Genomic DNA, 115,343 nt, shown 5'->3' on the forward strand with positions numbered 1-115,343 from the left:
ATACTGTCGATCCACAATATGCTCATCTTATAAAAATTGAAATACTGAGAAAAACCGAGAAAACAAAAGAGAAACCTTACTTTAATGAGGGAGTTTTTCTCTTAATCTATCAGCCTGACTGTCTGGATAAAAAGATAGTTTATTGAGTTCAGACATAATTACATTTTGAACGTTTTGAGAACAACCATATGGATTTTCATTGGAAGCAAGCTTAACCACATGATTAAGACCAAAAGTACGTTTAACTTCTTCAATTGTTTTTCCTGGATAATAGGGTGTTATTGTCTGAAGTTGTATTTTAGGTTTCATATTTAACACTTCCTATAGAATTATAATAATGTTTATATCTCTTATCATTTTGCAGAAGAGAATTTAGCTTTATTTTCTTTTATTCTTATCTTATCAGTCTCTTTAATTGACTTGGTACGAATTAAATAGATAGTAAATCCAATTGACAACCATATTAATCCTGAAAAGAAACCGGACCCTCCAACTGGAATGAGTAAACAAATGCTAATAATTAAAGCAAGGGCTGGTAAAAAAGGATATAAAGGGACTAAAAACTGATTTCCTCTTTGTTCAACAGAAACTTTTCTCCTTGAAATAAAAAAGGCAATCATCGTAAAAATAAACGTAATGAGGTACAAAAAACCAGTTGCATTAACGGCAATATTGATTGAACTTACAAGTGTAAACATAATTTGTATGCTTACCCCTAACAATATTGACCAAACTGGAGTTTGAAATCGAGGGTGAATAAATCCAAACTTTTTCGGTAATAACCCATTACGACCCATTGCAAAGGCAGTTCTCGAAATCGATATGATAAAAGCATTAGCTGTTGCTGGTAAAGCAATAACAATCACTATGCTGACTAAGGTCGGTCCAAAATCCCCCAAAAATTGTTGGCTGGCTAGAGCGACTGGTACTTTTGATAATCCAAGCTCCTGCCAAGGAACGACTCCTGTTGAAACGAATAAAAGTCCGGAGTACAGCACAAGTACAATGATAATAGATGATAAAATTGCTTTTGGAATGGTTTTACTCGGATTTTTCATTTCCTCCCCAGCATCTACAATCACATCCCAGCCAACCATGGAAAGAAAACCAACCAATGCCGCCGCAAGTATTCCTTCAAAGCCATTAGGGGCAAAAGGTGTATATAACGAATAATTCACATGACCAAAACCGAGACCAAAAAATAAAATAAGCACGATAATTTCAACAACTACAATTCCTACTTGAACGGCACCACTGAACTTAATTCCAAGCATATTTAGAAATCCTAAAACCAGAAGAAGAATGACTGCACTCAGTAACGGAGGGGCACCCGTTAAAGAATGAAGGTAATTCCCAAATCCTTGGGAAACGAAACTACTTGCTGCAAGCCATGCCCCCCAGTATGACCATCCAATTAGAGTTCCAACAAAAGATCCCATTGTTTGACTAACATATTCATAGGCACCACCTGCCCTAGGGTATCTTGATGCTAATTCTGCATAACATAATCCAAGTAAAATTTCTAAGATTGCTGCAATGACAAAAGCAAGCATCACAGCTGGACCAGCTTTTCCAGTTGCTACACCACTGAGAATAAAAATACCAGCACCGACCATAGCTCCGGTGCCTAGTGAAGTAGCTTCTTTCCATCCTAAATCTCTTTTTAGGCTCATAAAACTCCCCTTTTCATCAGTTGACCTAAAACTCTGTAACTTCTCCTGATTTTTCTATAAAGCCCCATTTCTTCAAATCTGCAATCCAGTATTTTTTTGGTCGTACTATACCATTAATATCGTATCCAGCACGTCGTTCCCATTCCCCAATTTGACATTCTTCTGTTACTTCTAATTTCGCTAAACCTTTTACGTTTTTGTAACCGTACAGCCCGAAATCAAATAACCTTAATGGATATCCTTGTTCCATTGGTAAAGGTTCTCTATCAACCGTATGAACAATCAATGCACGTCTGGAAAGAGCATCACCTAAAGGAATAGTAGATTCATAGACGCCTTTTTCCTTAGTTCCTACACTAGTTTGCTTTAAATAGTACTTTTCAGGATTGGATACTCCAGCCATTTCTATAATGTTAGATAGCAAAATTCCCTTCCATGGACGGCGGATACTCCAATTACAGACACAAACCATTCTTCTACTTTCCTCCACTTGTGGCATTTCTAATAAATCTTGATAGGTAAAAGTTAATTCTTTTTCTATCAATCCAGTAACAGATAAACGCCAAGTATTTAAATCAATAGATTTAGGTGGTCCTTCTTGATAATATCGAAGTGAAGATGGCTTTCGGTCTAAATTCGGAGTATTAAGCATTGGATAATTCACATTTCTCTCCCCTTAAATAGTATTGATAACACAACGAAAACCAATTAAATTATCTCTAACTGAAACAGGATAGTTGTCTCTTGCTGTACATCTCATAAAATCTTCATTATGTAATCCGCATCCACCTCTTACAATGTGGTAATCTTCTTGTGATGAAAGATATATTGGATTTATTCCAGTTTTATCCCATTGGTAATTAAAAAATGCATTATCTAAGCACCACTCTGCTAAATTCCCTGCCATATCCAAACATCCGAAAAAAGATTTATTCTTAGGAAACGCAAAAACAGATGTTGAACTACGATTTAATTCTTCAGGATTGCAGTCAACGGCATAGTTAGCATACTCAAAAGTAGGTTCTTCATTTCCCCATGGATACTTTCGTTGATCTTTACCCTTACATGCGTATTCCCACTGCGCTTCAGTCGGTAAGGTCTTACCTGCAAACGTAGCAAAGGCCATTGCCTCCCACCAACTAACTCCTGTTACCGGATGATCATCTTGATTAAAGTGATCATCATACCAATAATTTGGGTATTGTATGTTGTTGCCATTGATATAATCCCACCCTTTTGGTATCCAAAACTCTGGATTTTCGTATCCCCCTTCTTCTACGAATACTCGAAATTGTTGATTTGTAACTGGTGTTTTATCAATTGCAAAATCGTTTAAAGTAACCAATTTAACCGGCTGTTCATCCGGCGATTCACTGCTTCCTCGTAGAAAGGCTCCACCTGGGATCACAATCATATTATCTAACTGATTTTTTACTTGATTACTCACCATAGATTCCCCCATTATCTTAGAAGTCCCATACTTCCAGTTAGTTTATTAACCTTTTTCTTGTCTCCATATAATGCTAATCCTAAATACTCAAGATCATTTGATGAGAATGTTGCTATTTTTTTGGTATATTCTTCATAATTTTTAGTTGTTTGTGCAGCATTACTAAAGTCGACAACAAACAAATCGGAAAATTCTTCAGAATATACTTTATCTCTTAAATCTTTAATCTTTATAGAATCACCCTTCAGAATAGGAATCGGGGTGGTAGTTATCCCTACATGAGGATTACCGCTTCCATCCATTACAGTCGGCCCAATAATTTTATCTATTTCTTTTCCTAAGGTAAGAGCTAACACTGCAGCAGTATTTGAAATTAATCCTGTTGGTAAATTAGCATCAATAACCATTACACATTTCATTTCCATGATTATTCCTCCACATAGTGATTTAAATGATACTATCATTGATTTCGACCAAAAACGGACCATAACATTAAAATGGTTCGAGTTGGCGAAATGAACTCTATATTATATTTGTTAACAGCATTTTCAGTTGTTAAACAAAGATCAACATCACCTTTCTTCAACTTAACTGCAGCTTCACTTGTTGAATTAACAAGCAATACATCATAGTTCATGTTGAATTCAGCTAAGAACCAAGGAAGAAGACTTGAAGGTGCATGGTGAGTTGCAATAATCAAAGGATGCCTCGTATCCAATTCTTCATATGGTCTTTTTGCAACTCCATAAAAAGGTGTTTCAAAGACATATGGGAACAAAAATTGGATTTCCTTTGACATGTAAAACTTATCTATTCCCTTGTAAGCATTCGCTACAAGAAGAACATTAGATTCTCCCAAAACCAAGCTTTCATAAGCTTCTTCATAAGAAGGGAAAAGCGTATATTTTCCATGGTTTGCCTTTAGTGATGATAGCAAATATTCAGCTGATGCTTCACTGCTGGTTCCAGAAGGACCTAGAGTAGCAATTTCAAGTTGATCTAAAAAAAATAAAGAAGAAAACAGCTTATCATTCCAATTTGATAAACGATGATTTTGCCCTCTTACCTGATATTTTACGGCCATTTTACACCACCTGTATCAATTTGATTATTTATGTTGTATTTTCCAAAATGTGTAACTTCTTTTCCCTTTTATAATTTAGCATGGTAAAATGGTTGGTATAAGGACCAATTATTATAAATTTTTATAGGACCAATTTGAAAACGAAAACATGGAGGGAGAATATGCTGTGGATACCTATTGATCGATCAATGGATATACCTTTAATTAGGCAAGTTTACGAACAAATTCGTACTCGTATTTTACATGGGGAACTTTCAGCTGGGGATTGTCTTCCACCTACTCGTGAATTAGCCTCCAATCTAGGTACTTCACGGAATGTTGTAGTGGAAGCTTATGACCAATTATTATCAGAAGGATATATAGAAGGACGGCAAGGATCAGGAACTTATGTTGCAGAAGGAGCATACTTGGATCAACAGAAGAAAACAGATTTTTTATCTTTTTTTGATATGCATCAATTAATAGAAGATACAAACGAAATCATTGATTTTCGTTCGGGTCTTCCAGCTTTAGACATGTTTCCTAGAAATACATGGGGGCAAATCTCTAAACAAGTATGTTCAGATACTTCCCATTCCATATTCGGTTATGGCTATCCTGAAGGGAGAATGGAACTACGCCACATTCTTTCTCGTTACCTTAAAAGAACAAGGGGGGTTCATTGCCATCCAGACCAGCTAGTTATTACCTCTGGGGCAACACAAGCATTATCTCTTATAGCTAATCTATTCCTGTCCCAAGGGGAAGAAGTAATGATTGAAGATCCTATAACTCATGAAATTCAAACAATATTTACTTCTCCAGGATCAACACTCTATCCTATACCTGTAGATGAACAAGGAATGAAAACAGATTTAATTCCACCAAACAAAAAGCCTAAGTTTATTTTTGTTACTCCGTCACATCAGTTCCCACTTGGAGAGACGTTGCCTATTCAACGTCGGATTCAGCTTATTCAATTTGCTAGAAAAGCTGATTGCTTTATTGTTGAAGATGATTACGACAGCGAATTTCGTTATCAAGGATCTCCTATTAACTCACTTCAGGGGCTTGATCCAGATAGAGTGGTTTATATAGGAACTTTTAGCAAGATATTGTCACCAGCACTCAGATTAGGTTACTTAATTCTTCCTCCTTCCTTAACTAAACAATGTAAAGATTTAAAATGGTTCACAGATCTTCACACTCCATCATTGGAACAACTTACTATTGCACGCTTCATAGATGAAGGACATTTGGAGCGCCATATTAGAAAAATGAAAAAAATATATAAGACACGACGGGATCATTTGAAAAAATGTTTAACAGAAGAGTTTGGTGATAAGGTTAAAATATTAGGGGATTCAACAGGCCTACATTTAATTGCCGAATTTAAAAACATAGAGTTTACAGATCAAAAAGTAAAAAACATATTAGAACGACATAAAATTAAAATCTATCTAGTCGAACTGCATACTATTAAAAAAGGAATGCATCAAAATAAAATAATATTAGGTTATGGGAATTTAACAATAGATAAAATAAAAGAAGGTATACAAAGACTAAAACAGGCTCTAATTTAAAATTTTATTACTGTTTAAATTTGAATCTCACTCAGTGAACAGCCTTGCTTAAGCAAATTCATCAAGGAAACACAATATCTATTGTGTTTCCTTGATGAATTTGAGGACTGTTAGGGAAAAGAACCGCTTAGAGGTTTTTCAAGTAGCTGTTAATCAATTCTCCCTTACTTGTGACACTATCCATCCAGGGAACCAAAAAAGACCTAACGTCCGATTTTTGAGTTAATTCCTTGAAAATATCTATTCTTTTTTGAGGGTCTTTTTCTGTTTCAGGAAAACCTTCAGGACGCGGCGGCAAAAAACCTTCAGGAGCAACAAAGGTTATATTAAATTGTGATGCCTTTATAAAAAAGTCATAAGCGACCTCAATGATATGTAAGTGCTTCCCCTTATACAGGGTAGTTGTCTCTTCTTCATTAAGCATTCTGAGTAAATAATGAATTTTAACTCGATCGTTTATCGGGTCTTTCACTTTCTTGTGCCTCACTTCCATTTCGAAATGACCATACACATTGTTGTCATTATCGTTCGTCAAACAAGCCATATCTGTAGCAATCATATTGGAATCATCCTCATCGGACTCAGAGGCGATTCTAGCGGCTTGTGTTTTTCCGAATCCAAATATGAGACACCCTTTATTATTGACTTTACATACATCCCCATAAAAGATATTATTCGGTCTCTCTGAAGCTACGAAATCCACATTAAATTTCATTCTCTCTTTTATCTCCCTTCCAAAAACATTTTTAGTTTAAAAAGACGAGGTCTCCACGCTTCAGCTCGGAAGCTTTGATCGGCTTCCCTAGTCGGACCATTGAATCAGTCACAACCGTTTGATAGTTTCCAAGAGTTAATCCGCCATGCGTAAACGCCCAGTGGACAAAAGAAGAACAATCAAATGATCTCCGGTTGATATCGGCTTGACTACGGCCTCCACCCCATTTATACGGACTCTTCCCAACAAGCTGCATTCCGGCTGCAGTCGCTTTTTAGCAGCCTCCGGATCCTCCAGTGTTAGTTCGACTTCAATCGCCCCACCTGAAGCATAGAGATTCATATATTCCATGACTTCATCCACATACCCTTCTCGGGCGGATTGGCTTATGCTTGTCGCCGATAGACGAACGCCTTGCGCTTTTCTAGTGGTTAATAGTCTCTAAGCTCACGATTAATAAAACATTCAACTGCAAAGGCAGAGACGCCTAAAGCGGCGGAATAAATAGACAGCTGAGAGAATTTGATTTTTAAGTCTTTTTGATGGAATTTAAGTGTATGTTCTTCAACAGTATGATAGATCGGTGTCTCCAGCCATTCCTTTGCCATAGCAAGGCGATTGCCAATAATAATTTGCTCCGGGTTGAAAGTATTGATAATATTGTTAATCCCAATTCCTAAGTAAAAACCGATTTGTTCAAATAATTGGATGACCTCGCTGTTATTTTCCCTTGCTTGTTCTATCAATGAAGGAAGAGTTGTATTTTCGTCAGGGGCATTTTTTAACAAAGCGTATTCTGAGGCGTATGCTTCCCAGCAACCTTTTCCTCCGCACTTACATGGCTTTCCATTCATTTGAATGATCATATGGCCCATCTCACCTGAATAACCATTGATTCCGTGGTAGAGTTCATTCTTTACTATCAGCCCTGCACCTATCCCTATTCCAGCACTAACATAAATGATATCTTGAAAATCTTGGCCTGCTCCAAATTGCTTTTCACCATATGCTCCGGCGTTTGCTTCATTAACAATAATTGTGGGAATACTGAACTTTTCTTCAATTTTGTTCTTTATCGTACAGTTTTCCCAGCCTAAATTTGGTGCAAGCAATACTTTCCCATGATTGTCCACAATCCCAGGTACACCAATGCCAATTCCAATAACTTCATAACGGCTGTTTGGCGCCTCCTGTATAAAAGTGCGGATGATATTATCGACAACTTGTAAGACATTTTCAATAGAAGTATCGGTTATTGTTTCGTTTTTTTCTGCAAGGATGTTACCTCTTAGATCGGTTAAAACCCCAAGGACATAGTTTACCCCTATATCAATACCAATTGAAAAACCAGTTGCTTTGTTAAAATGCAACAGTACCGGTCTTCGTCCTCCGCTTGATTCCCCAGGACCAGATTCATAAATAAGTTTTTCATCTATTAATTCATTAACTAGGGAAGAGACCGTTGCTTTATTTAATCCTGTCCGGTGAGCGATATCAGCACGGGATAATGGCTCATGCTTCAATATCGTCTCAAATACGATTGCTTTGTTATTTTTTTTGACTACCTGTTGATTCCATGTTATTGGCTGCACGGGTTCAAAATTCTCCTTATCTATATTTGAAGTAGTCGGTCATTCACCTATTGCTATTTTATTGGTTCAGAAAGGTAAAGGTAATTAAAGTATTAACGTGTTAAAGTGAGATATCTTTGTCCAGCTCCGAGCGCCATCGGCTCGAGGTCACAAGTCAATCCGTCAAGAAGGTTAAAAAACAACCTTCATGCCGGCTCGCCTTGTGCTTGTCGCCGATAGTCGGGCGCTCTGCGCTTTTCTTACTTCACAAAAGCAAAATCTTTTAGAAAAACGTCATTATCAATGATATCACCAGAATATTCTTTTCTTCTGTATTAATAGTATATACTTAGTTTAATCAATATACAAACAAAGAATCTAATGATATAATAAATGAAAATTTTCACCAAGCATAGGATCTTTTATGAAATGTAAACGGTTTCGCATTAGGTGAGAAAAATGAAAGAGGTGGAATGAGTGAACTATGTACTTGGAATTGATTTAGGGACAAGCGCTGTTAAAATTTTATTGTTAAATCAAAATGGGGAAATCTGTGATGAAATTTCAAAACCATATCCTTTGATTCAAGAAAAGTCTGGATATAGTGAACAGGATCCACTACAATGGGTGGACCGAACAACTGAGGCACTTTCAGAAATAGTTGCTCAATTTGATGGAGAAGTTCAGGACATAGAGGGAATCAGTTTTTCCGGACAAATGCACGGCCTGGTTCTATTAGATCAGAATCACCAGTTAGTAAGAAATGCTATTCTTTGGAATGATACGAGAACAACAGACCAATGCCGGCAAATCTACCAAGCTATTGGAAAAGAACGTCTATTAGACATAACGAAAAATCCTGCACTAGAAGGATTTACTCTTCCAAAACTTTTGTGGGTGAAGGAAAATGAACCAGATTTATATGAAAAAGCGGCTGTTTTTATGCTTCCAAAGGATTATTTGCGTTATAGAATGACAGGTAAAATTCATAGTGAATACTCGGATGCAGCGGGAACACTTTTATTAGATATTAATCAAAAGGAGTGGAGCAAAGAAATTTGTCATCATTTCGAGCTAAAAGAAGATTTTTGTCCAGAACTTGTTGAATCACATGCATTTGTTGGCACACTTAACGAGGAATTTGCAAAGAAAACTGGACTCTCAAGCTCAACGAAGGTATTTGCTGGGGGAGCTGATAATGCTTGCGGGGCAATCGGAGCAGGAATCCTAACAGAAGGAAAAACATTATGCAGTATCGGAACATCTGGTGTGATTCTCTCGTATGAACAAGGCGGGGACAGAAATTTTCAAGGGAAAGTTCATTATTTTAATCATGGAAAAGAAAATGCCTATTATTCAATGGGGGTAACACTTGCAGCAGGGTACAGCTTAAGTTGGTTTAAGGATGTATTCGCAGAAAATGAGTCGTTTGAAGAATTGTTAGAAGAAGTGAAGGATGTCCCTATTGGTGCAAATGGTTTACTGTTTACGCCATATATAGTGGGCGAACGAACACCTCATGCAGATTCAGCAGTACGCGGAAGCTTTATTGGAATAGACGCAGCCCATACAAAAAAGGATTTTTCCCGTGCCGTTATTGAAGGAATTACATTTTCATTAAATGAATCGATTGAGATTTTTCGTGAAAATGGAATGGAGGTTGATACAATTATTTCAATTGGCGGCGGAGCTAAAAATAAGGAATGGCTCCAAATTCAAGCCGATGTTTTTAATGCTGAAATTGTAAAGCTGACGAATGAACAAGGACCTGGAATGGGAGCGGCCATGTTAGCTGCTTATGGATGCGAATGGTTTCCAACTCTTCAGGAATGTGCAGATCAATTTATAAGAAAAGGAAAAACATTCTTCCCTAATAAAGACGATGCGGAAAAATATCAAAAAATTTATAGGTTATATAAAAGTGTCTATCAGCAAACAAAGGAATTAAATGAAGGCTTAAAAGAATTTCGTCAATAACGTTGATCATAAGAATAGGAGGGATTTTTCCATTCTATTCTTACATTTTCTTAGTTTGTTTGATAGACAAACTAAGTGACGGTTGTTATAATAATTTTAAAGCTATAAATTTCCGATTTATTCACCATCTATTTGAAAGCGATAACAGTTTGATAATTTGTAATCTTAAACAATCGTAGGAGGTTATGAAAATGGCATACTTTCCAGATATTAGTAACGTAAAATACGAAGGTGCAGCATCAAAAAACCCATTCGCATTTAAATACTACAATCCTGAGGAACTGGTAAACGGTAAAACAATGGAAGAGCTGCTTCGTTTTTCTGTGGCTTATTGGCATACGTTCACAGCAGAAGGCACAGACCCATTCGGAGTTGGGACAGCTCAGCGTCCTTGGGACCAATTAAAGGGAATGGATCTGGCAAAAGCACGGGTAGAGGCAGCATTTGAATTATTTGAAAAATTAAATGTCCCATTCTTTTGTTTTCATGATGTAGATATTGCACCAGAGGGCTCCACATTAAAAGAAACATACAAAAATTTAGATGAAATTGTTGACATAATTAAAGGTTATATGAAAACGAGTAAAACAAAATTACTATGGAATACAGCAAATATGTTCACCCATCCACGATATGTTCATGGGGCAGCTACTTCAAATCATGCTGATGTTTATGCATATTCAGCAGCAAAAGTAAAAAAAGGATTAGAAATTGGAAAAGAATTAGGAGCAGAAAATTATGTGTTTTGGGGTGGCCGTGAAGGCTATGAAACATTGCTAAACACGGATATGAAGCTAGAACAGGATAATCTGGCTCGCTTTTTCCATATGGCGATTGAGTATGCAAAAGAAATAGGATTTGATGCTCCATTCCTAATTGAACCAAAACCAAAAGAGCCGACTAAGCACCAATATGATTTTGATGTCGCAACAAGCCTCGCATTTTTGCAAAAATATAATTTAACGGATTACTTCAAATTTAATGTCGAAGCAAATCATGCTACTCTAGCCGGCCACACATTTGAACATGAGCTTAGGGTTGCACGTATTAATGGTATGCTGGGTTCAGTTGATGCCAATCAAGGAGATACATTACTGGGGTGGGATACAGATGAGTTTCCAACTGATTTATATTCAACAACCTTAGCTATGTATGAAATTTTGAAGAACGGCGGATTGGGAAGAGGCGGACTTAACTTTGATGCAAAAGTAAGAAGAGGATCATTCGAGGCAGACGACCTATTCCATGCCCATATTGCAGGAATGGATAGTTTTGCAATCGGTCTAAAGGTTGCGAATAAACTTATTGAAGATAAAGTGTTAGATCATTTTATAGAAGAACGCTATAGAAGCTTCTCAGAAGGAATTGGCTTAGATATTGTCGAAGGAAAAACCGATTTGAAACAGTTAGAAGCTTATGCTCTGCAACTAAACAATATTGAAAATAAATCTGGCAGACAGGAGCGCTTAAAAGCGTTAATTAATCAATATTTGCTTGAAACACTTTCTAGTGTAACAGTTTAATTTTTTTGCATCCATACTAAACCATTTATGTGCTGGAATTCAAAATTTCATCGCATAAATGGTTTTGTTTTTTAGGTGACTTACAAATGTCTAAGATTTAAAAGGTGTCCTTCCAAGTCGGTGTTTAGGATATATAAATTAATAGATCGGTTTAATCTCGTTGCTGCATTAAAGAAGTCCAATCACTGATTTGATCATCAAGAAACTTTCAGTTTTGATCCAAGAAAAAGGGGAAATAGATAAAATGAGGTGATGATCATGAAAAAGGAACAGTCTAATGGAACAAATGAAAATGAATCAATTGAACAAAAGAAGAAAAAGCAAGACAATCAAGACATAGAACCTCAGCGTGACCCTTCAAAAGAAAGTGAAAGTACGGAAGAAAACCAAAATAAATAAAATTTAGAGGAGCTGACCGATGTCAGCTCTTTTTTTAAAAGATAAGAAAGTATAAGTTTTTGTACCAAGTTTTCGTGTCTAGCTCCAGCGCCTAGCCCCTCGAGGTCATAAGCCACAAATGAATTGAAGGTAAAGAACACCTTCATTTCATTTGCGTCTTATGCTTGTCGGGGCTGAACAAGGCGCTTGCGCTTTTCTTAATGTGTACATAAGTATAAAATTTTGCCCTGCGACAGACCTTGATAATGTGGTGGTTTTCGTGTATGGAGACAAATATTTTCAAACGGATTTTTTGGGGATCAGCATAAACATAAACACTGGGAGAATACCTGAGGATTGGCTACCAAACTCTCTGAGCTAGCACGCAAATGTAAAATCTGGCTCAATTCACCCTGCATGAGGAAGTGCTTCACTCAAAAAAGTTGTATCTGGTTCGTATAGAGGTTAATTGGATCATAAAGTTCTTGTTCATTACGAAAGTTTTGAACCATGCTGATTAGGGCATAAAGTTAGTAAAAAAGCAGAGGAGTAAACAAATGGAAATCTTTGAAGGGAGAGAGTGGCGCTGGTTTCAGCTGCATCTATTTGAAAAAGAAGCAGCGGGAGACATGATTCCCCCAGCTTACAGCGAAACTTACCAAAAGTGGCTTCAACAATTAAAACCAGATAATCGCAATTCAATTAGAATGGAAGTAATTAACTCAAATCATGCAGCAGTATATGGCTCCTTAGTTTATCATCAAGGGTTAGATAAAGAAGAAAACTATCAAGTTTTTCACTTCTATCTCACCAAAGAATTTTTTTTAACGGTAGATCTTCAGCCTTCTTTAATAGAAAAAATAAATCTAACCAAAACAAAACACCAGATGCTTACAGTAGATAATGGATTGCATGCCTTCTTTGTGGTAGTAGGCATGCTAATGAGTGAACATCTGGAGGGGATCGATCAATTTGAAGAAAAGCTTCGAGAACAAATTTGGAAGGTTTATCATGATAACGACAGCAAAATATTAGAAGAAGTTAATCGCAAAAGGCACGAATTACTTGTGTACAAGAGCTTAATTCTAACACTTATAGAAATAGAAATGGCCGTAAGAGAGGCATTTTTAATGAAGGATGGGATAACAGGTGAGCACTACCGAACCTATCAAAGAATAGAAAGAGGCTTTAAGCTGGTAAAGGAATATGAAGAAGAAGTTGACAATCTCATTCATTCCGAGGAAGTGATAAGTACATATCGTGGAAATGAAATTATGAAGGCGTTAACAATTTTCACAGCTATTTTCACACCTATGACAGCGTTAGGAGCATTGTGGGGAATGAATTTTAAGCATATGCCAGAACTCGATTGGAAGCTTGGATACTTATTTTCTTTATCATTAATTTTCATCTCTACGTTCATTATTTATTTCAATTTAAGGAAAAGAGGATGGACCGGAGACATCTTAAAAAAGAAGAAAAAGAATACCTTTTTTAAAGAATAGACAAACTGGTGCAGTGCGATATTCCTTTCAAGAAACCAACCAAGCATGACTAAACGATCATTTATATAAAAGAAAGTTTAATAGGGGGAGTATGGTGGAAATTCAAAACCACAACACTAAAAGGAGGAATTTAAAAATGGCACAAAACAACAACAATAACAAAATGAGCCGCGAAGAAGCTGGAAGAAAAGGTGGAGAACAAACAAGCAAGAATCATGATAAGGAATTCTATCAAGAAATCGGAGAAAAAGGTGGAGAACAAACAAGCAAAAACCATGATAAGGAATTCTACCAAGAAATTGGTGAAAAAGGCGGAGAACAAACAAGCAAAAACCACGATAAAGACTTCTACCGGGAGATCGGCTCAAAAGGCGGCAGACAAAGCGGCAACAACAATAACAATTCATAAAGAAAGAAAGGAAGAACTAGCTCGTTTAGTTCTTCCTTTTTTAATTCTATCTATGAAGGTTTCCTAAAAATCCTATTAGATTTTGTCGTTTTTTGTCGAATAATCGATAAATCGAAATTTTCGAAGATAATAGTGAAAAAATCGAAGATATATTTCAGATATCGAAGATATATTGGCAAAAATCGAAGATAAGTGCGAACAAACTCTGGCTGATCAAGATTAAATAGCATTAGTAATCGGATGAACATAGAGAAATCGTTTGAAATGTCCCCAAAATTAAGTGAAACTTCCTAAAAAACTATTCAGAGAGTATAAAATAAAAGAAAATCGGCAATTTCCCTTTGTCCCTTCAAAATACGGAGCATTTTTTTAACTAGCAATCGGAGCACTTTCGATTACCAATTTGAATTGTTAAGAAATTTTGGTTTGTTAAAGGAGAATGATATGCATGTGAAATTGCGCTGATTTCATCCATTTCACCCTCTGACAAGATACACCATGATCTCAAGGAAAGCATTTAACTTTTATATCGTTACGAAGCTGAGAATTGGAGGGACAAACCCCGAAGATACCACTTTATTCCAAATTTAGAGAAAATAAAAACAGACCCAAAACCCGAGTCTGCTTTATTGTCATTTGAATTATAATTTACGTACGTTAACAGCCTGAGGTCCGCGTTGACCTTCTTCTGTTTCAAATTCTACATCCTGGCCTTCATCCAAAGACTTGAATCCTTCTCCTTCAATAGCTGAAAAGTGAACAAATACATCGTCTCCACCCTCAACCTCAATAAATCCAAAGCCTTTTTCTGCGTTAAACCATTTTACCTTACCTTGCGCCATTTACTATTTCCTCCTAATGTTCAAAAACATTTAATACTTTTTCGTGTACTAGTATATCCAGAAAAACTCTTTTTAGACATTTTTTTTAAATAAAGTAATAATGGATGATTATTGTTTAATATTGGTGTTTTATCAGTAACTGATTTTTAAAAATCAATGAAAAAAAATTTTTCCAAAAAAGCGAAAAGTGAAAAGGCTTACATTTCTTCGAGCATGATAAACTTAATATTACTAGTTCATTTTATCGTCTGATTCAAGTAAGAAAAAGGACAAGACAATGATTCCTAGTTTTTTTAATCGATAAAAGTATTTAATATAACTATGAAGGTGATGAGATGGAATTTATTGCAGTCCTGTTTCCAATCTTTTTTATTTTTGGAATTGGATTTGTAGGTCAAAAGGTCATGGGTTTTGATATAAAGCCGCTTTCGATGATGGCGATTTATTTGATGACGCCTTTTTTGGCGTTTCAGACATTTTATGAGTCGAGCTTTAATCTGGATTATGCAATGATGCTATTTTACACGGTTGCGCTTGCGTTTAGTTTGATTGGAGTTATTTATTTTATTGGATTTATTCGCGGGTATTCAAAAAAGAAAACGTGTGGAATGATTTTAGCTTCTGCGTTTATGAATAATGGCAATTATGGGACTCCGCTTATCTTTTTTGCCTTTGGAGAAGCCGGTATGGGGTATGCAGTGATTCTGATGGTCATCCAGCAGCTCCTAATGTGTACAGTTGGCGTGTATTATGCTGCCAAAGGCTCTTCAGAAAATGCTGGATTTCAAACAGCATTAAAAGAAGTTATGCGCGTGCCGATTGTTTATGGTGCTTTGCTGGGGGTCGTATTTAACTTGCTGAATATTCGAATCGGCGGGTCCATTATGGAAGCCGTCACAATGGTCGGTAATGCGGCAATTCCGATGATTATGATTATTCTCGGCATGCAGTTAGCGAAAATATCTGTCAAAAATTTAGCGATTGCTCCATTATCTTTGTCTCTAGGTTTAAGACTCTTTTTATCGCCGGCCATTGCGTTTGTCTTTACCCTCTTTTTACCAATTGATGATTTGCTTAAACAGATTATGATCGTCCTCGCAGCAATGCCGACCGCCGCAAACACAACGATCTATGCTGTACAATATGAAACAGAGCCTGGGTTTGTTTCAAGTGCAACGTTATTTAGTACAGTCTTAAGTGTGGTCACTTTACCGCTTATTTTATTTGGAGTCGGGTTTTTATAAATTAGCTTCATAGCTGAGTTATATAATGTCTTATCTAAATTTTTGGGGCCCTATCCTGCCGGGATCGGGCTTTTTGCATTGTTCGATTTAACGCAGTCTAAATTAAAAGCCTTTTTTCTTCTTGTTTTGAAAAAACGATTGGACATTATGTCTAATTTTCTGAAAATATCGAACACAAAAAGTCTAATGATTAATGAAAGAAAGAAGTTTATAATAAAAACTAATTATTTTAAAAATTTAAAAAATAATGGAGGAGCATCAAATGTCGAACATACTTAGGGGATATTTTCAGCTAATTAATTGGTCGATCTGCATCAGAAAACTCAAAACGTTGTTTAGCCGAGAAGAGATCGACACTCCGATGTTAGAGGGAAAAGTTGTTGATCGGCACACAAGTTAGTGCAAGATAATGATAGTAAAGACCCGCTGGAACTAGTAAAAGCTTACGCTATACTTTAGAATGGGTGAAATCAACAATATTACTTAAAACTTTAGTGCTTATCCTAATCTGAATAAGACTCTATTCTATTATGTTGTTTCTAGATTGGAATTCATCAATTGCTTCAAGTCCTACATATAATCTTTTACCTTTGGGAGGTACAAAAATTCTCGTGACGCTAGGTTAAGTATTATACGTAACACCGCAACGAACACAATCACTTATATAAGGGATAGGTGCATTTGAAGTGTTAGAAATACTAAAATAAAGGCAATCGATATCTCACCGATTGCTTCCAGTCTCACATCCAACCTCTCACCTCGGGAAAACGAAAAATTCTCGCGGCGCTAGGTTTAAGTATTATAGTAACTCAGCAACGAACACAAACACAATCACTTATATAATGGAGGCATAAGAGATGAATGACAAACGATTTAAGGTCGCACATAAAGAAGCAAAAATCGGAATCGCCCTCGTAATTTTTAATTTTATTTGGTGGTTTGGTTTTGCTTATGGGATGGGCTCAGGTGACCCCGCTTCTTACAATTATATATTTGGACTGCCGGAGTGGTTTTTTTACAGCTGTGTCGCCGGCTTTATGATCATGGTGATACTCGTTATTTTATGTGTGAAATTATTGTTTAAAGAGGTTCCCTTTGAAGACCAAGAGGAAGGCAGGGATCAATCATGAATTGGCATGTAATTGTACCTTTGCTTTTATTTTTAGTTGTTATCTTCTTTATAGGCTTCTGGGCAAACCGTTTTATTAAATCAACAGATTCTTTCCTGCAGGAGTATTTTCTTGGCGGAAGGCAATTAGGCGGCTTTGTGCTCGCGATGACAATGATTGCGACTTATGGAAGTGCGAGCAGCTTTATTGGCGGACCAGGTGTTGCCTATAATACCGGGCTTGGCTGGGTGCTTCTTTCCATGGCACAGCTTGCAGCAGGCTACTTTGTGTTAATGGTGTTAGGGAAGAAATTTGCCATCGTCGCTCGTCAATACAAAGCCATTACTATGATCGATTTTTTGAAAGAAAGGTATCAGAGTAAAGCTGTTGTGTTAATTTCGGCCGTAAGTATTATTGTATTTCTTTTTTCCGCTATGGCGGCTCAATGGGTAGGCGGGGCAAGGCTGATTGAATCGCTGACAGGCCTTTCCTACACAACGGCATTGTTTATTTTTGCCGTATCTGTCCTTGTTTACGTGATTATTGGCGGATTTAGGGCTGTTGCTCTTACAGATGCCGTCCAAGGGGTCGTCATGTTAGCCGGTACGATCATCCTATTAGTTGCTACCATCATTGCAGGCGGCGGGATTTCAAATATTATGTCCGAGCTTGTGGCAGAAAACCCAAACCTTGTGTCTCCTTTTGGAGCTGAAAGGGATCTAACTCCCCTTTATGTCTCATCATTTTGGATTTTGGTTGGAGTGGGAGTAGTTGGCCTTCCACAAATTTCAGTACGAGCCATGTCTTATAAAAACTCGAAAGGGATGCATCAGGCGATTATAATCGGTACCGTCGTCATTGGAACGATTATGCTTGGGATGCATTTAATCGGTGTATTTGCAAGACCTATTCTTCCTGGAATAGAAGTGGGCGATAAAGTAATGCCAATGCTTACATTAGAAGTATTGCCTCCTATTCTGGCAGGCTTAGTTTTAGCAGCTCCAATGGCAGCGATTATGTCAACAGTCGATTCTCTATTAATTCTAGTAAGCTCTACGGTCGTAAAGGATGTTTACTTAAATTACATAAAGCCTGATGCCTCAGAAGCTCAGGTGAAAAAGATAAGCTTTTGGGTGACAACCATCATTGGTATTGCCGTTGTATTGGTTGCCTTAAGTCCGCCTGATTTGCTCATTTGGCTGAATTTATTTTCATTTGGGGGATTGGAAGCTGTCTTTATTTGGCCAGTGGTGTTTGGGCTTTATTGGGCTAAGGGGAACAAATATGGAGCAATTTCATCCATGGTGCTTGGGATGAGTTCTTATATCTTGTTCGATCGTCTCTCTCCGAACCCTTTAGGCATGCACACCGTTGTCCTGCCAATTTTATTATCTTTGGTTACTTACGTTATCGTCAGCTCCTTCACTCATAAATATATGATTTCAAAAAAAGTGTTAACGCACCAAGGGAAAGGGGTCATTTAAGTGAACAAATTACTTTCTAATTCTAAACGGTATCTTCGCGACAAAAACGAGGTAATTGAACTTACTCAGTCTCTTGTAAGGATTCCCAGTGTTTATCGTCCAAACGATCCAGAAGGCAACGAAGAAAAAGCGGCTCACTTTGTGGCAGATTACTTAAAAAAGCTCGGGGGCATTGAGGTTCATATTGAGGAGGTCGTAAAAGGGAGACCAAATGTCATTGGAATTGTTGATTCAGGAAAACCAGGAAAAACATTGCTTTTTGAAGGGCATACCGATGTTGTTACAGAGGGAAACCGTGATGTTTGGACATATGACCCTTTTAGCGGCCACATTGAAAATGGCCGTATGTATGGCAGAGGGACAAATGATACGAAAGGAAACCTTGCCTGCATGATAACTGCTGTGCATTCACTCTTGCAGGATAAAGAAGAATGGTCCGGTAAAATCATTTTGTGTATTCCTTGCGATGAAGAAGGCCTTATGATCGGAATTAAAGATTTCATCAAAAATGGGTGGGCAAACGGGGTAGATGGCGCGATCATTTGTGAGCCTGAGGAAAATCAAGTTTGTATTACACAGAAGGGAGCAATGCGCATTGTTGTCAAAACCTTTGGCAAAATGGCTCATGGAGCAATGCCATTAACCGGGATTAATCCAATTGTCAGAATGGCGAAAATCGTATGTGAGCTTGATAAATTAGAAACAAGAGAGAAAGAAAGACTTGGAAAGCATCCTATGCTCGGCTGGCCGAGCATTACGCCGACAATCCTTCAATCTCCGGTAAATGGAGATGCTCAAATAAACGTAGTCCCAGACGAATGCTTAACAACCCTGGATATTAGAACTGTTCCAGGGCAAGAGCACGAAACGATTATTTCTGATATTCAAGGGATTTTTGATCGGCTTTCGAAAGAGGACCCTGATTTTCATGGTCATTTTGAAGTCATTGAAAATCGGCCATGGACCGTGACAGATAAAGAAGAAGCAGTTGTAAAATGTATCGCAAAAGCGGTTGAAAAAGTTTTAGACAAGAAGCCAATTTTTAATGGCGTACCAGGAGCGACTGATGGAACGTTTCTTCATTTAGCAGGGGTACCAATTGTCACGATCGGAGCCGGGGACAGAGAGGTTCCCCATCAAATTGATGAGTATGTGGATATTGAAGAGCTGGCAGAAACAACACAAATCTATCGGGAAGCAGCCTTATTGTTTTTAAATGGCAAAGGAGATTAATCTAGCATGAAACCTATGAAAATCGCAATCTTACCTGGAGATGGAATCGGGCCTGAAGTCATGAATGAAGCATTGAAGATTTTGCGGGTCTTACAAGATCAGGATGTTTCTTTTCAAACAACTATAAATATCCTCCCTTGGAATTCAGAGTATTACCTAGAGAACGGCAGAATGATGCCGGAAAATGGACTGGCCATTCTATCTGATTATGATGCCATCTTATTCGGAGCCATTGGAGACGAAAGAGTGCCTGATCCTATTACAATTTGGGAACTCATTATGCCGATAAGAAAAAAATTCAAACAGTACGTCAATCTTCGCCCTGTTAAAAACCTTAATGGAATCCAAACTCCCCTTTTTAATCAAGACCAACATATTGACTTTGTCATTATTAGGGAAAATGCAGAAGGAGAGTATTCGAACAGCGGAGGAAGGCTTTATGAAGGAACTCAGGACGAGCTTGCTGTACAAAATACAATTATCACCAGAAAAGGGACAGAAAAAATAGCGAAATATGCATTTGAATATGCAAGAAAAACAGCCGGAAGAAAAGTCACAAGCGCAACAAAATCAAATGCGGTTATCCATTCAATGAAGCTTTGGGATGAGGTCGTAGCCGGCGTAGCAAAGGAATACCCGGACATTCAGCTTGAAAAAAATTATATTGATGCCCTGTCTGCTTATTTTGTTCAAAGACCTGACACCTTTGATGTTGTCGTCGCATCCAATTTATTTGGCGATATTTTATCTGATTTAGGATCTGCGCTAGTTGGGGGACTTGGCTTGTCCCCATCGGCAAATATAAATCCGGAAAAGGAATATCCTTCGATGTTTGAACCAGTTCACGGGTCTGCCCCAAATATAGCGGGAACAGGCAAAGCAAATCCGATCGCCCAAATTTGGTCGACAGCGTTAATGGTTGAGCATCTCGGAAGAGAGGACCTTGCAACGTTAATCGTAAATAGCATTGAGGATGTTTTGTCAGAAGGAGAAGTGTTAACGCCTGATCTTGGAGGAAATGGATCGACTTTTCAGCTGGGAGATGCGATATCAAATAAATTAAGTGAAAGAATGGAAAAGAATTCTGAGGAGGGCTTGCATGAGAGTAAAAGATAAATGCATGATTGTTACAGGTGCCGATGGTGGAATGGGAAAAGCGGTAACGAAACGAATGCTTGATGAAGGAGCAACAATCATCGGGCTTGACCTTTATCCTAATGGCACCCCTCTGGATCAGCCGAATTGCTTCTTTATTGCTGCTGATCTTACGAAGGCAGATGCTGTTGAAGAAGCTTTTGTATCGATTGATGAAAGGGTTTCCAAATTAGATGGGCTCGTGAATTTGATTGGATATGCTCAGCAAGCGACTCCAATCGAAGAGGTTACAGATAGGGAATGGAGAAACCTGATCGATGTAAACACGTCATCGATTTTTTATACATGTAAAGAAGCAGTTAAACGGATGAAAAAGGTTCGAAGCGGCTCAATCGTAAACGTTGCTTCGATCTCTGCTGAAAGGCCGAGACCCGGACTGCAGGCATATATCGCTTCAAAAGGGGCGGTCGTTTCGCTGACAAAGGGAATTGCCATTGAAGCAGCTGAGTATGGCATTCGGGCAAATGTGATTCATCCAGGTCCATGTGATACAAAAATGCTCAGCCAATTTGTAAGTGAAGGAACCAATATAGACGAGGCGAAGGATGAAATTTTCAAAAAAAGTGTGCCGATGGGAAGGCTCATTGCCCCTGAAGATATTGCAAACGCCTCTTTATTCCTTTGCTCTGACGAATCAGAGATGGTCACAGGAACGGTGCTTCATGTTGATGGGGGGAGAGGGCTATAAGGTTGCTGGAGGTGAGAGGTAAGAGGTGGGAGTAGAGGAAATCTGCGAAAGAGCAGATTTCGAGGTTGAAGTGAGGGATCGGGGATAGAAGGGAGAAAATCAGCAAAAGAGCTGATTTCCTAATAGAATAGAGCAATAGTTAACCTCATTTAGGCCCAATGCTGCAAGGGTTGGTCGGATTAATAGGAGATTTGGCTGAAATACTGCAAGGATTAAGGCAGATTAATATGATATTTGATTTTATCAATATCAAAAGGGGGACATGGAGTGGAACTGTGGAAAATGTATCGGAATGGCGAATGGGTTGAGTCCTTAGATAAGCAAACAATCCAGGTATTGAATCCTGCCGATTTATCAATGATTGCAAGCGTTCCCCGCGGAAAATCAGGCGACATTGATGAAGCAGTTATGGCTGCGAAAACCGCTTTTTTTTCAAAGGAATGGAAGCAATTCAAACCCCATGAAAGAGGTTATGTGCTTTTTGAGTTAGCACAGAAAATCCGTGAAAATAAAGAGGAATTGGCGAGGCTGGAAACATTGGATGTGGGGAAGCCCTTGAAACAATCATTATCAGATGTGGACGCGGCAGCACGATATTTTGAATTTTACGCAGGGATGGCCGATAAAATTATGGGGGAGACCATTCCAATTGAAAATGGAATTTTAGATTATACCGTAAGGGAGCCAATAGGGGTGACGGCTCATATTGTCCCTTGGAACTATCCGATCCAAATTTCAGCTAGAAGTGCAGCCGCCGCCATCGCTGCTGGTAATGCGGTTGTAATGAAGCCTGCTGAGGATACACCTTTAACCTCGTTAAAGCTTGCGGAATATTTTGATAGAACGAATCTTCCAAAAGGGATCTTTAATGTCATTACCGGATATGGCTGGGAAGCCGGGGCTGCGCTGTCATCACATCCGGATATTAATCATGTAACCTTTACAGGCTCTCAGCAAACGGGAAGAGCTGTCATGGAGGCTGCTGCTAAAAATATTGTTCCTGTCACCCTAGAGCTGGGCGGGAAATCTCCTAATCTATTATTTGCTGACTGTGAACTAGAAGAAGCAGTAGAATGGGTTGTTAAATCGATCATTCAAAACGCAGGACAAACATGTTCAGCAGGCTCAAGACTGCTCGTTGAAGCATCGATTAAGGATGAAGTAGTCGCCAAAATAAAAGAAAGATTTGAAGCACTGACAATCGGGCCGGGTATCAGGGATTATGATCTAGGGCCGATCATTTCTCAAAAGCAGTACGAAAGAATTCAATCCTTTATTGATTTAGCAGAGAAAGAAGCCACTATCATTACAGGCGGGAAAAGAATTTCGATTGAGGGAAATGAAAATGGCTGTTATATGAGCCCGACCTTAATCGAAGGCGTCGATCCTGACAGTGAATTAGCAAAGGAAGAAATATTCGGCCCCGTTTTGACGGTTTTTCCATTTGAAACGGAAGAGGAAGCCGTCTATTTAGCAAATAATACCCCTTATGGACTTGTCACCGGCATCTGGACGATGAACAGTAAGAAAGCCCACCGTGTAGCGGATCAAGTCCAATCCGGCCAGGTGTTCATCAATAACTACGGAGCAGCAGGCGGGATCCAAATGCCTTTTGGCGGCTATAAAAGAAGCGGATTTGGAAGAGAAAAGGGGCTTGAGGCGTTAAAGAATTATACACAGCTTAAAAATGTTGCTTTGAAGTATTATTGAATGATACCCCTTTCCGATGTTTGATCGGAAGGGGGTTTTTCAATTGAATGATAATCAAAAAATGGGTCAGTTTTTTGGTAATAAGGGGGATGGGTAAGGCATTGAACATCCTTGTTCAATGCCTTTTATAATTTAGATATTTTATATTCAAGGGTTTCTCTTGAATGAATTAACTTAGTATTAAATATATTACCAATGTTGACAATTCTCAGAATACTTAGTATTATAAGTATATTATCTTATAGGCTTTTAGAAAGGATGATTAAAAGTTAAAAAGTCACTTTATAAAACAATTTACGATGATTTAGTTAACAAAATATTGACTGAAGCATTAAAAGTAGGAGAAAAACTACCTTCTGAAGCAGAGTTAGACAAAATCTATAACGTAAGTCGGACACCGGTAAAGCAGGCATTGAATCAATTGGAAAATGACGGCTATATTTATAGACTGCAAGGAAAAGGGTCATTTGTAGCAAATCGGAGACCAGCTGAGATTTGGACTCGGATGACAGGATTCAGAAGCAATTATTTAGACAAATGGGAAAAGATATCTTCTAAAACGATTGAGATATCGCAAAGAAAAGGCTGCTTCACCCATTTGTTCAACATCGACGATAATGAAAAAATTACTTATTTGAAAAGGGTGCGTTATTTTGATGACAAACCTATTCTTTACTTGGAGCATTATGTAAACCCTTTCATACCTAATGACATCTTTGAAAATAACCACTCATTTATTTCCTTGGGCCAACTATTAAAAGAAAAATTAAACATTGAAATGGTCCGTGCTGAAGAAGAAATTGAACCAATTAATGCAACAACAACGATAGCAAACATTCTGCACATCCCAGAGGGGACACCATTATTAAAGGTTACTCGAATTTCTTATGATCAAAAAAATCTGCCTATAGATGTAAATCCTTATATTGTGAACACAAAGGAGTGGAAATACAAGATTAACTTTAGACAGGAGGACGTCCATGAGGATTTTTAAGGGAAAATTTGGGGTCGCTTTTACAATTTTCGCTATTATTACACTGGTATTCCATGTGTATACAGCCTTTTTTGGTACATTTGAGCCAAGAGTACAAAGATCAATCCATTTGCTTCTGTTACTTCCTCTAGCCTTCCTAGTATTCCCATTTAGACGAAATGGAGATAAATCAGAAAAGCCGACTTATTTGGATTGGCTTTTGACGATTTTAAGTTTTCTTCCAAGTCTTTATATCTATTTGAATAGTGATCAATTAAATTTGCGAATTGAACAAGTAGATGAAGTAAGTTTAACGCAGATTATTTTAGGAACTTTAATGGTTGTTCTTGTAATCGAAGCTTGTCGAAGAGCGGTTTCTTTTGCTTTTTCTATTGTTATTGTTTTCTTTCTCTTGTACATGTTTATAGCTCCTTATTTACCTGGAATGTTTAATGCACGTTCTATTAGCTATGATCGCATCATCGAGTTGCTATATTTATCCAGTGGTGAAGGGGTTTACGGGTTTTTAACTGGAATCTCTAGTAATACTCTGTTCGTATTTATCGCTTTTGCTGCCATCATGTTAAGAACAGGCGTCGGCCAATATCTAATGGATATTTCTGTGTTGTTGACGGGAAAGTACCGAGGAGGACCAGCAAAGATCGCTGTTTTGTCAAGTGGGTTATACGGAAGCATAAGCGGGAGTTCAGTTGCGGATGTTTATTCAACCGGAAGCTTTAGTGTGCCGTTAATGAAGAAGATTGGTTACCCGTCTACAAAGGCAGGTGCAATTGAAGCTGTTTCAAGTGCAGGGGGGCCGCTCATGCCTCCGATTATGGGTGCTGGGGCTTTTGTTATGGCCGAGATGACAGGCACCCCTTATACGGAAATTATTAAAGCTGCTATTCTAAGCGCCATTATTTATTATATCGGCATATTGGCAACCGTTCATTTTGAAGCAGTCTCTCTTAAAATAGGAAAAACACCAAATGAATGGAATGTAGGGCTTAAAAATATTTTAAAAAGAATACCGTTTGTTGTTCCTTTTGTAGTCATGCTTTCCTTTTTGTTCACAGGGTTTTCACCGGGAAAGAGTGCAGTATATGGAATAATTGGCTGTTTATTAACTTGGGTAGTGATGTCTTGGAAAAATCTTAATTTTAAAGATATAATCGCCGGGATTAATTATGCAGTTAAAGGTTCAATTGTAATTGCAAGCGCTTTAGCGGGTGCCGGTATGATCGTGGCTGTTTTAAATCAAACCGGTGCGGCACTGGCAATGGGCACGATTATTACTAAATACTCATTTGGAATGATCGGCTTGGCATTATTCCTAATTATGCTGGTGACCTTGATTTTAGGAGCAGGGATACCAACAACTCCCGCTTATATCATTACAGCAACCGTAGCTGCCAGTGCATTATCTGCTTTTGGTGTACCGACATTAGTTGCGCATTTCTTTGTATTCTATTTTGCCATTCTCGCTGACATAACTCCTCCAGTAGGGGTAACGGCATTTGCAGCAGCGAATATCGCAGAATCACCGCCAATGAAGACAGCTCTAATGACACCTCGATTTGCATTTGCCGGTTTTGTTGTACCGTTTGTGTTTGTTATGAGCCCAGAACTTCTAATGTTAGAAGGTTCATCTGTCGGATCGATTTTATACGTCTTCATATCTACCATTATTTCAGTTATAACATTAGCGGCTGTAGTAGTCGGTACTCTCTTTACTAAATTATCACTAGTCAAGCGAATGACGCTGCTTTTGATCACGATTATCTCATTAAGTAATGTAACCGCTGTTTCTATTATTGGAATTGGTCTAGTGATCGTGTTTATTGTTTTGGATTACCTCCAATATAAAAGAGCAAACACAGTTTATTCTGAAGATCAAAGGATTATAGAAGGGGGTTGATTACTAAAGCAAAGACAAGACGAACCTTGGAAGGGGGCAAACAATGAAAAGATTTTCAATTCATTTCGTTTTACTCATCCTTTTGGTGAGTATTGCGGGATGCAGCAACCCTTACAGTAACAACGTAAAAAAGAATTCGAATGTGAGTGCTGCTGCAAATCAGAATGAAAGTACAGGTGAAGCAATTAATTTAACTTGGGCTTCAGGCTCTCTTGGTGGCGGGTGGTACAGTATGGCTGGCGGGTTATCTTCAATGATTCAAGAAAAAAGTTCGAATATCAATATTAGGGTAATCCCAGGTGGAAGCCTGCAAAATATTCCTTTTATCGCCAAAGGGACAGCTCAACTTGCCTTTGAACAACCAGCCTTTATCACCGCAGGGAAAAATGGAGAAGACCCATTTGATAAAAAATATTCTGATCTGTTGGCAGTTGGAAATGGCTTTGGTTTGAACTATTTTCACTTTGCAATTGATCCAAGCATTGGGGTAGAAAGTATAGATGAAATCTTTGAAAAAAAGCTGCCCATAAATATTGCGGTTACGCCTGTGAATAACACAGATGAGTGGGTGTTGCGGAAATTCCTCGAATATTACGGTGTGACTTATGAAGATATTGAATCGTGGGGAGGTAAAATATTTCACGGCAGTTACACCGAACAAGCACAGCAATTTAAAGATGGTAATGTGGATGTGATGTTTACACAGCTTGCTCTTCCGGGGTCAGCTATTACGGAGGCTTCCAACGGCAGAGATTTAAAAATATTACCGATGTCAGATGACTTAATTGAGTATTTATCCCAATACGGTATAGAAAAAGGGGTGATACCTGCAAACACCTATCCAGAGGTTATAAATGGGGACGAAGATATCCAAATGGCTGCGATGGGCACTCTCCTTGTTGCTAGTAATAAAGTTCCGGAGGATGTTGTTTATAACATTACGAAAACTATTAATGAAAGCCAAGATCGCCTTAAATCCATACACTCTGCTTTAAATGGATTTTCTTCTGAAAAGGCAATTGAAGGTCTTGGAACGGATTTACATCCCGGGGCGGAAAAATATTATAAAGAAATTGATGTTATCAAATAAAAATTGGAGGCTTTACTATGTATAATAATCTTTTCTATGAAGTGAAAGACAGCATTTCAACGATTACTATAAACCGTCCGAAAACCTATAATTCACTAAGCACCGAAACAAAGCTTGAGCTCACAGATGCATTCGAGGCGGCCAATCACGACGAAAATGTTAAAGCAATCATCATAACGGGATCAGGGAAAAAGGCATTTTGCTCAGGTCAAGATCTAAGCGAGAGCAAAGAGGTTAATCAAGAAACCGCCGATGCCTGGGTTGATGAATTTGATAAGCTTTATCGTGTCATAAGAAGTATAGAAAAGCCAATTATTGCGTCAATCAACGGATTTGCAACGGGATCGGGGCTTCAATTGGCATTGTTAGCGGATATTAGGATTGCTGCACAAAGTGCAAAATTTGGTATGACAGAAATCAATGTCGGCCTGCCATGTATTATTGGAAGTACAATGTTCTGGGAGGTTATGGGGAAATCAAAAACGATCGACCTCATTTTAACGGGCCGCCTGCTTCAAGCAGAGGAAGCGAAGGAGTATGAGCTCGTCACCCGTGTTGTTGCTGATGATGCTTTAAAGGAAGCGACCGGGCAGTTAGCGGCAGAGCTTGCTGCTAAACCGCCGGTTGGGGTAGCTCTTAATAAAAGGTGGTTTAAGCGGATGAGTGATTCTGATTTTAATAGTTGTATGCAGTATGCATCTGAGGCACATACACTTGCTTATGAGTCAGGCGAACCGCAACAGGCTATGACCTTATTTTTTGAAAAAAGGGCAGCAAGGAAAGGGTAGGATTACACGATGAAACTCTTTGAATGTGAAGGTAAAAAATTATTCGAAAAATACGACATAGCGATTGCAAATGGCTGGCTTTGGAATGAAGTCTCAGCTGATGCTGTTTATCCTTTGATCGCCAAATCTCAAGTATTGACAGGCGGACGGGGAAAAGCAGGGGCAATTGTTAAAGTAAACGATAGATCACAACTAGAACAAACAGTGACTACTCTATTAAACAAAGAGGTTCGCGGCCATAAGGTCAGCCATGTGTACTTAGAAGAAAAGATAGATTATGAGAAAGAATTATATTTAGCTATTATCATTGATCGGAATAGAAAAGCTCCAGTCTTAATTGCCAGTAATAAAGGGGGGATTGACATAGAAAATGTCCCGGATCAAGATCTACTTACGATCCCAGTTAATCCTTTAATTGGCATTCAGCCTTTTATGATGAGAAAGGTTGCTGCTTTTTTGAAACTGGAGTCAGATAAGATTTCAGCCATTATTAGTAAAATATGGAACGTATTTAATGGAGAAAAGGCAGAGTTAGTAGAAATTAATCCTCTATTTATGAAGTCTAACGGGGAACTCATTGCCGGTGATGCTAAAGTGATTTTAGATAGTCATGAGAAGCGGGTATCATTTCCCGACTTTCTGCCGCGGGCAAGTGGAGGATTTGAAGAGAGATGTTCAAAGCTGGGAGCGGTAGGGGTTGAACTTGATGGTGACATTGTTGTGATCACAAGTGGTGCAGGGCTGGGGATGGCAACATTTGACTTAGTATGCAGCAAAAATAAAACAGTGAGAGCGTTAGTGGATTTAGGCGGACACGTGATTCACGATATTGAAGCGGCTGAAAAACTTATTGAAGAAGTGAAAAAGTTAAATCCTAAAGGAATATTTTTCAATTTTTATTTCCAAGTTGCAAGCTGCAAGGTAATGGCAACTGCCATAGCAAGCAAGCTTGGGGGAGGACCGTTTCCTGTAGTTGTACGGATGCGGGGTATAGAGGAAGCAGAATCAGCCACGATGTTATCACAGTATTCAAATATCTATTCAACTCAAGATTTACAAACGGCATGTGAGATCATCACAAAAGAACTGGGGGGAAAGACCGGTGTCCATCATCATTAATGAGCAATCTAAAGTAATTATACAAGGCATTACGGGAAAAGTTGGCCGGTCTTTTGCCGAGCGGATGATTAAATACAATACACCCCTTGTTGGCGGTGTTACACCAGGAAAAGGCGGCCAAAATGTTTACGGGAAACCGGTGTTTGATTCGGTCGAAGAGGCGGTTCAATTTACTAAAGCGGACACTTCATTTATAAGTGTCCCTCCACCGCTCGTAAAACAAGCAGTAATCGAGGCAATCGATGCTGGAATAAAAGTTATTGTTATCTATTCTGAAGGTGTTCCTATCCATGACAGTTTACAAATGGTTCACTACGCTAAATTACATCAAGTTATTCTGCTTGGCCCTAATTCAGCAGGTATTGTTTCGCCAGGAAAAGCCAACATAAGTGATATTCACGACTCAATTTTAACGCCGGGGAAAATCGGGGTTGTGTCCAGAAGCGGAACTTTAACCTATGAAGTGATCGAGATGCTGCGAACATCTAATTTAGGGAATAGTACGATCGCTTGCTTGGGCGGAGACCCGGTAATTGGTGTCCAGCATGCCGATATCCTGCAAATGTTTGAAAAAGATCCGGATACAGAGGCAGTAATCTATATAGGCGAAATTGGCGGGAACGATGAGGCATTGGCGGCAGAGGCAATCCGTCAAATGAAAAAACCTGTTTTTGCATACATTGCAGGTATATACGCACCTCCAGGAAAACGTATGGGCCACGCGGGAGCCATTATCCAAAAATCCTCCGAAACAGCGATCGAGAAGCAAAAAATAGTAAGAGAAGCAGGTGCAATAGTTGTCGATGTGTTGACCGATTTGAAGAACATAGAGCTAGTAAACGTCAATAGAGTTTAAGGTAGATCTCAAGGTGGAGGGACTCTAAATTTCCTTTGAATTACTAGTTAAAAACGAAGAAAACACTATTCTTTCTACAAATTAATGGAAAGGATGGTGTTTTTTATTTTGAACAGCAAAACCTCTGTTTTCACATGCTGCATAGATCATTTTAAATTTTGTTAGATTAATAGAATCTTTCACGAATTAGTGACTTATTTTTAAATGTGGAAAATTTTTCAGTCTTAAGAGAGCAGCAGGACTACAAGGACTTTACTCCTAAATGGAGAATTTTAAAGTAACTCATCCAAAAAACTTAAAACCAAAACGCGTATCATGTCAACCAATATCTCATGTTTAAAATAAGATACGATTTAACATCAAAAAAACAGGGTGGTATTTCATGAGGGATTTTCCATTGGAAAGAGAATCGATTCAACAAATTTTTTCTAATCTTCGAGATGGGGTTTTAGTGGTTGATTTAGATTTGCATATTATTTATATCAATGAGTCTACAAAAGCGATTGGTTTAAGAACAGAAACCGACATAGGAAAATCATTATTTACTGTATTTCCTAATTTAAAGAAAGAATATAGTTCCATTGTTAAAGTTCTTTCAACCGGTAAACCGATCATTAATCAAAGCCTATCTTTTATTACCTATCGCGGAGAAAGAAAAACGACTTTAACATCCACCTATCCGATGTATAAAGACGGGGTTTTAGTTGGAGTTTTTGAAGTGTTTCAGGATATATCGGCTATTGAAGAATTATCTAAAAAGATGGTGAAATTACAAAAAAAACATCAATCATCAAGTCCAATCCAAGAATCTCAATCTTCATCAGTTTTTTCTGAGGAAACGATTTTAGGACAAAGTGAGGAAATTCAAGAGATCAAACAAAAGATTCCAATCCTGGCAAAGACAAAATCGCCAATTTTTATTTATGGTGAGACAGGTACAGGCAAAGAATTAATTGTACAAGCGATCCATGCGGCATCAACTAATCAAAAGGCTCCATTTGTTGCCCAAAACTGTGCTGCTATTCCGGAAGCGCTGCTTGAGGGAATTTTGTTTGGCACGACGAAAGGCGGGTTTACTGGTGCAGAAGATCGCCCCGGTCTATTTGAATTAGCCCATACTGGGACTCTGTTTTTAGATGAAATCAATTCTATGCCCGCCTCATTACAAGCAAAGCTTTTACGGGTTATTCAAGAAGGGAAGGTTCGTCGTATTGGCGGACAAAAGGAGTTTTCTATTCAGGTTCGGATTGTAGCAGCTACGAATATCCATCCGGAAGTCATCGTACAATCTGGTGAATTAAGAAGTGATTTATATTATCGTTTAAATGTCATTTATCTAGAAGTACCCACTTTACGTAATAGAAAAGAGGATATTCCAGAACTTGTGAATTATTATGTTGACCATTATAACAAAGAATTTCAGAAATCCATTGTGGGAGTGGATATTGAAACAATGAACTTTTTTATGAATTATGAATGGCCGGGGAATATCCGCGAATTACGAAATCTGATTGAACGAGCGATGAATTTAGGCGTTGAAGCTTCCATTCATTTGAAAGATATAGAGCCCCATACATTACTTTCATTTCATCAAAAGGCTCCAGTATCTTTCCAAACACATGAAAATCAAAAATTAAGAGATGCCATTAGGAACTTAGAAATAAAGATGGTTAAGGAAGCCTTGGAGCAAAGTGCTGGAAATGTTTCAAAGGCAGCCCGTCAGCTGGATATTCCTCAACAAACCCTTAATAATAAAATTAAAAAGTTCGGGTTGCGATCGTTTATTTATCAGATCAAAATGAATACCCAATAATGAGTAATTACCTAAATGATAATGAATAGTTTGGGTAGTTTCTTTTTTTATTCAAAGAAATCAATTGGAGAAGGGCCTATACATGTTGGCATAAGACTTGCATCAATAGAAGTGAAGGTATCTTAAAAATTATAGGAGGTCATACCTATGTGGAAATCTGAATATACCATTTTACCTGATTATTCCCCGCTCTATCCTCAAGTCCCTTATCATTACAAAAATTATCATAAAATTAGTGTCTATTGTCGCGGTCATCGGGATGCGATTGAAAAGTTCTTGCCAAGTAATTTTGAATATGTGTCCGATGTTTTTGAGATTTTTGTCTTAAAAAATGACGAAATTAAAGGATTGGAGCCTTATTCAGAAGGGGGAATTGTGATCCCTTGTAAGTATAAGAATAGGGTGGGTGCCTATATGGCGTATGAATATGTAGATACAGATGAAGCTTTATGTGCTGGACGTGAAATATGGGGTTATCCTAAAAAGTTAGCTGAAGTTCGTTATCAGGAAAAGAGCGGGGAGATACATGGCAAGGTCATCCGCAAGGGCAAAACGATTATCGATATTTCTTTAACATTGGATGATACGGAAGTGAATCCACCTGTTTTGTTCCCGCGGTTGCAAGTGAAACGAATGCCGAGAGCTGACCAATATGGTACTGATATGGATCAAGTGATTTTAAACGAATTTGCAGACTCCGTGATTCATACGAGAAAACAAGGAACGGCAACTGTAAATTGGGAACACTCCAGCTTTGATCCGCTCGCTGAATTAGGACCTCTTGAAGTACTTGGCGGGGTTTTTGTAATCGGTGACTTTACTTTGACCTACGGGAGGGTAATCGATCAAGTAGTTCAATCCGTAAATAAATAATAGGGGGTGGAAAGGGAACAACATGCTATTCTGACCCCTCTTATTCTAGATTCAAACATTGTAAAAATAATGTGATAGTCATTCATACCATCTATTAAGCTAGTAAAAAAGGTGATGATCCTGAGAGTAATAAATAAAGTTACTGTGATAACTGGAGCTGGTGCAGGAATAGGTAAAGCAACTGCCTCTTTATTTGCAAAAGAAGGAGCAAAGGTTGTTTTAACGGATATAAATAAGGAATCTAGTGAGGCAACTCTTCACCAGATTGTAAACGATGGCGGGCAAGCTATCTTCATTCAGCATGATGTAACGAAAGAGGATAATTGGAAAAAAGTATTTAATATCGCAATCTCTAAGTATGAAAAAATAGAAGTTCTTGTAAATAACGCAGGGATTGCTATGCAGGCCTCTATTGAAGATTGTACCTATGAACAATGGCGTCGTATACATGAGGTAAATCTAGATGGAGTTTTTTTGGGTACGAAATATGGAATTCTTGCAATGAAAGCCAATAAAAAAGGCTCTATTATCAATCTTTCATCTATAGAAGGAAATATCGCTGAACCCCAATTAGCTGCCTACAACTCCAGCAAAGGCGGAGTTCGTCTTTTAACTAAATCAGCAGCACTTCATTGTGCTAAATCAAATTATGGGATTCGTGTAAATAGTGTTCACCCTGGTTATCTTCATACGCCAATGCATGAAAAGTTTTCAAGTGAACAAATTAAACAGATTGAAAGCCTGCATCCGATCGGTCACTTAGGGGAAGCAATCGATGTTGCTTATGGCATCCTTTACCTTGCATCAGAGGAAGCAAAATTTGTAACGGGTTCTGAGCTGGTTATTGATGGGGGTTATACTGCACAATAAAATTCACCGAAAATAAATCACTCTTGAAGAGGCTGCTACACATGCAAAGATGATAACTTTAAATAGTTGGGGGAGTTTGAGTTGAAAAAGTTAAAGATGTTCATAGGAGGTAAATGGCAAAAAGCTGAAGGAGACAAACATTTCCTTGCCTATAGTCCATCAACCGGCGGGGAAATAGCCCATGTAGCTGAGGGTTCTAGAGATGATGCACGACAAGCCATCCAAGCAGCGAAAAAGGCATCAGAGAAATTCAGGGAATGGTCTGTATGGGAAAGAGCCGATTTATTACAACGAATTGCAATGGTAGTAGAGCAAAAAAAAGAAGAACTGGCTCATTTCCTCACGTTGGATCAAGGAAAACCGTATTTCACCGAGGCTTTGAAGGAAGTTGCCTCAGTTGTAAGAGCTTTTTCGGAAACAGCGGAGCAGATCAAATGGCTAGAAACATCTTATACTCCGACAAAGGATCCACATAAAAGAGTGTTTAGTTTTTTGCAGCCTAAAGGTGTTTATGCCATCATCACTCCATGGAATTATCCGCTTATGGTTCCAACTGAATTTATTGCCCCGGGAATAGCGGCCGGTAATACCATGGTCTGGGTGCCGGCTCCAACTACATCTGTTTGTTCAGTTAAATTTGCCGAGTGTTTCGAGGAAGCTGGAGTGCCTGAAGGAGTGATTAATTTAGTTACAGGTATGGGAGGTGTGGCAGGAGATGAAATTGTATCAAATCCCCATACCGATGCCATTGCATTTTGTGGAAGCTCCGCTACAGGAAAAGTGATTGCAGAAAGAGGAGCTGGAAAGCCTCTGCTTCTTGAATTAGGAGGAAATGGACCTACCATTGTTCTAAAAGATGCGGATCTCGAACATGCAGCACAATCGATTGCAAAAGGATGCTTTACGAATGCCGGGCAAGTTTGTTCCGCAACTGAGCGTATTTTGGTCCATTCTGATATACATGATGCTCTCGTTGAAAAATTGACCGCGCAAGCGAAACAGATTGTGCTCGGTGATCCATTTGATGCTAGAACAACGATGGGACCTCTTAATAATTACCCGGTTATCGAGAAAAACGAAAAGCATGCGGCAGATAGTCAGAAACGAGGGTCAACTTTTTTGGTTGGCGGAAAGAGAGCTGCACATTTATCAAATGACCTCTTCTTTGAGCCAACTGTAATCATCGATGTAAAACAGGATAGTTTATACAATTTAGATGAAACATTTGGTCCTGTTGCACCTGTATTATCATTTCGAACTCAAGAAGAGCTGCTAAAAATAACTTATCAAAATAAGTGGGGGTTGGCTGCTGCGATCTATACCAACCATCTGAAGGAGGGAATTTCCTTAGCAGAGAAAATGCCAACTGGATTGGTGAATATCAATGAAAACAGCAATTATTGGGAGCCTCATCTCCCATTTGGAGGTGTTGCCGGGAAATCTAGCGGCATCGGCCGTGTTGGCGGAAAATATGCCATTCAGGAAATGTCAGATTTGAAGACAATCAGTATTGATTTACATTAAATTTCGAAGGGGGAATTAATATGGATCAGTCAATTCCCGGAATCATTTTGGTTTTTTATGTGATTATCCCAATAGTAGGAATGTTAGCTTCAATTGCTGCTATGGCTGTTTTAAATAGGAAAGGGCAGGAAAAATGAAATGATTTCATTTAAAAAGGGGTGGGAAAATGATTATTACCTTTATTATCTACTTGGTTGCTGTTTTTATTATAGGTATTACAGCAGAGCGTTTTATTTCGAAGAGTGAAGAGGGGTTTTATTTAGGAGATCGTAATTTTGGAGCATGGGTTACAGCCATTAGTGCAGGAGCAACTGATTCAAGCGGCTGGGTATTTATTGGAGCAGCTGGAGCAGCTTATCTTGCTGGGGCTTCAACGATGTGGATGTTACCTGGTTTTATAGTTGGTTATTTTCTTAACTGGTTTGTTTTTGCTCCAAAATTATATGATTTCGGCGTTAAACATAACGTCCTTAGTTTAGCGGATTACTTCGAAAAAAGGTACAATGATCAATCTCATCTCCTTAAGGTTATTGCAAGCATTATTTTTGTTATCTTCTTCGTTGCCTATATGGCATCCCAATTAACGGCTGCTGGAAAAGCTTTGGATGTCATGATGAATCTGGATTTTAATACTGGTCTTATCTTGTGTGCGGCTTTTGTCCTCGGATATTCCGTCTTTGGCGGCTATCGGTCGGTGATGATGACTGATTTTGTTCAAGGCTTATTAATGGTTGGTGTATTGATCATATTCCCTATCTATATGATTTTCTTTGAGCTAGGAGGCTGGACATCTTTCTGGCAGCAAGCGATAGCAATAGATCCAATTTTAACAACATCAACAGGAGGTGCAGCCGGATCAGCAGCGATTGGCCTTGTTCTTGGATATTTGTTATTTGGTTTCGGAGTACCAGGCCAGCCTCACATCTCTCAACGTTTTCTTACAGCAAAAGATCCAAAAACTCTTAGAGATGGTTCAATTATTGCAATGGCATGGGTCATTATCATGATGACTAGTTCTAACTTATTGGGGATCATTGGCCGAATCATTTACCCGGAGTTAAAGGATCCTGAATATGTTTTTCCAATACTGACCATGAATGAAATGAGTCCCATTATTGCAGGAATTGTGATAGGAGCTGTTTTTGCCGCGATCCAATCCACCTTCTCTTCACAATTAATGGTCGCGACACAAGCCATTGCCAGTGACCTGCTAAAGTCCATTTCTAAAAACACATACACAGACAAACAGCTATTAACAATCAGTCGATGGACAATGGTATTTCTTGGCGTTATTTCAACAGGTATCGCCCTTTTAAATTTAGAAGCAGTCTTTTATCTTGTTATGTATGCTTGGGGTGGTTTAGCCGCAAGCTTTGGACCATTATTATATTTAAGCTTATATACGAATTTGGTAACGAAACAGGGAGCGGCCGCGGGTATGATCACGGGAACCCTGATTACGATCATTTGGAAGAATACTCCGTATAGCGCGTATGTCTACGAACTGATTCCAGCAGCTGTTTTGGCAACGTTGGCTATACTGATTGTGAGCAAAATAACAAAAAATAAAAATTCAGAACTAAACGAGTCTGAGAGAAATGCAAAAACCTTTTGAACGATTACATGTACGAAATTAGGTGTTTAGGAAAAACATAGGAGAGGGTAATTACAGCTTTAAAATTTTGAAAATTATGAATATAATATTTTCTTTTAATGGAAAACAAAGCTCTTCTGCACCCCTTGTTAGTTCTTATCATAGATGCTTATTCATTCATCGGAAAAAGTAAGAATTCTTAAGAAGAAATTAGCAGCTGATATTAGGTATCAGATATAAAAATGGGGAGGTAAATAGCATGATGGTATTAGATAAAGTGGTTATCATTACTGGTGCAGCGGGTGTAATTGGGCAGGCGACTGTTCGTTTATTTGCAAAAGAGGGAGCAAAACTTGTCTTAGTTGATTTATTTAAAAAAGATATAGAACATGCAGTACGAAAATCAGCTCTAAAAGAAGGAGATTATCTAATAGTAGAAGCCGATGTAACGAATGAAGAAGATGTTGAAAATTATATCCAACAAACGTTAGACACTTTTGGCAGAGTTGATGTTTTGTTTAATAATGCAGGTATTGAGGGAGAAGTGTCAAATATTACAGACACTTCAGTTACGAACATGTCTAATGTACTTAACGTAAATGTAATTGGAGTTTTCTTGGGCTTAAAGCATGCACTCCGTGTTATGGAAAAACAAAATTCAGGCTCTATTATTAATACTGCCTCTGATGCAGGTCTTTCAAGTGCGGCAGGACTAGGTGCATATGTCGCCTCCAAACATGCAGTCATTGGCTTAACAAAGACAGCAGCATTAGAATCAGCAGGCACTGGAGTCCGAGTGAATGCAATCTGTCCCTCATCGATCAATAGCCGGTTAATGAGATCATTAGAAGAAGGAACAGATAATCCAATGCAAGCCAGAGAAGAGTATGAGAGTAAGATTCCAATGAAACGGTACGGCGAGCCAGAAGAAGTAGCCCAAGTTGTTCTTTTCCTTGCATCTGACAGAGCTTCATTTGTAACAGGAAGTCATTATAATGTGGATGGTGGAAGGTTGGCAAAGTAAGCTAACCTGAAATATATTGGTTATAAATTAGTGATTCAATACAATTTGGATCGCTAATTTTTTGTTGGTTCAGAAAGCAGTTCAAGTTGTTTAAAGTTTTAACGCGTTAAAGAGGTTGCTTTTTTCAATATTTACATAAAAATTCCACTCATAAACATTATAACGTTATATTTACTTTATTTATCTTCTATGCTAATCTAACATTATAACGTTATATTTACCTAATCAACTCTCTACACTTTCCTGCATGTATGAGAAAGGAATATGGATGTCATGATGAATTGTAAGCGTATTTAAGTAGAATGACGGAAAAAGGTGAAATCAATGAAAGAGCGATTCGTATTACGCAATGTAAAGCGGGTGAATGGAGAAGATATCGATATCGTGATCGAGGGCGGTAAAATTGCTGAGGTGGCAAAGGCCGGGTGCGGACTCGGAAAGATTGTTTTTGATTACTCAGGTGTTTACGTCTCAAGCGGCTGGATAGATTTACATGTTCATGCCTTTCCCGAATTTGATCCATATGGCGATGAAATCGATGAGATCGGCGTAAAACAAGGTGTAACGACAATCGTGGATGCTGGAAGCTGCGGGGCTGACCGGATTGCAGATTTGGCTGCTAGCAGCGATCGAGCAAAAACCAACCTGTTTGCTTTTTTGAACATCTCGCGAATTGGATTAAAAAGAGTCGATGAATTATCCAATTTAGAATGGATTGATAAAGACAAAGCCCTAGAGGCAATAAATGACTTTAAAGATCTAATCGTTGGATTTAAAGCACGGATTAGTAAAAGCGTCGTTTGTGACAGCGGGATTGAACCTTTGCGGATTGCACGAGCACTTTCAACTAGAACATCACTGCCATTAATGGTACACATCGGTTCCGGACCGCCAAATATAGAAGAGGTCATTCCACTCTTGAAAAAGAAAGATGTGATTACTCATTATCTCAATGGGAAACAAAATAACCTTTTCGATCATGAGGGTAAACCGCTTCAAGTATTAACGGATGCCATTGAACGTGGTGTACATTTGGATGTGGGGCATGGTACGGCAAGCTTTTCATTTAATGTCGCTGAAGCAGCAAAACAAAATCATATCGGTTTAGATACAATCAGCACAGATATATACCGAGGGAACCGCTTAAACGGTCCGGTATATAGCATGGCGAATGTCCTCTCGAAATTTCTTTACCTGGGATACTCGCTTGAAGAAGTGATCGCAGCAGTCACCACACATGCAGCAAACTGGCTTGAAAAACCTGAGCTTGGCCGTATAGAGGCTGGTGACGCTGCAAATTTAACATTATTTTCTGTTAAAAATGAACCGATAAATCTTATCGATTCCGAAGGAGACAAGCGTACAGCAGAAAGAAAAATAGAAGCAAAAGGAGTGGTTGTAAATGGCGAGTTCATTGAATGCTAAATATGGCCTTAAACGTGTCATTAATGCAAGTGGTCGAATGAGCATCCTTGGTGTTTCAGCACCAACGGATACCGTAATGGATGCGATGAAACAAGGCGGACAAAACTATGTAGAGATTGCAGATTTAGTTGATAAAGCAGGGGATTACGCAGCTCGAATTCTGGATTCGGAGGCAGCGGTTATTGTTAACTCTGCTTCAAGCGGTATTGCACTCTCAGTTGCAGCATTAGTCACACAAGGGAACCGGCGTAAAAGTGAACGTCTGCACCAGGAAGACATTCCTAAAAATGAAATCATCATGCTGAAAGGTCACAATGTTCAATACGGAGCACCTGTTGAAACGATGATCTATTTAGGCGGCGGAAAGCTTGTTGAAGCTGGCTATGCCAATGAAGGAAAAGCAGAGCATATTAAGGATGCGATTTCTGAAAAAACGGCTGCCATTCTTTACGTGAAATCACATCATACCGTCCAAAAAAATATGATCACTCTTGAGGAAGCGTGGGAGATTGCAAAGCATAATGATGTTCCTCTCATTGTAGATGCGGCAGCAGAAGAAGATCTTCAAAAGTATGTGAAATACTCAGACCTTGCGATTTACAGCGGTTCAAAAGCAATTGAAGGACCGACATCAGGGATTATCGGCGGAAAGAAAAAGTATATCGAGTGGGTAAAAGTGCAATTACATTGTATTGGCCGAAGTATGAAAGTCGGTAAGGAATCAACATTTGGTTTACTGCAAGCGCTTGATGAATATGGCGTAAAAGAAGATAAAAGTGAACAAGAAAAAGAAGCGTTACAACGATTAATACCTTTGAATGAACTTGAAGGTGTCAAGGTGAGGATTGTCCAGGATGAAGCGGGTCGAGCAATTTTCCGTGCACGCATTCAAATTGAACCAGAGCAGGCAAATACAACGGCAAAGGAAGTCGTGACGGGCCTTCGAGAAGGGGAAATTGCCATTTATACTCGTGATTACGGTGTAAGACAAGGCTATTTCGATATCGACCCTCGTCCGCTTCAAGGGGATGATATTCATGTCATTGAATCGAAAATTCGTGAGTTAATTGGAGGAAAATAGGATGTCAACCATTACAAAACGTTTTTATAAAGACCGTGCGGCATTAAATGTACTAGCAAATGGGATAGAGAATGCCAAAGAGGTGTTTGAAGGAGCAGACGGATATGTTTTAGTTGGTGTTCTTTCAAAAGACTATCCAACAGTAGAAGAAGCAGTCGCAGCCATGAAGGAATATGGAAAAGAAATAGATGAAGCGGTTTCAATTGGACTAGGCGCTGGTGACAATCGTCAAGCAGCAGTGGTAGCCGAAATCGTGAAACACTACCCTGGCAGTCATGTAAACCAAGTATTTCCGGCTGTCGGTGCAACGCGTGCCAAACTTGATGAAAAAGATAGCTGGATCAACAGTTTAGTGTCTCCAACAGGGCGCGTAGGATATGTGAATATTTCAACAGGCCCAGTAAGTGCTGCACAGGATGACCACGCGATTGTACCGATTAAAACAGCCATTGCGCTTGTACGCGACATGGGCGGTAATGCAATGAAATATTTCCCGATGCAAGGCTTATCGCGTGAAGACGAGTTCCGTGCAGTTGCACAAGCATGCGGGGAGGAAGGGTTTGCGTTAGAACCTACTGGCGGGATCGACAAAGAGAACTTTGAAACGATTTTACGTATTGCTTTAGAAGCTAACGTGCCGCAAGTGATACCTCATGTTTATTCATCGATTATCGACAAAGAAACAGGGAAAACAAATGCAGGGGATGTTCGTGAATTACTTGAAACCATGAAGAAATTGGTGGATCACTATGGCTAAAAAAATTGCTGCTTTTGGAGAGGTAATGATGCGGTTGCAGGTGCCTAGGCATGAACTCCTGACACAAGCAGGCACATTACATTATTCTTTCTCCGGTACGGGAGTGAATGTAACTTCGGCTCTGGCACGATTTGGGCATCAAGGATACCTCGTGTCTACATTGCCGGCTAATGCAGTTGGTGATGCAGCCGTATCGTATCTTCAAAAACTAGGTGTTACGCAATCGTTCATTTTACGAGACGGGAAATACGTCGGAATGTACTTTTTAGAAAATGGATTCGGGGCACGACCCAGCCGCGTTACCTATTCCAATCGCAAAGAGAGCAGCTTCAATACAGCACCAGATGGAACGTATGATTTTGAGGAGATTGCTCATAAAGTGGATGTTGTTCATTTTTGCGGAATCACACTTGCGATGAATGAAAGTGTCCGCCACCATATGAAAACATTCGCAAAAGCAGTCAAAGAAAATGGCGGCACAGTCGTCTTTGACTGCAACTACCGCCCGTCCCTCTGGGGCGAAGACGGTTATGAAAAGGCGAAGCCGCATTATGAAGAAATGCTGGAACTTTCCGATATAGTCATGATGAATGAAAAAGACGCAATGTTTATCCTTGGAATGAAAACAAACAAGAAAGACCGTCAAGAGCAGCTCAAGGAGTTGATACCAGTCGTTGCGGAAAAATACACAATCTCTGTGATAGCTGGAACGCATCGTTCCATCAACAGCAACAATACGCATTCCTTGCAAGGCTTTATGTTGAAGAACCAAACATTTACTTTCTCAAAAACGCTCTCGTTTTCTGTCTATGATAGAATAGGGGCTGGAGATGCCTATACGAGTGGGATCGTACATGGTGAGCTGCAAGGATTTTCACCGGAGAAGACCGTCTCATATGCAGCAGCTGCAGGAATGCTGGCGCATACGGTTGCAGGCGATACCCCAATGTCATCAGAGAATGAGATTTTCCAGGCGATGACAGAATCAGTGGGCGATGTAGAAAGGTAGGGAATGTAACAGTGAACGTATCTCGAAAAAAAGGACCATTATATTTACAAATAAAGAATATCTTAAAGGATCGGATTTTACACGGTGTGTATCCTATTCATACAAATATCCCTTCAGAGCCTCAATTGGAAGATGAATTCAATGTAAGCAAAATTACCATCCGTAATGCCATCAAAGAGCTTGTTCAAGAAGGATATCTTGAAACGAGGAGCGGCAAAGGGACAAAAGTGATTCGAAATACCTCTGCTTCAAAACTTTCTAAAGGGAAGCGCTTTACAGAGGTTTTAGTAGAAGAAGGCCATACAATTCAAAAACAATTGCTGCAAGCGGAAGTTGTATTAAATGAAGAGGATACAGAGCCGTTTCGATTGTTCGGCGGGCAATGTCTGCGCATTGAGCGCCTCTATCTTCTTGATAACGTACCGTATATCCATTACACGAATTATTTAACTGCACGAATGGAACATTCTGACTTAAATGTTCAATCTTTGTACGATTTTATTGAAGAACAAGATATTTCTTTAGAAAAGTTTCGGGATCAGTTTGCTGTTGCGAAAGCCCCATCCCATGTTGAGGACAAATTGGGTGTAAAACGGGGAACGCCTTTATTAAAACGATTGCGGTATTCTTATGATGAAACAGGGAATTTGATCGAATACAGTGAAGGATTTTACAATACAGAAATGCAGCACTATATTGTGAACTATGATGTTTAATAAACAGTGAGGAAGTTGATGTTCCTCTTCTTGTTGACATTTTGAAAGCGTTTACCATCTAGATATGGGGAGGAATATAAATATGGATATGTATTTATTAATCATTACATTGTTAGCAATTGTCATTGTCATTTTAGGAGTATCGTGGTGGAAATGGCATGCGTTTATTAGTTTAACTGTTGCAAGCTTGTTTTTAGCCATTATGTCCGGACTATCAATGGATAAGGTTGTTGTCGCCTATGAAAGTGGAGTCGGCAGTGTTTTGGGCCATTTAGTTGGCATTTTGGCGCTAGGTACAATTTTAGGGAAGCTGATGTCAGATTCAGGTGCCGGAATGCAAGTGGCAGATTTCTTCATTCGAATCTTTGGTGAAAAGAAATTGCCATGGGCAATGTTATTCGCTGGTTTTATCATTGGGATCCCGGTATTCTTTGAAGTAGGTCTTGTCATTTTATTACCTTTAGTGATTTCTATTCGCAAAACAACAAAACAAAACATTTTATTAATCGCATTACCTGTACTTGCTGGATTATCCATTGTGCATGGCCTTGTGCCGCCGCACCCGGGGGCAATGACCGCAATAGGCATCTATAATGCCAATCTGGGAAAAGTCCTTCTCTATTCACTCATCCTTGCACTGCCTGCAGCCATCATTGCAGGTCCGGTATTTGCAAAATGGGTGCATAAACGCGTCATTCCTGAAGGAGAGCCAGAGCTGCTCCGTGTAAATACGGCGTCGCAAAAATTACCAGGAACAGGCATTTCATTTTTCATTATCTTATTGCCTGTTGTCTTAATGGTCTTGTCTGTTGTGGTACCGTTTTTACCGCTGCCCAGCGTCTTGTTGAAATTCTTTTTATTAATTGGCAGCCCTGTCATTGCCCTATTAATCTCTTGTTTCGCAGCATTCTATTTCCTTGGATATCGGCAAAGCATGGATAAAAACGTCATTAAGAAGTTGACAGACGAATGCTTACTGCCAGTTGGTTCGATTATTTTAATCATCGGTGCAGGCGGTGGGTTTAAACAAATCCTTATCGATAGCGGCGTGGGAACATCCATTGCGCAAATGTCCGAGAATTTGTCTCTATCTCCAATTGTTTTAGCATTTATCGTCGCCGGATTAATTCGAGTTGCAACAGGCTCAGCAACGGTCGCATTAACAACAGCGGCTGGTATTGTTTCACCAATTATTGAGCACATGTCAGGCGTGAACCTGGAATTACTCGTCATCGCAACAGGTGCCGGATCACTCATGTTTTCACACGTAAACGATGCCGGTTTCTGGCTAGTAAAAGAATACCTGGGATTAACAGTCAAAGAAACATTTAAAACGTGGACGGTCTTAGAGACATTACTATCCTTTATCGCTTTTGGAGGCGTATTATTATTTGATATGTTTGTTTAAATGAACGATTTTAATAGAATAAGAGAGAGAATCGTAGAAATAGGAAAAGGGTCTGCTTAATTGCAGACCTTTTTTATCAGATCAGAAAAAAGTTTTTGAATAAGTTAAAAGGTTTGTGAAAGTTCATTCTCTAAAAAATATAAGTCTGTATCCAACTAGGAGTTAGGCTTCTTTGTTTTTTAAAGTTTGCAATGAATTTCTAGACTAGTAGAATTCAAAATGGATGAACTTCGAAAAATATCTAACATTTTTAAAAGATATTTGAATTTTCAATATTTTAAAATGAATTTAAAATGATAAGTGAAGTTATGAAACTTTCAAAGAGAAAATGCAGCTATGAATAACAATTCCAAAGCTTCAAATCAGCAGCAATGATTAGGTAGGATTATTATTTTCTTCGCTTACAATAATACAACCTGGACAGTTAGAGGATTTATATTCATTTCTCCGACTGAAAAATTTATTTACGGTTAGTTTTCAGGATCAGATTTGTAAGCGTTAACAATTATATGAGAGAGGTGAAATTTACTTTACTCTACCTGAACTACTATCAATCATCTTCTGTTATTTCACGTTTCATCATCAAAAATTCATAGATTTTTAACTAAAGAGAGGAGAAAGAAATATGAACGTCTGGGAACCAAACAGTCCGCTAGGAGGACTACCAATCATTAAGGATGCACGTACTAAAAGAGAGTCGAGCTGGGATCGTTCAGGGGGAAATAGAGACTTTAAAGTTGTTGAACCCGGTGATACTGCAGTTATGGCCGACATTAAAGGGGTTGGATGCATTAAACATATTTGGATGACGACTCGTTGTTATGCTCCTCAATATTTGCGCAAGCTTGTTCTTGAAATGTACTGGGATGGGGAAGAAAATCCAAGTGTACGTGTTCCGCTTGGTGACTTCTTTGGGATTGGACATGCAACATGTAAACATTATGTTTCCCTTCCGCTGAGTATGGTCACAGGTGAAAAAAGAGGACCAAAAGGACCCTTTGCTGCTGCAATGAATAGTTATTTTCCAATGCCGTTCTCAGATGGTGCAGTTATTCAATTGATTAATGAAAGTGAAGAGCGGATAGAGAATTTATTTTATTACATTGATTATGAGTTATATGAAGAAAAGGATAGAATTCCAGAGGATATGGGAAGATTTCATGCAAATTGGATTCAGGAAAATCCTTGCAAGAAAGTTGTACATGATTCGGATGTGAAAAATCCAGCACCATGGGATCTTCCAGGAACGAATTTAACCGGGGAAGAAAACTACGTCATATTAGATGCTGAAGGCAAAGGACACTATGTTGGGTGTGTATTAAATATTGATAATTTTGATGCATCAAATCAGGAATTTACTTGGCCTGGCGAGGGGGATGACATGTTCTTTATTGATGGCGAACAATGGCCTCCATCTATACATGGAACAGGGACGGAAGATTATTTTAATGCAGCATGGGGATTTCCAAGCGGAGAGTATGCAGGTCCATATCATGGTATTTCATTAGGAAGTGATGTTCAGGAGCATTTTGGGAAATGGAGCTTATACCGTTTCCACATCGAGGATCCAATTCGTTTTACTAAATCTATCCGCGCAACAATTGAACATGGTCATGCAAATGATCAAGGAAATGAATTCTCAAGTGTAGCCTATTGGTATCAGCTCGAGCCTCATAAACCACAACCTGAGCTGCCGCCTGTAGAAGACCGTTTGCCAAGAAGATGGCCGGAACATGGGTTATGGGATAGATAATCTTTTAGTTTGGTAATATTTTCAAGGGGGAGATTGCGTTGATTAATAGAAAGTTTATTGTAAATCTTATGACATGCTTACTAATCGTTTCCGTTTTCCTCACCGGTTGTTCTGGTAACCAGACATCCGGTGAAACACAGCAAAGTGATGAAAAGTCGTTAACCGTTTTGGTTGAAGGCGGAAGTCCTGCTTTTAAAGTTGCAGAGCAAACTGCAGAGGATTTTAAAAAGTTGACTGGCTATGAAGTGAAAATTGAGGCTGTCCCATATGTTGGGGTGTATGACAAGCTGAAAGCTGAGATGACGTCTAGAGCTGGTGCTTATGATGTCGCAACCATTGATATTCTTTGGTTTCCCTCATTTGCAAGCGGCTTGCTCCCTCTAGATGACTTAATGACAGATGAAGTAAAGAACGATCTATTCCCTGGACTTTTATCTGGAGGCAGTTATGAGGGAAATGCATACGGAATGCCAGTTTGGACGAATGCAAAAACGTTAATTTATCGTAAAGATTTATTTGAAGATGAAGCAAATAAGAAATCGTTTAAAGAGCAATATGGTTACGAGCTTCAACCGCCGAAAACATGGCAGGAGTATCAAGATACGGCAAAATTCTTTACACGTGATACAGATAACAATGGTCAAGTGGATCAATATGGAACAACTGTATTTGGAGCAAATAATGGGGATGCCGTTGCAAGCTGGTTAGATCATGCCGCACAAGCGGGAGCAAAGCCTCTAGTTGTGGGGGAAGACGGGAAAGTACTTATAAATACGAAGCCTTATGTAGAGGCACTTGAGCTCTTAACTGAAATCCTAAATAAGGATAAATCAGCTCCTCCAGGCGCACTGGAAATTTCATCGGCAGAAACGGCAGAACTTTTTTGGAATGGTAAAGCCGCAATGATGCTTGCATGGGGACATTTCTATGTACCGTCAAATGATCCAAAGCAATCCAAGGTAGCAGGGAACGTTGGTTCAGCACCTATGATTGCTGGTTCTGAAGGAATTGGGGCAGTACCTGGGCCGTGGTACCAAGTTGTGCCAAAATCCTCTAAAAAGCAAGAGATTGCCAAAAAATATATCGAATTCCTATATGATAAAAACGAGTTATACATGGAAGCTCTAGGTGTAGCAGCAAGAAAATCAGTTTCAGAAAAGTATAGTAAAAAAGAAGGTTATGAACATTTAGAACCACTTACGAAAACCTTGTCTGGAAAACAAACCCAAAATCGCCCTGCCCTTCAAGAGTGGCAGCAAATAGAAAGTGAAGCATTAATACCTGCTGTTCAATATGCATTATCAGGAGAAAAAACACCTGAGGAAGCGCTTGATTGGGCTGCTAATGTGATCGAAGATATCGTTCAGCAGTAAAGAAAATCGAATTTCCTGTTTATGAAATTTAGCCATCAGAAATCTCCGCATGATAGGATTTCGATTATTGCGGAGATTCTGACCTTAATGAATGGAAATTTAAAAATAGTAGTGAAACCGAGGTGGTTAATGTGAAAATGAAAAATGGGCTGCTTGCTTTCCTATTTTTTTTACCAGCAGCCATTGTTTTACTCGTCTTTTTCGTCTATCCGATTTTTCTGCTAGTGAAAGACAGTTTTTTTACTTTTGATTTATATGATCCTTCTAAAAGTGAGTTTGTGGGCATGAAACATTATATTGACGCTTTTACTTCTGAACGATTCTTACAATCGGCACTTAATACCGTGATCTTTATCGTTGCAGCGGTAGGTTTTGAGTTCATAATCGGTCTAATTCTAGCATTGTTATTGAGTACTGGTTTTAAAGGGAGTCAGCTTATTCGAACCTTATTGTTAAGCCCCTTAATGCTAGCTCCATTGGTTTCAGGATTAATTTGGAAATTTATGCTCAATGATCAGTTTGGCATCGTTAACTGGGGTCTTTATAAAATGGGCGTTATTTCTGACCCGCATCAGATTTTATGGTTATCTGACTCAAAATACTCTCTTCTTTCAACCATCATTGCAGACATTTGGTTAACAACACCGTTCATGATGCTAATCTTCCTTGCTGGAATTCAAGGGATTCCCAAAAGCCTGTTTGAGTCAGCTCAAATGGATGGCTCGAATAAATGGCAAACATTTCGCTATATCATTATCCCTTCTTTAATCCCAGTTGCTACTGTTGCCCTTGTCATTCGGATCATTGATGCAGCAAGAACGTTTGATATTGTTTGGGTATTGACTCAAGGCGGTCCGGGCTTTTCTTCTGAAGTATTAAGTACTTATATGTATAAAACATTAACAAGATATGGAGCTGTTGGAGAATCAAGCGCAATGGCGGTTATCTTTATTGTATTGCTGCTTGGATTGAGTTCTTTCTTTATGACAAAAATGTGGTCTCCAAGTAAAAAACATGCTTAATGATTGAGAGGTGGTTTCATTATGTTAGAAAGACCATTAAATAATTCTCGAGCGGTACAAATGGCAAATAAAGCAGGAGTAAAGCTGAATTCAAAGCAAATTTGGCAGCTATTTATTTTCCTGGTGACCTGTATGTTAGCGCTTTTATTTTTAGGGCCCTATGTTTATTTACTTCTTACGTCTTTTAAGCCATCAGCTGAGGCAGTAAGTTCACCGCCAACATTATGGCCGAAGCAATTTTCTCTGGAAAACTATTATGGGATGTTTAAGTATTTACCGATAGGAAAGTATTTCCTAAATAGTTTATTAACAGCAACTGTTAGTATGGGGTTAAGTGTTTTCATTGGATCATTGGCAGCTTACGGTTTTTCGCGATTTTCATCAAAGGTAAGCAATATCTTTTTGCTAATCACGTTAGGCATACGTATGGTACCAATGATTAGTGTGGCCATCCCGATGTATATCATCATTAATAATATGGGGTTAATCGACACCCCGCTTGCCTTAATTTTCGTTTATACAAGTATAAATATTCCTTTTGCAATCTGGATGATGATTGGCTTCTTTGACGGCATTCCAAAGGAATTTGACGAAGCTGCCCGAGTTGACGGATGCAGCCGGTTAGGGGCATTTCTTCGGATTATTCTCCCTGTATCACTTCCTGGACTTGCAACGACAGCTATATTTACGTTTATGTTAGCGTGGAATGACTTTCTATTTGCCTTACTTTTAACAAGTACAAACTCAAAGACAGCAACTGTCGGGATTTCAGAGTTTTTAACAGCATATAATCTAGACTTAGGCCCTATGACTGCCGCTGCCATTACGTTTAGCTTACCGGTTATGATTTTTTCATTTTTGGTTCAACGTTATATCGTAAGCGGGATGACATTGGGAGCTGTTAAGGAATAAAGAAACTGTAACGATTTCAATCCTTATCTATTTTGCGTGGATAAGGATTTGTGTCGTTAATAACCAGCGGGCTATTGGTGTCCTCAAAAAATATAGATGGTTAACCAAATAATAATGAAAGAGGGGTGTTAAATGTATGTTAGAGAGTATGAAAAGCAAGCTTCATATTAAACGAAAGATCATTATTTTAGCCCTTTTTTCATCCTTGATTCCGTTAGTTGTCGTTGGACCATTTACTTTTTTATTTTTCAACAAGGTGGTGGAAAATAAGGTATCATCAACTACCTCTAACTTTTTAAGTGTAGTAGATTGGAATATTCATACTCTTATTACAGATGTGGAAAATATCTCTAACCTTATCTTTTCAGACGATCGTGTGCAAAGCTATTTGAGTTACAAGAAAAAATCACCCCAGCTTTATAGATTAGAAACCTCTTCAAGAAATGTATTGAGAAATATAAACACGGTTAATCAGCCTTATATTAATGCGGTATATATTGGGAATGAACATCATGAATTTTTAAAACTAAATCACGGTGAAAGAAAATATGAACGACCTATTTATAACGATATTAAAAACGCAAGCTGGTATCCTATGTTAAAGAAAAGTGAATGGGGCGGCACCTGGTTTAAGGCAAGAGAAACCAGCCTAGTAAAAGGGGTTAATAATCAATTATTGTTTGGTAGGGTCATTAGAGACCTGGGGACATCCAAAGAGCTTGGCATCTCCATTATCAATGTAGATGAACTTGTTTTTGAAAACATGTTCAAAGACATTGAAAAAGAAGGAAAGATTTTAATATTTGACGAAAGAAACACGATTTATTTTAATGGAAACGAAAAACAATTGAAGGTAAATGAATTGACTAACCTATTAAAGAATACAGATTCCGAAGGTACGGTCATAGAAGATATTAATAGTACAAAATATATTTTAACCTTCAAAACAAATTTAAAAACGAATTGGAAAATTGTAAGCATTATTCCGTATCAAAGCGTGGTTAAAGAAATTAACTATATACGAATGATGACGGCGGCACTGCTCGTTCTCTCACTACTTATCGCAGTGTTCAGCGCTTTATTAATTTCAAAAAGAATCACAAAGCAGCTTGATCTGTTACGAAATGTAACACAAAAAATGGAGTATAGAGAGCAGATCATCGGGATAAAATTTGACCCCAAAGATGAAATTGGAAAAATAGGAAATCGGTTTGTCGAGCTGTACAACCGAAATAATGAGTTAACCTTGGAATTATATGAATCAAAGCTAAAGGAAAAAGAAGCGGAATTACTAGCTTTACAAAGCCATATAAATCCCCACTTTTTATATAATACGCTCAACACTATTTTTTGGATGGCGGAAAAGGCAAAGGTAAAGCCAATTTCAAAAATAGCAGTAAGCTTATCTAAGCTTTTTAAATTGACACTAAATAATGGAGAGCCTATTACATCAGTAAGAAATGAAATAGAACAAGTGAAAAGCTATCTGCAAATACAAAACATCCGATTTGATAATAGAATTGAATTTATGATGGATGTTGATCCTTCTATTCTTGATGAAAAGATCATTAAACTGCTTTTACAGCCAATTGTAGAAAATGCAGTCCAGCATGGGTTTGAAAAACAAAACGGCCAAGGAAAAATCATCATTAAAGGATTTAAAAAAGAAGAGAAATTGATGTTTGTCATAATGGATAACGGGTGTGGTTTTAATAGTAAGGAAGCACTTTTAAAAAACCAAGGGTATGCATTAAAAAATATTAATGAACGAATTAAGCTCCAATATGGTTCTTCATATGGACTAAGTATTGAAAGTAAATTGAATGAAGGAACAAAAGTTGTTCTATCACTCGGGATGAAGGCAGAGAAGTCTGCATAAGGGACTGCAGTAAATAATGAGATGAGGTGAAAAGGATGTATAAGCTGCTAATAGTCGATGATGAAAAGATTGTTATTGATGGTTTGACATCTATAATGAATTGGCAAGAACTTCAGGTTAAGATGGTTTATACTGCATCAAACGGGGAAGAAGCACTTCAATGCATCATAGACAAAAAACCCCATATTGTATTAGCAGATATCCAAATGCCAGGATTAAATGGATTAAATTTAATCCAAAAGGCTAAAAAAATTAACACTGAGATTGTATTTATTATTATTAGCGGTTATACAGAGTTTGACTATGCTAAAAGGGCGATTGAATTGGAAGCACTTGATTATTTAGTGAAGCCGATAGAAATTGACGAAATTAAAGAAGCTGTGGAGAAGGCAATCAATAAATACGATAAAGGACAAGCTGAAAAACAAAGAAATGAAGAAATTCAAAAATACCAATCAGGAATGGAAGAAAGACTGATTCTTGATCTTATTTTAGGACGAAATTCTGATTACTCTAAAATACACAATCCATTCCAAAGCTTTAAATTTCTAATTATAGGATTTAAAAATTCGAATTGGAAAACGAATGCTAGTATTGAAGAGTTAATGGCTAATCTTAAAATCTCTGCCAAGGAGAGCGGGTACAAAACGTTCGTATATATTATTGAAGACTTTATTACGATCATGTACGAATCCAACAAGCTATCGGAAATAGATAGTTTTTTAAACAAGGTGACTAAACAATTTGAGGAAGGTTTGAAAGCGATTACACACATTGGAGTTAGTCATACTTATCATGATTTACAATACGTTCGTAAGTCATATAAAGAAGCACATGAAGCATTCCAAATTGGACTTTACTTAAATAAGCTGTTTACCTATTCCAAAGACTTAGAAAGGCTGAATAATACGGTTGGTCATGACATCATTGAAAAAATTGATGCTTGCTTTAAAAAAAATAACGTTGATTTAGAAAATATGACTGGATTGATTGAAGAAATAATGAACGATTCAATTGTAAATTTAACTTCCCCGGCAAAAACCAACTACCTATGTTTTAAATTCATTCATAACGTTTATGAATATGTTCATCATGAATTCGAAATACAGATTGAAAAAATAGTAGGAGAGAAGCACCAGCAGTATGAGGAATTGCATAATTTGCAATCGATTGAAGAAATTACCCAATGGCTTAAAAACTTTGTGATCAAAACATTTGATTATTTAAATAATCATAGAATTTCATCTAAAGATAAATTGATCTTGGAGGTAAAAAAATATTTGGAAGATTGCTTTAATCAACCAATCTTCCTGGATGAAATAGCGAATCTCTTTCATATAAGCCCGCCATATCTCAGCAGTTTATTTTCAAAAAAAACTAAAATGACAATCTTTGAATACATTACCGAAATTAGAATAACCAAAGCAAAAGAGCTATTACGAACAACAAACTACAAAATAATCGAAATATGCGACCAAGTCGGATATGAAAACCAAAGATACTTTAACCAAGTTTTTAAGAAACAGGTTGGGACAACACCAAGTGAATACCGTACTAAGCATTTGGTTGGGGAGGCAGAGTGATTATTTTATCTTGTGGAAATTACTTTGATACGACCAAAGATAATAAAAATTAACAAGAAAAAGTATTCATATCCAGAACAAGTTTTTTAACCACTCTTGTCTGTTACCATCATAAACTTTTGATAAAAATTATAAAGCTTATTGCAGAGTATTTGTTTGTTCCAACTTTAAAGGGAGAGGTGGGCATGATAGCCTCTTTTGATAAAGCAAGCCCTACTAATAATGACTTTCTGGCTTAGTAGTCATGCCCACACAGGCTCCATGTCAAGTTGCAATTCTCTGCCTTTCTCTTTGCAAAACTATATTGAACACCGGAGTAATAATATATAAGCATAAGGAAGTTTCATTTTACATCAATTGAATGGTGCAAAAGCCCATCCATTTAAATTTACTTTTCACATTTTGAATTGGTCATTTTTCGAAAGTCGACAGGAGTATAATTTGTTTCTTTCTTAAAAAGCTTTGTAAAATATGAATAATTTCCATAACCTACTTTATCAGAAATAATATGGACGGGAAGATCTGTATTCGTAAGTAAGTCTTTCGCCCTGGCAACTCTTTTTTTTATAATGTAATTTACAAGTGATATTCCGGTTTCTTTTTTGAAAAATCTCGCAATATAATCAGGGCTAAGATAGACTATTTTGGCTAAGCTAGTTCTCGTGATATTTTCTTGATAATTTTGATCAATATACTCACAAATCGTGTTGACGACAGATTTCTGTGAGTTCGTAAATGCCATATAGTCAAGGGAAACATCCACTAAATATGAAATGTAAATCATTAAATCATCTATAGATCTTGAGGATTGTTCTAGCAGAAAATCACCAATCTTCCCTTGGAATAACTTATTTGCTAGAATTTCTTTTTTCTTTAAATGCGTATAGATTAATTGAGTTATATCTAGTCTGAAACTACACAGCACATTATGATTTAACGCATTTTTATCTAATAGGTTTGTAAGGTATTGAAAGCACTTATTAATGAAACTTATTCTATTGCCAGTTTCGAGATAATTCTCCAACAGTTGTAAATTTGGTTCAACATATTTATGGACATCTTTTTTGTAAGTTTCAAAGAATAAGGTTTTGTTTCTAAAATCTACAGTTTCTTTCCTTGCAACTTGAAGTTCCTTTACAGTAGATTGAATGTTGTCTATAGGACTTACAGCTCTGATACCACATTGAACATCGCAATTTAAATTGTTGTGAATAGCTGTAATTAACTGATTACTGGAAAAAATCATCTCCTTAGTTGACGCTTCAGAACGACAGTCTATTTTAAAAATGGCAAGATACTCATCTTTATTTTTGTTTAATTCCAGCAGACCATCTAAACGAATCGAATCATTTTTGAACGTTTCAGCAATAATTGATTTTAACTTATTTTGAAAATCGTTTTCATTATCTAATATCGACATAATTTCTTTATTATCAACTAATGTATAAGGAAATAAATCAAGTAAGAGTGGCATAAAACAATCATCCATAGAATAATCGATCTGTTTGATTTTCAGTTGTTCAAGAAGTTCTTCACTAGATAAGGAGTCATTGTTTTTTATATAAGTGTGCCAAAAATGTTCTACTAGTTCTTCTTTGTTTTGTTGCCAGTAATGTCCAACTTTTATAGCATCTTCTTTTATTTGACTTAGCTTCACTTTATTTACTGCCTTTTTTATGATTAATTCAAGTTTATCAAATTCAATCGGTTTTAAATAATATTCAAAACTTTGAAGTTCAATCGCTTTTTGTGCATAGTTAAAATCTGCAAAATTAGTTAAAAAGATAGCTTGTACATTGAACCCCTCCGATCTTATCCAAGCCAATAATTCAAGGCCGCTGCCTTGTGGCATTTCGATATCGGAAATGAGAATATGAATCGTATTTTCATCAAATACTTTCTTCGCTTGACGAATATTATAAGCGCTGTATATTTGTTGGATGTCTAAAGAAGGCCAATCTATTTTTTGTTCTAAAGCAGAAACGACAAAGCGATCATCGTCAACAATCAACACATTCATACTATTCACTCCTCATAAATAAGATAAGGGATCATTAGGACAATTAAAGCCCCGCCATCAGAATCATTAGAAAATTCTATCAAAAAATCTCCGCCATATAATAGTCGAAGCCTTTGAATGACATTGTTGATCCCAATATGATTTCCTTTTTCATTCGTTAAAGGAATATTGTTCTGAAGCTTATCCAATACATCATAAGGAAAGCCTGGGCCAGTATCCTTTAACGTGATTTTAATAAATTTTTCGTTATCCATATCTATATAATAAATTCTTAAGGAAATACTCACTTGTTCATCTAACGAAACGGAATATTTAATCGTATTTTCAATGAATGTTTGTAACACTAATGGTGGAATTTTAGCTTTTTCACTATTAGGTTGAATAAAAGTTTCAAAAAGAAATACAGGTCCATGCACTAATTTGTGTATGGCCAAGTAATCATGAATATGGTCTAATTCCTTTTCCAGCTTTACAAAGTTTTGATTTGTTTGAAATAAGTATCTAAAATATTTAGATGTTGATAAGGCCATTTCTTTTATTTCTTTATCCATTTTCATTTGAGCCATGCTATAAATGGTCGTTAAACAATTTAAATAAAAGTGTGGTTTGATCTGCAGTTTCATAAAATCCATTTGAATTTGTTTCTTTTCAATTTCTTGTTCGTAAATATTTACTTTTAGTTTTTTTACTTCATTTATCAAACCTCTGAATAGTGCATTCGCTTGCTCAAGCTCCATAATACTGCTGCTTTTAAAATCAATTGTTTCATTATTTGCATTAATATCAGATAGGTTTTTGGAAAATTTTCGAATAGGGGAGATTACTTTGTTTTTCATATAGAGCACAATTAGGAATAAAATCAAACTGATCATAATTGTTGCAAAGATAAGGACGAATTGAGCAATAACGACTCTTTCAAATGCACTAAAATGATCGACAGATACATGTAAGGAAAATGGTAGAGAAGTGTTTTTACCTTCAAATACTAGGTGACTACTAAAAAAGCTGTTAGATTTTTCTTTTTTAAACAAATGAACTTGATCTGAGCTAGAAAGAAAACCATGTTCATCATTTTCCATCATGATGATCCCATTATTACCTAAATTGATGTCTTGTAAAGGCATAAGAATATCATCTACAGCAATCAAAGAAATAAACATTCTATTTTCGTATTCTAATAAGTGATATAAATAGAACTTATTGTTAAGCTTGAGCGATTGCCATGTATAAAAATTTTCATATTTATTCAACGTTCTTTTTTCTGACAAAAAGAAATCTTTTATTTTAAGGTATTCAGAATACTTCATTTGAATGGGAGAGCTATTAAAAAAGTAGTTCTTTTTTTTTAATCCTAAGAAGAACTGATATTCTTCACCAGTAGAGTATTGAAAATCATTTACTCTTGATCTGAAATCCCTAATACTTTTAGGTAATTCTGACATATCTTGGGCGTCTTCTATATTCTCAATTAAAGGTTCATGCTTAACAGTCCAAATCATAAAATGATCGACAGCATTAAGTTTTTGATTGGCGTCCTTTAAGTAGAGATTAACAGTATTCGTAATGTATTCGATACTTTGCTGCCTAGTAATAGAAATAGTGAAGAAACTAACAAAGATATTGATAAGTAATATAGAAATTAAAATGATAAAAAGTACTTTTGAATAATAATTAACAGAACGTGAGGGATTTTTTCCAATATGCAAATTCAATTCTTTTTCAACTCCCATGCTTGCCTTAACCTTCATTATAAAGAATCAACTTGCATTTTCTAGCAAAAAAACGTCAAGAAAGCGATTGAAAGTCCTAATAAGGACTGAATAGTGCTATTTTATAATCCTGATTTAGATAAATTATCTATTTTTCACTGAATAGTATGAATGACTCAACCGTTTACTGCTATTAATCATTGAATACGCTTTCATATAATGGAGTTATCAAATAAAGGAGGGGGAAAATTGGACAATAAAGTTGTTACTCAAACGATTACAAATGCAGCAGTCATCTCAAATGAAAGCAAAACATCTAATTTGATGAAACAGTTAAAGAAAAGTGGACCCTTATATGTTTTGCTGCTTCCTTCAATTATATTATTAATTTGTTTTACGTACCTGCCTATGTATGGGTTAGTTATCGCATTCAAAGATTATTCGCCTGCTTTAGGTATATGGGGGAGCCCGTGGGCAGGGTTAAAGCATTTTATTCAATTTTTTAATTCGTACCAATTTGATCTAACCATAAAAAATACGTTAAATATCAGTTTTTACAGTATTTTGGTGGGGTTTCCATTACCAATAGCGTTAGCCATACTTTGTAACCAGATACGTATTGGGATGTTTAAAAAGGTATTTCAGGTAACAACTTATTTACCGCATTTCATTTCTACGATGGTTATTTGTGGTATGATTTTAATTTTCTTGTCACCTAGCAATGGATTAATTTTTAACTTGTTAGGGTTAATCGGAATCGAAATGCCAAATGTTTTATCAAAGTCTTCATTTTTCAGCAGTATCTATGTATGGAGTGATGTTTGGCAGCATGTAGGCTGGGACAGTATCATTTATTTAGCAGCTCTATCAGCAATTAATCCAACCTATTATGAAGCTGCAACCATGGATGGCGCGAGTAAAATGCAAAAGATTCTTCATATTGATATACCATTACTTTTGCCTACCGCCATGATTTTATTGATCTTACGAGCAGGCAGTCTTTTGAGTGTAGGATTTGAAAAAGTCCTTTTACTACAAAATTCCTTAAACTTAGCTGGAAGTGAAGTTATTTCTACGTATGTTTATAAAATCGGGCTGCAAAATTTTCAATATAGCTTGTCAACAGCCATCGGGTTGTTCAATACAGTGGTCAATATCGTGATCTTGCTTTTAGTGAATTGGATGTCTAAGAAACTAACGAAAACAAGCTTGTTATAGAAGGGAGGCAGGGGTGTGGAGATGACAATGAAAGATAAGTTTACTAAAAAATCAAGAACTCAAAAGAATTGGAAAGATCGAATTTTTGATATTTCAGTATACGGAATAGCGATTCTGATGATGGTGATGATTATTTATCCTCTTTGGTTTATTGTAATCGCTTCATTTAGTAATCCTGCTGATATTGCAAACGGAAATGTGTGGTTTTGGCCAAAAGAGTGGAAATTAGATGGGTATATTGAATTACTGAAACAAGAAATGATTTGGAGAGGGTATTTCAATACAATTATCTACACCATTGTTGGAACACTTATTGCATTAGTTGTGAACATACCAGCTGGTTATGCTTTATCAAGGCAAGATTTGTTCGGAAGAAAGTGGATTTCTACCTTTTATATTATTCCAATGTTTATTGGCGGCGGTTTAATTCCAACTTATTTAGTAGTGAAAAATTTCGGGTTATTAGATACATTTTGGGTTTTGATTTTACCATTTTCTGTATCAGCTTTCAACATTATTATTGCAAGAACATTCTTTAAAAATAGTATTCCTGAAGGTCTTTGGGAAGCAGCTCAGATTGATGGCTGCGGAACGATCAGATATTTTCTAACGATGGTGCTGCCATTGTCAAAAGCCATTCTTGCCGTCATTGGTCTTTGGACGTCAGTAGGGATATGGAACTCTTGGTTTGATGCGATGATTTATATTTCAAACGAAAATTTGCAACCGCTTCAACTAATACTGCGAAGAATTTTGATAGCTAATGAGTCTCTTCTAGGAACTGCATCAGGTGAATTAGCTTCGGAATTAAGGAGATTATCAGAGATGATGAAATATGCGGCAATCGTCGTTTCCACTCTACCAATTATGTGTTTATATCCATTTTTACAGAAGTATTTTAATCAAGGTATTATGGTTGGTTCACTTAAAGAATAGTAATAGGGGGAAATAATATGCTTAAGAAAAAATTAGGATTGTTAGTAAATGTCACATTGGCAGCTAGTTTAATAGTCGGCTGCAGTAATGACTCATCTAGCTCGGAATCCAAAGAAGATGGATCCTATAAAATTGCGACAGTTCGTTGGTCGGACTGGGGTGATGACTTTTTAAAAGGGTTTGTTGAAGAGACTGAAAAAGAAGCAGGAATTTCAATTGATTGGGATACTTATTTAAATAGTGAATGGGGAGACAAAAAATCGTTATTAATGGCTGGGGGAGAATTACCTGATGCATTTTGGGGCTCTATTTCTCTAACTGATTCAGATATAGCTAAGAACTCAGGAGTGTTTATCCCGCTGGAAGATTTGATTGAAGAAAATATGCCTAATTTAAAAGCTGCATTTGATGAAGATCCTGCACTGCGTGCGATGGTTACTTCTCCTGATGGACATATTTATAGTTTGCCAAAGAAACTGCCATTAAGACCAATTGCAGGAAATTCGTTGTTCATCAATCAAAAATGGTTAGATAATTTGAAGCTGTCAATGCCTGAAACCTATGAAGAATTTTACAATGTTTTAAAAGCATTTAAAGAGCAAGATGCAAATGGAAACGGAGACCCTAATGATGAAATTCTTTATCAGGGCGATGTTATGAGTTTTATCCTACCCTTTGGCTTGCCTACAGGCGCATATTTAGCTTCTATGACGGTAAAAGATGGAAAGCCAATCTATATGCCAACTGAAGCTGCTTATAGAGAAGGGATTGAATGGATGCATAAAGCGTATGCTGAAGGGCTGATTGATCAAGAGTTATTTACACAAGATGAATCTATGGCTGAAGCAAAACGGAAAAGTGAAGAAGGTTCCTTGGTGGGAGTATCCCGTGGTTGGACGCCCGACGCCGTATTTGGACCAAATGCAAGTGAGTATGCTCAATTACCTGCACTAGAAGGTCCAGATGGAGAACGGTATGTGATGACGGATGCACCAGTTTATTCTAGAAATGAGTTTATGATCACAACAAAGGCGGAGAATCCAGCTGAATTATTGAAATGGGCAGATAAATTCTACACAGAAGATGCAAGTATTCAAACTTTCTACGGTTCGTTCGGTGTTGGAGTTGAAAAAGAAGAAGACGGAACATACAAAGTCTTAGAAGCTCCAGAAGGTGAATCAGCAGATATATTTGCCTGGATTCACTCATTCCGTGATTTTGGTCCTAAATATATCGGGGAAGGATTTAACGAAAAAGTAACACTGCCAACTAATGGTGGAGATGGATTGAAGCTTGAATTAGACAAAGAAATTAATAAGTATGCAAGAGAACAATTTCCAAATGTTGTTTATACAGCAGAAGAGATGAATCGTTTAAATGCATTAAGTGTAGACCTTACTTCTTACGTGGAATCTATGCAATCTAAATGGGTTGTTGAGGGTGGAGCTGCAAAAGAGTGGGATTCCTATATTTCTCAATTAAAACAAATGGGTTATGACGAATATATGGAAATTCAGAACAAAGCATTTGACAGGTATCAAAAAAGTCTTAAAGAAGCTGAATAAATCGCGAATATTTATTATAAACAAATGCAGTCGGTTTACGTGAATTTCGTGGGACCGACTGTTCATTTTTAGAAGCCTAAAAATTCAACAATTGTAAATTAGGAGATTGAATGATTTGACAGTTATATCTAGAAAGGGGTGGGGGAAAATTGAGTCAATTATTTCATTTGGATGGTCCATTATTTAAATTTTTATCAAGTGCAGTGGATTTAGTCATTTTAAACTTTTTATTTTTCCTCTTTTGTATTCCTATTTTAACCATGGGTGCTTCCATGACTGCTTTATACTCTGTTTTAATGAAAATGGTAAGAGATGAAGAGAAGGATATCGTTAAGAGTTTCCTATTATCTTTTAAAAAGAATTTTACCCAAAGTACGATTGTTTGGTTTATTATGTCAGCCGCCGGATTTTTCCTTTTTGCAAACCTCATTTTTTTAGGAAATCTGAGTGGAGTACCTAAGATCTTTTTCGCAAGCATGTTACTCATTTTTGGATGTGTTTACCTTTGCATCTTGCTTTTTATTTTTCCTTACATGGCCAGATATGAAGACACGATTAAAAAGTCACTATTAAATTCATTATTAGTCGGGCTTTCAAATTTCCCTTACCTTCTAGTATTGATCATTCTTACTGTAGTTCCAGTTATTTTTGTTTTTTCTTCATCCATAGGATTGCTAACAGGATTATATTTCGGAACATTCGGGGGATTTGCCTTACTTGCTTTTTTAAATTCTTATCTTTTTAGAAAAGCTTTTTCAAAATATGAGGTTAGTATTTAGAAAAAAATCTATTAAACGAAGGAGTGCCCATATGATTAGCAATAAAGTAGTTACTGTTGGGGTAATTGGTCTTGGCGGGATGTCAAATTTTTATCTTCGAAACATTTCTAAAATAGATTCCATTCAAGTTGGCGCGATATGTGATATTAATCAAGATCTTTTAAGTAAAATTGGTGAACAAGAGGGAGTTAGTCAAGAAAAACGCTTCAATAATATGGAAGAGATTATTGCCTCTCCTGATGTGGATGCCATTATCTCTGTTGTTCCCAATAACTTGCATGCAAAAGTCTTGGAATTATGTATTTTACACCAAAAACCAATTATGTCTGAGAAACCATTTACAATGGATCTTGAAGAAGCAGAGAACTTGAATCTATTATATGAGAAAAATCCAATTCCTTGCATGATAGGATTTATTCATCGCTACACCCCAGCTTTTCAATATGCGAAAAAATTGTTAGACGAAAATACAATAGGCCAAATCCGTCATATTGATGTACGTTATCAACAATCGTTTGGAGCTCCTTTATTTAACTTTCCTTATCTGTGGCGTTTTAATAAAGCAGTTACTGGTACAGGCGCACTAGGAGATTTAGGAGCCCACATGATCGATAGTGCTCGATTTTTTGCTGGAGAGTTCCATTCAGTCTCAGCATTGATGAAAACCTTTGTTGAGAAAAGGATAGACCCTCTAACTGGCGAAGAGAGACAGGTTGAAGTCGATGATTTTACAAGTTTTCAAGCTGTTCTTGGAAAGGGTGTTGCAGGGAATTTTGTCACCACAAGAAATGCAATTGGCTCATCGAATCAGCACGAAGTAACATTATATGGGGATTACGGTACGCTGCATGTGAATATTGAGCGCCCTAATGAAATTGATATTTTTGTTAAAAGTGAATCGGAAGAGAAACCAGTTTTGAAAACAGAAAAAGTACCAGAGATTTATAATAAGACTCTTTTAAGTGACTTTGCCCAACTAATCTTAAATAACAAAACTCTGGATATCCCCACTTTTTATGATGGATATAAAAATCAAAAAGTAATTGATCGTATCATTTATTCTGCAGAAAATGGCCGCTTTGTGAAAGTTGATTGATTTTTAGGAGGGCTATGTAAGAGAAAGTAAAATTAATATCAGGCTCCTTTGCTGATATATGAGGGCATCTTCCTATTCTTACCTATTGCTGAAGAGTTAAAGATTGGAGCTGTCATTTGGCAGCTTTTCTTATTGTATTCTAGTGGCAGTTTAAGAAGGATAATAAAACCAAGTGTAGAAATTAGACTAAACTGTAATTAGTTTTACACTGTTTATCTTAGTGAAAAATTGGTGAATATCTAATAATGCCAAACCAATTTTATGGACAAGATTCACTTTGGGTTTTGTGGTTTTCATAGAATGAAGTAACGGTTAATGGTTGAAAAAGGGCGAACTAGGCTTGAACGTAGAGTGTTATGAACATTGGGAAGTAAAAAAAGTTTATGGAGGATAAGAAATATGACACCACCAAAACATATTGTTTCAGCAGCTGCAATTGTATTAAATAACCAAAACGAAATTTTATTAATTAAAGGACCTCGCAGAGGATGGGAAATGCCTGGTGGACAGGTTGAAGAAGGAGAATCATTGAAGAATGCGGCAATCAGAGAAACAAAGGAAGAGTCCGGAATAGATATTGAGATAACAAAATTTTGTGGAATATATCAAAATATAAACGATTCAATATGTAATACATTGTTTTTGGGCATACCCATCGGCGGAGAACTAACAACTAGTTCTGAAAGCTTAGAAGTAGGCTTTTTTCCAATTAAAGAAGCATTGGAAATGGTCACTTGGAAAAACTTCAGACAAAGAATCGAGTATTGTTTAAACGACAATCTTCAGCCTTTTTGTATTGAATTTTGAAGGTAGATTTTTAACGAACTGCGAAGGGCTAATTGAAGGATTTTTTTATTGACAGAATAATACAAGATGTTGGTGACATAGTGTTTTATATAGGGCTAATAATAGATGGGAATGTCGTTATACTTATGCCTTAATTCCTAATACTCATTTATTTGGTTTCCCACTTCTTAATTAGTAAACAGGCTTCTATAAAGGGGCTGATTGTTTTGATTAGAAATAAAAAGATGCATTTAATCCTTTTTTTGTGTATTTTTTTAATAATCATTCTTGTAGTTAATGTTTTTCTCCATGTTAAAATTCACATAGTGTATACTTCAGGAGTAGGTCCGTTTTTAATAATGGGATTAATCATTTTGGCTATTGTTTATCTTTATTTCAAGCGTTAACAAAAACGAAGAAGTTATTAATTTGCGGATGAGTTACTAATTTTGGACTAAAACAGAGAAAGGTGAACTTTTAGAGAAATACACCTTTTATTCACTCAAAAAAAATCAATATTCCCCTAATGGTTTATAACGGACAACATAAGGGTTTTAAATATTATGTTTACAAGTATTTAGATGCCAAACGAATTAAATGATGCTAAAAATCTAGTAGTTCGTTGTCACTTAACCATGAACGAACACTATCAACGAATTTATTAGTGGCGGGAGAAGTGTTTGTTTTTTTAGCAATACCTATAAGACTCTACTTCCAAATTTAAAATTCGTATGTTTTTGGGAATATTAGATACTTTGTATTGAGTTAGGGTCGTATGTATCGACCATACCTCAAGAAGTTATAAATTTAGCTGACACTCATAATTTTCCAATAATTGTTTTCTCTAAAGAAGTGAGGTTCATTGATATAATGGTGAACGTATGCTTATATATATTCGTGACATCCTGATGATGACTGAGCGTTTCAAACCTAGCTTTCGCATGATGTGTATTGCGATTTGGTCTAATCGAATATTTTCATCGGATTGCATTAAATCGAGTAATCCATAAAAATTTTTTTGACCATTAGCACTTCGAGTATATAAAGAATCAAAATGATTTTACATATCATAATACTTGTTGTGCCTCAGTTTCTTTCGTTTTAACAAGTCGGTGGCTCCTTTTGGAGCTGAACCTCTATTAGTCTTACAAGAACCTTATTAATCGTTTAAGAACTGCCTTGCATGGTGAATGAATCTTTTATTAGTCTAGTGGCTATCCTTCGACGTTCATTACACGCTTCGATGGTACTGTGCCACCACTTTCACTGATATGAAGAAAAGTTATACCGTTGCTATTCTCACGACTATTTTCCTTTCCAACGCTTCATCGAGAGTAAGCTCTCCACGTTATCAGCTTACAACGTTGAGTTACATCTATTATGGAACAAACTTAGGTGCTTCCTATGAACCTGTTAGCATTGCATGTGCCTGTAACACAAGATGGATTTTCATATTGTCCATTCTTACTCATCCACAGCTAACCCTACATTTAGTAGTAAATACATTTCTACATAATTCGCGTCTAGACCCGTACATTCAGTAGTTCGTCAGCCATACAGTATGTCATTATATTTCATTGCATTCTCACCATATTTGTTCAACCCAAGGACCATGATTTACACCACGCCATCGGGTAGGTTTTCGTCAGCCGGACTGTTACGGTAAATTCTCACGCCTATTAGCCAAGCTTATAACACGCTTTTCCATACTAAACAGCGTGCTATTCGACGCAGGGGGACCCTTTCAGAGCGTTACCTCCTCATTCGACTCCTTGACATAACCCTTCAGTTTTAGAGGTCTAAAACTGCCTGACCTTTACCGAAATTGTGTCGCCACATTAATTTGAGCCAGGAACATTTCGCACATACAATCGTGCCCTTTCGGAATAACTAATTGCCTTAATCCCAAAATCACTTAATGCTTGTTTAACTAAAGCACCTTTAGCTAAACAAGCAGCAATAGTTATCATATTTGCCCTCAAAAATGTTGATTTTTTTACACATATATCGAATAATTTATTCGATTTGTCGTGTTTACTTTAACGCAAGCTATTCAAAAACATTTGAGAAATTTGAGCGCCATATTTTATCAAATTATCACTATTAATCGCTTGACTCTTAAATCCCTCCGTAAAAATATGCATTAACATCAGTAAAACCTCATCAGAATATGCGGGATTAATTTTTCCCTCTTTACGCCCTTTTTGAAACATTCTTAAAACTAATCGATCACTTGTTTCTTGTGCATCATTATCAAAAAAAGTCGGGTCACTTGCATATTGCTGCATCACATTATGAAAAAACATGGATGTCGTACTTTGGATTTTTTTCATTTTATACTGCGTGAGTTCTATATATGTTTGCTCAAATGGTAAATCACTTTCAATTAAACGTTCATAATGTTCTAGGATAGAGGCAAATGAATTATGAATCGTGGTATTAATTAAATTATCTTTTGTATTGTAATAATTAAATAATGTTACTTTACTCACGCCTGCACTTTTTCCAATTTCATCCATGGTTATATTTGAAATGTCCTTTTTATTCAGTAATTCATGCGTAGCTTCTTCAATATCTTTCATTTTCTTTTCACGTCTTAGATCAAAACCATTTTTTTTAGTCATCTTCTCACCACATTTTTTCTTTATCAATTACTTTCTACATATTTATATAGTATTTCATTTTATGAACTAATTCAAACATTTAAGTAAAAAATAATTTGAATATCTCTAGAAAAAAGTGTATATTGTGAACTATAAAGTTATTTTTAGTAAAAAAACTTCAATTCTCATAGAATAGGAGATGAGACGAATGGTTATAGCAGAAATTAAGGGGTTGCAAAAAAAATATAAATCTACCCATGCCTTAAAAAATGTAACGATGGAACTAAGAAAAGGTGAAGTGTTAGGTTTTATCGGACCAAATGGTGCAGGTAAATCAACAACCATCCGAATCCTGCTTGGCATTATAAAATCTAGCGGAGGAACAGCCAATATCTTCGGGAAGGATGTCTGGAAAGATTCTATTGACATTCATAAACGACTTGCATACGTTCCTGGCGATGTAAACCTTTGGACAAATTTAACAGGAGGTGAAATTATTGATGTATTTATGCGCCTGCAAGGTACGAAGGACGATGCACGACGTGATGAATTAATTCATAATTTTCATCTTGATCCTAAGAAAAAAGCAAGGACTTATTCTAAAGGAAATCGTCAAAAAGTTGCGCTTATTGCCGCGCTTGCTAGTGATGCAGAACTTTATATTTTTGATGAACCGACTAGTGGTTTGGATCCTCTGATGGAAGCTGTATTTCAAGAGGAAGTGGCGAAATTAAAAAAGCAAGGAAAGTCTATCCTTCTTTCGAGCCACATCTTAAGTGAAGTAGAACGCTTATGTGACCGCGTAGCGATTATTCGTCAAGGAGAAGTAATTGAAACTGGAACACTAGACGAATTAAGGCATTTAACTCGTTATCAATACAAGGTTACTACTCGTGTCGAGCCTCTTGGATTAAAACAAGTGAGTGGTGTGCATGACCTTGTAATCAATGGAAAGGAAGCTGTTTTCCAAGCCGATAGTGATCAAATTGAGGCCATCCTGGAAGGAATCATGCCTTACCATGTAACAAAGCTTGAGAGTGTGCCGCCGACCCTTGAAGCATTGTTTATGCGTCATTACACTGGAAAGTAGGTGAGAGGGATGAAAAATCGATTTTATAAGACTGGAATACTCTTTCTTCATACATTACGTAGAGATTGGTTAAAGCTTCTCATTTGGGCAGTGGCCTTAAGTCTATTTACGGGCGGCTTTGCCAGTGCGATGTATGAAATATATGGAAAAGATCCTGCTGGATTAATGGCTATGTATGTAACAATGAATAATCCAGCAATGATTACCATGCTTGGACCGACAGCAGCTACTGCCGAAACGTATACTGTAGGAGCTATGTACGCACATGAAATGATCCTCTTTACGGCACTCGTATTTGGCATTGTATCTATTATACATGTAATCAGTCGTACAAGGAAAGAAGAGGATGATGGAACAACAGAGCTTATCCGATCCTTTCAAGTTGGACGACTGGCCAGCACGACAGCAATCGTGATCGAAATGTTTCTTTTACATTTAGTTATAATCGCCCTTTCTACAGGTTTGCTACAAGTTCAAAATGTACCTGGAATGAATTTTTCTAGTAATTTGTTATATTCCACTTCTTTAGGTATGCAAGGTTTTTTATGGGCAATGATTGCACTCATATTTGTCCAATTAGGAGCTGGAGCTGGAAGTGCAAGAGGACTAAGCTTCTTGACTCTTGGTTTTTTTTACATTGTTCGAATGGCAACAGATATGAACGCACCTGATGCTTCTTGGTTCAATCCGCTAGGATGGAGCTATTTAGTAAATGTTTACGTTAATGATAACTGGGTTCCAATCGTCATTGCTATTGCTGCCAGTATTGTTTTCTTAGCATTTTCATATCTTTTGGAACAAGCTCGAGACGTGGGAGCTGGATATTTACCGGAACGGACTGGACGTGCTCATGCAAAAGAACGTCTGTTGAGTCTTCCTGGTCTAATATTACGCCTTCAAAAAATATATATTATTGGCTGGCTCTTCGCCCTCTTTATATGTGGGGCTATGTATGGGTCAATTTTCGGAGACATGGATGATTTTGTAAGTGGTAATGAGATCATGAAGCAAATGTTCCTTCACAATGCAAATTACACCATACAAGAACAATTTATGAGTGTTCTCTTTATCGTTTTATCTTTATTAACTACAATTTTTATTGTAGGAAGTTTGATGAGAATCGTAAACGAAGAAAAGAAAGGACGCTGGGATCAGCTTTATGCCACTAAATTAAGTCGCACAAAATTCTATTGGTACCATGTGATCTTGACTTCCATACTTGGAGTGATGGGACAATTTTCTGCAATATTGGGGCTCTATCTAGCCCAACGAAGTGTGATGGAAACACCGTTAAGTCTGTGGGTAATCACTAAGGCTGGAATTGCATGGGTTCCTGCGATTTTCTTCTTTATCGGTATTTTAGCTATACTAATTGGTTGGCTGCCGCGCTTTACGGTAATAATTTGGAGCTATCTATTATTTGCTTTCTTTGTTAGTTATTTTGGGCAAATGATGGACATTCCTGAATTCGTAATTAACCTTGATATATTTGGCTATATTCCAAAAGTTCCAATTGAAGAATGGAAATGGGGAACCATATTCCTTATCAAATTATTGGCTCTCTGCATGATAGTTATTGGTTTCATTGGTTATAAAAAACGAGATTTAGTTAATGAGTAAAAAAACTTATATAGGCGATGAAAAGTGTCTTTCATAGAGGACTATTAACAAGAAGATGATCTCTGAATTGAACAGGGGTCATCTTTTTATTTGGCCCTTTTGTAAAAGATTATTGTTTGCTCATTATTAAATCTTAACCTTCAATGGTAGTACGTTTCTCTTCCCGCTCATTTTGGCGAATTATGGTTTGTCAGCTGCGTTATATATTTGTGGGGCGTTGTTTTTCCTTGGATTTGTAGTCTCGCTCTTCATGGCCCCGGAAACAAAGAATACGAGCTCAACGGAAGCCAGCTCTTTAAACAAAGGTATTGCTCAGCAGAAGGAAAGCTTCGTAATGAGGAAAAACGGTTAAATAGAAAGAGTGAATCTTTGTGAAACAGCAGAAACAATTGAGTTTCTGGGAAGGGTATGACCCGGTTAGGGGTAGGTGATTAATCGGCGTCATTTTTCTTAATTTAATGCAGAGAAATTAGGCTTTTTTATTTCTCAATTAAAGCACACTTCGAATAGGGTTGTATTCTTTCAGCAACTTCTTTGATGTTATATGTATTCACATTATCTGATATGAAACTTTATCACTATTCAAATTGGTCAACTCTTTACCTTGCTAAGTACCAATTTAACTTTCAATAATTTCAGCCAAGAAGAATTATTGTGCACCTTATATTTTTTGAATATTAAATAAACGAATAAAAAAATTCCCTTTTTTAAAATATACGAATTATTATTATTCATTTTGTTGGAAGCGTTTAATTTAACGAAAAGATTCAAAGTAAAATAGCAAATTAATATTTAAAACCAAAAGGGATAGGGGATATTAATGAAAGTATTTGTCGATTGGTTGAATGGAATCGTTTGGAGTTGAGTTCTGCATTGGTCTATCTTATTTTAGGATTGTTTTACTCGATCTCTACTCGTGGCCAAGGTTTTACCTGAAGAAATGAATAGCGGCGGTAATATTGCGTAGATTCATGCATCCCTTAAATTGTATTCTGTTTGGAAGGAAAGGTAGAAGATCAGTAACAGCAGAATGAACTTTCGTCATTAATGGGGGATATATTTTAAAGTTGTTGTACGTTGTACGTAATATATTACCCTTATTCTCTGTATAAGAGCAGTTTACTCGGCACTAGGCAGCCTCACAAAAGAGAAACCTTGAAAGGCTTTTAGCCAATCAAGGTTTTCTATTATAATCATTCATTCTTGTTAGCCCAATAGTTATCTTAGCGTTACTTCTGTTGCTTTATATCACAATAGGCTGGCAAACCTCCCACACCTTTGGCTGCCAGTATCGCACGAACGACTGCTTCAGTCAGTATATCGGCACAGAGTGTACCAACCACATCAACAGGGACTTTGACTTCTCCCGTAGCCAAGGAAAATATCGTATCCCCGTCATTCATCGTGTGTACAGGATAAATGGTACGTGCTAACCCGTTGTGGCTCATTTGAGCGACTTTATTCACCTGGGACTTTGTTAAGTTCGCGTTGCTTGCTACCACAGCGATGGTCGTATTCGAACCAGCAGGAATTGGAGAAAATTTTTGATCTGTTAGGAAATGTTCGATTTTCCGGATGGCACCGTTCTCATCACGTACACCTGCCAGCACTTCATTCGTAAGCGGATCGCGTACTTCGCCTACCGCGTTCACCGCTACGATCGCTCCAATAATCAAGCCATTCTGTAGAATTCGGGAAGCTGTTCCAAGTCCGCTTTTCATCGCCTGATCAAACCCGCATAGTTTACCAACAGACGCTCCGCAGCCTGCACCGACATTCCCTTCCTGTACTTTATGCTTGCTCGCTTTACTAACCGCATCGAAGCCCATTTTTGCATCTGGTCGCACAGAAGAATCCCCAAGCGACAAATCATACAGCGCAGCGGCGGGTACAATGGGAACAATCCCGAATCCGGTATTTAACCCGATTCGCTTCTCTTCTAAATAATTCATCACACCATCAGCAGCTGCAAGACCAAATGCACTTCCTCCAGTTAAGCAAACCGCATGTACACGATCAACTAAGTTTAAAGGATGAAGAAGATCTGTTTCACGAGTTCCCGGGGCTGAGCCACGCACATCTACCCCACCTACAGCACCATCCCTAGCAAGCACAACCGTACAGCCAGTCAGCGCAGTTTCGTTCTGGGCATTTCCTACCTCGATTCCTGGTACATCTACAATTGTTCCAGTTTTCATTTAGAATCCTCCAAAATTTGTGGTTTAAAAAAATTGGTTAATTGTAAAATGAAGTGCAACACATATAAATAGAGAAACCATAGTGAGACCGTGTATCATTAATGTCGACAAAAACAATTAACACACGGAGGTCATCACTATGGTTCAAACTCATTCTAGCACAAAGGTTCGCTCCTTTACACATCTAACCGATTCAGAGAGAGGTGAAATCTGGGCCTATTTAAAAGTAGGATAGTCATTGCGTGATATAGCGAAAAAGTTCGGACTAACAAGTGAAAGTCGCGAAATGCTTCTCGATGATTGGAAAGCCCCCTTTAAAGAGAAGGGGGCATGGCTTTATTAGTTTTCACAATCCCAGTCTTAATCTAAATCAACTATTTACATAAATTCGTAAATCGTTAGTTGATTCGCCGTTGATTTGATTTTTGCTCCACCTTTTGTAGCTGGGGCTGTTCTTTAACGTTTTTCCTTTTTTTATAGAGAAAACCACAGCTGTTTGCTGTGGCCAATAAGAATATATAATTTAACATGTATAAGTTTACAAAGCTTTAATGTAAAAAGGACTTTTAAATTGAATTAAAATTTTTTCTTGGTTATCGATGAAGAATTTTAGTTCATTATTATATTTCTTTATTTCTGTAACATTATTTAAACTAGTATTAAAAATGGTTTCATCGTTATAATTTAAAAATATATCACATTGCAATCTATAAGTGTATAAGTATAAGGATAATTTAAATCCATTATCATTTTCAATGGAATATAGCACTTCTCCATCATCTAAATTATCAGTTAAACTTTTAGGTTCACTCAAAAATAATTCCAATAAATCAAATTCATCATATTTTGTAAACATTTTTTCTCCTATTCATTTATTTTGGGATAACCGTTACAACATTTCCAGACTCATTTATTACAATACGAACATCATTAGTCTCATGATTCTTCAGTTGCCAATTTATGTTGAGGAGCATAAGGTAAACGTAATTCGTGGTTTCATGGCTGATTTAATGATTGTTAAGCTTATTGTAGCCGCTGTTTTAGCTGCAGCTGCTCCTGTTATGTATAAAGCAGCAATGGATGTGTGAAATGCTTTTGTCTTTCCGGGTGAATTTACTTAGTTATTAAAAAACCTTGAAAGCTAATAGCCAATCAAGGTTTTCTATTATAATAGTTCTATTTTGTTTTCACAGCTTCTTTTATTTGCTCTACTAATTTATTTAGCCACTGTAGAGGGGTTAATTTAATTGCTGGAAAATAAATTTCGGCATTATTTTGTATAATGTTTTCCTTTTCTTGCTTTGTCAATTCACTATTTAAAAACTCTTCACAATAATTTATTGTAAATAGCAAACATTCTTTACTAGCTTCGTCTATAAACTCATCTAATGCTTGTTTAGGAGAACTGATATCTTGGTGAAATGTTCCTCCTAAAAAATCTTCAAACTGCTCTAAGAAATCATAACTTTCATCCATGAAATTTCCTCTCTTTCTATTTGACTGGATATCCTGTAAGAATAAAACTACCGTTATTATCCTTTTTAAGTACAATTTTTGCGTTAGTAACATTCTCGACTACTTCTGAGTTCCTTGAAACACTTCTACCAATTATCTCTCCATCACCCTTGTATCTTAATAGTAATGTAGGTCTACTATTGGGATCAGAAAGCCATTTTTGTATTTTCTCGATATTCTTTGGATTGATTAGAGCTGTATCAGCAACTTTCTCAGCTGTCATTCTATCTTTAAAAGTAGAAGAGCCAGTAATTTTTGGATTACTTTTCAATCTTTCTAATAGTTCTTCGTCCGTTTTTCCAACATGTCTTTCTATTAAATGTCCACCTTTTAACTCATGTGCAGCTAATCCACCACCAGGGACTAGAGAACTTTTATCTCCTTGCTTAATATTATCTATACCCTTAGGAACATCATTACTACTCTTCGATTCCCTAGGTACACTCACTTCTTGTTTTTCGGGCTTAATCATATTCAGGAGATGATCTCTCAATCCAACCCCCTCAACCACATTACAAGGCACGCCTCCCACAGTTGCCAATTGATGTTGAGGAGCATTGGGCAAGAAATCGGTAAGAGTTAATTGATTGGCTGCTGTTGTGGTTTTTGTTACACCTGTTGTAGCTGCGGTTTTAGCTGCAACTGCTCCAGTTTTTGTAACAGCCCCAGCTCCTTTTGTTCCAACTACCGATGTCACCACGGTTCCTAATGCATATGTCACCCAGTGTGCTCTAGAATAGGTGTCTCCATTTACCATATCTCTTTCGTATGAATCAGAAATGGCTGCTACGATTGCTTTTGCTTGTTCAGGCGTGCTTTTTATCGTATTAAAATAACGTAAATAATCCCTTCTCAATTAAGAGAAGGGATTATCGCTTTATCAGTATTCATTATCCCAATCTTCATCTTCATCTAAATCATCTTTTCCTTTTTCAAGTCGGTGAAAGAAAAACTCAAGAAAGTTATCTGCTTCTTGAAATCCATATCCTCCTTGGTTAGCCCATAATATAACAGGGCATTCACCGTTTTTCATTTTATTAGTATCAAGACAATATGAAAACTCATCGATGTCTTCTATAACTACTATACCTTCTGTTAAAGCATAATATTTTCTATAGTCTTTCGTTCTTTCAACAACTCCCGCATCAACAAGATTATACCCTAAAATATTTACACCATATAAACCGCCTTCCCCATATTTTCTTAGAAACCATTTGTAACTTGTAGGAAGGATAACGTCAAGGTCGATTTCTATTTGTTGAATTTTCTCTTCACATACACCTCCAGATACCATTAACTCTTCTTTATTATTATCAATAAAATCTTCCACGACTGAATAGTTCATTTTAAATCACCTTCTAATCTTGATTTTCAAACTGCTTTCCTCTCCATTTCCAGTATCTTCTTCGAAAGCTATCATATTGTCTGGAAAGTTCTTTATCATTTCTAAAACTTTCCCCATCTTCTTTTAGTCCATGTAATACTCTACTATATTTAGTATGCAAGCTTTCAGGTATCTCCACCATAGGTCCTGGCTCTTCCTGAATTAAATGATGCAGATTGATTTTTGTGCCGTCTTTTGCATAAGGGGCATCACCTTTTTTCATTAATTCTAAATTTGTGAATCCTCTTTTGTCTTTTTGATTTATATCAATATCTTTAAGTGTGTAAACTCTCCGACTAACATCTTTTACATTTCCTCCGGATTTTACCTTCCCTTCGACTTCAACAGGATCATATTTATTTTTATTCAACCAAGGAACTGTAACATTTTTCCCGGTAAATGGTTTTCTGCTTGGGTCTAAAATGATTTTTGCTTGCGAAATAAGGTTATCTCTCAATCCAACCCCATCCACCACATTAAAAGCGACACCATCTGCAGTTGCTAATCGATGTTGAGGAGCATAAGGCATGAAATCGTAAATCGTTAGTTGATCGACCGCCGATTTGATTTTGGTTACCCCTTTTGTAGCTGCGGTTTTAGCTGCAGCTGCTCCTGTTTTAGCCACAAGTGCTCCAGACTTTGTAACAGCCCCAGCTCCTTTAGTCCCAACTACCGATGTTACAACAGTTCCTAATGCATATGTAACCCAGTGTGCTCTAGAATAGGTGTCTCCATTTACCATATCTCTTTCGTATGAATCAGATATGGCTGCTGCGATTGCTTTTACTTGTTCAGGCGTATTTATGATCGCATTTGTAATAGCTAGGCCTTGTTCAGGTTTGGAGAGATTGGAGAACTCCCATGCTCCTTTTGCTAAATCAATCAAACCTGTAACCGTATCTTTTCCGACATCATAGAGACCAACACCAATGCCTTTGGTCATTTCCCAGTTCTGTTTTGATGACTGCAGTTGGATGACATATTGTTGTTGTGAAAGCGTTAGGTTGTCAAAACCAATTTCATCGGCCTTTTTGAGGTATTCGTCTATGGTGAGGTTTGCAGGATTTTCAAGTTCAATTTTTAATTTCTCAATGCGTCTTTTTTCAGCTTTTTCTTCTTTATGTATTAGATATTCTTTTGTTTTGGCATCAATTTCGGCTTTCTGTTTGTATGCTTCACTATTTTGATAGGCATGAATGTTGAAGTAAAGGGGAGAAGTGTTTTTCCCTTGCCTTGTTGCATTCATTAATGCCTTGGACAGAGCATTGACGGAATCCTGATTCTTTTCTGACTTCGCATATTCGTTTTTCAGTTTTTGATCAAGATCATGGACCTTTTCGACGGTTTCTTTTTGTTCATCTTCAGCATCGTTGATATGCCTATGAAAAATCTCAGATGAAAAGGGTTCAAGAGAAATAATATCATGAATGTCAGCAAAAATCTTTTTCAGTTCCGACTTTTGTTCAGATACCATAACCTTGGCGTTTTTTAGTCCATTTGAAACGGGGTTTTCCAGAAAACGCTCATCGATAAAGGTATCTCCAGAAAGATTAGCATCTTCCAGTAATCCAGGAATGCTATCAAGAAAAGCCATTTGACTGTTTACTAGATTCAGCCATTGATCCACAATTCCTGCCTGTTCTTGATAAAAGCTTTTAATGTTGTCTGCACCTTTCCCATGAAAGTCATCACCGAGATCGGCTACGCCATTGAATGCCTCTTTCAGATTGATGAGCTGCTCTTTAAATTCATTGTATTGCTTGGATCGTTCCTCCATTGCCGACAATAGTGTATGGGATTCATAGACTTTCATTCAGGTAGAATCACTTCCAATCTTTTCTATGTATTTACAACTATTGTATCATTAGATTTATGGTAATAATATTCCAAATGTTTGTTCGAGCATGATAAATAGACTTTCAAGGTGGAGGAGATACTTTTTTTGATTTGGCCAACAGGAATACAGATAACAAGTTTTATATATAGAAGCTCCTTCTATTTATAGTGTAACTCCTTGGAGGGGCCAGAAACGTATAAAATCGCGTTGATTTTTTTACTCATAATGGCAAGCACATACTGAACAATAAGAGGGGATGAAGTAAAGGTACTAGAAAGCTCTTAAAGGGAAAGCTTGTGTATTGTAGACTAATGTAAAATAGGGAAAGTGAATAAGTGAAATCTATGCCTGCTTAAATCAATTATTTATCTCGGTCAAACAGCTCTTTCTACTTGGAACGAAATCTATGGTCAGGATTTCTGTTCGACCTGGGTCTATCTGCCTTTGTTGATGAAATTGTTTTCAACAGCTCCTGTGTTGGCATCATTTTTACGACCAATCTACTACAAATATTGGTTTGATTTCAGATGGTCTCTTTCATACCTTTAGTTGGGTTTGCAACGATCGGATCTTTTGTTTGCTAACTCCGCCGTAGAAATACATTTTGGTTGAAAGGTGGTGGTGTGGCATAATGCTTGGGGAGATTTATTCTAGTTATACGATGGTACAATCTAACACAAGCTAATGAGAATACCCCAGATCCGCTACGTAGAAAATTACGGCTTTATATGGAAAATAAATTGCCGCTGTAATGAGGTTTAGTCAGCATCATACTAGTTTTCGGACCAAAAGAAAATCACGACAATTGAGAGGGGAAGCCGAAAATGAACGATGATCACGTTCATCATCAAAGTAGTGGAAATTCCTTAAAGCTTATCCTTTTGTCTCTTGCTGTCATGATAGTGATTATATATATTGTTGCCACCAGTTTTATCTAGTCCGTTATCACAAAAGTGGCCATAATACAGAACCACCTTCTGGTTTTTCAGAGTTATCTGCCTAGCTTCCGCAGTGATAGGACCTACAGAGTATCGTTCTTATAATAATTTCTCTGCTTGATCATTTACATTTTTGAATGCTGGCTTCACTTCTTATGGTCCTAGCTGCCCCGATGGCTCTTGCTCTGCAGAGACTGCATGTGAAGCTAGCGCAACGAGTTTGTTAAAAAGTTGGCCTGTAGAAACTTCTAAGGACCTATTGTTGTATTCTTGCTCAATATGGGAGGACTACTATGGGTCCTCTATACGACAGTATTATACTTGGCGATGCACTAAAATCTATATCTTCACTGGTTTATTCACTTCCATATTTTCTTTGCAGGCTAAGTGCCCATTTATAAGGGAAGACACAAATAGGAAAAAAGTTATAAAAAAAGTATTTGCATATAAGTTTTATAAAAAATGACCTAAAGACCCGAATCTTTAGTACTGTTTTATGTTATTTCTTTCAAATAATGTGGTAAAATAATGCAAGAGAAGCTAAAACATGTAGATAAAAAATTATGTAGGACAAATTTTGTCGAACAAATGAACTTATAAAAATATTGTATTACAATATAGATACAAAGGTTAAAAATATGTTACGTATTTATAAATTTACTGGAAGGTTTTGGGGGGATTATGTTGAAGGGTAACTCTTTTATTTATTATTTAGATCAATATAATGTTCTATCACCCAATCATTCTAAAATATATGATGAGTACACGATAGAATCAGATATTGAAAATTCATATGCTTTCACTATTAAAACTAAGATTGAACAAAAATTAATTAGTATTTTTGAATCGCATCCACATAGTATAATTTTGACTGGAAATGCCGGAGATGGCAAAACAAGGCTTTGTAGAATTATTCATGATTATTTTAGTGATGGTATTTTACAAACATGGCCTGAAAATGGAATTGTAGAATTTTCTTTTAGTAAAGGAAAAATTAGGATTGTTAAAGACATATCTGAATTAAAAGAAGAAGTGATTGAAAAAGAACTATCTCAACTGCAACGATACATCAACTCAAACCATAAAGAAAAAATATATTATCTTATTGCTGCTAATGAAGGTAAACTTTCAAAATTTCTATCGCAATATGACTGTCTAAATGATTTATTAGGTGAAGTTTCAAAGAGATTCAGATCTTACAAAAATAATAACAACCAATTTAGTATATTTAACCTTTTAGATGTAACATCTTCTGTATATGTTGAGAAGGTCCTAACTGAATGGAATAAGGAAGAGAATTGGATTTGTTGTCATAGTTGTCCAAGGAAAAAACGTTGCATAATTCACATGAATCATGATCGTACAACTAATAAACACATCCAAGATAAAATAATTGAACAGTATAAACTGCTTGATTACCTTGATACACATATCACAATGAGAGAGATGCTAATACATATTAGTTATATGTTAACAGGTGGTTATACATGTAATGACATTTTTAATGCAGACTACCAGGAATTTGAGCAACAAACAAAAAAATCATATTATCAAAATTTTTATGGCCACGAACTAGATGAAAATGCTTTCTCTGAAATGAATGCTCTAAAGATATTTAAAGCGCTTGATCCAGGTATTTATTCTCATTCATTTATAGATGATTTTATTATAAATGGGGATATAAACGGGGATATAGAAACTGAACAGGCACATAATCTCTTGATAAATGACTCTTTAGATTTACAATTAGGTTTTTTCAAAAAGAAATTAAAGCTTTACAGAGATTATGATGTAGATAAGAATCATAATATTATTGAAGAGTGGATACCTAAACTTAGAAGGAAGTATTTTTATGAAACTCCACCAAAAGGTGATTTAAACACAAATCAATTATTACCATTTGAGTATATAAGTGAGTATATTTCTTTGTTCAACAATGATAAGAATCAAATCATTATCAAAAAGAACTTAATAGATGGACTAAATAGAGTATTTTCAGGAAGACTTACAGAAGCAAATAAATCCTATCTATTAGCAACAAATAAAAATCTAATGGTATATGATCAGTTTAGACCAAATAAGGATATTGATCTGATACAAGAAGAAGAAAGAAAAGACTTAGATAGAGTACCATCTAATTTTTCATTTGTAGTATCTGATGAAGTTGAATTAAAAATTAATTTAGCAGTATTTGAATATTTAATGAGGGCTAGTGGCGGAGGAACCCATAATGTTCTTCAACAGGAAGCTGAAATATTAATAGATACATTTAAGAATGAATTAATTCGTATAAGCAAACCTGAGGAATTTGAACTAAATATTTTAAGGTTTGATAGTAAATCTGGACTCTTTATAGAAGACGAAATAAGTTTATTATAAAGGAGAATATTGGATGGCTATGAAACGGGAAAGTGTAGAAGAATTTTCTGCACAATTGTCAGCTCAAATTTGGGGACACAGATTTAAAGATGGTCAAAAAGGACCTGAGTATGTACTAGAATTTTTAAATGTTTTAAAAGGAACAAATTATAATTTTTCAGCAAAAGACTATTTTAGAGTCCGCTCAACAGGACTTAGACAGTTTATATTTGAAGGTGATAAAGAAGGAGCAAAAGCTGAAATTGTTAGCCTTACAACTGAACAAAAAGAATCTCTATATAAACTTGTTGAGAATAAAGATGAGCTAAATGTAATACGAGATTTTTTTCGCAACTTAGAAATACCTTTAACTGACGGAACTGGAAAGACAGCTAATAGATCTTGGTATGCCAAAACGTTATATCCTTTACATGAATCTTTATTGTTTTTTGAGCTAAGAACACATAATAATAACAGTAACAAATCTTATAGTTATGAAAGAAACTTCTTTGCTAGGGGCGGAGAACTATATTTTCTTATGCTTTCTCATGGTACTGAAAATAATTTAGTCCTAAGAAATAAAATTGAGGAGCGTCTGCAAGAACTTCTAGGAAGGAATAAAGCTATAGAGAATATTGTAAGTAAAATCTCTAACTGCCTTGAAAAAGGAAGCCAAAAGAAAAAAGTAGAAACATATCCTTTAAAAAAAGTTGAAGGTAATACAAAAGAATACCCTTATTTACCTACTACTAACAATCCTCTCTATATTGAATTTGCAGAGGAATTTTATAGATTAATTAGTTTAAATATAGATATATACGAACTATTTGAGTTAATGACTAGTTTAATTACGTTCCAATTAGCACGATATATGTTAAATCGAGCTCTAATAAATAAAGATGATTCTTTTTATATGTTTTTTGATTGTTTAGGTGCACAGGTTGGACCGATTCAGAAACTATCAGCTAAATCTTTTAGTGAGAATGAGTTACTAATTAAAAATAAATTCGAACATTACTTTCAACAAATATTTACTGAAAAACTCAATTCAGAAGAATTTGTAAATGAAAATCTAGCACAATGGCATGAAAATCCTGAAGAATTAATTAATATACTAGGCCTAAGCCGTTTATCTAAAGTTAGGAAAAACAAGATAGCTAAGATTATACAAAAATGTAATTTTTATTCGGATATAATGACAAAATTGTTTATTGTTGTAAAAGATATAGTTTCAGATCAATTGAAAAAACATCAATTAAGTATTGTCAGAGGATTGGCAAGAGATGGGGGATTTGGAGGGTATCGCAAAGGAAGTAAATATAGATACTTTATGTCTGATAATTTTATTCAGGTGTTAGTTTATGCAAATTTAGAGCCTAATAAACAAATGGAATTTAATATATTTTTAGAAAAATTGTATAAAAAATATGGATTTATTATTGGAGAACTTCAAGCAAAGGGAAATGGCATTTATGAAAAGTCAAAATTAAATGTTAGCTATTTTCAAAAAAATGAATATGCACTTAGAGAAAAATTAAGACATAATGGTCTTCTAATTGAGTACTCAGACGCTACTGCTATGATCAGTAATCCATATGAATACTCACAGGCAGGGCAGGTGGTAGAAAATGAAAACGTATAATCAGATATTAGGGAAATGGATTTTTAATATATTATTAGCACATTTTAAAGAACAGAAACAAGAAATTACTGATAAATTATTTATTAAAATAAATGGTTTAACAAATGAAAATGTGGAGGCTGTTTTATGTGAATTAAAGAATAGATCTAATTTATTGGAAGAATTTTATTCACTTACAGTAAGGACAATTAAACCGGTTAATGGATTTAGTGATTACAAACTTCAACCAATAGAAACAAGCACTTGGTTACGTAATTATACTTTTTCAGGAAATGCACTTGTAATTATTATTAATGATCATACACCAGAGGCACAAAGCTTAGAAAATCTTTTCTCAATTGATGAAGCATACTTACTTTCGGATTTTGGATTGAAGAGTTTATACTCCCTACTTTCTGAATATGGAATAGCTGCGGAAGAAATTGAAAGTCTACAAGAATTCTTTAGAATGTATAGTAGTTTAACTGAACCACAACTCCGTTATATCTTAAGATTCTTAGATAAGGTAGTAAATCAAGATTCACCCTCTATTATAGAAAAGATTCAAACAAATTTACCTGAACTTAATTTATTTAGAGATAAAAATTTAATTATTGGAAGTAAAGGATTAAAAAGATTAAATGCTAACTTCTTACTTGCAAATCTTCAAAAAAATAACGGTGATTTAGATACTGAAAAATTACAGAACAATCTTTATACATTTATTGAAGCTGAAGAAAAAAATAATTTTACTAATGAGATTTGGTCTGGTGTTAATCCTTCCGAATTTGAATTAGAAGTAATTGATTTTCTTAATCATAAGAATTTAATTCTCTTAAAATATGACTTTAATGTAGTAGAGTCGGTTTTAAATTTCAAAACTAAAACGACATTACCTGAAAAGATTAGAGAAACCTTAACTCTTAATAGTAATCTAATGAAAGAACAAATTGAAAAAATTGAAGATGGAATTAGCGAAATTGAAAAAAATCAAAATGCTGATGCTATTCAAGATTTCTTTGAAGAATTTGAAAGTGAATTATCAAAGACACCAGGTTTAGTCAAAGCCATTAGTAGGCGTATTGAAAAACTTCGGCATCCCAAAATTTATTGTGATTTAATAAATGCATTGCACTATGAAGCTTTTTCAATGATTGAAGAAAATACTAGTGCAATAAATAATACTTCTTATCTTAGGTTAACAATCAATTCAACCAAACTAACATTTAAGGCAAGTGAACTTCTTAAGATATACCTTAAAAACTTTACTAGTGTTGTTCCAATGATTAAATTAGATAACAATTTGTTAGATAATATTAAAATTGATGAATCTGCAAATGAAGAGGAGTTATCATTCAAACTTACGTTAATTAATAATGATCAATCCTTCTCTCAAGAAACCTTTAAAGTTACAGGGTTTAATGATCTTAAGTTACTTTCCTTAGTAGAAGCCATTTTTGAACAAAAAATACCATATCTTAGAAACTATCAAGAAGAAGAAATTGAACTACTTGATGTTAAAGAATTGGTATATAAACAAATTCAAGGTTACATATCAATTAATGAACCAGGTGTGAAAGAGCATTACAATCTTTTCTCGGCTTTTCTTGAAAAATATACTAATACTCTTAATAAGGTAGTAACTGATGGTATTTTTAGTATTGAGATAAATACTTTAAAAGAAGAACTTAACTTATTGTTAAGAGGAGTTACTTCTTCGGTGATTGTCTCTAGTCACATTTATAAATTTATAAATAATATTGGTTCGATTGATACTCTCGATGTTAAATTAGGCCAATCTGGATATAGTGATGAAAGGGTTGTAACAATCTTTCACCCAATAAGATTAATCAGTTATATCTCTAGGTACCAAAGTCTTAATGAACAAATAACAGAATGGATTAATCGAAGTATCCATAGTGATTTAGAAGTGACAAACTTAGATGATTATCTTGAGTATGTAAATGAAAAAACTCTACATCTTGCTCCAAGATATTTTTCTAGTGACGGAGATGATTCTTTTCTAATTGAAGTAAATGAGGTATTAGGTGAGGGTCAATTTATTCTTAATTCAAAACGAACTGAGAATATGGATTATCTTTCTACAGAATTATCTGAAGAGCTTGTTAGAAGTGTAAAAAACTACTTTGAAGTGTATCCATATGCTAAAGACGGAATGGATATCTTATTTTTATATTGTCAGAGTGCCGATATCATTACAAAGTCAATCGATGTTTTATTTAATAAGATCAAATCGTTACGAAAATTAAAAATCACTGTTCATTCAACTCAAGCTGCATATGTACACCAGAAAATTAATCAGTGGATTAAACAAAAAGAAGAGTACACAAATCCAGATAGATTTGGGAAATTCCCAAGCGTTGAAGTGAAAGTGATTTCTGGTAATACTATAAACGAAATTTCAAGACAGATAAATTCACATATGATTGATGCGGATTTAGTAGTCTTAGCCGATTATTTTGGCCAGAGTAACCAAATAAAATATGACTTTGACAAAATTGAATTTAGACAAACAGATAACTGGTTTGGTGTGGTTTATAAAGAACCATTATTAGAAACTGAACAAATGAAACGAATCTCATATGTAAGTGAAGATTTACCAGAATTATTAAAGTCTTTCTATCAATTACAGTACATTTATCAGAAAAAAGAGATGCTAGCTCCTAATGAATTATATATATTGAAAAACAAAATTTCACTATCTAATTTCTCTGATAATGAGTTAATTGATTATATGCATGAGAACTTTAATTGGATTATGTTTATGGATCGATATCTTGATAAGTCATTATTGGAAAAAGCCTCGTCAAAAGCACAAATTATCCAATATAAATCTAAAGCTGGAACAAATAAAAACTTTAAATTAATAGTTTCATCTTCTGAATATATTAAGAAGCTAAATTCCAATAATCATGACTATGAATACTATGATCGTTTAAAAAAGAAACTTTCATTAATTTTGAAAAATGATTATATTAGTAAAGCGAAAATTGTAGATGCTGTTAATCATGTTAAATCTATTTCTGGCGCATTAGTCCTTAAAGCAATTGGTCCAGGGAAATACTCTCATGAATTAGTGGCAACTTATTTAAGTAAAAAGTATCGCTCTATTGATAATAGTAAACTTCAGGTATGGTCAGTCTGTGATGAGCTTCCTTGGTTCGGTAAGAACAATAGAAGACCGGACTTAATTATTACTACAATTAACGAAAATGATGGAACTATAAATTTAGATTTTGAACTACTTGAATTAAAGTTTGTAAATCAATCACTTTTCGAAAGAGAGAGATATGATGCAATAAAGCAGATACAATCGGGTAAGAACCTTTATGAGAAGATATTTGACTTTAATCAAGAAAAAATTGATGCAGATTACTGGAGAAATGAGTTAATTCACTATTTTATTGAAAGGGAAGCCTATTCTCCTGAAAAAGCATATCTCCTGAAGAAACTTCAAAATGTAGAAATTGAACAAATTAATGTCAACATTCATTCTTCTATTGATTCCTATTGCTATACTTCGAATCTTTATGAAAATCGCTTTGAACAATTAGATGCTGATGTTTACCTTGATATAATTGAAGGGGAATATACAAATTATATTTATAATCGTGCTTATATTTTAAATGCTTTAGGAGTAGAGGTTATAAATGAACCTGAATATGAAGAGTTAGAAAATAACAATACTTCATTCTCAGAAATTATAATGGAAGATATGGCTACTACAGACTTAGATAACATTGATGAGGGACCTTCAAGTTCTGACCTTGATTCTGAAAATGGTGATACAGAAACTAAGATAGATACAACCAGGGTAGTTGGGGGAAATCCACCGGAAAATAAAAGCAAATATAGTCAGTATGAAAGTGGTTCAACAAGTGGTAATGAAAACGTTGTTGTTTATCCTGATTTAGTTTATTCATTTGCCAAGCATTACCCTGAGGTAGAAGCATTAAAAAGTCTAGAACTAAATCGAAAAGATATTTCCTATGATCATTCAGATATAAAGCGTAAGTATGTTACTACACTTGAAACACATTTTAATAGAAATAACTTAAATGTTAAAGTAAATGAAGTTATCATAGGTTCAAGTGTTACTAGATTAATATTAATACTACCTTCCTCTCTAAATATTGATAAAGTGTTGAGAAGAAGAAAAGATATTCAGATTTGGTTAGGTATAGATCAAGAACCTAATATGTTTATTGATAAAAATGGGTTAAATATTGATATTGTTAGAGATGAACCTGATACAATTTATTTCGAGGAATTTATGGCTATTGCAAGACAACAAATAAATAAAAAAATTAATCAATCGAATTTAATTGCTCCAATGGGATTTGATCCATTAAATAATGTGATTAGTATTGATCTATCAGACCCATCTACACCTCACTTACTAACAGGTGGTACTACTGGGAGCGGAAAGAGTGTAACATTAAATTCAATTATTTTGGGAACAATGTGTTTTTACGAACCATCAAAGCTACAGTTTTTATTTATTGATCCCAAGCAGGTAGAGTTTGCAAATTATGAGAATCTACCACATACAGAATCTGTTGTAACAAATATTAATGAAGCAGTTGATACTCTCAACATGATGGTAGAGGAGATGGAAAGAAGATATAGTTTGTTCAAAAAAGAGTTTGCAAGTAATCTCGATGAATACATTGAACTTACAAAAGAAGAATTACCAAGAATTGTAATTGTGTTTGATGAGTTTGCAGACTTTATGAGTCAGGAAAAAGAAATTGTTAATCAGGTAGAAAATGCTATATTAAGATTAGGTCAAAAAGCACGGGCAGCTGGCATTCACTTAATTATTTGTACACAAAATCCAAAATCCGACATAATTAATACAAACATTAGGAACAACCTGGGTGCAAGACTTGCATTAAGAGCAACGGATTCTAATGCATCTTCCATTATCTTAGGAGAAAGTGGTGCTGAAAACTTAGGTGGGAAAGGTGATTTCTTGGCCAAAACGTCTAGTCAAAAAGTGATAAGAGGTAAAAGTCCTTTCTTAACGGCTGAGGTGAAGCGAGCATTGCTTAAGTATTTTATGTCAAAAAGGAAATAAAGTTTAATGCATCTAGATTATTTATCTAGATGCATTTTATGGCCTCTTTTTATCACTTGATAGAATTCTTCAGAAGTTTCACATTGCACTCGAAAGGCTGATAATTATGGCATACGGACAACATCAAAGTTTTTACCTTAGAGATAGATGGCTAAATAAGGCAATAAAACATTTAATTGAAGATGAAAGGTTCTTTTATGATAAAGAAGCATTTGAAAAGATTGGACTTGGAAAAAATATGGTTCAATCATTAAGATTTTGGGTTGTTGCAACTAGAGTTGTGGAGGAAAAGTTTAATAATGACAGAAAAAAAATACATTTGATAACTCCTCTTGGGAACATCATTTATAAATATGATAAATTTATTCAGTTTAGAGATACAGCATCAATTATACATTATAACCTGGCAAAAGAAATAGAGCCAGCTACAACATGGTATTGGTTTTTTAATAAACTTAACGAAATAACTATTAAAAAAGAAAATCTTAATAAGTCACTAAATGATTGGGTTGTATTTAATGAAGATAAAAAGATTTCTATAAGATCATTGAGCAGGGATGTTGATTGTTTAATTAAGCTTTATACAGCTGGTCAAAGTATATTAGATCCTGAAGAGAATATCCAGAGTCCTATAACTAAGATAAATCTATTAAAAGAAAATAAGGGAAACATTATTAAAAATTCACCTTCAATAGATGATGTTGGCGATACAGCATTATTATATACATTAATTAAATATGCGGAAGATCAAGGAATTGATAATGTAAGTGTAGAAGAAATTGCAACAAAAAAAGGGCTATGGGGTAAAATATTCAATTTAAATAGAGCAACGATAGTGAATGCTTTAGAGAAATTTACTAATCAACCTAAATACTCAATTAAATTTACTAGAACAAATAACCTAGATACAGTCAGACTTCCTGAAATTTCTTCTCTAGAGTTTCTAGAGTTTGAATACAAGCGAAAGGTTGAGACACTAGTATGAATAAAAATAAAAGATATTTTAAATCTAGTGTAAATATTAAATTTGATTTAGGAAAAAAGAAATATTTTCGCGAATATTTACCAACTCCATCTCATGCTGAATCATTACAAAATATATTATCAGGGTTTAATGAAAATAGTGGAAAACATTCTCATATAATTATTGGACCGTACGGAACTGGTAAGTCCCTCTTAGGAACATTAATTAGTGGTATGGCAGCAAAAAGTGTTAACAAAAGTACTTTTGAGCTTCTAAAAAAGAAATTCAATAAAGTAGACGATGAAATATATGATCAATTAACTCGATTTGAAAAAAACGAAAAAAAATATCTTCCGGTTATCTTAAATGGAAATGAAGGAAGTTTTAGGAAATCTATTATTTCTGCAATTATGAGAACGATTGAAGAAAATGAATTAGACATTGTAGTACCTGGCATCATTAATAAAATTCTTAAAATTGTTGATAAGTGGGAAGGTGAGTTCCCTAGGACGTATAAAGAATTTATTAAACTACTTAAAAATTCTGATCGGAACATTGAAATATGGAAAGTAAATGTTCTTAATTTCGAGAAAGAGGAAATTAACTGGTTTAAAAGTATTTTCCCATCATTATCTTCTGGCGCTGAATTTGTTATAGATTATAAAGAAGATTTCATTGAGCAAATTATGTTTATTATCGATGAACTAGATAAACGAAATTTAGGACTATTAATAGTTTATGATGAATTCGGTCGTTTCTTACAAAGTATTGAAACCAATCTGATTCATGAGACTATGCAAGATTTGCAGGATCTTGCAGAATTAAGTGATCATTACGAAAACCATTTGCATTTATTATTTATTACACATAAGAATTTACGTCACTATTTTTTTAAACTAAGTGAGGAATATCAAAATGAATTTCAACGAATTGAGAAAAGGTTTAATCTTTACCAAATAGACAGCGACCGATCTACTTTTATTCGCTTAACAGAAGCTGTACTTTCGAGTTTAGATTATCCATTGGTGATTCCAAATGTAACTGAATCAAACCTAAAGAAAGAATTGAGAAAGTATCCTTTATTTGCTAATTTGAACCAAGTAGAAATAGAAAAACTTGTGATTAAGGGTGCTTATCCTGTACATCCTGTTACCATGTTTGTGCTTCCATATATGTCAAGTCAATTCGGTCAAAACGAACGAACATTGTTTACATTCTTACAAAGTAATGAGCAAGGTGGGTTAATACATCATATTGAAAATTATACAAATAAATTCTATTTACCTGATCAATTATTTGACTTTTTCTTTCCTGAAATTGAGCTTGATGGACGAATAGAATGTAATAGTTTACAAATTTATATTAAACTATTACCTAAAATACCGACAGAAAAAGAAAATTTATTTAAATTATTTAAATTAATTTCATTGTGGTCCATTATCAATCTACATTCAAAACAGAAACTTGCTATTGATTTCATCAGTTTCGCTTTAAATGAGAGCAAAGATTACGTGGAAGAATTACTTGAGGAACTAGTGAAGCTAAAAGTAATAAGATTTAACAGAATAACGGGGGATTGGGAATTATTTGAAGGGAGTTCAATTGATGTAGAACATGAAATCAACAACATTAAGGAAACAACTAGTATTACTGTAGAACAAAAAAAGAAAATACTTGAAAAAACATTAAGTAAAAAATATTTTTTAGCTAATGATTATAATGATGAAAAAAGTATGACTAGATTTTCGTCAGTTCAGATCACTTTAAGTTCAGAATTACTAGATTCAAGTTTTGATAGCTTACGTATTCGTAATGAGAAAAATTCGGATGCGATTGTTAACTATGTCATTTTGGAAGATATTAAAGATCGTGAAAAAGTAATTAATCTCTTAAAATTAAAGAATGATCAAAATACTTTCTATTGTGTGTCTAATAAAGGAATAGATGAAATTAAGGAAGATCTAATCAATTACTATATTCTTTCGAACTTAAAGTCAAATACTGATTTCATTAGAAAGGATAAGGATTTATTACGTGAAATTACAATAAAATCTGAAGATCTGTTCCATTCGCTTACTAATTTTATGAAGAGTTATAGTGGTTTTAGTAGTGAATTGGTTTGGATTCATGAAGGTAAAGAGATCAAAATTAAGAACGACATTGTCTTAGAGAAAGAACTTTCAAAATTAATGTTCAAGAAATACCCTTTAACGCCAGAGATAAGAAACGATTCATTTGTAAGAAGAAAAATAAACTCTGTTCAACAAAAAGCGGGATATAAAGTAGTAGATAGCATTATCAAGGACTATAATAATGAGGAATTTTCTATTGAAGGAAATGGTCCAGACTATCTCATTTACGCTACAATCTTCAAGAATAACCAACTATCTCTTAGAAATCTTAAACAAATAATTTCAGATGAATTTAGAAGTATTCGAAAAGACTTAATTCAGGAACTCGAGATAAACAGTTATGGAAATCTAAGTAGCTTAACAAATATCCTAAAAAGTGAACCTTATGGATTAAGGTCTCCACTTATTCCAATAATCCTTATAAGTTTATTAAGAGATAAATGGGATCAATTAATGTTCTATCGAAATAAAATGTATGTTCCTGAGATTACTGGTGAGAAATTATATCAAATGGTTGAAGAAGATTCAGAGTATAAATTTGTATACTATAATTTTGATGAAAAATACAAACCATTGTTTCAAACTATCAGTGATGTTTTTGGTGATTATGTTTCAGATTCGGTACAAAAAAATTCAAGTCCAATTCTTTTAAGTAATGGAATATTAAACTGGTTAAGGCAATTACCAAGATTCACTCAAGTTACAAACAACATAGATTCTAATCTTAAAGAATTCAGAAGTATAGTAAAGAGAAGTGAAATAGATCCTAAATCTTCTATTGATAGATTATATGACAAGTATGCTTCAGATTTATCATTATTTATTAGACATAAAGAGAGCCTTGAAAGCCATCTTAATAATTATAAAAGATCATTAAAAAATCGTTTACTTAACCTAATAGGGTGTAAATGTTTCAAGGAATTAAACAAATGGGCGAATGTAAAAAATTCTATAATCAAAAAGAATAATTCTTTAGTTAATGGTATTCTTAATGCCTCTGAGGAAGATTGGATCGAGTCCATTATTTTAACTATTGTTGGTGTAAGAATAGAAGACTGGTCAGATACTACGGAACAGATGTTTGAACAATTAATTCTAAAGGAATATAATTCTAATCAAAATGAATTAACTCAAAGAGACTATCTAACAATAAGTATAAATGGGGATGACAAAGCAATTACTAAAGTAGATCTATCAACCAAAACCCAAACCATTTATAAGAATATTCATCGTATGATAAAAAACGCGGGAAGAAACGTTTCTAAAGAAGAGGTTGAGTATATGATCTATCATTTAGTAAAGGAATTTGTTGATTAGAGGAGAGATAATATGGAAAGAAAGACCGTCCATGTGGCCATGTTCAGTGGTGGAGCTGCTAGTGCATATGTAGCATATAAAATGGTCCAAGCACATGGAAAAGAACACTGTATATTGTTTTTCACCAATACATTATGGGAAGATGATGATAACTATAGATTTATGGACGAAGTTGCAGACTATATCGGAATTGAGATAACAGAAAGAATAGATGGAAGAACTCCAGAGGAAGTATTTTATGACTATCGATTTCTAGGTAATTCTAGATTAGCTAAATGTTCGGAAGAACTTAAAGTCTATCAGACTGTTGTATTTCTTGAAGAATTAAGAGATAAACATAACCTTGAGCCAATTCTTTATTTTGGAATTGGTCCTCATGAAACTCATCGATCCGATAATTTAAGAGAATTTTATAAACATTATCCTCTCGAGCCAATTGAAACGAGGTTTCCAATGATTGAAACGTTTAGAGAAGATATTGATGCTAAGACCATTATTCAAAATGGTTGGGGAATTAAGCTCCCAAGAATGTATGAACTAGGTTTCTCTCATGCTAACTGTGGAGGGCGTTGTGTACGAGGAGGTTTTGGCCACTATGCGCTTTTATACAAAGTATGGCCAGGCCGTTATAAAGAGCAAGAAGAAATGGAAGAAAACTTTCGTAAACATTTTGAAAAAAACGTCTCTATTCTCAAAAAAGACGGTAGACCATTTACTTTGAAAGAGTACAGGGAACAATTGGATAGAGATGGCGTGAGTAACTTTGTTAATATTAAAGATGAAACCGTTCCTTGTGTTTGTACTTTTTCTTAAAATAATATTAATATAACTATTAACTAACAAGGCTGCTTTTAGACAATGTTTGGACTTCAGACTTGTCTATTTTTTTGTCTATATACAATGGAAATAATCTTGAATTATTAATTAGTTTTAACCTTGTGTAACTGTTAAACTAATGTGAACAAAAGAATACTAGATAATATTGATCACTATTTTACCTGATTATTAGAACAATCCAGGAAAAACTATTTGAAGAGGATAGCATTTTATTACTGCCTGCCAATGAATACTAGTGTAAAAGTTATGAATCTTTTAAAGCTGATAAATAAGGTATTTGTCATGATATCCTACAATACAGTGGAGATTTTGAACGAAAGCATTATCTGGTTGACAGTCATTTTTGATTGAATGGGCAGTCTCGAAAGGCGATGAAATTGCATCTAATACTTTAATTTGAGGCCAAACGCTCTATGAAACATTTTTCCTCCATCCTTTGGTATTATTGATTTTGAAAACTAGAATTGGGAGTGTATGAATTAAGAAATCGTAGAAAGGATACTGTAAAAATCTCTTTAAAAACTGAATAAAAACTATTGGCATAAATTTTGTATAAGGAAGAATTTAAATGGAAATGATAATCTATATAAATTAATTAAATATTGGTGATTATACAGTGGGAAACTTTAAAAGTTTGAGATTTGGACAACGAGTACAAGTTTATCGGAATATCCGAAAAAATATGTTTTCGATAATAGATAAAAAATCTAAACGATTAATAATACATTGTAATTCAATTCTTTTATCTAGTGTAGAATTTAAGGTTAGCGCAAAGGGTAGAGAAAGAGTCCTCAGGGAAAAACAAAAACGTATACATGCTTATGTTGAAGGTGATTTCGTACGCTGTGAAGTTAATAATATTATATCCAATGTAAGCAAAGTATACTATAACCCATATTTTACAGAGAATTTTATTAACACGGAAACTGGTCAATCTATTTTTAATGCAAAAAAATGCTATTTAATTCAAGGAGAATGCTTTATCTAAATCATTATTGGTAACAGTTATGTAACTGGGAACCCAAATCGTGTTAAGAAGATGTAAACGCTAGAATAAAGTTGACAGTTTTCGCTTGATTAGATTTTACACTTTTGCTCTATCAGCCTAATACTCTAGTAGAATAGTTTGTGACGTTATTTTGCTGGAGGTTAGGATTTTGGAGGAGAAATTAGTGTTATATGTAAAGATTCAGGATTTACATAAACGGAAGTTTAAAGTAGCACAAATCGCTAAGGAGCTTAAGATCTCAAGACCAACTGTCTATAAATATTTAGATATGAGTTTTGATGAAGCAAAAGCTTATACTGAACAGCCACTTGGGAGGAAAAAGAAATTAGACAGCTACAAAGACTGGATACTTGCCTGGTTAGATGAGTACCCTCACCTGAGTGGTGCACAAATTCATGATTGGCTTCTGGAGAGATACCCCGACCTAGTGGTCGGTGGAAGTACTGTGAGATCTTATGTTAAAGAAGTCAGGGAAATCTATCAGATTGAGAAGAAGGTAATTGTTCGTCAATATGAAGCAGTTCCTGAACAACCAATGGGGAAACAACTTCAGGTAGACTGGGGTGAAACAAAACAGAAGACTACTGACAATAAAGAGATCAAACTGTACTTCATTGCGTTTGTACTCTCTCACTCAAGGCAGAAATACATGGAGTGGCAGACACGTCCTTTTACTACAAGAGATGCGATCCGGTGTCATGAAAATGCATTTCAATTCTACGGAGGACGCACAGAAGAAATCGTATATGATCAGGATCACTTAATTACGGTGAGCGAGAATGCAGGACAGCTACTTTTAACATCTGAGTTTCATAGTTATGTTAATGAACCTAAGTTCAAAGTTCACTTATGCAGAAGAGCTGATCCGGAATCTAAGGGTATGATTGAAAATGTAGTGAAGTACATAAAAGGCAACTTCGCAGACAGTCGAGTCTTCAATGACATAGAGGATTGGAATGACCGAGCATTACAGTGGCTCCAGCGGACCGGGAACCATCAGGTTCATCAAACAACGAAAAAAAGACCAGCAGAAGTGTTTCTCCTCGAAAAGCAACACTTACAGCCAGTCTCTTCGTTACTTTCATATGAAAGTACCAATAACCAAAGTATAACAAGAAGTGTAAGCAAGGACAACACGATCCGTTATAAGTCAAACCGTTATTCCGTCCCACTTGGGACTTATCAAACAAATTCTGAGAATCTTGTTTTGATTGAAGTTAAAGGTGACGAACAACAGACTCTCGTGATTCGAAAGCAAGCAGAAGGTGAAATCATTGCCGAGCATAGCATCTGCTTAGAAAAAGGAAAGCTCATTCAAAATCGCAATCATACCCGTGATCGCTCAAAAGGGGTTGAAGAATTTAAACAACGCCTGATCTCTTTTTTTGAAAATCAGAAACAGGCATCTGCTTATTTTGATGAGATCAGTCAAAGATACCCAAGGTATCGTAGAGACCAGTTCGCGATCATTTACCGGGTAATTCAACAGTATCCAGCGTTTATTGATAAGGTGATGACCAAGTGTATGACAGAAAGGCTGTATAGTGCTAACGATTTTCGTGATGTTACACATCACATTTATACAACGCATCATGAGCCGGTAAAAGAGGTAGAATCCCTTTATACCAATCCAGCAAAACATTCTAACATCAAAACCTCTACCCGTTCTCTGAATGCATATACTAGCATTTTAGGAGGTCGGGCATGATGAACAAGACTGTGAATGAATTGCAGGATCAATTTCGTCAGTTACGTCTATCAGAAACTGCGGAGGAGCTCCCACAGCTTCTTCGCGAAGCTGAAAAAGCTTCATGGACCTACTTAGAATTCTTAGAGTCTATTACGCGATATGAACTAACAAAACGTGAAGCAAAAAGCCTTGAAAAAAGAATGAAATGGGCACGCTTTCCTTTCGTAAAGTCATTAGATGAGTTTGAATTGAAAGGTCAAAACGTTCTGACAGCCCGGCAACTAGCACAACTCAGAGAATTAAGTTGGCTGGAACAGCAGTACAACTTAATTCTACTAGGTCCACCTGGCATTGGAAAAACATACATCGCAATTGGACTGGGGCTCGAAGCCGTTTACAGCGGGTTCAATGTCTACTTCGCTACAATGGGTGAGCTTGTACAGCTCTTAAAGACAGAAGAATATCTGAACAAATCAAAGGTACAACTCAAACGAATTAGAAGTGCTGACCTTGTGATTATCGATGATTTGATGTATATGGCAATGGATCAGAGAGAAGCGAACTTATTCTTTCATTTGATTAACCATTTATACGAACGAAGTTCGATCATTCTTACCTCAAATAAAAGTCCAGATGAATGGGGTAATTTAATTGGGGATCAAGGCATTACGACAGCTATTTTGGATCGTTTACTTCATCGTGTGGAAGTCATACATGGTGGAGAAGATGAGGAAAGTCATCGGATGAAAAACCGGAAGAGAATGGGAAAAAATAATGTGATCGATCTAAGCGGATTACAAAAGCCTGTTACAGACGATGAACAAAACCTTTTTAGATAATGACAGTTTTTTATTATGGGATTTGTAGATAAAGTCTTTTCTAAATATTTCAGAGATTATCAGATGGTCATAGTCTGTATCATATAGAGTAATAGTATCAATAGATGATAAAAACTGTTTTTCACATCCTCGACGTTAGAGGACAGAAAGATATTTGAAGGAATTTTTAATATTAGAAGAATGTAAGAGGTACTTCCTTCTACTTAAAGTTGTAATCATTTACAAGTAAAGTAAAGAGAATTAGTCTTTCAAGATAACCGCAAGTTTATTCTTCAGAAGCTTAATACTACAAAAAATAGTCTAAAGGAAATGATCAACTGGATGTAGATTACGAACTTGATAAACAACTGATATATCCCAAAAGTGACTTAAAATAAAAGCAAAAAAATTTATAGTTTTTTACCCGTTTAAAATAATATGGAGCCAATCATTCATTCATTAATTTGATTTATATAATTCTGGTGTGAGTTTTGTGTCAAGCTTTCAAAGGGTTTCTTTGGTAAGTAGTCTTTCTTTACCATTTAATTACATTAAAAAACCTTCTTGGAGGACTCTGTACAGAGTCCTCCAAGAAGGTTTTTTGGCTCAAATTGTACATTTGTTTAAGTGGAGTTGATGGGAATCGAACCCACGACCCTTTGCCTGCCAGGCAAATGCTCTCCCCCTGAGCTACAACCCCGAATAATAAAAATTGAGGTAATTAATTCCTACAATTAGCAACGCTCCCCCAACTGAGCTAATGCCCCGTATTTATTAGCGTCTGAACAAAATTATACCTTCTGCATCACCATCTGACAATCCCTTTTTTTAAAAATATTTTTCCCAGATAAACGAAAAAGCAGACCACTTTCAGGTCTGCATCTTCATATCCTCTTCGCAGCAATCGCCTTCCTTACTTTCTGCAATGCTTTTTTTCCTTCTTCTTTCTTTGCCACCATCACATTCACATACAAGGCATCAATCATACTTAACTGGGCAATGCGCGAGGATAATGCTTCTGATCGGTAATCTGTTTCTTCTGAGACGGCATAGAGTACCACGTCAACCCCTCGGCTTAGTGGGGATTTGGCGAAGCTTGTCAGTCCAATTGTTTTTACACCGTTTTCGCGGACGACCTCTAAAATATCGATCATGTCTTTTGTGGTTCCGGTGTGGGAGATGAGGATGGCCACGTCGTCTTCGGTTAATTGTGAAGCGGACATGAGCTGCATGTGGCTGTCCTGGTGGGCAAAGGCGGTTATTCCTGTGCGAATGAATTTGTGATAGGCGTCGAAGGAGACGATGGCTGAGCCGCCGCTTCCGAAGAATTCGACTCTTCTTGCGCCTAAAATGGCGGATACAGCCTTCTTTATTGCACTTTCGTCAACCATCTTTATTGTATCCTCGAGCGTTTTCATGTTTGAGCGGAAGATTTTTTCCGTGACGGTTCGTTCTGTGTCTTCTGATCCGATTCGTTCGTGAATATCCTGAATGGGCTCGACTACTTCAGAAGCCAAAGCGATTTTTAAGGACTGATAGCCGTTAAAGCCAATCCGCTTGCAAAAGCGAAAAACAGTCGAGTCGGCGATGTTTAAGTCCTCTGCGACTTGATTGATCGTACTGTGAATGATTTTTTTTGGATTTTTTAATATATAATCGGCAATTTTTCGTTCCTTGTCACTAAATTTCGGATAAAAGGAACGAATCCGTACCAAGCAATTTTCTTGTGTGTTTAACATTGAAAGTCCCCCTTTGCTGTTCAGATGTTAGTTAATATTCTATAAGAAAATGAAGGAAAAGAAAATATTTTTTTGAAAACGATTGCAATAAAAGAAAATTATTTTGTATAATAAGACCTAGATGAAAAATATTTTTTTCTTAGGAGGTCTTCTGATGGTATTGAATTAGGGAAGTGGAACTATCTTTAAAACCAGCAATATGATCGGGATAGGTTTACATTTGAATCTAGCAGTATAGTTTCAAAAAAAAGTAGGAACATAGGGCCATTAAAACGATAGTAAACTGATGATACTAAAAGTTGAAGCAACCTAAATCGTTTTAATGGAATGCTAACTATAAAAATTACATATGGTGATCAAAAAAGATTATCGAGAAAGAAATTTTTTTCTTAGGCTTGCATGCACAATGATTGAGAGTGTAAAGGTGGTTCAATTAGCTTTAATGTAAACAATTACTTTGTTTGCAATGGATCTTGATTCGGACCCAGTTTAATAGGATGAGGAAGTTGCAAGAGCCTTGAATGATTCAGAATGATTTAAAAGGTTGGGAGACTGGTAGGAATAAAAGAAATGAGGTCTCCGTCAGGTTGAATCAGCAATGGACTGCAGCACGGGTTCTTGACTTGCCACGGGTGATGCATTTTCACTCGTTAGGAACATATACATTTTCAAAAAAGCTGGTACAGGTTTGCCAAATGAAAAATGTAAAGGAGATGAATGAAAATGTCTGATATGACTCTAATATTAGTAGCATTAGCGGGAATTTTTGTCTTATTATTTTTAGTTATTCGTTCTAAGCTCCATGCATTTGTCGCTTTATTGCTTGTCAGCTTGCTTGTAGGGATTGCTGCAGGTATGCCGCTCGGAGAAGTCATTAGCTCGATTGAAAGCGGGATGGGGGGAACTCTCGGGTTTGTCGCTGTTGTCGTTGGTCTTGGTGCGATGTTCGGTAAAATGCTTGAAGTTTCAGGCGGTGCGGAACGGTTAGCCCAAACATTGATTAATCGATTTGGAGAAGACCGTTCACAATGGGCGCTTGGTATTACAGGGTTTTTAGTAGCGATTCCTGTATTCTTTGATGTAGGATTCATTATTTTAGTTCCGATCGTTTATGGTTTGGCGAAGAAAACAGGGCGTTCTGTCCTTTATTATGGTATTCCGCTGCTTGCGGGTCTTGCGGTTACTCACAGCTTTATCCCGCCAACGCCAGGTCCAATTGCTGTCGCTGATTTAATTGGAGCTGAATTAGGCTGGGTTATTTTGTTCGGTGCTATTGCAGGTATCCCTGCTATGATCATTGCAGGTCCTTTATTCGGGAAATATATTGCGAAGAAAATTCATGCAGCTGTACCTGATTATATGGAATTTAAAGAGCAGGAATATGATAAGGAATTACCAGGCTTCGGCTTAATCGCTTCGATTATTTTAGTTCCTTTAGTGTTGATTTTAGCGAATACGCTTTCAGATATGGTCTTGCCTGAAGAGAGCTTTATGCGATCTGTCTTTACCTTTATCGGACATCCATTTGTTGCGTTAACGATTGCAACCTTGCTGACATTTTTCTTTTTAGGGAAAAAGAGAGGCTATTCAAAGCAGGAAGTACAGGATATTGCGACGAAATCACTTGAGCCTGCGGGAATTATCATTTTAGTGACAGGTGCCGGGGGAGTATTCAAGCAAGTCCTAATTGATTCAGGTGTCGGAGAAGTATTAGGTGAAATGATGGCAGGCTCGCCATTGCCGCCAATTGCTTTGGCCTTCCTAATTGCAGCGGTTGTTCGTGTAGCTCAAGGCTCTGCGACTGTCTCCATGGTAACCGCTGCCGGCTTAATGGCTCCGCTTATTTCGATGCTTGAATTAGAGGGCCCTGTGTTAGGGTTGCTTGTTATTTCGATTGCATCAGGAGCAACCGTTCTATCCCATGTCAATGATTCCGGCTTCTGGCTTGTGAACCGTTATTTCGGATTAGATGTTAAGGATACCCTTAAATCGTGGACGGTTATGGAGACCTTGATCGGACTAGTAGGATTTATCGTAGCATTTGTACTTGGATTCTTTATTGGATAAGATAAAATAGGGTTAGAAGGGAGCGCTTTTAAAAAGCGTTTCTTCTATTTATAAATAAGATTCACCATTAGGAGGACACCTATGTCAAGCTATATGCTGGGGATTGATATTGGAACTACAAGCACGAAGGCTGTGCTGTTTACAAAAACAGGTGATGTTGTGAGTCAGCATCACATTGAATACCCTCTACATACACCAGAGCCAGGTACTGCTGAGCAGGATCCAGATGAAATTCTTATCGCCGTGAAAAAAACGATGAAAGAAACGGTAACAAAGGCAGGAGTTCGTTCAGATGAAATTCTCCTTGCTTCCTTTAGCTCTGCGATGCACAGCGTCATTGCGGTAGATGAGCAAGGGGAACCGTTAACAAAAAGTATTACCTGGGCTGACCAAAGAAGTGAAAAATGGACGAAGAAACTGAAAGAGGAATGGAACGGACACAACATATATAGAAGAACGGGAACGCCCATTCATCCGATGGCTCCATTGTCAAAATTGATTTGGTTAAAAAATGAATATCCTGATACTTTTGAAAAAGCGGCTAAGTTTATTTCGATTAAGGAATACGTTTTCTTCCACTTGTTCGGAGAGTATGTGATCGATTATTCGATTGCCTCTGCCACAGGAATGTTCAATCTTACTTCATTGGAATGGGATGAAGAAGCTTTAGAGATTGCAGGTGTATCGAAGGATCAGCTTTCAAAACCGGTTTCGACTACTTATGTGATGCCGAAATTGAAGCATGAAACGGCAAAAGAGATTGGCCTGACAACTGAGACCGCCATTATTATTGGCGCTAGTGACGGGGTGTTGTCCAACCTTGGGGTAGGAGCGATTCAACAAGGAGTTGTCGCGTTAACGATTGGAACGAGTGGTGCAATTCGGTCTGTTACAGACAAGCCGGTTACAGATCCGAAGGGAAGAATTTTTTGCTATTCACTAACAGAGGATCATTGGGTGATTGGCGGACCAGTGAACAATGGCGGGATGATTTTACGCTGGCTTCGTGATGAATTGTGCGCGGAGGAAGTCAGAGCAGCAAAGGAAAACGGCGGGAATGCGTACGATATCATTACCGAAATTACTTCAAAAGTAAAGCCGGGGGCAGAAGGCCTTATTTTTCATCCCTATTTAACAGGTGAACGTGCGCCGCTTTGGGATGCAAATGCCCGCGGGTCGTTTTTTGGTCTCGGCATGCATCATAAAAGAGAACATATGATACGCGCTGTATTAGAAGGGATTAACTTAAACCTCTATAGTGTTCTCCTTGCTTTAGAGGAATTAATCGGCGTCCCGCGTAAGGTTCACGCAACCGGAGGGTTTGCCCGTTCAGAAGTGTGGCGGCAAATGCTTGCTGATGTGTTTAATCAAGAGGTTGTTTTGCCTGAAAGTGTAGAAAGCTCTTGCTTAGGGGCATGTGTTCTTGGATTATATTCACTTGGAGAAATCTCTTCATTAGAAGAAGTAGAAAAAATGGTCGGCTCGACCATTTCTCACCTGCCAAATAAGGAAGTATCCAAAGTCTATCAGGAATTAATGCCAATTTATATCCGTCTGGGCAGGCTGTATGAGCAGGAATATGAAGCCATTGCTCAATTTCAGGAGGACCATAAGTGAAAGCAGGAATTTTCACACTAAAGACCCTTCCATTTTGAATGGAGGTCTTTTTTTGTGGTCATCTTTGGTTAAGAATAGATGTTTTTTCTTTAAAAATATGAATTCAAACCATTGATAATTGTCATATTTAAATGTATTTGCAGGACTTGGATTATTTCACTTGTTGGTTCCTATCTATGAGTGTTTCGCGGTTCGTTCCATTTGCAAATGTTGTAGGAGAAGCAATTAAATTAAAGGCTACAGAAGCATCATTTAAAGTGAATATAAAATTTTTTTCCTAACTCTTTTTCCTGCACCACAGCTAATTTTGTTCATTAGTAATCTAACTTCCTAGCAAATATTTTTAAAAAAAGACTTGAAATTTTGTAGTCGTTTTCATATTATATTCATAAAGGTAGTTACTTTTAATAAAAGGTTACTATGTTACAATGAAACAAGAAACATAATAATAAGTTAAAAGGAGATGGATGATCATGAAATATTTTTTAGATAGTGCCATTCTGAATGAAATTCGTTACGCATATGAAAATTGGGCAATTGATGGGTTGACTACAAATCCTAAGCACATTATGAATAGCGGCAAACCTTTCTTAACGGTTGTAGATGAATTGGCTGGTGAATTTAGAGGTGTTGAAAACTTCCCAATTTCTGTTGAAATCAATCCTCATCTGGATGATGCAAAAGAGATGGTGGCTGAAGGGAAAAAAATTGCTGCTCTTGCAAGCAATTTTGTGATAAAAATCCCTTGTACAGAACCAGGTTTAATCGCTGCAAAGGAATTGAATAAAGAAGGAATTCAGACAAACGTAACCCTAGTATTTTCACCAGCACAGGCCATTCAAACAGCTAGAATTGGAGCTTCTTTTGTTTCTCCTTTCGTTGGTTGGAAAGAGAACAATGGAGAAGATACGGCTCAATATATTCAAGATATTGCTAGTATTTATAAAACATATGGCTATGAAACAGAGATTATCGTTGCAGCATTAAGAAACGGAAAACAAATTGTTGATGCTGCTAAAGCAGGAGCAAATATCGTTACATGTGGATTCGATGTGTATAAAAATAGTTTCGCTCATGCATTTACAGATTTTGGATTAAATGTGTTTAGAAATGCTTGGGATAACACAGCAAAAGAGGAATCACTAGTCAAATAAACGATAATAAATGGGCTCTTTGTGTAAAGAGCCCTTTATAAAAAAGGAGAAATCATCCTTGGTATCATATGAATTAATAAAAAAGAAAAACCTACATTTGAATTTTCACCATATATCTGATCGTCATTTTCAAGAATTCGGGAAAATTATTGAAAACTATGACGTTGAAGAGTTAAAAACACAAATGGAAAAAACAGATATTCCTCAAGAAGGAAATCGTTATGTAGCATCTGATTCTCAATTGGAAAGTACAAAATTTAAAGGGGAAATTCAAACTAGCTTCTATGGAAACATGCCAGTTCAAATTGGTTATTGCAATGGCAGAAATTCTACATTAAATGGCCTGGAATACCATAAGGGCAGCGAGATTAATATTGCGATTACTGACCTGGTCCTATTATTAGGCAGAGTACAAGATATCGAAAATTGCTGTTATAATGCCAATGATGTATCCGCTTTCTTCATTCCTGCGGGCACAGTTTTAGAACTATATGGAACAACCCTTCATTTTGCACCATGTAAGGTGGAAGAAATTGGGTTTAAGACAATTGTTATTTTACCTGAAGGAACAAACCAACCTCTTGAAGAGGAGTTTAAAAAATACACTCCTGAAGATCGACTGTTGTTTATGAGAAATAAATGGTTAATAGCCCATCCTGAACGTGATGTTCTTATTAATAAAGGGGCTTATCCAGGCATTAAAGGAGAAAATATAGAAGTTTACTATTAGCAGGCAGGGAGGTTTTTATAGATGGGCGATCAAAATATAGTATTTACATTACTTTCATGTATATTTTTTATGGTAGTAATGGGAATATGGACATACAAGAAGACTAAAGGGTCAAATTCAACAACAGAAGGCTACTTTTTAGCAGGCCGGGGTTTATCAGGTGGTTTTATTGCGGGGGCATTAATATTAACGAACTTATCTGCTGAACAAATGGTTGGTTTAAATGGGCAATCGTATAGTGCGAATATGACCAATATGGCATGGGAAGTTACAGCAATATTAGCGATCGTTATTATGACATTAATCTTATTGCCACGCTATTTAGGAGGCGCTTTTACAACTTTGCCTCAATTTTTAAGGGACCGTTTCGATGAAGGGGTTAGAAGACTGGCTGTCCTGTTATTTATGCTGGGTTATGTGCTGGTTACAATTCCTTCAACCTTATATTCTGGTGCATTAGCCGTCATGCAATTGTTTGATGTGCCTGGTTTGTTTGGTATTTCCTCCACACAATCCATTTGGTTAATGGTATGGATAATTGGTATTATCGGCGGAGTCTTTGCGATATTCGGAGGAATGAAAGCGATTGCTGTTTCTGATACCTTTATTGGAGTCGGTTTATTGGTAGTGTGTACACTGATTCCAGCTATCGCTTTATTCCAGTTAGGGGATGGAAGCATTTTTGAGGGGTTTAAAACAATTTCAACAAGAAGCCCTGAGAAATTAAATGCTGTTGGCTCAAGTACAGATGCAGTACCATTTGCTACAATTTTTACCGGAATGATTTGGGCAAACCTGTTTTATTGGGGTACGAACCAATATGCGATTCAACGTACTCTTGGAGCTGCTAATCTCGCGGAAGGCCAAAAAGGTGTTTTGTATACTGGATTTTTTAAATTATTAGTTCCGGTCTTTATGATGATCCCTGGTATTATTGCTTTCCATTTGTATGGAGGAGATCTAAATCCAGTCGATCTAGCTTTTCCTACTTTGGTCGCCAATATATTACCTTGGTATTTACAAGGCTTTTTCTTACTTGTCCTTCTTGGAGCTGTATTTAGTACATTCAATGCCTTGATTAACTCTGCGGCAACCATGTTTGCCTTAGATGTTGTCCAGCCATTAAAACCGCATATTTCTGACGAAAAACTGCTCAGATTAAGTAAATGGTTTGGAGCAGCATTAGCGATAATAAGTTTCTGTGTATCCCCGTTATTAATGTATGCACCAGATGGCTTATGGGAATTAATCCGTCGTTTTACAGGATTCTTTAACATTCCAGTCATTGCTGTTGTTTTAATTGGGATATTTGCTAAGAGAGTTCCACCGATAGCAGCAAAAATTGCCATTGTCTTCCATGTCATTGTTTATTATATGCTGGTATGGGGCACGAACCATTTATTTGGATTCAAGGTAGAAATTAACTTTATTCATATTTATGCGATTCTATTCTTTACTGAAGTAGCAATGATGTTAATTATTGGAAAAATTATCCCTGCAAAAGAAGGGTGGAGTTTTACTCCAAAGCCAAAAGTAGATATGCAGCCATGGAAATATGCATTATGTGTTTCCATCATTTTAATCGGGTTAATGTTTAGTTTCTATATTGTTTTCTCACCGATAGGTTTAGCTTATAGTGAAGCCATCGTATCTCCTTATTTCTGGCCGGCACTGCTTGGTTTGGCAGCCGTAACAGCCATATTAGCTTATATTTCTGTGAAGAAATGGAATGAAAAATATAGGAACTACGTGAAAAAACAAATTACACCTGCTAAGGCAGATCAATCGAAATATACAGCGTGATGGACGAGGAGGATAAAAATGCAAAATACCCTATTAGATACAAAGTTAGTGATAAATAAAATCGAATCAGGATTCGAGGTCTATCTTAATCATGTTCTCCTGCTTCGTCATACTAAGGATCATCCCATCCTATTTGTTGGTCGCGGGGAAGAAAAAATTGATATGTATCGTGGGAATTTCGATATTCAGGATTACGTCATTGAACGTATCCCGCTTAAATATGCTGAAATGAACGAAAATAACAATGAATGTACGATTGATTTTTCAAATGGTGATAGCGGAGAGGTCCTATTAAATCTCTCAATGAAAATAGAAAAAGGTCGCTTGAAAATGGACTATACGAAAAAGGATGTTCGTATAAATCGATTCTGGTTAAGAATTGCGGCAAATCCAGATGAAAAAATTTATGGGTGTGGTGAACAACTTTCCTATTTTAATCTGCGAGGGAAGAACTTTCCTTTATGGACTTCTGAACCTGGAGTGGGAAGAAACAAAAATACGTATGTTACTTGGCAGGCGGATGTGAAAGACAAAGCTGGCGGAGATTATTACAATACAAATTTTCCTCAACCAACGTATGTATCAAGTCAAAAATATTACTGTCATTCTGAAACAACCGCATATGCTGATTTTGATTTTCGTCATCCAGAATTCCATGAACTCCAAATTTGGGAAGTCCCTAAATCTTTGGTATTTGAAACAGCAGAAACGTATATTGAGCTTGTTGAAAAGATTTCGAATTTGTTTGGTAAACAGCCTGAATTGCCAGAATGGGTATATGATGGAGTGATTTTAGGGATTCAGGGTGGAACTGAGATTGTCGAGAAGAAACTTGAAAAAGCGCTTGCTGCTGGAATGAAGATTTCAGGTGTTTGGTGCCAAGATTGGCAAGGCAAGCGGATTACTTCATTTGGTAAGCGCTTAATGTGGAACTGGAAATGGAATGAGGAAGAGTATCCTGAATTAGATAAAAAGATTCCGGAATGGAAAGAAAACGGGATTCGCTTTTTAGGCTATATCAATCCATATGTAGCAATTGAAGGCGATTTGTATAAGGAAGCCGAAGAAAAGGGCTACTTGGCATTAGACAACCAAGGGGAAATCTATTTAGTCGATTTTGGCGAGTTCTATTGCGGGGTTGTCGATTTTACAAATGAAGAGGCTTGCGAATGGTATAAGCAAGTCATTAAGGAAAACATGATTGACTTTGGCATAGATGGCTGGATGGCGGACTTTGGTGAATATTTGCCAACAGATGTAGTCCTTAAGAATGGCGTTGATGCACGAATGATGCATAATGCATGGCCGACTATGTGGGCAAAAATCAATTACGAGGCTGTATCTGAAGCAGGAAAATTAGGCGAAGTCGTTTATTTCATGCGTGCTGGATATACAGGAGTTCAAAAATATTGTACGATGCTTTGGGGCGGTGACCAAAGCGTTGATTGGACACTAGATGATGGGTTAGCATCAGTTATTCCTGCAGCACTTTCTTCAGGCATGATAGGCTGCGGTTTGCATCACAGTGATATCGGCGGATACACAAGCTTGCACGGAAATAAACGATCCAAGGAATTGTTAATGAGATGGTCGGAAATGGGTGCCTTCACGCCAATGATGAGAACACATGAAGGAAATCGTCCTGACGATTGTTTTCAATTTGATGATGACCAAGAATCACTAGAGCATTTAGCGAGAATGACGAACATTTTTGTCACCCTTGCTCCATATACAAAATCATTGGTAAAGCTTAATTCGGAACGCGGCATTCCAGTACAACGCCCGCTGTTTATGCATTACGAAAAGGATGAAACAGCCTATGATCTTAAATATCAATATTTATATGGAGAGGATCTATTGGTAGCACCCGTACACCAAGAAAAGCAGAGTAAATGGGAAGTTTACTTGCCGGAAGATAAGTGGGTGCATTTATGGAGCGGGCAGGAATACTCTGGGGGATATGCTGCCGTAGAAGCGCCGATTGGCTATCCGCCTGTTTTCTACCGCAAAGATTCAAAGTGGAAAGAGTTGTTTTTAAAAGTATCTAACATCTAAATCGTTATTTATTATGGTTGTTGAAGATTTTCAACAGCCTTTTTTTATATAGCTGGAACAAAGAATATACTTGAATTAAAAGATAGTAATGTATGTTATAATAGTTATGATGAAAGTAGAATAGAATTGAAAAAATGAATCTATTATTATGGAAGAACAAGGAAAATAGGTGTGAACGATTGCAGGTTTATCATGTATTTTAATAGGCAAAATAGTTTATTTCAGACAGTAAACAGAAGGGAGATATATAATTGGCAAGTATGGTTGATCCTAACAAGAATATTTCATTATATCTTCAGGTAAAAGATATTCTTATTAAACGCATTCAAGAAAAGGTATGGGCTCCTAATACATTGATTCCTACTGAACAAGAATTAATGGAGGAGTTTAATGTAAGTCGAACAACTCTGCGGCAGGCTATATCTATGCTTGTGCAGGATGGTCTATTAGAGAAAAGGCAAGGAAAAGGAACAATTGTAAAGTCACAACAGTTAACGGGGAATGGAAGACTGAAGGGCTTTGCAGAAGAAGCGACTGAAAAAGGGTTAACGCCCAATTCGAAATTACTGCGAGCGGAATTTAAAAATGATTTGTATCATGAAAAATCTATGCTGAATATCCCAGAGGATGAAGAAATTTTAGTGATTGAGCGGATTCGTTTTGCGGACCAGGTCCCAATTGCTATTGAGCGGACTTGTTGGCCTTCTCAGATTGGAAAATTGTTCATTAATTTGGATCTGGATAGCGCAAAGTTCTATGAAATCCTAGAAAGCAACGACATTATTCTGAAGCGCGCACAAGAGAAGATTTCTGCTATTAATGCGACATTATTTGAAGCGGACTTACTTGGAATACGCGGTGGCGAAGCAATGCTGGAGACGGAAAGGTTAAGCTTTGGTCTTGACGATAGACCCATTGAATTTTCAACCATTAAGTTTCGCAGTGATAAATACCATTATAATATTGAACTTACGAGATAAACTGCAAGACAAATATGATTTTAACAATTGGACAGTGATTTTTTCATTGTCCTTTTCTGATTTATGAAGTAACCGGAAGGGCACTATTTTTGGATCCAATCATTAATTGGTGATATTTTTGAAAAAAATGCAGAAAACACTTGAAATATTGTAGACGGTTTCATATGATAGTATTAAAGGTACCTACTTTTTATATAAAGGTAACTATGTTTTAGGGATGATCTTCGTTTTTCATGTAAGTGTACAAATTTCATCATGCCTTAAACATGAAGAAGTTCTATACCAATTAGGATTGGGAAAGGATATTTATCAAAAGCAAGAAACTTTGAAGATAATCTAAGTGAAATATGGTAGTATCAGCGTTTTTACGCAATCAAAGATAGTGATGTATATTATTATTATAGTGATGAATAGTCACTAGTAGTAATATGAGAAAAGGAGAAATGTTGATGTCAAACACAGTCATTTTATATCTTCCAATTGGAAGAAAAACATTTGATCTAGAAGCAGCAGAAATGTATCGCAGCCAAAGTATGAAATGGCTGCAGGAAAGCGGCCATACAATTGTAGCACCGAATGAAATCCTCACTTCGGTAGAGGAGCTTCAACATTTTTTGGAAACAGTGGCTTCCACTGAAATAGATACCGTTTTGTATCAAAGTGTAACATTTGCAGATGGGGAATTCATGGTTAAGGCGTTAGAGTTTTTTAGAGACCCAGTTATTGTCTGGTCGGTTCGCGAGCCGAGTGTTGGCGGGCGTTTACGATTAAATTCGTTAACGGGTGGCAATAGCACAAGCAATGTGCTCCGCAATCACCGTCATCCGTTTTCATTCGTTTTTGGAAATCCAGATGAAGAGAAGCTGCAAAAAGAATTGCTGCAAAAATTTGATGTCATGCGAGTTCTTAAATCTTTATCTCAATTAAAAATTGGGGTTGTTGGAGAGTACCCGCCTGGATTCTTTTTCTCAGATGCAAACGAGGGTGAACTAAAAGAAGCGTTAGGCGTAACTCTCCATAAGATGGATTTGCAAGAAGCGTTCAGAAAATGTGCAGAGCTTCCCGAAGAAGAATGGATTGGTGAAATTGACCGGGCCCAGCAGCAAGTAATAGGCCTTAATCGTGAGGATGAGACGGTTCAAAAATTCGCCCAGTTCTCAAGCTACATTAAAAAACAAATCAAGGAAGAAGAGATTAAGTCAATCGCCATGAGGTGTTGGCCGGACTTTTTCAATGATTTAGGAGCGGCCCCATGCTCCGTGCTTTCACAGTTTACTGAGGATGGAATGGTATCTTCATGTGAATCCGATATTCATGGCTCAGTTTCCATGTATCTTTTACGGGAATTAACCGGCGGAAATGCACCATATTTAGGAGACTTGGTCCATGTAGACGAGGAAAAAAACTCAGTTGTTTTTTGGCATTGCGGAGCTGGAGCGTACTCACTTGCTCATCCTTCTACAGGAGCTACAGCTGGCTTACATCCAAACCGTAAGATGGGGTTTGCGATGGATTTTGGTTTAAAGGCAGGGGAAGTGACAATTTTCCGAGTAAGCCATACACCAGACGGGTATCGACTTCTTGTTATGAAAGGGAACGCACTTGATGTGGAACAGCCTTTTAGCGGCACCTCTGTAGAAGTAGCATTAACGACGGATGTTACAAGTACACTTTATGACCTAATGAATTCGGGCTATGAGCCTCACTTTGCATTAGTATATGGTGACGTAACGAAACAGCTAATCGAACTTGGCCGGCTGCTTCATTTAGAAACAAACGTTTTTATCTAAGAATGAAGGGTTGTTACTTCCACTTAGTAACTGGAATCTTTAATTGTTGAAGGGGGTTTTTAATAAGTGGGAAGTAATTTCGAGCCTGCCAAAAATATTTCACTATATATACAAATTAAAGACACGATGATCAAACGGATTCAAGAAAAAGAATGGCCAGCGAATTCAATGATTCCAACTGAAAATGAATTGATGGCAGAGTTCAATGTGAGCCGAACTACAATACGACAAGCAGTTTCTATACTTGTCCAAGAAGGAATCTTAGAGAAAAAGCAGGGAAAAGGGACCATTATAAAGCCCAGCGTTTTTGTAGGAAGCTTGGGAAAGCTAAAAGGATTTGCGGAGGAAGCCATTGAGAATGGGATCTATCCAAGTTCTAAATTATTGTTTGTTAAAACTAGTAATAATTTAAAGTATGAAAGTTCGATGCTTAAACTACCAAAGGAAGAAGAAATCGTTGTGATTGAACGTCTGCGTTTTGCGAATCAGACACCTATTGCAATTGAACGCTCATGTTGGCCGTATTGTATTGGGAAAATGTTGATTGATCAGGATTTAAATGGTGCAACATTTTACGAAATTCTAGAGGGAAATGGTATTACTCTAAAACATGCAAAAGAGAAAATTACTGCGATTAATGCGACTCTATTAGAGGCAGATTTGCTTGGAATCCGAGGTGGTCAGGCCTTATTACAAATGGAAAGGCTCAGTTATGGGAATGAAGATAGACCGATAGAATATACAACGACAAAATTCTGTAGTGACAAATATCATTACAATATTGAACTTATGAGGTAAATGAGTCCAACTAAAATGAACGTTAAGGAGTGGAGAACATGGCAACAATAGCAGCAGATAAACAATATGGATTATATATAAATGGAAAATGGGAACAGACTGAAGAAATGATGGAAGTAATAAATAAATATAATCAAGAAGTAACAGCACATATCTCATCAGCCAAAAAAGAACATGTGGATGCAGCTGTTCAAGGTGCAAAAGAAGCACTTAAGAGCCCGTTTCCGCCATATGCCCGCTATGAGGTATTGATGAAAGCCGCTCAGTTATTAGTTGACCGTTGTGAGGAATTTGCACAAGTGCTTGCTCTGGAAGTGGGGAAACCAATTCGCGAGTCTAGAGGAGAAATTGAACGCGCTGCCCAAACATTGGTCATTTCAGCTGAAGAAGCTAAACGTATTCATGGAGAAGGGGTTCCAGTAGAGGCGGCACAAGGTTCTGAAAACCGAATGGCTTTTACAATTCGTGTGCCAGTTGGAGTTATTGCTGCCATTACACCATTTAATGTACCAGTTAATCTAGTTTGCCATAAAATTGGTCCGGCCTTAGCAGCTGGAAACAGTGTTGTATTAAAACCTGCAGAAGTGACACCAATTTGTGCACTAATGTTAGCGGACTTATTTGAAGAAGCTGGTCTTCCAAAAGGTCGCCTGCAAGTATTAACAGGAGACGGTGCTAAAATCGGTGAATGGCTGTTAGAAAACAAGGATGTAAATATGTTTACATTTACTGGAAGTCCTCTTGTTGGTGAATATATCCGTTCGAAAGCAGGATTGCGTAAAGTGGCATTGGAGCTGGGAAACAACTCAGCAACAATTGTGCACAATGATGCAAATTTAGAACAAGCTGCATCTTTAATTTCTCAAAAAAGCTTCAATAATGCCGGCCAAGTTTGTATATCTGTACAGCGTGTTTATGTACAAGAAGAAGCTTTTGAATCGTTTATCGACTTATTGAAGAAAAAGACAGAAAAGCTTGTCATAGGTGATCCATCTGATGAATCAACTGACATTGGTCCTATGATTCGCCTTCGTGAGGCAGAGCGTGTTGAAAGCTGGGTAAATGAAGCCGTTGAAGAGGGAGCTGTCATTGCATTAGGCGGTAAACGCAATGGTGCACTATATGAGCCTACTATTCTAACAAATGTAAATGACGATATGAAAGTGTGCCGCGAAGAGGTATTTGGTCCGGTGGTTTCAGTAGCGACATATAAAGAAATCGATGAAGTGATTGCGAAAGTAAATGATTCTGACTATGGTTTGCAGGCCGGCCTTTTCACAAATGATTTACAATTTGCGATGAAAGCAGCCCGTGAAATTGAGGTGGGCGGACTAATTGTAAATGACGCCTCTGCATATCGTGTCGATCACATGCCTTATGGCGGCGTGAAAAACAGCGGCAACGGCAAGGAAGGCCCGAAATACGCAATTGAGGAAATGACAGAAGAGCGTATCATTGTACTAAACTTATAAAAAGGAAAAACATATTTTTCAGCAATGAAGGTGAACCAGTGGATTTCTTACTTATCCTTATACCAATTTTCGGCATATTCGCTCTCGGTTTTATTGGTCAAAAAAAGATAGGATTCGATACTAAGACGATCTCAACAATGGCTCTTTATTTAATGTCACCTGTTTTAGTATTCAGGACTTTTTATACAACCAAATTTGATTTGACCTATTTATATATGACACTTTATACATTTGCCCTTTGTTTTTCTTTAATAGTGGTTGTATATTTTATTGCATTTATACGTAGATACACTGTTAAAGAAACATGCGGAATGATATTAGCATCCTCCTTTATGAATAATGGAAATTACGGGACTCCAGTCGTACTACTGTTATTTGGGGCAGCAGGTCTCGATTATGCGATTGTATTAATGGTCATTCAACAGCTCGTCATGTGTACAGTAGGTGTCTATTACGCAGCAAAAGGAAGCCCTGGAGGAAATGGGGTGCGTTCTGCCATTCGGGCGGTTCAGCGCATGCCGATGGTTTATGGAGCAGCTCTTGGATCCATGCTTCAAGCCTTTCATGTCCATTTGGGAAACTCTATGACTCAAGCGGTTGACATGGTAGCTGATGCTGCTATTCCAACAGTTATGATCGTACTAGGTATGCAGCTTGCTAAAATTTCAATAAAAAAAATAGAAAGAGAAAAAGTCTCTTTATCTCTTATTACGAAATTAGCGGTATCACCAGCTATTGCATATATCCTTACTTTGTTTTTACCAGTTGACGAAATGGTAAAGCAAATCATGATCATTATGGCCGCTATGCCTTCAGCAGCGAATACGACCATGTACGCCTTGCAATTTAATACCGAACCAGAATTTGTCTCGAGTGCGACACTCATTAGTACCACTCTTAGTTTAGCTACTCTACCTGTCATTTTTATGATTGTTTTATAAAGGAGTAATTACAAGCTATCAAGGTTAGCCATAGTAATTTATTTCAGTTTACAGCTCTGTATGCAGAGGGATTGTAAAGAAACAAAAACGTCCCAATAATTAAAAGGTTGAAGAATTAGAGTCAACTGTAGATGAGGAAGCATTCAAACAGAATAATATATGGCAGACTAAGTTTTATTTTAAGTAATGTTAGCCAAAAATAAAAAATTTCATTAGGGTAATCCCTTCACACGGTTTGTGCCCAACAGTAAAAGAAATCAGCACTTTCGCTGATTTCTTTTACTCCCACTTTCAGAATGCCGGTTATTCTTCCAGCCTGATCATATGAATATCCTGATCAGCGATTCCCTTCACTTTTCCTCCCACTTGAAAAACGGCTGTTTCCCCAGCACTCACTTCTACCTTTAGTGGATCCGTAACGATCCAATCCATTTTGTTCTGAAGGGTGTGAGTTCCTGCTGGTACTTCAAGCACCAGCTCTTTACCCCGGGGTAGCTTCCCGGCAAGCTCCTCATTTAACAATATTTCATAGCTGCGGAACATACCATAAAGTTCCTTTTTCCTCACCACTTTTATGTATCCTGTTTCTGCCATTATATCTCCCCTTTCTCCTATTTTAATAGTATCCCAACAGAAGCTGTCCCATCAAGGAACAATGTCTGGATCAAGTACCGGGGCTTACACAAACTTATTTTCTATTAAAGACTCTATGTAGGGGATATAATTAAGTGTTCATTCACAGCCTTCTAATCCAATTACAGGTTAAAGTCTGTCATTCCGACGAATAACAGCCAAAACTGATTTGCAATTCTAGGCCATTTATTTTTGTTATTCACAATTTGTCCACAATTACGTGCAATTATTTTTAAAACCTTCGCAATTAACTTGGAAAGTCTAGCAATTAATCTTGAAACTCTCGCAATTATTTATAAAACTCTAGCAATTCCTTTGTTTGGAGTTCTATTCGATGCTTCATTGTATATACAGATTACCTGAAGTTGGCCGTAATATTTGACCCTTCCAGCGATATAGGTTTTCTCCAGTAGCTTACTCTGCATGCTCTTCGCAAACCATTAAAACATGCCCATTTAGATCTTTAAAATTAATAAAGGAAACCTTGTTATCCCGGTAAATCTCTCCATAATCGTCTTTTACGATCTCTACATTTAATTCTTGGAGCTCCTTGTATGCTTCGTCAATGCTGTCTGTTGAAAACATAAACAATTCATGCGGAGAGGGTGTCACTTCACCAGCATTATGGCTGTCCAGTAATATATTTGTTCCATTTGTCAGAGGGATTACATAGATATTTCCGAAATCATTTTCTTTTTCATATTCAAAATGCAAAAGCTTGGAATACCATTGAATCGCTAGATCCATGTCTGAAACTTTAATAAAGACACTTTTAATGATCGGTTGAATCGAAATGGCCATCATTTTTCTCCTTTTCAAATCAGATAACTAGTTAATTCTGTTAAATAATAAAAAATCCTCCTTATATGTAAGGAGGACGAGCTATTCAATAAATGAAACGAGAATCAACAAGGAAAATAGAATAGTTAAATGGTTAAGAGAGAATACAAACATCATCGTTGCCCATTTGTAATCTTCCATTTTACGAAATCCGATAATTCCAATTACCATCCATGCAAGTGTAAGGCCGAGCATCGTGAAAACGACTACTTTGCTGAATGGTAAAAATAAGAACGATGAAGCTGATAACATCACTAAGTAGACAATTGTTTGCACTTTTGTGCGATGGGTGCCTTTCACGACAGGCAGCATTGGTACGCCTGCATTCCGGTAGTCATCAAGTCTTCTAATAGCAATTGCATAAAAGTGCGGCGGCTGCCATAAAAACATTAAAACAAACAATCCGATGGAAACGGGATGGATTATCTCAGGTGAAATCGCCACCCAGCCAATGAGTGGAGCAATTGCCCCAGAGAAGCTTCCTACTTCTGTATTATAGATTGTTTTTCTCTTCGTCCACATCGTGTAGGGAAACAAATAGAGGAAGCTCCCTAAAAGTCCAACGAAGGCTGTTAAGCTGGAAATGAAGAACAGACAAACCAATCCTAATATGGATAGTACAATTCCCAGCCATAAGGCAAACTTTGGATTGACTGCCCCTGTAACAGTCGGCCGCTCCATTGTTCTTTTCATAATCGCATCAATATCTCGATCATAGTAATTGTTAATAGCGCCGACTCCGCCAACAACGAGCGCTGTTCCGGCTAAAGCCAAAAGGACAACCAAAATATTGTCAACGAAACTCACGTTATTTATGGAAAGGGCTACAGAAAGTCCGGCAAACATGCCTAAAAGATTTGATTTAACAATCCCATCTTTTATTATGGCTTTTAATATGTTCCATGAAAAATAAGCTTTAATAGGAAGAGAATCCTGTGCAACAGCTTCAGTACTTTTCATTTCGATTCTCCTTTACATCTCAATCTGTTTCATCAACCTAAACAATTATACCCTATTTTAACAGCAAATTGTCTTAGAAAAGAATTGAAACACGGTTTAGACATAAAGATGTCGAATCTTTGTGAACATTTTCTATACATTTTTTGTTTTTTCAGTTTATTTATCAATGGAGGATTGGTGGAACAAGATGATTTGCCAAGTTACTAGAGGGGGGCATGTGCGTGCTTCTTTTCTATTCTATCTAGAAGCAAAGAAAATAATATCCAAAAAAAGTTACTCACCTGTTAGATAAATCGCAGGAAAACATTGGTGAATAGTAGAACATAATGAATGACTAAATTTTAATCAATCCTGAAACCGAAAGGAGAAACGAAATTGAGCGAACGTATAGAGGAGGTTCATACAAAAAAGAAAGGGAAATTCGGACAAACGATTCAAGTCCGTTTAGTCTCCGACATTAAAAAATCACAGGAATACTACCGTGATGTCCTCGGATGTGAGGTAGACAACTGGGGACACGCAGAACGAGACGGAATGATTATTATTTTGCAGCAGGCGAACTCCCCTGATGATGTGCGGCCAAATGCCTTATCAAAAAAGCGTTCAGATTATCCAACCGATTGGGAAGGTCCTGAGTACGGATGGGATACCTATATACACGTTAGTTGGGATGACCTGGACCTCCTAGTCGAAGAAGTACGTGGAAATGGCGGAAATATTGCAGTCGAGCCGTATACTGGGATGCATGGCCAATGGGAGTTTAAAAACACATGTATAAAGGATCCTGATGGATATAATATCGTATTAGGTTCGATGCGTGAATTGCGTTTACTTAGTTGAAAAAGAAAAAAATTTGCATCATAACAGGAGTACTCTTTTATAAGCGATCAGACTTTCTAATAACCTGAAACGGACAGTAACTGGGTAAAGCAGCTAATAAAGGGCTCTTCAAGCAAATAAATCTCAAATCCGGACAGAAAAATCACCGAATCGGACAGAAAATTTCAAGAATATGACAATAAACTTTGAGATGCGGACAGTAACTGAAGGAACCCGCTAATAAAGGGGACTTCAAGCAAATAAATTACAAATCCGGACAGAAAATTCACCGAAACGGACAGAAAATTTTAAGAATTGGACAATAAATATCTAGATACGGAGAGTAACAGGGGGAACACGCCAATAAACGTGGTTTAAGGCTAATTTTCTTTAAGTTAACAGGGCAACCTCGGGAATTGGCGTACAACCTCCCTAATCTATAAATCTTCCAACAAGAGAAATAAAAACAAGCATTCCGAAGAATGCTTGCTGACTAATTAAGAAATAGAAAGGGTTTTCTTAATTTCTTTTATTTGAATAAGATGTCTTTTTTCGTGATATCCAACACAATCAATCCATTGAGCAATGGACATTTCTCCAAACACTGGATGTTCTAATGTTTTTTCATGCAGGGAATTTTGGTTTGGATAGTTTTCTACGAAGGAAGCTAATTCTTTTCTGGAAGTTTCAAGCTGTTCCAAGACGGCTTGCTTTTCCATGGATTCGTCTGTCGGTTTTAAGTAATCAGGAGCTTTTCTTTTTTTGGATCTGTCAACGGTAAGCTCTACCGGTTTGTCTTCGATCTTTTGATCCTTTGCTTCGGTGATTAATTCTTTCAAAGTCGTTAAAGTAAGCATTTCAGATTTGTACAGGTGGATAAGGACTTGATTTATGCTCCATTCTTCTGGAGCAGGCTTTTTGTTTAGCTGCTCATCATTCAACTCCTTGACTTCATTTATTAGATCTCTTCTTACATCCTCAACAACATTTAACATGTTAATCCCTCCTAGTTCACTTCCTGTGATATCCATTCTTTTGCTTGCTCACGTAATTTGTACTTTTGGATTTTTCCTGAAGCGGTCATCGGGTATTCGTCAACTAAGAAGACATATTCAGGAATCTTGTGAAAAGC

The 115,343-nt window shown here is 36.6% G+C and carries 93 protein-coding genes, 1 tRNA gene and 2 pseudogenes (1 of these 96 running past the window's edge); 69 read left to right on the forward strand and 27 right to left on the reverse strand.

The features are described from left to right. Positions 1–81: 81 nt before the first annotated feature. Genes IC621_RS14715 through IC621_RS14740 form a run of 6 tightly spaced genes read right to left on the reverse strand, consistent with a single transcriptional unit; the run spans position 82 to position 4,207 of the window. On the reverse strand, positions 82–309 hold the full coding sequence (locus tag IC621_RS14715; protein ID WP_191159086.1) for a hypothetical protein: 228 nt from the start codon (positions 307–309) through the stop codon (positions 82–84). A 44-nt stretch (positions 310–353) separates the two neighbouring features. Continuing rightward, positions 354–1,673, reverse strand: a complete 1,320-nt coding sequence (locus tag IC621_RS14720; RefSeq protein WP_191159087.1) for an APC family permease — start codon at positions 1,671–1,673, stop codon at positions 354–356. 25 nt (positions 1,674–1,698) lie between these two features. Beyond that, on the reverse strand, positions 1,699–2,337 hold the full coding sequence (locus IC621_RS14725; protein WP_318153051.1) for a molybdopterin-dependent oxidoreductase: 639 nt from the start codon (positions 2,335–2,337) through the stop codon (positions 1,699–1,701). 12 nt (positions 2,338–2,349) lie between these two features. After that, on the reverse strand, positions 2,350–3,120 hold the full coding sequence (locus IC621_RS14730; RefSeq protein ID WP_318153052.1) for a formylglycine-generating enzyme family protein: 771 nt from the start codon (positions 3,118–3,120) through the stop codon (positions 2,350–2,352). 14 nt (positions 3,121–3,134) lie between these two features. Then, positions 3,135–3,548, reverse strand: coding sequence for a DUF2000 domain-containing protein (locus IC621_RS14735; RefSeq protein WP_191159089.1), 414 nt, complete (start codon positions 3,546–3,548; stop codon positions 3,135–3,137). Between the two features lie 35 nt (positions 3,549–3,583). Then, entirely contained in the window at positions 3,584–4,207 is a 624-nt protein-coding gene (locus tag IC621_RS14740) for a bacilysin biosynthesis protein BacA (protein WP_191159090.1), read from the reverse strand. Between the two features lie 161 nt (positions 4,208–4,368). Here IC621_RS14740 and pdxR point away from each other — a divergent pair, with 161 nt between their 5' ends. Continuing rightward, a complete protein-coding gene (gene pdxR / locus IC621_RS14745) occupies positions 4,369–5,769 on the forward strand; it encodes a MocR-like pyridoxine biosynthesis transcription factor PdxR (protein WP_191159168.1) in 1,401 nt (466 codons plus the stop codon). 127 nt (positions 5,770–5,896) lie between these two features. Here the strand turns inward: pdxR and IC621_RS14750 are convergent, their stop codons facing one another. The 4 genes from IC621_RS14750 to IC621_RS14760 form a co-directional block, all read right to left on the reverse strand. After that, the gene (locus IC621_RS14750) at positions 5,897–6,484 is read right to left on the reverse strand and encodes a hypothetical protein (protein WP_191159091.1); all 588 of its coding nucleotides are present in this window, start codon (positions 6,482–6,484) and stop codon (positions 5,897–5,899) included. A 31-nt stretch (positions 6,485–6,515) separates the two neighbouring features. Continuing rightward, positions 6,516–6,683: an NlpC/P60 family protein gene (locus IC621_RS14755; RefSeq protein WP_318153056.1), complete on the reverse strand. Its 168-nt coding sequence runs from the start codon at positions 6,681–6,683 to the stop codon at positions 6,516–6,518. Further along, a complete protein-coding gene (locus IC621_RS27035; protein ID WP_318153059.1) occupies positions 6,620–6,847 on the reverse strand; it encodes a hypothetical protein in 228 nt (75 codons plus the stop codon). The genes IC621_RS14755 and IC621_RS27035 overlap by 64 nt, the downstream gene beginning before the upstream one ends. Before the next feature lie 68 nt (positions 6,848–6,915). Then, the gene (locus IC621_RS14760; protein ID WP_191159093.1) at positions 6,916–8,076 is read right to left on the reverse strand and encodes an ROK family transcriptional regulator; all 1,161 of its coding nucleotides are present in this window, start codon (positions 8,074–8,076) and stop codon (positions 6,916–6,918) included. Between the two features lie 456 nt (positions 8,077–8,532). Between IC621_RS14760 and xylB the strand changes: the two genes are divergently transcribed. The 5 genes and pseudogenes from xylB to IC621_RS14785 form a co-directional block, all read left to right on the forward strand. Further along, a complete protein-coding gene (gene xylB / locus IC621_RS14765; protein WP_191159094.1) occupies positions 8,533–10,032 on the forward strand; it encodes a xylulokinase in 1,500 nt (499 codons plus the stop codon). A 191-nt stretch (positions 10,033–10,223) separates the two neighbouring features. Then, positions 10,224–11,555, forward strand: a complete 1,332-nt coding sequence (gene xylA / locus IC621_RS14770) for a xylose isomerase (protein WP_191159095.1) — start codon at positions 10,224–10,226, stop codon at positions 11,553–11,555. Between the two features lie 258 nt (positions 11,556–11,813). Next, positions 11,814–11,954: a 3-methyladenine DNA glycosylase gene (locus tag IC621_RS14775; protein ID WP_191159096.1), complete on the forward strand. Its 141-nt coding sequence runs from the start codon at positions 11,814–11,816 to the stop codon at positions 11,952–11,954. A 536-nt stretch (positions 11,955–12,490) separates the two neighbouring features. Continuing rightward, complete coding sequence (locus IC621_RS14780; protein ID WP_191159097.1) at positions 12,491–13,438, forward strand: magnesium transporter CorA family protein; 948 nt, start codon at positions 12,491–12,493, stop codon at positions 13,436–13,438. Between the two features lie 136 nt (positions 13,439–13,574). After that, positions 13,575–13,838: pseudogene (locus tag IC621_RS14785) on the forward strand (KGG domain-containing protein); the annotation flags it as partial. A 650-nt stretch (positions 13,839–14,488) separates the two neighbouring features. On the opposite strand, the gene IC621_RS14790 reads toward IC621_RS14785, so the two are convergent. Beyond that, positions 14,489–14,689, reverse strand: coding sequence for a cold-shock protein (locus IC621_RS14790; RefSeq protein WP_191159099.1), 201 nt, complete (start codon positions 14,687–14,689; stop codon positions 14,489–14,491). A 335-nt stretch (positions 14,690–15,024) separates the two neighbouring features. Here IC621_RS14790 and IC621_RS14795 point away from each other — a divergent pair, with 335 nt between their 5' ends. The 31 genes from IC621_RS14795 to IC621_RS14945 all read left to right on the forward strand — a co-directional run bounded on the left by IC621_RS14795 (position 15,025) and on the right by IC621_RS14945 (position 52,672). After that, the gene (locus tag IC621_RS14795) at positions 15,025–15,933 is read left to right on the forward strand and encodes an AEC family transporter (RefSeq protein ID WP_191159100.1); all 909 of its coding nucleotides are present in this window, start codon (positions 15,025–15,027) and stop codon (positions 15,931–15,933) included. Positions 15,934–16,790: 857 nt separating this feature from the next. Continuing rightward, positions 16,791–17,063: a YhdT family protein gene (locus IC621_RS14800; RefSeq protein WP_191159101.1), complete on the forward strand. Its 273-nt coding sequence runs from the start codon at positions 16,791–16,793 to the stop codon at positions 17,061–17,063. Beyond that, positions 17,060–18,526: a sodium/pantothenate symporter gene (gene panF, locus IC621_RS14805; protein WP_191159102.1), complete on the forward strand. Its 1,467-nt coding sequence runs from the start codon at positions 17,060–17,062 to the stop codon at positions 18,524–18,526. The genes IC621_RS14800 and panF overlap by 4 nt, the downstream gene beginning before the upstream one ends. Beyond that, the gene (locus IC621_RS14810; protein ID WP_191159103.1) at positions 18,527–19,759 is read left to right on the forward strand and encodes a M20 family metallopeptidase; all 1,233 of its coding nucleotides are present in this window, start codon (positions 18,527–18,529) and stop codon (positions 19,757–19,759) included. 6 nt (positions 19,760–19,765) lie between these two features. Then, on the forward strand, positions 19,766–20,875 hold the full coding sequence (locus tag IC621_RS14815) for a tartrate dehydrogenase (RefSeq protein WP_191159104.1): 1,110 nt from the start codon (positions 19,766–19,768) through the stop codon (positions 20,873–20,875). Then, positions 20,859–21,602 (forward strand): SDR family NAD(P)-dependent oxidoreductase, encoded by a 744-nt coding sequence (locus tag IC621_RS14820; RefSeq protein WP_191159105.1) that lies wholly within the window; start codon positions 20,859–20,861, stop codon positions 21,600–21,602. Before IC621_RS14815 ends, IC621_RS14820 begins: the two co-directional genes overlap by 17 nt. A gap of 267 nt (positions 21,603–21,869) precedes the next feature. After that, positions 21,870–23,312 carry an aldehyde dehydrogenase family protein gene (locus IC621_RS14825; RefSeq protein ID WP_318153053.1) on the forward strand — a complete coding sequence of 481 codons (1,443 nt, stop codon included), beginning with the start codon at positions 21,870–21,872 and terminating at the stop codon, positions 23,310–23,312. Positions 23,313–23,604: 292 nt separating this feature from the next. Further along, complete coding sequence (locus IC621_RS14830; RefSeq protein WP_318153057.1) at positions 23,605–24,306, forward strand: GntR family transcriptional regulator; 702 nt, start codon at positions 23,605–23,607, stop codon at positions 24,304–24,306. Further along, positions 24,293–26,203: a TRAP transporter permease gene (locus IC621_RS14835; RefSeq protein WP_191159107.1), complete on the forward strand. Its 1,911-nt coding sequence runs from the start codon at positions 24,293–24,295 to the stop codon at positions 26,201–26,203. Before IC621_RS14830 ends, IC621_RS14835 begins: the two co-directional genes overlap by 14 nt. A 43-nt stretch (positions 26,204–26,246) precedes the next feature. Beyond that, the gene (locus IC621_RS14840; RefSeq protein WP_191159108.1) at positions 26,247–27,293 is read left to right on the forward strand and encodes a TAXI family TRAP transporter solute-binding subunit; all 1,047 of its coding nucleotides are present in this window, start codon (positions 26,247–26,249) and stop codon (positions 27,291–27,293) included. A 17-nt stretch (positions 27,294–27,310) separates the two neighbouring features. Then, positions 27,311–28,081, forward strand: coding sequence for an enoyl-CoA hydratase/isomerase family protein (locus IC621_RS14845; RefSeq protein WP_191159109.1), 771 nt, complete (start codon positions 27,311–27,313; stop codon positions 28,079–28,081). A 9-nt stretch (positions 28,082–28,090) separates the two neighbouring features. Beyond that, complete coding sequence (locus IC621_RS14850) at positions 28,091–29,200, forward strand: ATP-grasp domain-containing protein (protein WP_191159110.1); 1,110 nt, start codon at positions 28,091–28,093, stop codon at positions 29,198–29,200. Then, complete coding sequence (gene sucD / locus IC621_RS14855; protein WP_191159111.1) at positions 29,184–30,056, forward strand: succinate--CoA ligase subunit alpha; 873 nt, start codon at positions 29,184–29,186, stop codon at positions 30,054–30,056. Before IC621_RS14850 ends, sucD begins: the two co-directional genes overlap by 17 nt. Before the next feature lie 382 nt (positions 30,057–30,438). After that, a complete protein-coding gene (locus tag IC621_RS14860) occupies positions 30,439–31,869 on the forward strand; it encodes a sigma-54 interaction domain-containing protein (RefSeq protein WP_191159112.1) in 1,431 nt (476 codons plus the stop codon). 147 nt (positions 31,870–32,016) lie between these two features. Then, positions 32,017–32,742 (forward strand): acetoacetate decarboxylase family protein, encoded by a 726-nt coding sequence (locus tag IC621_RS14865; RefSeq protein WP_191159113.1) that lies wholly within the window; start codon positions 32,017–32,019, stop codon positions 32,740–32,742. A 114-nt stretch (positions 32,743–32,856) separates the two neighbouring features. Then, positions 32,857–33,612 (forward strand): glucose 1-dehydrogenase, encoded by a 756-nt coding sequence (locus IC621_RS14870; protein WP_224752565.1) that lies wholly within the window; start codon positions 32,857–32,859, stop codon positions 33,610–33,612. Positions 33,613–33,693: 81 nt separating this feature from the next. Next, entirely contained in the window at positions 33,694–35,136 is a 1,443-nt protein-coding gene (locus IC621_RS14875; protein ID WP_224752554.1) for an aldehyde dehydrogenase family protein, read from the forward strand. Positions 35,137–35,302: 166 nt separating this feature from the next. Further along, complete coding sequence (locus IC621_RS14880; RefSeq protein WP_191159114.1) at positions 35,303–36,751, forward strand: sodium/proline symporter; 1,449 nt, start codon at positions 35,303–35,305, stop codon at positions 36,749–36,751. Positions 36,752–36,989: 238 nt separating this feature from the next. Next, on the forward strand, positions 36,990–37,754 hold the full coding sequence (locus IC621_RS14885) for an SDR family NAD(P)-dependent oxidoreductase (protein WP_191159115.1): 765 nt from the start codon (positions 36,990–36,992) through the stop codon (positions 37,752–37,754). Between the two features lie 324 nt (positions 37,755–38,078). Continuing rightward, positions 38,079–39,179 carry an amidohydrolase/deacetylase family metallohydrolase gene (locus IC621_RS14890; RefSeq protein ID WP_191159116.1) on the forward strand — a complete coding sequence of 367 codons (1,101 nt, stop codon included), beginning with the start codon at positions 38,079–38,081 and terminating at the stop codon, positions 39,177–39,179. Continuing rightward, positions 39,157–40,260, forward strand: a complete 1,104-nt coding sequence (locus tag IC621_RS14895) for a DgaE family pyridoxal phosphate-dependent ammonia lyase (protein ID WP_191159117.1) — start codon at positions 39,157–39,159, stop codon at positions 40,258–40,260. The genes IC621_RS14890 and IC621_RS14895 overlap by 23 nt, the downstream gene beginning before the upstream one ends. A 1-nt stretch (position 40,261) precedes the next feature. Continuing rightward, positions 40,262–41,017: a 2-dehydro-3-deoxy-phosphogluconate aldolase gene (gene dagF, locus IC621_RS14900; protein WP_191159118.1), complete on the forward strand. Its 756-nt coding sequence runs from the start codon at positions 40,262–40,264 to the stop codon at positions 41,015–41,017. Next, on the forward strand, positions 41,010–42,026 hold the full coding sequence (locus IC621_RS14905; protein ID WP_191159119.1) for a sugar kinase: 1,017 nt from the start codon (positions 41,010–41,012) through the stop codon (positions 42,024–42,026). Before dagF ends, IC621_RS14905 begins: the two co-directional genes overlap by 8 nt. Before the next feature lie 11 nt (positions 42,027–42,037). Further along, a complete protein-coding gene (locus IC621_RS14910) occupies positions 42,038–42,742 on the forward strand; it encodes a GntR family transcriptional regulator (protein WP_191159120.1) in 705 nt (234 codons plus the stop codon). Positions 42,743–42,824: 82 nt separating this feature from the next. Further along, positions 42,825–44,150 carry a GntP family permease gene (locus tag IC621_RS14915; protein ID WP_191159121.1) on the forward strand — a complete coding sequence of 442 codons (1,326 nt, stop codon included), beginning with the start codon at positions 42,825–42,827 and terminating at the stop codon, positions 44,148–44,150. Positions 44,151–44,775: 625 nt separating this feature from the next. Further along, positions 44,776–45,903 (forward strand): glycoside hydrolase family 172 protein, encoded by a 1,128-nt coding sequence (locus IC621_RS14920; RefSeq protein ID WP_191159122.1) that lies wholly within the window; start codon positions 44,776–44,778, stop codon positions 45,901–45,903. Positions 45,904–45,941: 38 nt separating this feature from the next. Then, a complete protein-coding gene (locus IC621_RS14925; RefSeq protein ID WP_224752555.1) occupies positions 45,942–47,276 on the forward strand; it encodes an ABC transporter substrate-binding protein in 1,335 nt (444 codons plus the stop codon). A 137-nt stretch (positions 47,277–47,413) separates the two neighbouring features. After that, positions 47,414–48,298, forward strand: a complete 885-nt coding sequence (locus IC621_RS14930) for a carbohydrate ABC transporter permease (protein ID WP_191159173.1) — start codon at positions 47,414–47,416, stop codon at positions 48,296–48,298. 21 nt (positions 48,299–48,319) lie between these two features. Continuing rightward, positions 48,320–49,210, forward strand: coding sequence for a carbohydrate ABC transporter permease (locus IC621_RS14935; RefSeq protein ID WP_224752556.1), 891 nt, complete (start codon positions 48,320–48,322; stop codon positions 49,208–49,210). 136 nt (positions 49,211–49,346) lie between these two features. After that, entirely contained in the window at positions 49,347–51,089 is a 1,743-nt protein-coding gene (locus IC621_RS14940; RefSeq protein ID WP_191159123.1) for a sensor histidine kinase, read from the forward strand. Positions 51,090–51,124: 35 nt separating this feature from the next. Then, a complete protein-coding gene (locus IC621_RS14945; RefSeq protein WP_191159124.1) occupies positions 51,125–52,672 on the forward strand; it encodes a response regulator in 1,548 nt (515 codons plus the stop codon). A gap of 388 nt (positions 52,673–53,060) precedes the next feature. Here IC621_RS14945 and IC621_RS14950 read toward each other — a convergent pair whose 3' ends face one another. Beyond that, a complete protein-coding gene (locus tag IC621_RS14950; RefSeq protein WP_191159125.1) occupies positions 53,061–54,692 on the reverse strand; it encodes a response regulator transcription factor in 1,632 nt (543 codons plus the stop codon). A 5-nt stretch (positions 54,693–54,697) separates the two neighbouring features. Further along, positions 54,698–56,422: a sensor histidine kinase gene (locus IC621_RS14955; protein ID WP_191159126.1), complete on the reverse strand. Its 1,725-nt coding sequence runs from the start codon at positions 56,420–56,422 to the stop codon at positions 54,698–54,700. Positions 56,423–56,725: 303 nt separating this feature from the next. On the opposite strand from IC621_RS14955, the gene IC621_RS14960 reads away from it, so the two are divergent. The 7 genes from IC621_RS14960 (at position 56,726) to IC621_RS14990 (ending at position 63,690) form a co-directional block, all read left to right on the forward strand. Next, complete coding sequence (locus tag IC621_RS14960) at positions 56,726–57,619, forward strand: ABC transporter permease (protein WP_191159175.1); 894 nt, start codon at positions 56,726–56,728, stop codon at positions 57,617–57,619. Between the two features lie 21 nt (positions 57,620–57,640). Then, positions 57,641–58,555, forward strand: coding sequence for a carbohydrate ABC transporter permease (locus IC621_RS14965; RefSeq protein ID WP_224752566.1), 915 nt, complete (start codon positions 57,641–57,643; stop codon positions 58,553–58,555). Between the two features lie 17 nt (positions 58,556–58,572). Beyond that, positions 58,573–60,120 (forward strand): type 2 periplasmic-binding domain-containing protein, encoded by a 1,548-nt coding sequence (locus IC621_RS14970; protein WP_191159127.1) that lies wholly within the window; start codon positions 58,573–58,575, stop codon positions 60,118–60,120. Positions 60,121–60,269: 149 nt separating this feature from the next. After that, positions 60,270–60,899, forward strand: a complete 630-nt coding sequence (locus IC621_RS14975) for a YesL family protein (RefSeq protein WP_191159128.1) — start codon at positions 60,270–60,272, stop codon at positions 60,897–60,899. Positions 60,900–60,930: 31 nt separating this feature from the next. Beyond that, positions 60,931–61,995, forward strand: coding sequence for a Gfo/Idh/MocA family protein (locus tag IC621_RS14980; RefSeq protein WP_191159129.1), 1,065 nt, complete (start codon positions 60,931–60,933; stop codon positions 61,993–61,995). A 399-nt stretch (positions 61,996–62,394) separates the two neighbouring features. Beyond that, positions 62,395–62,802, forward strand: coding sequence for an NUDIX hydrolase (locus IC621_RS14985; protein WP_191159130.1), 408 nt, complete (start codon positions 62,395–62,397; stop codon positions 62,800–62,802). A gap of 738 nt (positions 62,803–63,540) precedes the next feature. Beyond that, a complete protein-coding gene (locus IC621_RS14990; protein ID WP_318153058.1) occupies positions 63,541–63,690 on the forward strand; it encodes a PucR family transcriptional regulator ligand-binding domain-containing protein in 150 nt (49 codons plus the stop codon). 1,130 nt (positions 63,691–64,820) lie between these two features. Here the strand turns inward: IC621_RS14990 and IC621_RS14995 are convergent. Next, complete coding sequence (locus IC621_RS14995) at positions 64,821–65,405, reverse strand: TetR/AcrR family transcriptional regulator (RefSeq protein WP_191159131.1); 585 nt, start codon at positions 65,403–65,405, stop codon at positions 64,821–64,823. 187 nt (positions 65,406–65,592) lie between these two features. Here IC621_RS14995 and IC621_RS15000 point away from each other — a divergent pair, with 187 nt between their 5' ends. Together IC621_RS15000 and IC621_RS15005 are read left to right on the forward strand one after the other, a co-directional pair. Next, positions 65,593–66,474, forward strand: coding sequence for an ABC transporter ATP-binding protein (locus IC621_RS15000; protein WP_224752557.1), 882 nt, complete (start codon positions 65,593–65,595; stop codon positions 66,472–66,474). A 9-nt stretch (positions 66,475–66,483) separates the two neighbouring features. Then, entirely contained in the window at positions 66,484–68,094 is a 1,611-nt protein-coding gene (locus IC621_RS15005; protein ID WP_191159133.1) for an ABC transporter permease, read from the forward strand. Positions 68,095–69,323: 1,229 nt separating this feature from the next. On the opposite strand, the gene IC621_RS15010 is transcribed toward IC621_RS15005, so the two are convergent. Beyond that, positions 69,324–70,292 (reverse strand): P1 family peptidase, encoded by a 969-nt coding sequence (locus tag IC621_RS15010; protein WP_191159134.1) that lies wholly within the window; start codon positions 70,290–70,292, stop codon positions 69,324–69,326. Between the two features lie 538 nt (positions 70,293–70,830). Beyond that, entirely contained in the window at positions 70,831–71,148 is a 318-nt protein-coding gene (locus IC621_RS15015; protein WP_191159135.1) for a hypothetical protein, read from the reverse strand. A 94-nt stretch (positions 71,149–71,242) separates the two neighbouring features. Here IC621_RS15015 and IC621_RS15020 point away from each other — a divergent pair, with 94 nt between their 5' ends. Continuing rightward, positions 71,243–71,380, forward strand: coding sequence for a hypothetical protein (locus tag IC621_RS15020; protein ID WP_191159136.1), 138 nt, complete (start codon positions 71,243–71,245; stop codon positions 71,378–71,380). 88 nt (positions 71,381–71,468) lie between these two features. Here the strand turns inward: IC621_RS15020 and IC621_RS15025 are convergent, their stop codons facing one another. From IC621_RS15025 to IC621_RS15040, 4 genes are read right to left on the reverse strand one after another with little or no spacing between them, the layout of a single operon-like run. Beyond that, positions 71,469–71,768 carry a contact-dependent growth inhibition system immunity protein gene (locus IC621_RS15025; RefSeq protein ID WP_191159137.1) on the reverse strand — a complete coding sequence of 100 codons (300 nt, stop codon included), beginning with the start codon at positions 71,766–71,768 and terminating at the stop codon, positions 71,469–71,471. Positions 71,769–71,784: 16 nt separating this feature from the next. Further along, positions 71,785–72,663: an RNase A-like domain-containing protein gene (locus tag IC621_RS15030; RefSeq protein WP_191159138.1), complete on the reverse strand. Its 879-nt coding sequence runs from the start codon at positions 72,661–72,663 to the stop codon at positions 71,785–71,787. A 24-nt stretch (positions 72,664–72,687) separates the two neighbouring features. Beyond that, a complete protein-coding gene (locus IC621_RS15035) occupies positions 72,688–73,152 on the reverse strand; it encodes an SMI1/KNR4 family protein (RefSeq protein WP_191159139.1) in 465 nt (154 codons plus the stop codon). 13 nt (positions 73,153–73,165) lie between these two features. Continuing rightward, positions 73,166–75,004 (reverse strand): T7SS effector LXG polymorphic toxin, encoded by a 1,839-nt coding sequence (locus IC621_RS15040; protein WP_191159140.1) that lies wholly within the window; start codon positions 75,002–75,004, stop codon positions 73,166–73,168. 380 nt (positions 75,005–75,384) lie between these two features. Here IC621_RS15040 and IC621_RS15045 point away from each other — a divergent pair. The 10 genes and pseudogenes from IC621_RS15045 (at position 75,385) to istB (ending at position 93,834) form a co-directional block, all read left to right on the forward strand. Then, a pseudogene (locus IC621_RS15045) lies at positions 75,385–75,863 on the forward strand (DUF2243 domain-containing protein). A 787-nt stretch (positions 75,864–76,650) separates the two neighbouring features. Next, positions 76,651–78,345 (forward strand): hypothetical protein, encoded by a 1,695-nt coding sequence (locus IC621_RS15050; RefSeq protein ID WP_224752558.1) that lies wholly within the window; start codon positions 76,651–76,653, stop codon positions 78,343–78,345. 13 nt (positions 78,346–78,358) lie between these two features. Next, positions 78,359–79,966: a hypothetical protein gene (locus tag IC621_RS15055; RefSeq protein WP_191159142.1), complete on the forward strand. Its 1,608-nt coding sequence runs from the start codon at positions 78,359–78,361 to the stop codon at positions 79,964–79,966. Further along, the gene (locus IC621_RS15060; RefSeq protein WP_191159143.1) at positions 79,953–85,046 is read left to right on the forward strand and encodes an FtsK/SpoIIIE domain-containing protein; all 5,094 of its coding nucleotides are present in this window, start codon (positions 79,953–79,955) and stop codon (positions 85,044–85,046) included. The genes IC621_RS15055 and IC621_RS15060 overlap by 14 nt, the downstream gene beginning before the upstream one ends. A 106-nt stretch (positions 85,047–85,152) precedes the next feature. Continuing rightward, a complete protein-coding gene (locus tag IC621_RS15065) occupies positions 85,153–86,031 on the forward strand; it encodes a DUF4007 family protein (protein WP_191159144.1) in 879 nt (292 codons plus the stop codon). After that, positions 86,028–89,459 carry a hypothetical protein gene (locus IC621_RS15070; protein WP_191159145.1) on the forward strand — a complete coding sequence of 1,144 codons (3,432 nt, stop codon included), beginning with the start codon at positions 86,028–86,030 and terminating at the stop codon, positions 89,457–89,459. The genes IC621_RS15065 and IC621_RS15070 overlap by 4 nt, the downstream gene beginning before the upstream one ends. A 12-nt stretch (positions 89,460–89,471) precedes the next feature. Beyond that, positions 89,472–90,272, forward strand: a complete 801-nt coding sequence (locus IC621_RS15075; protein ID WP_224752559.1) for an adenine nucleotide alpha hydrolase family protein — start codon at positions 89,472–89,474, stop codon at positions 90,270–90,272. A 640-nt stretch (positions 90,273–90,912) separates the two neighbouring features. Further along, a complete protein-coding gene (locus IC621_RS27360) occupies positions 90,913–91,284 on the forward strand; it encodes a hypothetical protein (protein WP_449809731.1) in 372 nt (123 codons plus the stop codon). Positions 91,285–91,468: 184 nt separating this feature from the next. After that, the gene (gene istA / locus IC621_RS15080) at positions 91,469–93,013 is read left to right on the forward strand and encodes an IS21 family transposase (protein ID WP_191159179.1); all 1,545 of its coding nucleotides are present in this window, start codon (positions 91,469–91,471) and stop codon (positions 93,011–93,013) included. Next, positions 93,013–93,834, forward strand: a complete 822-nt coding sequence (gene istB, locus IC621_RS15085) for an IS21-like element IS643 family helper ATPase IstB (RefSeq protein ID WP_191159180.1) — start codon at positions 93,013–93,015, stop codon at positions 93,832–93,834. Before istA ends, istB begins: the two co-directional genes overlap by 1 nt. Before the next feature lie 607 nt (positions 93,835–94,441). On the opposite strand, the gene IC621_RS15090 is transcribed toward istB, so the two are convergent. Together IC621_RS15090 and IC621_RS15095 are read right to left on the reverse strand one after the other, a co-directional pair. After that, positions 94,442–94,513: transfer RNA gene (locus tag IC621_RS15090), tRNA-Ala, on the reverse strand. 184 nt (positions 94,514–94,697) lie between these two features. After that, positions 94,698–95,552 (reverse strand): MurR/RpiR family transcriptional regulator, encoded by an 855-nt coding sequence (locus IC621_RS15095; protein ID WP_191159146.1) that lies wholly within the window; start codon positions 95,550–95,552, stop codon positions 94,698–94,700. Between the two features lie 723 nt (positions 95,553–96,275). Between IC621_RS15095 and IC621_RS15100 the strand changes: the two genes are divergently transcribed. The 11 genes from IC621_RS15100 to IC621_RS15150 all read left to right on the forward strand — a co-directional run bounded on the left by IC621_RS15100 (position 96,276) and on the right by IC621_RS15150 (position 110,959). Then, positions 96,276–97,619, forward strand: coding sequence for a GntP family permease (locus IC621_RS15100; protein WP_191159147.1), 1,344 nt, complete (start codon positions 96,276–96,278; stop codon positions 97,617–97,619). Between the two features lie 81 nt (positions 97,620–97,700). After that, complete coding sequence (gene gntK, locus IC621_RS15105; RefSeq protein ID WP_191159148.1) at positions 97,701–99,236, forward strand: gluconokinase; 1,536 nt, start codon at positions 97,701–97,703, stop codon at positions 99,234–99,236. A 473-nt stretch (positions 99,237–99,709) separates the two neighbouring features. Further along, positions 99,710–100,390, forward strand: a complete 681-nt coding sequence (locus IC621_RS15110; RefSeq protein ID WP_191159149.1) for a transaldolase family protein — start codon at positions 99,710–99,712, stop codon at positions 100,388–100,390. A gap of 58 nt (positions 100,391–100,448) precedes the next feature. Next, entirely contained in the window at positions 100,449–101,120 is a 672-nt protein-coding gene (locus IC621_RS15115) for a DUF4867 family protein (protein WP_191159150.1), read from the forward strand. Between the two features lie 21 nt (positions 101,121–101,141). Next, a complete protein-coding gene (locus IC621_RS15120; protein WP_191159151.1) occupies positions 101,142–102,923 on the forward strand; it encodes a solute:sodium symporter family transporter in 1,782 nt (593 codons plus the stop codon). An 18-nt stretch (positions 102,924–102,941) separates the two neighbouring features. After that, positions 102,942–104,978 (forward strand): alpha-glucosidase, encoded by a 2,037-nt coding sequence (locus IC621_RS15125; protein ID WP_191159152.1) that lies wholly within the window; start codon positions 102,942–102,944, stop codon positions 104,976–104,978. Positions 104,979–105,238: 260 nt separating this feature from the next. Continuing rightward, a complete protein-coding gene (locus tag IC621_RS15130; RefSeq protein WP_191159181.1) occupies positions 105,239–105,958 on the forward strand; it encodes a GntR family transcriptional regulator in 720 nt (239 codons plus the stop codon). A 449-nt stretch (positions 105,959–106,407) separates the two neighbouring features. Beyond that, a complete protein-coding gene (sftI, locus tag IC621_RS15135; protein WP_191159153.1) occupies positions 106,408–107,748 on the forward strand; it encodes a sulfoquinovose isomerase in 1,341 nt (446 codons plus the stop codon). 66 nt (positions 107,749–107,814) lie between these two features. Beyond that, on the forward strand, positions 107,815–108,546 hold the full coding sequence (locus tag IC621_RS15140; protein ID WP_318153055.1) for a GntR family transcriptional regulator: 732 nt from the start codon (positions 107,815–107,817) through the stop codon (positions 108,544–108,546). A gap of 38 nt (positions 108,547–108,584) precedes the next feature. Beyond that, positions 108,585–110,018 carry an aldehyde dehydrogenase family protein gene (locus IC621_RS15145; RefSeq protein WP_191159154.1) on the forward strand — a complete coding sequence of 478 codons (1,434 nt, stop codon included), beginning with the start codon at positions 108,585–108,587 and terminating at the stop codon, positions 110,016–110,018. A 38-nt stretch (positions 110,019–110,056) separates the two neighbouring features. Continuing rightward, positions 110,057–110,959, forward strand: a complete 903-nt coding sequence (locus tag IC621_RS15150; RefSeq protein ID WP_191159155.1) for an AEC family transporter — start codon at positions 110,057–110,059, stop codon at positions 110,957–110,959. 303 nt (positions 110,960–111,262) lie between these two features. Here IC621_RS15150 and IC621_RS15155 read toward each other — a convergent pair whose 3' ends face one another. From IC621_RS15155 to cyoE, 3 genes are all read right to left on the reverse strand, one after another. Continuing rightward, positions 111,263–111,553 carry a hypothetical protein gene (locus IC621_RS15155; RefSeq protein WP_191159156.1) on the reverse strand — a complete coding sequence of 97 codons (291 nt, stop codon included), beginning with the start codon at positions 111,551–111,553 and terminating at the stop codon, positions 111,263–111,265. 453 nt (positions 111,554–112,006) lie between these two features. Further along, a complete protein-coding gene (locus IC621_RS15160) occupies positions 112,007–112,393 on the reverse strand; it encodes a VOC family protein (protein ID WP_191159157.1) in 387 nt (128 codons plus the stop codon). A gap of 81 nt (positions 112,394–112,474) precedes the next feature. Further along, positions 112,475–113,392 carry a heme o synthase gene (gene cyoE, locus IC621_RS15165; RefSeq protein ID WP_191159158.1) on the reverse strand — a complete coding sequence of 306 codons (918 nt, stop codon included), beginning with the start codon at positions 113,390–113,392 and terminating at the stop codon, positions 112,475–112,477. A gap of 375 nt (positions 113,393–113,767) precedes the next feature. Between cyoE and IC621_RS15170 the strand changes: the two genes are divergently transcribed. Beyond that, on the forward strand, positions 113,768–114,232 hold the full coding sequence (locus IC621_RS15170) for a VOC family protein (protein WP_191159159.1): 465 nt from the start codon (positions 113,768–113,770) through the stop codon (positions 114,230–114,232). Positions 114,233–114,708: 476 nt separating this feature from the next. On the opposite strand, the gene IC621_RS15175 is transcribed toward IC621_RS15170, so the two are convergent. Further along, positions 114,709–115,206, reverse strand: a complete 498-nt coding sequence (locus tag IC621_RS15175) for a DinB family protein (protein WP_191159160.1) — start codon at positions 115,204–115,206, stop codon at positions 114,709–114,711. A gap of 11 nt (positions 115,207–115,217) precedes the next feature. After that, on the reverse strand, positions 115,218–115,343 hold the 3' end of the coding sequence (locus tag IC621_RS15180; protein WP_191159161.1) for an AMP-binding protein. Its footprint extends 1,500 nt past the window's final position; 126 of the gene's 1,626 nt are visible here — the last part of the coding sequence; its start codon lies beyond the right edge, outside the window; its stop codon occupies positions 115,218–115,220.

It is taken from the genome of Metabacillus arenae (assembly GCF_014773385.1).
GTDB classification, from domain to species: Bacteria; Bacillota; Bacilli; order Bacillales; family Bacillaceae; genus Metabacillus_D; species Metabacillus_D arenae.

Coding starts and splice junctions, on each gene's coding strand:
- IC621_RS14715 (WP_191159086.1), bottom strand. CDS start 309: ATGAAACCTAAAATACAACTTCAGACAATAACACCCTATTATCCAGGA.
- IC621_RS14720 (WP_191159087.1), bottom strand. CDS start 1,673: ATGAGCCTAAAAAGAGATTTAGGATGGAAAGAAGCTACTTCACTAGGC.
- IC621_RS14735 (WP_191159089.1), bottom strand. CDS start 3,548: ATGGAAATGAAATGTGTAATGGTTATTGATGCTAATTTACCAACAGGA.
- IC621_RS14740 (WP_191159090.1), bottom strand. CDS start 4,207: ATGGCCGTAAAATATCAGGTAAGAGGGCAAAATCATCGTTTATCAAAT.
- pdxR (WP_191159168.1), top strand. CDS start 4,369: ATGCTGTGGATACCTATTGATCGATCAATGGATATACCTTTAATTAGG.
- IC621_RS14750 (WP_191159091.1), bottom strand. CDS start 6,484: ATGAAATTTAATGTGGATTTCGTAGCTTCAGAGAGACCGAATAATATC.
- xylA (WP_191159095.1), top strand. CDS start 10,224: ATGGCATACTTTCCAGATATTAGTAACGTAAAATACGAAGGTGCAGCA.
- IC621_RS14775 (WP_191159096.1), top strand. CDS start 11,814: ATGAAAAAGGAACAGTCTAATGGAACAAATGAAAATGAATCAATTGAA.
- IC621_RS14780 (WP_191159097.1), top strand. CDS start 12,491: ATGGAAATCTTTGAAGGGAGAGAGTGGCGCTGGTTTCAGCTGCATCTA.
- IC621_RS14790 (WP_191159099.1), bottom strand. CDS start 14,689: ATGGCGCAAGGTAAGGTAAAATGGTTTAACGCAGAAAAAGGCTTTGGA.
- IC621_RS14795 (WP_191159100.1), top strand. CDS start 15,025: ATGGAATTTATTGCAGTCCTGTTTCCAATCTTTTTTATTTTTGGAATT.
- IC621_RS14800 (WP_191159101.1), top strand. CDS start 16,791: ATGAATGACAAACGATTTAAGGTCGCACATAAAGAAGCAAAAATCGGA.
- panF (WP_191159102.1), top strand. CDS start 17,060: ATGAATTGGCATGTAATTGTACCTTTGCTTTTATTTTTAGTTGTTATC.
- IC621_RS14815 (WP_191159104.1), top strand. CDS start 19,766: ATGAAACCTATGAAAATCGCAATCTTACCTGGAGATGGAATCGGGCCT.
- IC621_RS14820 (WP_191159105.1), top strand. CDS start 20,859: ATGAGAGTAAAAGATAAATGCATGATTGTTACAGGTGCCGATGGTGGA.
- IC621_RS14835 (WP_191159107.1), top strand. CDS start 24,293: ATGAGGATTTTTAAGGGAAAATTTGGGGTCGCTTTTACAATTTTCGCT.
- IC621_RS14840 (WP_191159108.1), top strand. CDS start 26,247: ATGAAAAGATTTTCAATTCATTTCGTTTTACTCATCCTTTTGGTGAGT.
- IC621_RS14845 (WP_191159109.1), top strand. CDS start 27,311: ATGTATAATAATCTTTTCTATGAAGTGAAAGACAGCATTTCAACGATT.
- IC621_RS14850 (WP_191159110.1), top strand. CDS start 28,091: ATGAAACTCTTTGAATGTGAAGGTAAAAAATTATTCGAAAAATACGAC.
- IC621_RS14860 (WP_191159112.1), top strand. CDS start 30,439: ATGAGGGATTTTCCATTGGAAAGAGAATCGATTCAACAAATTTTTTCT.
- IC621_RS14865 (WP_191159113.1), top strand. CDS start 32,017: ATGTGGAAATCTGAATATACCATTTTACCTGATTATTCCCCGCTCTAT.
- IC621_RS14870 (WP_224752565.1), top strand. CDS start 32,857: ATGATCCTGAGAGTAATAAATAAAGTTACTGTGATAACTGGAGCTGGT.
- IC621_RS14880 (WP_191159114.1), top strand. CDS start 35,303: ATGATTATTACCTTTATTATCTACTTGGTTGCTGTTTTTATTATAGGT.
- IC621_RS14885 (WP_191159115.1), top strand. CDS start 36,990: ATGATGGTATTAGATAAAGTGGTTATCATTACTGGTGCAGCGGGTGTA.
- IC621_RS14890 (WP_191159116.1), top strand. CDS start 38,079: ATGAAAGAGCGATTCGTATTACGCAATGTAAAGCGGGTGAATGGAGAA.
- IC621_RS14895 (WP_191159117.1), top strand. CDS start 39,157: ATGGCGAGTTCATTGAATGCTAAATATGGCCTTAAACGTGTCATTAAT.
- dagF (WP_191159118.1), top strand. CDS start 40,262: ATGTCAACCATTACAAAACGTTTTTATAAAGACCGTGCGGCATTAAAT.
- IC621_RS14905 (WP_191159119.1), top strand. CDS start 41,010: ATGGCTAAAAAAATTGCTGCTTTTGGAGAGGTAATGATGCGGTTGCAG.
- IC621_RS14915 (WP_191159121.1), top strand. CDS start 42,825: ATGGATATGTATTTATTAATCATTACATTGTTAGCAATTGTCATTGTC.
- IC621_RS14920 (WP_191159122.1), top strand. CDS start 44,776: ATGAACGTCTGGGAACCAAACAGTCCGCTAGGAGGACTACCAATCATT.
- IC621_RS14930 (WP_191159173.1), top strand. CDS start 47,414: ATGAAAAATGGGCTGCTTGCTTTCCTATTTTTTTTACCAGCAGCCATT.
- IC621_RS14935 (WP_224752556.1), top strand. CDS start 48,320: ATGTTAGAAAGACCATTAAATAATTCTCGAGCGGTACAAATGGCAAAT.
- IC621_RS14940 (WP_191159123.1), top strand. CDS start 49,347: ATGTTAGAGAGTATGAAAAGCAAGCTTCATATTAAACGAAAGATCATT.
- IC621_RS14945 (WP_191159124.1), top strand. CDS start 51,125: ATGTATAAGCTGCTAATAGTCGATGATGAAAAGATTGTTATTGATGGT.
- IC621_RS14950 (WP_191159125.1), bottom strand. CDS start 54,692: ATGAATGTGTTGATTGTTGACGATGATCGCTTTGTCGTTTCTGCTTTA.
- IC621_RS14955 (WP_191159126.1), bottom strand. CDS start 56,422: ATGGGAGTTGAAAAAGAATTGAATTTGCATATTGGAAAAAATCCCTCA.
- IC621_RS14960 (WP_191159175.1), top strand. CDS start 56,726: ATGAAACAGTTAAAGAAAAGTGGACCCTTATATGTTTTGCTGCTTCCT.
- IC621_RS14965 (WP_224752566.1), top strand. CDS start 57,641: ATGACAATGAAAGATAAGTTTACTAAAAAATCAAGAACTCAAAAGAAT.
- IC621_RS14970 (WP_191159127.1), top strand. CDS start 58,573: ATGCTTAAGAAAAAATTAGGATTGTTAGTAAATGTCACATTGGCAGCT.
- IC621_RS14980 (WP_191159129.1), top strand. CDS start 60,931: ATGATTAGCAATAAAGTAGTTACTGTTGGGGTAATTGGTCTTGGCGGG.
- IC621_RS14985 (WP_191159130.1), top strand. CDS start 62,395: ATGACACCACCAAAACATATTGTTTCAGCAGCTGCAATTGTATTAAAT.
- IC621_RS14995 (WP_191159131.1), bottom strand. CDS start 65,405: ATGACTAAAAAAAATGGTTTTGATCTAAGACGTGAAAAGAAAATGAAA.
- IC621_RS15000 (WP_224752557.1), top strand. CDS start 65,593: ATGGTTATAGCAGAAATTAAGGGGTTGCAAAAAAAATATAAATCTACC.
- IC621_RS15005 (WP_191159133.1), top strand. CDS start 66,484: ATGAAAAATCGATTTTATAAGACTGGAATACTCTTTCTTCATACATTA.
- IC621_RS15010 (WP_191159134.1), bottom strand. CDS start 70,292: ATGAAAACTGGAACAATTGTAGATGTACCAGGAATCGAGGTAGGAAAT.
- IC621_RS15015 (WP_191159135.1), bottom strand. CDS start 71,148: ATGTTTACAAAATATGATGAATTTGATTTATTGGAATTATTTTTGAGT.
- IC621_RS15025 (WP_191159137.1), bottom strand. CDS start 71,768: ATGGATGAAAGTTATGATTTCTTAGAGCAGTTTGAAGATTTTTTAGGA.
- IC621_RS15035 (WP_191159139.1), bottom strand. CDS start 73,152: ATGAACTATTCAGTCGTGGAAGATTTTATTGATAATAATAAAGAAGAG.
- IC621_RS15040 (WP_191159140.1), bottom strand. CDS start 75,004: ATGAAAGTCTATGAATCCCATACACTATTGTCGGCAATGGAGGAACGA.
- IC621_RS15055 (WP_191159142.1), top strand. CDS start 78,359: ATGGCTATGAAACGGGAAAGTGTAGAAGAATTTTCTGCACAATTGTCA.
- IC621_RS15060 (WP_191159143.1), top strand. CDS start 79,953: ATGAAAACGTATAATCAGATATTAGGGAAATGGATTTTTAATATATTA.
- IC621_RS15065 (WP_191159144.1), top strand. CDS start 85,153: ATGGCATACGGACAACATCAAAGTTTTTACCTTAGAGATAGATGGCTA.
- IC621_RS15070 (WP_191159145.1), top strand. CDS start 86,028: ATGAATAAAAATAAAAGATATTTTAAATCTAGTGTAAATATTAAATTT.
- IC621_RS15075 (WP_224752559.1), top strand. CDS start 89,472: ATGGAAAGAAAGACCGTCCATGTGGCCATGTTCAGTGGTGGAGCTGCT.
- istB (WP_191159180.1), top strand. CDS start 93,013: ATGAACAAGACTGTGAATGAATTGCAGGATCAATTTCGTCAGTTACGT.
- IC621_RS15095 (WP_191159146.1), bottom strand. CDS start 95,552: ATGTTAAACACACAAGAAAATTGCTTGGTACGGATTCGTTCCTTTTAT.
- IC621_RS15100 (WP_191159147.1), top strand. CDS start 96,276: ATGTCTGATATGACTCTAATATTAGTAGCATTAGCGGGAATTTTTGTC.
- gntK (WP_191159148.1), top strand. CDS start 97,701: ATGTCAAGCTATATGCTGGGGATTGATATTGGAACTACAAGCACGAAG.
- IC621_RS15110 (WP_191159149.1), top strand. CDS start 99,710: ATGAAATATTTTTTAGATAGTGCCATTCTGAATGAAATTCGTTACGCA.
- IC621_RS15120 (WP_191159151.1), top strand. CDS start 101,142: ATGGGCGATCAAAATATAGTATTTACATTACTTTCATGTATATTTTTT.
- IC621_RS15125 (WP_191159152.1), top strand. CDS start 102,942: ATGCAAAATACCCTATTAGATACAAAGTTAGTGATAAATAAAATCGAA.
- IC621_RS15130 (WP_191159181.1), top strand. CDS start 105,239: ATGGTTGATCCTAACAAGAATATTTCATTATATCTTCAGGTAAAAGAT.
- sftI (WP_191159153.1), top strand. CDS start 106,408: ATGTCAAACACAGTCATTTTATATCTTCCAATTGGAAGAAAAACATTT.
- IC621_RS15145 (WP_191159154.1), top strand. CDS start 108,585: ATGGCAACAATAGCAGCAGATAAACAATATGGATTATATATAAATGGA.
- IC621_RS15155 (WP_191159156.1), bottom strand. CDS start 111,553: ATGGCAGAAACAGGATACATAAAAGTGGTGAGGAAAAAGGAACTTTAT.
- IC621_RS15160 (WP_191159157.1), bottom strand. CDS start 112,393: ATGGCCATTTCGATTCAACCGATCATTAAAAGTGTCTTTATTAAAGTT.
- cyoE (WP_191159158.1), bottom strand. CDS start 113,392: ATGAAAAGTACTGAAGCTGTTGCACAGGATTCTCTTCCTATTAAAGCT.
- IC621_RS15175 (WP_191159160.1), bottom strand. CDS start 115,206: ATGTTAAATGTTGTTGAGGATGTAAGAAGAGATCTAATAAATGAAGTC.